90 protein-coding genes (2 of these 90 running past the window's edge) are annotated in these 115343 nt (G+C 40.7%); 37 read left to right on the top strand and 53 right to left on the bottom strand.

Going from position 1 to position 115343, the window contains the following annotated elements; all coding sequences use genetic code 11:
• From WG989_RS15730 to WG989_RS15715, 4 genes are all read right to left on the bottom strand, one after another.
• On the bottom strand, window positions 1-2749 hold the 5' portion of the coding sequence (locus tag WG989_RS15730; RefSeq protein ID WP_340430838.1) for a glycosyl hydrolase. The gene continues 71 nt to the left of window position 1, outside the view; the window shows 2749 of its 2820 coding nt (coding positions 1-2749); the start codon lies at window positions 2747-2749; its stop codon lies beyond the left edge, outside the window.
• A gap of 22 nt (window positions 2750-2771) precedes the next feature.
• On the bottom strand, window positions 2772-4013 hold the full coding sequence (locus WG989_RS15725; protein WP_340430837.1) for an oligogalacturonate lyase family protein: 1242 nt from the start codon (window positions 4011-4013) through the stop codon (window positions 2772-2774).
• Between the two features lie 350 nt (window positions 4014-4363).
• The gene (locus WG989_RS15720; RefSeq protein WP_340430836.1) at window positions 4364-5749 is read right to left on the bottom strand and encodes a TolB-like translocation protein; all 1386 of its coding nucleotides are present in this window, start codon (window positions 5747-5749) and stop codon (window positions 4364-4366) included.
• A gap of 19 nt (window positions 5750-5768) precedes the next feature.
• Window positions 5769-7430, bottom strand: coding sequence for a GH39 family glycosyl hydrolase (locus tag WG989_RS15715; protein ID WP_340430835.1), 1662 nt, complete (start codon window positions 7428-7430; stop codon window positions 5769-5771).
• Between the two features lie 197 nt (window positions 7431-7627).
• Between WG989_RS15715 and WG989_RS15710 the strand changes: the two genes are divergently transcribed.
• The gene (locus tag WG989_RS15710; RefSeq protein WP_340430833.1) at window positions 7628-8869 is read left to right on the top strand and encodes a hypothetical protein; all 1242 of its coding nucleotides are present in this window, start codon (window positions 7628-7630) and stop codon (window positions 8867-8869) included.
• Window positions 8870-9040: 171 nt separating this feature from the next.
• The gene (locus tag WG989_RS15705) at window positions 9041-11440 is read left to right on the top strand and encodes a glycoside hydrolase family 2 TIM barrel-domain containing protein (protein WP_340430831.1); all 2400 of its coding nucleotides are present in this window, start codon (window positions 9041-9043) and stop codon (window positions 11438-11440) included.
• Window positions 11441-11522: 82 nt separating this feature from the next.
• Here the strand turns inward: WG989_RS15705 and WG989_RS15700 are convergent, their stop codons facing one another.
• The 11 genes from WG989_RS15700 to WG989_RS15650 all read right to left on the bottom strand — a co-directional run bounded on the left by WG989_RS15700 (window position 11523) and on the right by WG989_RS15650 (window position 35350).
• Window positions 11523-12857 carry a rhamnogalacturonan acetylesterase gene (locus tag WG989_RS15700; RefSeq protein ID WP_340430829.1) on the bottom strand — a complete coding sequence of 445 codons (1335 nt, stop codon included), beginning with the start codon at window positions 12855-12857 and terminating at the stop codon, window positions 11523-11525.
• 3 nt (window positions 12858-12860) lie between these two features.
• Entirely contained in the window at window positions 12861-14213 is a 1353-nt protein-coding gene (locus tag WG989_RS15695) for a glycoside hydrolase family 88/105 protein (protein ID WP_340430827.1), read from the bottom strand.
• Window positions 14214-14384: 171 nt separating this feature from the next.
• Window positions 14385-16127, bottom strand: a complete 1743-nt coding sequence (locus tag WG989_RS15690) for a RagB/SusD family nutrient uptake outer membrane protein (RefSeq protein ID WP_340430825.1) — start codon at window positions 16125-16127, stop codon at window positions 14385-14387.
• 51 nt (window positions 16128-16178) lie between these two features.
• Entirely contained in the window at window positions 16179-19364 is a 3186-nt protein-coding gene (locus WG989_RS15685) for a SusC/RagA family TonB-linked outer membrane protein (protein ID WP_340430823.1), read from the bottom strand.
• A 27-nt stretch (window positions 19365-19391) separates the two neighbouring features.
• Window positions 19392-20831: a fasciclin domain-containing protein gene (locus WG989_RS15680; RefSeq protein WP_340430821.1), complete on the bottom strand. Its 1440-nt coding sequence runs from the start codon at window positions 20829-20831 to the stop codon at window positions 19392-19394.
• A 48-nt stretch (window positions 20832-20879) separates the two neighbouring features.
• Entirely contained in the window at window positions 20880-22571 is a 1692-nt protein-coding gene (locus WG989_RS15675; protein ID WP_340430819.1) for a fasciclin domain-containing protein, read from the bottom strand.
• 13 nt (window positions 22572-22584) lie between these two features.
• Window positions 22585-24138, bottom strand: a complete 1554-nt coding sequence (locus tag WG989_RS15670) for a RagB/SusD family nutrient uptake outer membrane protein (RefSeq protein WP_340430816.1) — start codon at window positions 24136-24138, stop codon at window positions 22585-22587.
• A gap of 46 nt (window positions 24139-24184) precedes the next feature.
• On the bottom strand, window positions 24185-27457 hold the full coding sequence (locus WG989_RS15665) for a SusC/RagA family TonB-linked outer membrane protein (protein ID WP_340430814.1): 3273 nt from the start codon (window positions 27455-27457) through the stop codon (window positions 24185-24187).
• A 15-nt stretch (window positions 27458-27472) separates the two neighbouring features.
• On the bottom strand, window positions 27473-29689 hold the full coding sequence (locus WG989_RS15660; RefSeq protein ID WP_340430812.1) for a fasciclin domain-containing protein: 2217 nt from the start codon (window positions 29687-29689) through the stop codon (window positions 27473-27475).
• A 408-nt stretch (window positions 29690-30097) separates the two neighbouring features.
• Window positions 30098-32074, bottom strand: coding sequence for a RagB/SusD family nutrient uptake outer membrane protein (locus WG989_RS15655; RefSeq protein ID WP_340430810.1), 1977 nt, complete (start codon window positions 32072-32074; stop codon window positions 30098-30100).
• 30 nt (window positions 32075-32104) lie between these two features.
• The gene (locus WG989_RS15650) at window positions 32105-35350 is read right to left on the bottom strand and encodes a SusC/RagA family TonB-linked outer membrane protein (RefSeq protein ID WP_340430809.1); all 3246 of its coding nucleotides are present in this window, start codon (window positions 35348-35350) and stop codon (window positions 32105-32107) included.
• Between the two features lie 243 nt (window positions 35351-35593).
• Here WG989_RS15650 and WG989_RS15645 point away from each other — a divergent pair, with 243 nt between their 5' ends.
• The 4 genes from WG989_RS15645 to WG989_RS15630 all read left to right on the top strand — a co-directional run bounded on the left by WG989_RS15645 (window position 35594) and on the right by WG989_RS15630 (window position 42640).
• A complete protein-coding gene (locus tag WG989_RS15645; RefSeq protein ID WP_340430807.1) occupies window positions 35594-36721 on the top strand; it encodes a glycoside hydrolase family 88/105 protein in 1128 nt (375 codons plus the stop codon).
• Window positions 36722-36732: 11 nt separating this feature from the next.
• On the top strand, window positions 36733-39681 hold the full coding sequence (locus WG989_RS15640) for a DUF4982 domain-containing protein (RefSeq protein ID WP_340430805.1): 2949 nt from the start codon (window positions 36733-36735) through the stop codon (window positions 39679-39681).
• Between the two features lie 74 nt (window positions 39682-39755).
• Window positions 39756-41192: a hypothetical protein gene (locus tag WG989_RS15635; protein ID WP_340430803.1), complete on the top strand. Its 1437-nt coding sequence runs from the start codon at window positions 39756-39758 to the stop codon at window positions 41190-41192.
• A gap of 32 nt (window positions 41193-41224) precedes the next feature.
• On the top strand, window positions 41225-42640 hold the full coding sequence (locus WG989_RS15630) for an arylsulfatase (RefSeq protein ID WP_340430801.1): 1416 nt from the start codon (window positions 41225-41227) through the stop codon (window positions 42638-42640).
• A 6-nt stretch (window positions 42641-42646) separates the two neighbouring features.
• On the opposite strand, the gene WG989_RS15625 is transcribed toward WG989_RS15630, so the two are convergent.
• The 7 genes from WG989_RS15625 to rhaT all read right to left on the bottom strand — a co-directional run bounded on the left by WG989_RS15625 (window position 42647) and on the right by rhaT (window position 51443).
• Window positions 42647-43234, bottom strand: coding sequence for a LutC/YkgG family protein (locus tag WG989_RS15625; RefSeq protein WP_340430799.1), 588 nt, complete (start codon window positions 43232-43234; stop codon window positions 42647-42649).
• A complete protein-coding gene (locus tag WG989_RS15620; RefSeq protein ID WP_340430797.1) occupies window positions 43231-44607 on the bottom strand; it encodes a lactate utilization protein B in 1377 nt (458 codons plus the stop codon). The genes WG989_RS15625 and WG989_RS15620 overlap by 4 nt, the downstream gene beginning before the upstream one ends.
• Window positions 44604-45341, bottom strand: coding sequence for a (Fe-S)-binding protein (locus WG989_RS15615; RefSeq protein WP_340430795.1), 738 nt, complete (start codon window positions 45339-45341; stop codon window positions 44604-44606). Before WG989_RS15615 ends, WG989_RS15620 begins: the two co-directional genes overlap by 4 nt.
• 115 nt (window positions 45342-45456) lie before the next feature.
• Window positions 45457-46836: an FGGY-family carbohydrate kinase gene (locus tag WG989_RS15610; RefSeq protein WP_340430793.1), complete on the bottom strand. Its 1380-nt coding sequence runs from the start codon at window positions 46834-46836 to the stop codon at window positions 45457-45459.
• Window positions 46836-48110 (bottom strand): sugar isomerase, encoded by a 1275-nt coding sequence (locus tag WG989_RS15605; RefSeq protein WP_340430791.1) that lies wholly within the window; start codon window positions 48108-48110, stop codon window positions 46836-46838. Before WG989_RS15605 ends, WG989_RS15610 begins: the two co-directional genes overlap by 1 nt.
• Before the next feature lie 103 nt (window positions 48111-48213).
• Window positions 48214-50334, bottom strand: coding sequence for a bifunctional aldolase/short-chain dehydrogenase (locus WG989_RS15600; protein WP_340430789.1), 2121 nt, complete (start codon window positions 50332-50334; stop codon window positions 48214-48216).
• Window positions 50335-50354: 20 nt separating this feature from the next.
• Window positions 50355-51443, bottom strand: a complete 1089-nt coding sequence (rhaT, locus tag WG989_RS15595; RefSeq protein WP_340430787.1) for an L-rhamnose/proton symporter RhaT — start codon at window positions 51441-51443, stop codon at window positions 50355-50357.
• A 199-nt stretch (window positions 51444-51642) separates the two neighbouring features.
• Here rhaT and WG989_RS15590 point away from each other — a divergent pair, with 199 nt between their 5' ends.
• Complete coding sequence (locus WG989_RS15590; RefSeq protein ID WP_340430785.1) at window positions 51643-52674, top strand: GntR family transcriptional regulator; 1032 nt, start codon at window positions 51643-51645, stop codon at window positions 52672-52674.
• Window positions 52675-52737: 63 nt separating this feature from the next.
• On the opposite strand, the gene WG989_RS15585 is transcribed toward WG989_RS15590, so the two are convergent.
• Window positions 52738-53475, bottom strand: a complete 738-nt coding sequence (locus WG989_RS15585; protein ID WP_340430783.1) for a glycerophosphodiester phosphodiesterase — start codon at window positions 53473-53475, stop codon at window positions 52738-52740.
• Window positions 53476-54063: 588 nt separating this feature from the next.
• On the opposite strand from WG989_RS15585, the gene WG989_RS15580 reads away from it, so the two are divergent.
• Genes WG989_RS15580 through WG989_RS15570 form a run of 3 tightly spaced genes read left to right on the top strand, consistent with a single transcriptional unit; the run spans window position 54064 to window position 55772 of the window.
• On the top strand, window positions 54064-54948 hold the full coding sequence (locus WG989_RS15580; RefSeq protein WP_340430782.1) for a transglutaminase family protein: 885 nt from the start codon (window positions 54064-54066) through the stop codon (window positions 54946-54948).
• A complete protein-coding gene (locus WG989_RS15575; RefSeq protein ID WP_340430781.1) occupies window positions 54941-55279 on the top strand; it encodes a tRNA-binding protein in 339 nt (112 codons plus the stop codon). The genes WG989_RS15580 and WG989_RS15575 overlap by 8 nt, the downstream gene beginning before the upstream one ends.
• Window positions 55272-55772 carry a methylated-DNA--[protein]-cysteine S-methyltransferase gene (locus WG989_RS15570; protein WP_340430780.1) on the top strand — a complete coding sequence of 167 codons (501 nt, stop codon included), beginning with the start codon at window positions 55272-55274 and terminating at the stop codon, window positions 55770-55772. The genes WG989_RS15575 and WG989_RS15570 overlap by 8 nt, the downstream gene beginning before the upstream one ends.
• Here the strand turns inward: WG989_RS15570 and WG989_RS15565 are convergent, their stop codons facing one another.
• The 4 genes from WG989_RS15565 to WG989_RS15550 all read right to left on the bottom strand — a co-directional run bounded on the left by WG989_RS15565 (window position 55773) and on the right by WG989_RS15550 (window position 59767).
• Window positions 55773-56258, bottom strand: coding sequence for a cytidine deaminase (locus WG989_RS15565; RefSeq protein WP_340430779.1), 486 nt, complete (start codon window positions 56256-56258; stop codon window positions 55773-55775).
• 78 nt (window positions 56259-56336) lie between these two features.
• The gene (locus WG989_RS15560; protein ID WP_340430778.1) at window positions 56337-57878 is read right to left on the bottom strand and encodes a S26 family signal peptidase; all 1542 of its coding nucleotides are present in this window, start codon (window positions 57876-57878) and stop codon (window positions 56337-56339) included.
• Between the two features lie 75 nt (window positions 57879-57953).
• A complete protein-coding gene (locus WG989_RS15555) occupies window positions 57954-58607 on the bottom strand; it encodes an alpha/beta fold hydrolase (RefSeq protein ID WP_340430777.1) in 654 nt (217 codons plus the stop codon).
• On the bottom strand, window positions 58604-59767 hold the full coding sequence (locus WG989_RS15550; RefSeq protein ID WP_340430775.1) for a sigma-54-dependent transcriptional regulator: 1164 nt from the start codon (window positions 59765-59767) through the stop codon (window positions 58604-58606). The genes WG989_RS15555 and WG989_RS15550 overlap by 4 nt, the downstream gene beginning before the upstream one ends.
• A gap of 69 nt (window positions 59768-59836) precedes the next feature.
• Here WG989_RS15550 and WG989_RS15545 point away from each other — a divergent pair, with 69 nt between their 5' ends.
• Window positions 59837-60586 carry a DUF4846 domain-containing protein gene (locus tag WG989_RS15545; protein WP_340430774.1) on the top strand — a complete coding sequence of 250 codons (750 nt, stop codon included), beginning with the start codon at window positions 59837-59839 and terminating at the stop codon, window positions 60584-60586.
• A 97-nt stretch (window positions 60587-60683) separates the two neighbouring features.
• On the top strand, window positions 60684-60833 hold the full coding sequence (locus WG989_RS15540) for a hypothetical protein (protein ID WP_340430773.1): 150 nt from the start codon (window positions 60684-60686) through the stop codon (window positions 60831-60833).
• Window positions 60834-61055: 222 nt separating this feature from the next.
• On the opposite strand, the gene WG989_RS15535 is transcribed toward WG989_RS15540, so the two are convergent.
• Window positions 61056-62039, bottom strand: a complete 984-nt coding sequence (locus WG989_RS15535; protein WP_340430771.1) for a pyruvate dehydrogenase complex E1 component subunit beta — start codon at window positions 62037-62039, stop codon at window positions 61056-61058.
• Between the two features lie 134 nt (window positions 62040-62173).
• Between WG989_RS15535 and WG989_RS15530 the strand changes: the two genes are divergently transcribed.
• Window positions 62174-63508, top strand: a complete 1335-nt coding sequence (locus WG989_RS15530) for a saccharopine dehydrogenase C-terminal domain-containing protein (RefSeq protein ID WP_340430769.1) — start codon at window positions 62174-62176, stop codon at window positions 63506-63508.
• 59 nt (window positions 63509-63567) lie between these two features.
• Here WG989_RS15530 and WG989_RS15525 read toward each other — a convergent pair whose 3' ends face one another.
• Window positions 63568-63948 (bottom strand): hypothetical protein, encoded by a 381-nt coding sequence (locus tag WG989_RS15525; RefSeq protein WP_340430767.1) that lies wholly within the window; start codon window positions 63946-63948, stop codon window positions 63568-63570.
• 156 nt (window positions 63949-64104) lie between these two features.
• Window positions 64105-65898, bottom strand: coding sequence for a translation elongation factor 4 (lepA, locus tag WG989_RS15520; protein WP_340430765.1), 1794 nt, complete (start codon window positions 65896-65898; stop codon window positions 64105-64107).
• An 807-nt stretch (window positions 65899-66705) separates the two neighbouring features.
• Between lepA and WG989_RS15515 the strand changes: the two genes are divergently transcribed.
• The 4 genes from WG989_RS15515 (at window position 66706) to WG989_RS15500 (ending at window position 69454) form a co-directional block, all read left to right on the top strand.
• On the top strand, window positions 66706-67041 hold the full coding sequence (locus WG989_RS15515; RefSeq protein ID WP_340430763.1) for a hypothetical protein: 336 nt from the start codon (window positions 66706-66708) through the stop codon (window positions 67039-67041).
• Between the two features lie 71 nt (window positions 67042-67112).
• A complete protein-coding gene (locus WG989_RS15510) occupies window positions 67113-68561 on the top strand; it encodes an amidohydrolase (RefSeq protein ID WP_340430761.1) in 1449 nt (482 codons plus the stop codon).
• A gap of 91 nt (window positions 68562-68652) precedes the next feature.
• Window positions 68653-69162: a GNAT family N-acetyltransferase gene (locus tag WG989_RS15505; protein WP_340430760.1), complete on the top strand. Its 510-nt coding sequence runs from the start codon at window positions 68653-68655 to the stop codon at window positions 69160-69162.
• A gap of 34 nt (window positions 69163-69196) precedes the next feature.
• Window positions 69197-69454, top strand: coding sequence for an acyl-CoA-binding protein (locus tag WG989_RS15500; RefSeq protein WP_340430758.1), 258 nt, complete (start codon window positions 69197-69199; stop codon window positions 69452-69454).
• On the opposite strand, the gene WG989_RS15495 is transcribed toward WG989_RS15500, so the two are convergent.
• Both WG989_RS15495 and WG989_RS15490 read right to left on the bottom strand, forming a co-directional pair.
• The gene (locus WG989_RS15495) at window positions 69451-70551 is read right to left on the bottom strand and encodes a glycosyltransferase (RefSeq protein WP_340430757.1); all 1101 of its coding nucleotides are present in this window, start codon (window positions 70549-70551) and stop codon (window positions 69451-69453) included. The genes WG989_RS15500 and WG989_RS15495 overlap by 4 nt on opposite strands.
• Window positions 70552-70625: 74 nt before the next feature.
• Window positions 70626-71945 carry a lipopolysaccharide biosynthesis protein gene (locus WG989_RS15490; protein ID WP_340430755.1) on the bottom strand — a complete coding sequence of 440 codons (1320 nt, stop codon included), beginning with the start codon at window positions 71943-71945 and terminating at the stop codon, window positions 70626-70628.
• A gap of 116 nt (window positions 71946-72061) precedes the next feature.
• Here WG989_RS15490 and WG989_RS15485 point away from each other — a divergent pair, with 116 nt between their 5' ends.
• From WG989_RS15485 to WG989_RS15475, 3 genes are read left to right on the top strand one after another with little or no spacing between them, the layout of a single operon-like run.
• The gene (locus WG989_RS15485) at window positions 72062-72952 is read left to right on the top strand and encodes an FkbM family methyltransferase (RefSeq protein ID WP_340430754.1); all 891 of its coding nucleotides are present in this window, start codon (window positions 72062-72064) and stop codon (window positions 72950-72952) included.
• 45 nt (window positions 72953-72997) lie between these two features.
• Window positions 72998-73972: an ion channel gene (locus WG989_RS15480; protein WP_340430752.1), complete on the top strand. Its 975-nt coding sequence runs from the start codon at window positions 72998-73000 to the stop codon at window positions 73970-73972.
• Window position 73973: 1 nt separating this feature from the next.
• Window positions 73974-74957: an L-threonylcarbamoyladenylate synthase gene (locus WG989_RS15475; protein ID WP_340430750.1), complete on the top strand. Its 984-nt coding sequence runs from the start codon at window positions 73974-73976 to the stop codon at window positions 74955-74957.
• A gap of 73 nt (window positions 74958-75030) precedes the next feature.
• Here the strand turns inward: WG989_RS15475 and WG989_RS15470 are convergent, their stop codons facing one another.
• The 7 genes from WG989_RS15470 to WG989_RS15440 all read right to left on the bottom strand — a co-directional run bounded on the left by WG989_RS15470 (window position 75031) and on the right by WG989_RS15440 (window position 84049).
• Window positions 75031-76932: a monovalent cation:proton antiporter-2 (CPA2) family protein gene (locus tag WG989_RS15470; protein WP_340430748.1), complete on the bottom strand. Its 1902-nt coding sequence runs from the start codon at window positions 76930-76932 to the stop codon at window positions 75031-75033.
• 3 nt (window positions 76933-76935) lie between these two features.
• Complete coding sequence (gene kefF / locus WG989_RS15465; protein ID WP_340430746.1) at window positions 76936-77544, bottom strand: glutathione-regulated potassium-efflux system oxidoreductase KefF; 609 nt, start codon at window positions 77542-77544, stop codon at window positions 76936-76938.
• 30 nt (window positions 77545-77574) lie between these two features.
• Entirely contained in the window at window positions 77575-78045 is a 471-nt protein-coding gene (locus WG989_RS15460) for a hemerythrin domain-containing protein (protein WP_340430745.1), read from the bottom strand.
• A gap of 7 nt (window positions 78046-78052) precedes the next feature.
• On the bottom strand, window positions 78053-78814 hold the full coding sequence (tpiA, locus tag WG989_RS15455; RefSeq protein ID WP_340430742.1) for a triose-phosphate isomerase: 762 nt from the start codon (window positions 78812-78814) through the stop codon (window positions 78053-78055).
• Window positions 78815-78837: 23 nt separating this feature from the next.
• Window positions 78838-80010, bottom strand: coding sequence for a putative sugar nucleotidyl transferase (locus WG989_RS15450; protein ID WP_340430740.1), 1173 nt, complete (start codon window positions 80008-80010; stop codon window positions 78838-78840).
• A 110-nt stretch (window positions 80011-80120) separates the two neighbouring features.
• Window positions 80121-81326, bottom strand: a complete 1206-nt coding sequence (locus WG989_RS15445; protein ID WP_340430738.1) for a fasciclin domain-containing protein — start codon at window positions 81324-81326, stop codon at window positions 80121-80123.
• A 23-nt stretch (window positions 81327-81349) separates the two neighbouring features.
• On the bottom strand, window positions 81350-84049 hold the full coding sequence (locus tag WG989_RS15440; RefSeq protein WP_340430736.1) for a TonB-dependent receptor: 2700 nt from the start codon (window positions 84047-84049) through the stop codon (window positions 81350-81352).
• Window positions 84050-84178: 129 nt separating this feature from the next.
• Between WG989_RS15440 and WG989_RS15435 the strand changes: the two genes are divergently transcribed.
• The 7 genes from WG989_RS15435 to WG989_RS15405 all read left to right on the top strand — a co-directional run bounded on the left by WG989_RS15435 (window position 84179) and on the right by WG989_RS15405 (window position 89229).
• Window positions 84179-84475: a hypothetical protein gene (locus tag WG989_RS15435; RefSeq protein ID WP_340430734.1), complete on the top strand. Its 297-nt coding sequence runs from the start codon at window positions 84179-84181 to the stop codon at window positions 84473-84475.
• The gene (locus WG989_RS15430) at window positions 84472-85395 is read left to right on the top strand and encodes a phosphoribosylaminoimidazolesuccinocarboxamide synthase (protein WP_340430732.1); all 924 of its coding nucleotides are present in this window, start codon (window positions 84472-84474) and stop codon (window positions 85393-85395) included. Before WG989_RS15435 ends, WG989_RS15430 begins: the two co-directional genes overlap by 4 nt.
• Window position 85396: 1 nt before the next feature.
• Window positions 85397-85834 (top strand): ABA4-like family protein, encoded by a 438-nt coding sequence (locus WG989_RS15425; RefSeq protein ID WP_340430730.1) that lies wholly within the window; start codon window positions 85397-85399, stop codon window positions 85832-85834.
• Window positions 85835-85838: 4 nt separating this feature from the next.
• Window positions 85839-86612, top strand: a complete 774-nt coding sequence (locus tag WG989_RS15420) for a hypothetical protein (protein WP_340430728.1) — start codon at window positions 85839-85841, stop codon at window positions 86610-86612.
• A 42-nt stretch (window positions 86613-86654) separates the two neighbouring features.
• A complete protein-coding gene (locus tag WG989_RS15415; RefSeq protein WP_340430727.1) occupies window positions 86655-87761 on the top strand; it encodes a lactonase family protein in 1107 nt (368 codons plus the stop codon).
• A gap of 53 nt (window positions 87762-87814) precedes the next feature.
• Window positions 87815-88192, top strand: coding sequence for a RidA family protein (locus WG989_RS15410; RefSeq protein WP_340430726.1), 378 nt, complete (start codon window positions 87815-87817; stop codon window positions 88190-88192).
• Between the two features lie 86 nt (window positions 88193-88278).
• Complete coding sequence (locus WG989_RS15405; protein WP_340430724.1) at window positions 88279-89229, top strand: pyridoxal-phosphate dependent enzyme; 951 nt, start codon at window positions 88279-88281, stop codon at window positions 89227-89229.
• Between the two features lie 35 nt (window positions 89230-89264).
• Here WG989_RS15405 and WG989_RS15400 read toward each other — a convergent pair whose 3' ends face one another.
• The 3 genes from WG989_RS15400 to WG989_RS15390 form a co-directional block, all read right to left on the bottom strand.
• Complete coding sequence (locus tag WG989_RS15400; RefSeq protein WP_340430722.1) at window positions 89265-89987, bottom strand: pyridoxine 5'-phosphate synthase; 723 nt, start codon at window positions 89985-89987, stop codon at window positions 89265-89267.
• Between the two features lie 177 nt (window positions 89988-90164).
• On the bottom strand, window positions 90165-90572 hold the full coding sequence (locus WG989_RS15395) for an SET domain-containing protein (RefSeq protein ID WP_340430720.1): 408 nt from the start codon (window positions 90570-90572) through the stop codon (window positions 90165-90167).
• A gap of 141 nt (window positions 90573-90713) precedes the next feature.
• The gene (locus WG989_RS15390; protein ID WP_340430718.1) at window positions 90714-91502 is read right to left on the bottom strand and encodes a DUF2452 domain-containing protein; all 789 of its coding nucleotides are present in this window, start codon (window positions 91500-91502) and stop codon (window positions 90714-90716) included.
• A 234-nt stretch (window positions 91503-91736) separates the two neighbouring features.
• On the opposite strand from WG989_RS15390, the gene WG989_RS15385 reads away from it, so the two are divergent.
• The 3 genes from WG989_RS15385 to WG989_RS15375 all read left to right on the top strand — a co-directional run bounded on the left by WG989_RS15385 (window position 91737) and on the right by WG989_RS15375 (window position 95357).
• A complete protein-coding gene (locus WG989_RS15385; RefSeq protein WP_340430715.1) occupies window positions 91737-93569 on the top strand; it encodes a UbiD family decarboxylase in 1833 nt (610 codons plus the stop codon).
• Window positions 93570-93765: 196 nt separating this feature from the next.
• Entirely contained in the window at window positions 93766-94599 is an 834-nt protein-coding gene (locus WG989_RS15380; RefSeq protein ID WP_340430713.1) for an alpha/beta hydrolase, read from the top strand.
• 365 nt (window positions 94600-94964) lie between these two features.
• Window positions 94965-95357: a DUF1398 domain-containing protein gene (locus tag WG989_RS15375; RefSeq protein ID WP_340430712.1), complete on the top strand. Its 393-nt coding sequence runs from the start codon at window positions 94965-94967 to the stop codon at window positions 95355-95357.
• Window positions 95358-95387: 30 nt separating this feature from the next.
• On the opposite strand, the gene WG989_RS15370 is transcribed toward WG989_RS15375, so the two are convergent.
• The 7 genes from WG989_RS15370 to WG989_RS15340 all read right to left on the bottom strand — a co-directional run bounded on the left by WG989_RS15370 (window position 95388) and on the right by WG989_RS15340 (window position 104725).
• The gene (locus tag WG989_RS15370; RefSeq protein ID WP_340430711.1) at window positions 95388-96500 is read right to left on the bottom strand and encodes a hypothetical protein; all 1113 of its coding nucleotides are present in this window, start codon (window positions 96498-96500) and stop codon (window positions 95388-95390) included.
• A 671-nt stretch (window positions 96501-97171) separates the two neighbouring features.
• Entirely contained in the window at window positions 97172-97837 is a 666-nt protein-coding gene (locus tag WG989_RS15365; protein ID WP_340430710.1) for a hypothetical protein, read from the bottom strand.
• 6 nt (window positions 97838-97843) lie between these two features.
• Window positions 97844-98605, bottom strand: coding sequence for an LVIVD repeat-containing protein (locus WG989_RS15360; RefSeq protein ID WP_340430709.1), 762 nt, complete (start codon window positions 98603-98605; stop codon window positions 97844-97846).
• An 11-nt stretch (window positions 98606-98616) separates the two neighbouring features.
• Window positions 98617-99147 (bottom strand): LVIVD repeat-containing protein, encoded by a 531-nt coding sequence (locus tag WG989_RS15355; protein ID WP_340430708.1) that lies wholly within the window; start codon window positions 99145-99147, stop codon window positions 98617-98619.
• 205 nt (window positions 99148-99352) lie between these two features.
• Entirely contained in the window at window positions 99353-99748 is a 396-nt protein-coding gene (locus WG989_RS15350) for a YqaE/Pmp3 family membrane protein (protein WP_340430706.1), read from the bottom strand.
• 114 nt (window positions 99749-99862) lie between these two features.
• Window positions 99863-101791 carry a glucosamine-6-phosphate deaminase gene (nagB, locus tag WG989_RS15345; RefSeq protein WP_340430704.1) on the bottom strand — a complete coding sequence of 643 codons (1929 nt, stop codon included), beginning with the start codon at window positions 101789-101791 and terminating at the stop codon, window positions 99863-99865.
• A 114-nt stretch (window positions 101792-101905) separates the two neighbouring features.
• The gene (locus tag WG989_RS15340) at window positions 101906-104725 is read right to left on the bottom strand and encodes a hypothetical protein (protein ID WP_340430703.1); all 2820 of its coding nucleotides are present in this window, start codon (window positions 104723-104725) and stop codon (window positions 101906-101908) included.
• Between the two features lie 68 nt (window positions 104726-104793).
• On the opposite strand from WG989_RS15340, the gene WG989_RS15335 reads away from it, so the two are divergent.
• Window positions 104794-105519: a PrsW family intramembrane metalloprotease gene (locus WG989_RS15335; protein ID WP_340430702.1), complete on the top strand. Its 726-nt coding sequence runs from the start codon at window positions 104794-104796 to the stop codon at window positions 105517-105519.
• Here WG989_RS15335 and WG989_RS15330 read toward each other — a convergent pair.
• From WG989_RS15330 to WG989_RS15320, 3 genes are all read right to left on the bottom strand, one after another.
• Entirely contained in the window at window positions 105504-106235 is a 732-nt protein-coding gene (locus WG989_RS15330) for an SIMPL domain-containing protein (RefSeq protein WP_340430701.1), read from the bottom strand. The two genes, WG989_RS15335 and WG989_RS15330, sit on opposite strands and share 16 nt — an antisense overlap.
• A 169-nt stretch (window positions 106236-106404) precedes the next feature.
• Window positions 106405-106713, bottom strand: coding sequence for a phosphoribosylpyrophosphate synthetase (locus WG989_RS15325; RefSeq protein ID WP_340430700.1), 309 nt, complete (start codon window positions 106711-106713; stop codon window positions 106405-106407).
• A 93-nt stretch (window positions 106714-106806) separates the two neighbouring features.
• Complete coding sequence (locus WG989_RS15320) at window positions 106807-107304, bottom strand: Lrp/AsnC family transcriptional regulator (RefSeq protein WP_340430699.1); 498 nt, start codon at window positions 107302-107304, stop codon at window positions 106807-106809.
• A 116-nt stretch (window positions 107305-107420) separates the two neighbouring features.
• On the opposite strand from WG989_RS15320, the gene ahcY reads away from it, so the two are divergent.
• Both ahcY and WG989_RS15310 read left to right on the top strand, forming a co-directional pair.
• Window positions 107421-108749 (top strand): adenosylhomocysteinase, encoded by a 1329-nt coding sequence (gene ahcY / locus WG989_RS15315; RefSeq protein ID WP_340430697.1) that lies wholly within the window; start codon window positions 107421-107423, stop codon window positions 108747-108749.
• Window positions 108750-108940: 191 nt separating this feature from the next.
• Entirely contained in the window at window positions 108941-109324 is a 384-nt protein-coding gene (locus tag WG989_RS15310) for a cupin domain-containing protein (protein WP_340430695.1), read from the top strand.
• Between the two features lie 85 nt (window positions 109325-109409).
• On the opposite strand, the gene WG989_RS15305 is transcribed toward WG989_RS15310, so the two are convergent.
• A complete protein-coding gene (locus WG989_RS15305) occupies window positions 109410-110117 on the bottom strand; it encodes a twin-arginine translocation signal domain-containing protein (protein WP_340430693.1) in 708 nt (235 codons plus the stop codon).
• A 371-nt stretch (window positions 110118-110488) separates the two neighbouring features.
• Here WG989_RS15305 and WG989_RS15300 point away from each other — a divergent pair, with 371 nt between their 5' ends.
• The 4 genes from WG989_RS15300 to WG989_RS15285 all read left to right on the top strand — a co-directional run.
• A complete protein-coding gene (locus WG989_RS15300) occupies window positions 110489-111316 on the top strand; it encodes a hypothetical protein (RefSeq protein ID WP_340430691.1) in 828 nt (275 codons plus the stop codon).
• Window position 111317: 1 nt separating this feature from the next.
• Window positions 111318-111926: a hypothetical protein gene (locus WG989_RS15295; protein ID WP_340430690.1), complete on the top strand. Its 609-nt coding sequence runs from the start codon at window positions 111318-111320 to the stop codon at window positions 111924-111926.
• 134 nt (window positions 111927-112060) lie between these two features.
• Entirely contained in the window at window positions 112061-113698 is a 1638-nt protein-coding gene (locus tag WG989_RS15290) for a M14 family metallopeptidase (RefSeq protein WP_340430689.1), read from the top strand.
• Window positions 113699-113721: 23 nt separating this feature from the next.
• Window positions 113722-115343, top strand: partial view of a M14 family metallopeptidase gene (locus WG989_RS15285; protein ID WP_340430688.1) — the 5' portion only. Its footprint extends 115 nt past the window's final position; only the first 1622 of its 1737 coding nucleotides appear in the window; its start codon is at window positions 113722-113724; its stop codon lies off the right edge, out of view.

Here is a 115343-nt window from a genome sequence, read left to right as displayed (position 1 = left end):
AGATACCCTTCTTTGCGTTTTCTGCCTTGCGTGCAGGCATATTGGTATTGTAAAATATTTTCCACGGAAGATTATTCTTATCCATGTAAATAATGCGATTGGCCATTAAGTTGGCAACAACAATCTCCAGTTTATTGTTTTGCTGCATTGCAGATGCAGGAATCACACATTGAAACACCGGGCCAATCACTGTTGCAATCTTTTTACCATTGAGAATCACTTCAGCAGTTTCATCAACATTGCCCAGATCAAGTAACCACGATTTTGCATTAGCTACGGGTTTTGCAAAGGAGATCGTATACTTTGCTGTACCGGAAAAATTCTTTACATCATCGCCGCCGAGTTCTGTCCATGATTTTAATGTAGTTGTTGTAATAGCTGCAGGAATTGTTGGTCCGCCATCGAGGAAGTTGATTGTCCACTCTCCTTTTATTTCCTGTGGTTGAGAAATGCTTTCTTTGTATGGGAATGCTTCACCTGTTTTCTTTGTTGCGTATGATTGTACAATGATCGATTCATACGATTGTAATTGCAATAACACCTCAACGGCACCTTTGCTGTTTTTGCGCCACAATGCCAAACCTTTTTTGTTATTCATTGCATCAAACAACGCAATGTCAGCAGCATTGGTATTGAGTTCGATCCATTCTTCAAATGGTTTGTCTGTGCGGTTGTTGATGAGCCACATGGTGCTTTCTGCATTTTTTCTGCGCAATACAGACAATCCTTTTTCTGTATAACTTTCTTTTCTTGCTTTGGCTGACAATAACAACACATCCAGATCATCGCTGATCATGAACGCACCTTTGCCAACAATTGCCTTTTGAAGATTATCTGATTTTGAAAATTTCAATTGACTGATCAATTGCTGAAATGTTTTTCTCCTTGTATCTAACTGATTAAAGCCGGGTACATCATTCGGCAGATTTTTATAAACAAGTATTGTTGCTCCTTGTTGTGCCAGTTTCAACAATTGCTGCATTGCTTTTTCAGTGATGAGTTTATTTGCAGGTAACATAATGGTGCGATACACATTACCGCTGCTGATGATATTCTTGCCGCTGTTGGTAAACTTTTGCAATTGACGTTCACTAAAGAAATCGAAACTGTAACCTTTCTCTACCATCCATTTTGATACGTGTTCAAAATCCGTATTCACAAAATTTCGTTCCATACCATCGAAATGCTGTAACAATACATTGCCGGGCTCTGCGTAACGATCAACGATCGGGTAATACAGCAGCACATCATTATCAGGTTTACCCTTCTGTAAAAAACTTTGTGTACGTGTGATATAGCTATTCAACGCATGAAAATGTTTCCACTGCGGATTGGTTGGTTGAAAATGAACCGCTGCATAAAACAACCAGCCCGGCCACTTCGCTTCTTTGGGTGAATATTCTGTGCCGTGATAAAAAATATGATTCACACCGCCGAGAAAATACAGATCGATGATCTTCTTTACATCGCCCCAGCTTGATAAGAAATGTTCATTCAACCATGTAGCAGATTCAGACGATACCAATTGTTTCCCCGATACATTTGCTGCTGATGTAGCAAACTTGAAACGCAGAATATCTGTTCCTTCTGTTTCAGGTATATCAACAACACTGTATAAGTCTAAAGTGTTTGCAGGAGAGCCATGCGATTGATTGCGCAGCATCTTTCCTTTTGTACCTGCCCATTTTTTCCATGTCATGGTAAAATGTTCCAGCAAGAGTTCATCAATCACCGAACGGTAATCATAGATCACACGGCTGTATTTTTCGGGTGTGTCTTTTCCAAACAGTGCAGGCAATTGTGTTTTGAGATCATAACCTTTGCGCTTTTTAAATTCAGCAAAGAATGTTGGTGTCCAGTTGCTTTGTCCTCTTGCATCATCCACTTCATACGAATCGTTGAAGAAGGAACGGAGATAAGAAATATCATAACCTTTAAACGAAGCGTCAAACTTTTTGAAATAGTTCGTTGCTGCCTGTAACGAAAAATGATCGATGGCATAGCCTTCACCACCTGGTGCTGCACGTTCAACCATCTTGCCATGCAGGCCTTGAAACAATGCATACAATGTCCAGTTACCAGTTGGAGCGGTCCAGTTTAATTTTCCGTTTGCATCAACCTTTGTTGTAAGATCAATCGTTTCATTTTTATCGGAATAAGCGATCAATGTTTGCAAAGGTAATTTGCCGGGATATTGAATCTGATCCAAGGCCAATGCCTGCAGATTCTTATTTGTCCATACAGGTTTCAATACCTGGTCGAATGTTGCAGGTTTGTTATTGGCTGTGCGGATGAATCCTTCCTGTTTGTATTCAACAGCTTCGTTTAATTGTTCACCGGCTTTTACAGTAAAGGTTTTATAAAGAATAGTTTTGCTTGCATCTTCATCTTTTACCCATGGTCCGCCGAAAGGCCAACCTGTTCCGTTTGCCAGATCAACACCAAGCCCTAACCGCTTTGATTCGTTTAGTGTAAACGAAAACATCTGCATCCATTGCGGCGAAAGAAAATCGATGAATTGCTTTTCAGTTCCTTCCACACCATAGATGGGTGTTAACTCCACACCACCTAATCCGGCTTGCTGGTATTGTTGTAAGTTCCAGGTAAGATCGGCTTTGTTCACTGCACTTCCTTCCCACCACCAACGAGTCCATGGTTTGGTCACATTTGTAACTGTTGGCCAGTTGAGTTGTGCCTGTGCAATGATGATCGAGCAACTAAAAGAAAGAAGAGTGATTAATTTTTTCATTCGTATGTTGATAAGCTGATGTTTATTTTGTTTCGTTGATCTCGACAGCATACACATTCTCAATGCCTTCAAAGTTGGCACGGAAGATCACCCATTTACCATCCGGGCTGAAATGCACATTTGGTTCAAGGCGATAATTATGATTCTTCATATTTACCAAACGTGTTGAAACAAATTTATCTCCTTCAGGTTTGAATAAATAGATCCACATACCATCTTTCGCTCTTGCTACCTGGCCTGCATTACCACCATCGCCACAAAACAATGAATTGTCTTTGTTACTGTTGAAGTGAATACTCCACTCATCACGCTGCAATTCGTATTTTGTTTTTTGTCCTGTGTTTACATTGTGACCTTCCACATAAAATTTGGTACTGCGTGGTTGTTGCAGATCGTACCAGATGGTTTTACCATCAACACTTGGCCACTCATGTCCTGCAATTTCCATATCCATGATGCGTTTGTGGATCTGTGTGATCTTCTTTGTCTTTACATCAATGGTCCAGATACGGTTTACTTTATGCCAGGGCCCTTCGTGACAAAACATTAATAAGTTTGGATCAGTGGTTGAGAACTGCACATGATTCAACCATGCACTATCGCTGTGCACTTTATCCAATTCTTTCGTCTTTATATTGATGATGAATAACGTGCGTGGAAGCTTTGCTTCATAAATAATATCGAAGTAGCTCGACTTGTTGGGATATTTTTTAAACAGTTCTTTTTCTTCGTCGCTTGATTTGGCACCACCGAGTAATGTACCATCAGCATTAATAGCTGTAACAGTTCCTTTAAAATCGGCAGGAAAAACAAAGACCTGTTTTACTTCTTTTGTTTTTGCATTAACACTAAATACAGTATCTCTTATCTGGTAATAAACGATTCCTTTTTTGTTATCAACGATCTCACCATTCATCGGCAAGCGATGATAAGTCAATTGTTCACTTTTTAATGTTTTGAGATCGAGTAAATGGATTTGGCGGTTACCAGATACAACAGTGGAGATTTCCTGTTTGCGTACACTATCAACATTGTTTTTGTTGCTGCTGTAAAAAACCATCGAGCTACCGATGAAGGGATTGTTGTGAAAGTAGAAGCTGAGATTGCTCCTGCCTTCCATTCTTGTTAACTTAACTACACGATGTTTTGTGTCTTTATCGATCCATTCGTCCGGCATTTTTCTACCACCGGTTTCAAGAACTTCCTGTGCATGCAAAGACATTACAGTAGCGAACAGCAGAGCAACCGTTGTGAGAAATTTCATTTTATACAGCTTTTAAACAGCCTTTAAAGTAAAGCTATAAAAGAATGTAGAGTATCCTGCACAATCCTGCTATTTGCCGGTTTGCTTTAGTGCACGGTACCTTCTCCGTACATCGGGAAAAAAGATGAAGTTAAAGTAGAGGAAATTCACGACAATGATAACGTACGCAACATTGAATGGCAGCTTTGCACGATGCCAAACCATCGTGCACTCCAAAGCAATAATGGTCAATGCCAGCGTAAATAATCTCGGATTAATGACCTTTCGCATAAGAACATGGAATATTTCAGGGCCGCAATGTACTTATTTTATCGGCTTTTCGGCTTCATTTAATCGACAGTAATTCTTTTTTATCTCACTTTATTATACGTTCTCTTCAACCATGCCTCAGGTACAGGAATAATACAAATGTTCATTGATCGACCATCAGCCGATAACATGGCTGACTGGATCTGAATTTTTGTTCCATCCGGACTCATCGTTGGATGCGGATGATCACCTGCTGTTACCTTATGCCCTGTTGATAACAAGATCATTTCACTTGTATGCCGATCAATCAGATAAATGTTTCTTGTAAAATCATCACCTACTGCCCAACGTCCATCAGGCGATCCACTCACATGCCACAAACCACTGCCGCTTTTTGTTTGTCCTGCAATAATGGTTTCTCTTGTACGAAGATTCACAATAGCAAGACCTGTTGGTTTTTCTCTTGTACCGCTTGGGCCCCATGCAGGATCTTGCCCGGGATTAGCACCGCCAACATCTGTACCTGCCGCTACTTCTTTATTGCTGCCGGGAATCTTACGGTGACCCATGATCGCTATTGCCACTTCATCTTTTCCAATTACTGCTTCATGTGTTACCCATTCGTAATCTGCTTCAGGATACAATGGACGAAGACCGGTACCATCACTCATCACCGTCCAGGTACGTTGTGGCGACTTACCACCTGTTTCCCAACAAAACACAATTTCACCGGGCATCCATGGATTGGTTTGTATATGTCCGATCTGAAACGGAACAGAAACTACATATTTTATTTCGCCTGTAAATACATTCATCGCTGCAATACCGTTTGGTCCTGCACCCATATTACGTGGCCCGAAATTATCGGCCGGTTTTGTGCCTGCTGCCAAATGTTTTGCTGCTGCATTTTTGCCAACACGGAAATAAGCCCACTCTTCATCACCATCCAATGCCATATCACCACCACCTTCGAGTTCTAACGGAATTGTTCCGCAAATACGTTGATAAATATGTGCAGGTTGCATCTTGCCTGCTTTACTATCAGCAAATACTTTTGCGAGATCAACTTCAATGATTTGTAATGGAACAGGATTTCTTCTGCGGGTTGTATCGCCGGGAGTTCTTCTTACACTATCCCGTTGTGATGAACGCATAAAATATAACTTCATGCTTTTGCGAGCCACATTCAACATACCCATATAACCCCCTTCTGTTACCTGCACCATGTCGCCTGTTTTTTCATTCACAGCCAATGCTTCATTTCTTGCACGGTTGCTGCGGAAGATGAGCCACTCTCCATCACTTGTCCATTGATTATGTGTTTGATAAATTTTTGAATCGCCTGCAGGAGTGCTTGTTAAGAACAACAGTTTTGTTCCTGTAATAGGATCGATCACTTCTTTCCGTTCAGAAGGAAAACGTTTGCCAATCTGTGCAGATGCACACATCGACATACATACTGCTGCAATGATAAAAATCTGTTTCATGATTTGTAATTTATGATCATCACCAATCTAATTTCAACAAGCTTACTCCTTGCTGTGGTAATGATAGTTTTATGTTCAACACTCCATTTGTTACTTTCAATTTCTTCGATGCACCGATTGTTTTTAACTGTCCTGCTTTTTCTAATATCGCAATCTGTTCTTTTGTCGGGTTTTGTGGTGAACCCATTTTCTTCCACACTTCGTATGAATTGCTGTGCTCATCATCAATGCGGTATTCTGTAACTGTTACAGTTGCTGCTGGTAATCCGTTGATGTTTACTGCAACAGGTAATGCGGCATTCTTTACATCATCATCATGATAATTCCACAATAGTACAGTTGCTGAACGTTTGTCTTTCGCAGCCAATCCACCAACATCATTATACTTTCTTCTTACACTTGAATCAACCATTGTTTTCAGATCGTACATCTGGTTGCCTTGTACCACTAATCTTTTTCCTTTCATCATACCAAACATGCGAAACACATTCAGCACCGGTTTATCTACACCGTTTGTTGCCAAATCACGAAATCCATAGAACCAGGGTTGATTTTCAAATTCAAATGCCCATGATACGGCGCCGAGAAAATTTACGTTGAACGAATCGGCCAATAAATATTTGCGTGCAAAAGAAGCTGCGGTGTAACTGGAGAACATCGTACCGTTACGATATGCATTTTCCGGGTTGGTGTGCATTCCACATGCAGCACAACCTTCCGGATCAGATTCTCCAATGATGATGGGAAGATTTTTTAACTGCGGATACGATGCAACAAATTTAAACCCTGCATTAATATCTCTTAACTGTGTTCCCATATTCATCTGCACATGACCATTCACAACACGTGGCGAACCTTTTGCATGAAACAAAATAGCATCAACAGGTGAACCTATTTTCTTTGTAACATAATTCGTATCGCTGTAACAATGTTTTACAAATGCATGCAGCCACTCCTGTGCACCTTTGCTTGCAGTGCCCGCAATATTGATACCGCCGATTTTTGCAGTGGGCAATGCACGCTTTACTGCATCGGCTGTATAATCGTATAGTTTAAAGAATTCATCTTTTGTTCCTTTCCAGTAACCATTCGGCTCGTTCCATAATTCCCAATACCAGCTCTCTACTTCTTTTTGTCCGTAACGTTCTACACTATGCTTTACCCATTGAAAAACCAACTCGGCCCATTTGCTATAATCTTTTGGTGGATATGCCCAACCAGTAATGATCTTGAAATAAGGATCACCGGGTTTCCAATCATGTTTATATGGTTGCGGATTGGTTGATAATGCTTCGGGCATAAAACCAATTTGCGCCAACGGTTTCATTCCACGTTGCACATACGTATCAAAAATACTGTCAATGATTTTCCAGTTGTAAATGGGATGACCGTTTGCATCTTCAGTATATGCATTGGTGCTTCCCCATTTTAATGCGGCCACTCCATCACCTGTTACCAATAAACTATGTGCTCGTACATAAACGGGCACGGGGCTTAGTGCAGCGATCTCTGACAAAAGTTTCTTGCCATCTTTCATGTAAGTATAGTTTGGTTCATCATAACCAAACCATGCCCATACAGGCGTCATGTCACCTGTTTCTTTTTTCAGATCAACATTGATGGTTGCTGTTTGAGCAAAAGCAGAAGAAGAGATCAGCAAAGCAATCAGCAATAGTTTCATCGTATTTCTTTTAGAATTGAATCGCCTCAATAAAATCGGGAAATGGCAGGAGCATGAATGTACGAACAGCGGAGCAACCGTTTGGAGGATTCTCATTTTTATACAGCATTTAAACAGCATATAAAGTAAAGGGTTATAGAGCGAACAGTTATCCTGTACAGTCCTGTTACTTTTTAATTTACTCTATATTTGTTTCGATGAGCAAAAAGGCAAAACTGGATGATATATTTCGCTGTTGTGAAAACCGCTTTAACCGTGGAGCTTCCATTCATTGGAAGCATGGAGATTTCAGTGATCTGAGCCGGGAGATTCTTCGAGATACCAATGTTAACATAAGCCCGAGCACGCTGAAAAGGATATTTGGCAAAGTATCTGTTGATGACGATTATATTCCGCAGCAGGCTACCGTTGATGCATTAAAAAAATACGGGAACTTCACTGAGCTTGAAAACGCACAACAAGCACCGCCCTCTTTCTTACAACCCAATGCGTTGAACAAAGAAAGTTTCAAGCGATATAAGCTGTTACTACCTATAGTTGCGCTTAGTATTGTAATCTTAGCGTTACTGACCTGGCGTTATTGGAAACCCAAAAGCATGTCGGGCTCCATCAAGATTACACGTACCGAAGGACTTTTACCTGCTACTGTTGTGTTTGAACTGCAATTACCAGACACAAAGGATAGCCTGTTTGTCAACTTCGGTGATAAATCGCCGTTACTATATATTAAGCCGGGTGAAAAAAGTACAGGACACATCTATTATATACCCGGTGTATTTAACGCATCACTTCAAACCCGGCAGCAAACATTCGCAACTACCAGTGCTTATATAAAGTCTGACAACTGGATCGCTTTTGGATGTCATCGCCAGGATGATATACCTGTTCATTTTTATGCGCTCCCTGTTGTTAAGACGGGCAGCGACAGTTTGTTCAATGTTACCAACAATAAATTGTTTCAACTTGGGCTGGATACTACCGGCCCTGTTTTGACAAGGCTTTCGAATTACACGCCCGTTAATCAAACTGCTGATGATTTCATATTCGAAACAACCTTTAAAAATCATATTCAGGAAAAAGGTATTTTCTGCCGCAGCACACAGTTTCAAATTTCTGGTAGCAACAGTATGATCAGGTTCAGATGGGTGAATGCAGGCTGCAGTCAACGGGTGTTGAATATAGTGAGTGAACAAATATTCAAAGGAGCAACAAACGATCTTTCGCAATTTGTGCTCGACCTCAGCCAATGGACTACTGTAAAGCTGGTGAATCATCAAAAGCAGGTCAGCCTGTATGTAAATGGCAAACAAATCTTCACCGGCTCTTACCAAAAATCATTGGGTAACATCAGCGGTTTATTCCTTGAGTTTGAAGGAACAGGAGTTGTAAAAACCTGCGAACTCAAATCGTATGACGGGAATACGATCTATCGTTTTTAAAAGAACTGTATTCAATAACGTCAATAATCTGCAGTTTCGCCTTGTTCATTCTTCTTGTTCACTTATGATTTGCAGGCACTTATACTGTTCACTACTTTGAACAGGTTTTGATAAAGCAAATTCATGGTATTTGTATTTCCGAAATCTACCTTTCGGAAAATCATTCCGAACATGAAATTATTGTCAACGATTATTGCTTTCTGTTTCGCCACAATTCTCTTTGGACAAAACAACAATGCTCCTGTTAGAATCAATCAACTTTTTAATTTCGGCTGGAAATTTAAAGCAGGCGATATTTCAAACGCTCAACAAATTTCGTTCAATGATGCTGATTGGCGCAAACTCGATCTGCCACACGATTTTCAGTTTGAGCAACCTTGGGATAGTTCGGCTAATCGAGGTCGTGGGTTTAAAACAAATGGCATTGGTTGGTATCGGAAAACTTTTAAAGCTGATGCAGCATGGAAAGGCAAAAGAGTGTTGCTCGATTTTGAAGGCATTATGCTGCATGGCGAAGTCTGGTTAAATGGGAAGAAAATCGGCGGCACGGCTTATGGCTATGTTGGTTTTGAAGCTGATATAGCAGATAACATTAAATATGATGCTGACAATATAGTTGCTGTTCGTTCTTCTACAGATGGTGGTTCACGATGGTACACTGGTGGCGGACTTTTTCGTGATGTGCATCTTGTTGTAAAAGACAGTATTTCTATTGCACGTCATGGTGTGTTTATCACTACTCCAAAAATCACTGATCGTAATGCCGAAGTAAGTGTGCAGGTAGAAGTGGCAGGAATAAAGAACAAACAAATTGCATTAGAGATCATTACCAAAATCATTGACCCGCAGGGCAAACAAGTTGCTGAAACAAAAATATTCGCTCCGCAAAAATCAAAATTGGTTGAAGTGGAAGTTGCATTGCCAAAGGTTAACATCTCTAACCCGCAGCTTTGGAGTTGCGAAACGCCTCATCTTTATTCAGCAGAAGTTTCATTGGTCGTAAATGGCAAAGTGGTTGACAAGCTCACGGAGAAATTTGGCATCCGTACCATTGAGTTCTCCAAAGAATTTGGAATGAAATTAAATGGAAAGAAAGTTTTTCTGAAAGGTGTTGCCAATCATCATGACCTTGGCGCTGTAGGTGCAGCAGCTTTTGAAACTTCGATTGCAAGGATGATGGATCAATTAAAAGCATTTGGCTTTAATCATATCCGTACTTCGCACAATCCTTACTCAGCATCATTTATGAAACTGGCTGATGAAAAAGGAATATTAATTGTTGATGAATTGTATGATAAATGGGGCAGCAAAACTGCATGGGCAGGAAATGCCCACTGGAATGACATCTGGTACAACAACATCAAAGAATGGATCAAGCGTGACCGCAATCATCCTTCTGTTATCATGTGGAGCTTCGGCAATGAATTACAATTCCAGGAAGAACGCTGGAACTGGCCAACAACTGATTGGGGTGTTACTACGTATAAGATTATGGATGTAGTTGCAAAACGCTACGACCCTACCCGTAAAACAACTGTTGCCATGTACCCTGCACGTGCAGGAGGTATCATTCGTGCCGATCCGGATTTTCGTGTTAAAGAAAATATCGTTCCACCCGAATTAGCAACCGTAACCGATATCGCCAGTTTTAATTATACATGGGAAGATTACCAGGAGTACCTGAAACATGCACCCGATATGATCGTTTATCAAAGTGAGGCTGTAACGAATGAGTTAGCTGCTCCTTACTTCGGAATGGACAGAGAGAAAATGGTTGGTCTTGCGTATTGGGGAGGCATTGAATATTGGGGCGAATCGCAGGGCTGGCCAAGGAAAGGTTGGAACTATTCGTTCTTCAATCATTCAATGGAACCATTTCCACAAGCATGGTTAACAAAAAGCATTTTTACAGATGAGCCCTTGGTGCATATCGGCATTGTTGATAGCGAAGGCGAAATGAAGATGTGGAACGATCAGATCGTTGGACAAAAAGTTATTTCATCGCATTGGAATCGTCAGGAAGGACAAAAATATAATCTCTACACTTATACCAATGCCGATGAAGTTGAACTATTGATCAATGGAAAATTGATTGGCGTACAAAAGAACAGTACAGACGTTAAAAAGCGCAATACCATTTACTGGAAAGATATTCCCTTCGCTGCAGGCAAGATCACTGCTATTGCAAGAAACGGTGGCAAAGAAGTTGCCCGTCATGAATTGGAAACAACCGGTAAAGCTGTTGCATTAAAAATAGAAACCGAAAATACAAACTGGAAAGCTGATGGTATGGATCTGCAATACGTAAAAGTTTACGCTGTTGACAGCAAAGGAAACAAAGTGGCTACAGCAACAGGTGAACTTACATTTGAAGTGAATGGCGCAGCAACTTTACTTGCGGTGGATAATGGCGATCATTCAAGTGATGATTTATTCAGCGGCAATAAGAAAGTTTTATACAAAGGGTTTGCTATGGCTATTTTACGTTCAACACAAACAGCAGGAACGGTACAAGTAAAAGTGACAGCTGCTGGATTTAAACCGGCTGAGGTAAAACTTTCAACAAAGTAATTCAAATGATAAGTTGATACTTAAAGTGTATTAATAAAAAAGGAAAGAGTTTCTCTTTCCTTTTTTATGCTTTGCTATCACATCAATTTCCATCCGGCTTTGTAGCCGTCACAAATGAGCTCATCGGCCAATAAAATTTTTCAAAAGCCAATGGCTTTGCAGGATCGTATTGAGGAATATCTGTACGCAGCAATTTAGCTAATGGTAAATGCTGGTCTTTGATGCTTTTTACAATACACTTCGCCAGCTCATATGCACCATAGGTGCTGAAATGCGTATTGTCTTCCAGCTTGGTTGTTTGTCCGGGAAACGTATTGGCAGGATAATGCACAAATGCTTTGATGGATTTTTCCGGGCCCCAGGCTTCATACAACACTTTACTCAATGCATTCAAATCAACGACAGCAACATTTTCTTCTTTACCTGTCAACCGGACAGCATCAGGGTACTCTTCCAATGTATTTACAATACGCCCGGTCGAATCAAATCTTCTTCGATGCATGGAAGTTACAAGAACAGGAATCCCACCCTTCTTGCGCACTTCGCTGATGTATTGATGCAATCTTTTTTTATACGAAGTAAAAGGCCCGATGCCCTCTCCTTTTTGTTTCATATCATTATGTCCAAACTCAATGAACAAATAGTCTCCCGGCTTCATTACACTCAATATCTTTTCCAAACGTTTTGCACTCATGAATGAGTTCAATGCTTCACCACTCTCTGCATAGTTAGCAACTGATGCTGTTCCCGGAGCAAAGAATCGTGGAATCATTTGTCCCCATGCTGCCCATGGTTCTCTGCCTTGATCAACAACAGTTGAGTTACCAGCCAGGAAGATGGTTGTTGCAGTTTTGTTTGGAGTAATTTCTACTACACAAACCTTCGGCAGCGAATCATTAAACTCTATGGTGAGTAAATTATCCCAATGGAGGTATTCCGATTCTCTCGGCTTTAAACGAACCTGGCTAATAACCTTTCCCGAAGCATCACGGATCATACTGTCTTTGACATATACAGTAAATGTTTCAGTTGCAAACTTTCCGTTTGTTGTTCTGATGTTTTCCAGCATTAAACGTCTGCACTCTGTTCTTACCGTTGTAGCAGAACTTCCTTTTGCATCACCTAAGACCAACTTTACATCATAATTTCCTTCAGGTAGTTTTATAGAAAAATAAAATGGTTTGTCGGAAGTAATATAGTCGCCGGTTAATGGATTGCCGCTACGTTCAACAGCGGTAACTGTTGAACCATTTGTAAATCCATATCCTCTCTTCTCATCATACTTACAATCAGCCGTAATTGATGTATAACCTTTTTGTGTACGTTTTGTACCAAAGTCGAACTTATAACTTGTTTGTTGGGCTTTTATTGAAAAACCAAACAGTACAACAGCAATTAAAACAGCAGAACGTTTCATTTATTATTTTTTCGACAGTTGCAATGAGCTGTCGTTGATCTCAAATTTGAATTGACTTACTAATTGATACATTTCAGCACCAGCCAAAATCACCGGGCCGTAACCATGTGCAGCAAACACGTTTACCGGACGGAAATAATAAAACGCAGGATCAAATGCCATACCTGTTCCTACACAAGTACCTTCCACCTGTCCCTGTGCATTCACTTTTGTTGTTACAGCATTCCAGGCAAGTATTGCTGTTGGTGCATACGTCATTGCATCGATCCATCCTTTGTTGATGGCATGTGTAATGCAATAAGCATAGATGGCTGTTGCTGATGTTTCAAGATATGAATCACTTCTATCTAACAACTGATGCCAGAAGCCCGTGCCATCCTGGTACTGCATCAAACCATTTACATGTGCTTTGAATTGTTGCAACACAAATGCTCTGCCGGGATGTGTCTCAGGTAAGGCATCGAGCATTTCACTCATGGTCATCAATGCCCAACCATTTGCTCTTGCCCAGCGAAACTCCGGATGATGTTCCATGCTTTCTACCCAGCCATGCATATACACGCCTTTTTCTTTATTGAACATACGTTTGGTATATAACTGCAACTGGTTCACTGCATCATCATAATATTTCACATCACCTGTTAATTTACCCATGAATGCCATAGTTGGCACACCCATATACAGATCATCTAACCACAATGTATTTGCCTGCGGACGCATACGTGCAAGCGTGCCATCTTTCAAACGATATTCTTTATTGATGACGTAGTTCGACAAATGATCAATGATGGGACGAAGATTGTTACTCAACCCACTGTTCTGTGCTTTGATCATTGATGCACAAACTGCTCCCCCATCATCTAATGCATGTGGATTAATCGGCTGTGACAACAATCCTTTTTTACGAATGTACTCCCATTGGAATTTATTTTGAATGGCAGGGATCCACTTCGCCATGAAATCAAATCTTGTCTTTACATACTCAGCATATTTTTTATCGCCGGTTGTTTCAAACGCACGTTGAAATGCAGAGTATGTAACTCCCCACTCATAACTGGTTAAGCGAAAATCGCCTTGCTTTAACACGGTGTTTGTATCTAACGCATTTACATCCGTTACTGCAGCACCTGTTTTTTTGTTCATCATCTCGGCAGGTGTCACCGCATTGAGATAATTATAAACTTTGTCAACAACTGACTTTACATTTTCCTTTGATGGTGCACCATAAGGACTTGGATAATCCACTTTCATGGCGTGCAGTGGCGTGGTTACATCGTTTTGTTTTGGTTTGGGTTTAACCTGTGCATTGGCAGCAGTTACCGCAAGTAGAGCGGCAGCTATCATTATTTTTTGCATGGCAATTTGGTTTCTTGTTTATACGCTAAATATATTATGTCTTTCCCGAATAGAATCGGGTATTCAACTTAATCGATTTCGTAACGAATCGTAAAATATCGTTTAAATGAAAAAGACAGGTCGCTTATCTCCTGCCCTTTTCTATTGATTGATTGCTTGCCAAAAACCAATTTACCATTTGAACGGCAGATAGTAATTGCCAGTCATCAGCTTAGCTCTTGCAGCAGCGGCTGAACCTGAGGAAATGCCTGATTTAATTAACTTATCATATACTTTGTTTGCAATAAACGACGGATCGTTTCTACGCAGCGTAACCCGTAACAGATCGGCCCATCTTGTTCCTTCAAATGCATTTTCCAATGCTGTTTCTTTTATAATGCCGGCTTCTATTGTGTTCAGACTATCAGAAGGAATAGCCAGATCAACCAAGTTAGCTCTCGCCCGAATACCAATATGCCTGTACCAATCTGCACGGAAATATGGAACGCCGGAATTACCGCTGTTACGTGCATCAAAATTGAATGGATAAGGTTCGTTTAGAGTGCCGTGATAATTACTCACATCGCTACCTGGTGCAGGATAAGCGGCAGCAAAGCCTCCACTCAATAAAGCCCATGCAATTCGATGCTTCCCAAGTCGGTTTGCAGCTTCTGCATAACGAAAATGCATGTGCGTTTGGCGGTATAAAAACCATTTCCCGTTTCTTACTAATGGATTGGTTGCGGTTCTTGTTTGCCAATTAATGTAGTTATACAAATATTTCATTGCAACAGGCTTTCCACCAATCTCCATTGTACTTAACAACTTTCTTGCGTCATAAGGGATCCCCAGACCACGATCATTCGGACGCTGCGTTTCACCATCCCATAGATCCATCACTTCCTGTGAAGGACGAACCAGGTAGTCGCCGCCGATCGGTGAGAACAACTTAATGAGTGAATTATCAGGTTTAAACTTACTATCAAATGGCATTGCCCACACCCACTCTCTTCGAACATTTTCTGAGTTGAATGGAGTTTCGAAAATGATACGCCATCCATCATTATAAGCAAGTGTAGATGCATCTCCAACTCTTGTATAGGTAACGTAATGATTTGCATTTCCTGACCAGCCAACCCTGTATTGCGAATAATAATTTTCACCAATAGCTGTGGAAGTGGCTGTTTCCATTACCTGCCGATAGTAATCTGCAGCTTTCTGGTAATTTTTAGCCCACAAATACAAGTCAGCTAAAATAATTTTCTTGTTTACATAAAACTTCTCTGTCGGATATCCATCAACCGAAATATTCAAATTTGTTCCCGTTGGATATGGATCTTTAAATGGTAAGGCTTCGGTAAAATTGATCAAACTATCTAACAATACATTGAACGAAACACGTGGAAAATTACCGGCATTCTTTACATCATCTACACTTTTCAACGAGCTGGTTACATAGGGCACTTCGCCAAAGTGAATACCTAACTGCAAATAAAGAAATGAACGTAACGCACCAATATCGGAATAACGTTGATTGAACTGATCAATATTCATTTTATTCTCAGCCACCATTTTTTGAAAGTTCTCCAATACATCGTTGCAATTGAGGATCAATTCATAGAATGGTTTGGGACTAGCATAAGGGTTTGCTTCTGTAACAGTATGTGTACTGAGCTGGCGAAGATTTTCATCTGCATTTGCCGTTACATCCAACAGGTCGCCACGCAACTCGTTCAATACTACATACCGATCAGCAAGACCCATGAACTTTCCATAAATACCAATTATGGCAGCGTCTGCATCATACACGTTTTGATAAGCGTTTGTTTCATCCAACTGATCCTGCGGAGCAATATCAAACACTTTCTTACATCCCGCTAAACTGATCAGCAACAGCGCAAATGAAAGAGTTCTGATGATCATTATTTTCTTCATAACTGAAGTTCTGTTTAAGATTCTTATAATTAGTTAACAGTTCGTTTTTGATTACAATCCAATTCTTGCTCCCAGCGTAATGGTCCGGTAGATGGGGTCGAGCCCTGTATCAATTCCTTGTGAAAACAATGAAGGAGTTGCACTGAATTCAGGATCGTAGCCTGTGTACTTCGTGAGTGTAAACAGGTTGGTACCGCTCACATATACCGAAGCATTCTTCAAAAAACTTTCTTTAAATGGAATAGTATAACTGAGCGATGCACTGCGCAAACGGAAGTACGAACCATCTTCGATCCAACGTGAGCTGAAACGGTTGTTCCCCATCGGGTCGCCAAACGTTGCTTTGGGCATGGTTGTTTGTTGCCCTTCTGCTCTCCATCTGTTCACCACACTGTTCAACTGATTTTCAACTGTGCTGGCAGATTCCAGTTTGTAACGCAGGAAATTGAACACATCATTGCCTTGTGAGAATGTAAACAATGCGTCCAATGCAAAACGTCCATACTCCAAATGTGTATTCACACTTCCAAAAAACTCCGGTGTTGGAATACCAATGATGCCCATATCCTGCTCATCAATGATGTTGTCATTATTTGTATCATGGAAGCGTACATCACCTGCTTTAAAGTTGCTGTAGCTGCCATCGAAATTTTTCTTTTTTAAACCGGAACCGGCTGCTTCAGCAGCAGTACTGAAAACACCTTTTGCAACATAGCCATAAAATAATGTTGCAGGGCTTCCAACCTTTGTAACAATATTTGCACCCGAATAATTTGTGGTAATTCTTCCATCTGGTACAGCCAGTACTTTATTATCGTTTGAAGCGATCATTACACCTACATCCCATTTCAATTTGCGATAGTTGAGCACACGCACATTCAGGTTTGCCTCAATGCCGGCATTTTGCATACTGCCACCATTGGTGAGCACATTATCAAATCCTGTTGCAGACGGCACAGATTGATACACGAGCATATTCACCGTTTTATTTTTGTAAGCATCCACACTCAGGTTCACACGCTCGTTCCAGAATGCCATATCCACACCTACATTAAACTTCCGGTTGGTTTCCCATTGAATGGCAGGATTAGGAATACCGCTGCGCACCAACCCCTGCATACCCAATAAATTTTGAGATGAATAGGTTTGACGATGCGTATAATTTCCAATATCATCATTGCCTGTAATGCTGTAATTCGCACGGATCTTTAACAGATCCAGCTTGGAATTATTCATGAAATTTTCAGAAGAGATGATCCAAGCAGCTCCAATAGAAGGCATTACTGCAAAACGTGCACCACCGATCGTGATCCCATCTTTTGCCTGGCTTCCAAAACGTGATGATCCATCTAATGCTGCATTGAATGAGAAGAATAATTTTTCTTTGAAATCATAATCTGCATTGAAGTAAGTATTCATCCAGTTCCATTCCTGGATGCCACCGCCCACCTGGCGAAGTGCAGGCACACCATTTTGCACACTGATCAATTCATCGGTTGCAGAGTTATACCCGAGTGTAAAATCCTGCTCCACATCATTTTTCTGATAGCGTAACCCAAGACGTGATGCTACGTTATGATTCTGCGAAAATGTTTTTTTGTACTCCAGTTTTGTATCAGAATAAATGGAGAACAAACGTTTTACCTGCGATCCGAGCCGGCTGTCGATAATTGCATTGCTGGTAGTATCATTTGCCACACCTTTACGTGGTACAAAAATATTTTCACGCACTTTATCGTACACTACACCAAACAAACTGGATGCAGAAAACGATTTGCTGATATTATAATTAAAGGTGTATGAACCGAAAAAGCGGTAATACCTGTTATACGCCTGCATGGTATTGATCAGCACAGACGGGTTACTGAGACCCAATATATCAGTATCCTCAAAGTTGGGCGAAAGAATACCTTTCTCATTCACTTCGTTCGGTGCAAGAAAAGGCGATTTTGTAAGTGCTAAGTATACCGGAGCTGTTTTGTCAACCACACCCTGGTATTTTAAATTGGTTTCGTTGTAGGTAAATGCAAGATTTGCAACACCGGTAAGCTTCTTCGAAAAATTAAAATGTGCATTGAACCGTGTGTTATAACGACTCATATCTGTATTACGGATAACCCCTTCATTTTTTGTATATCCAACACTCAACGCATAGGTTGCAATATTATCGCCACCGGTTACTTTGAGGTAGTAATTCTGATTCACACTGTTGCGGAAAATATTCCGTTGCCAGTTGGTATTGTTGTGATACCTGAAATAATCAGGGTTTGAAGCCGTATCATCATTCATATAAGGCAATGCTGCAATGTCATTCGATGACATTCCTTTGCTTTGCAACATTTCATTCAGATAAATGCGGTATTGATACGCATCCATTACCGGCATCGAGGGTGGTGCTTCATTAAAGCTTGAATACATACCAAAGTCGATACGTGTAGCCTGGTCTTTTACTCTTGTTGTAGAAATGATGATGGCTCCATTGGCACCTTTGGTTCCATAAATCGACGATGCATCTTTTAATACAGTATAGTTATCGATATCCTGCACACTAATGAGTGCAAGCGGATTCGTAAAATTGTTGGCGATGATGCTGGTACCATAATCATTGGCATCGTAGATAATTCCATCGAGTACAAGCAAAGGTGCATTTGTACCATACAGCGAATTATAACCTCTCAAAAACATATTGGCGCCTACTGCAGGTGTGCCTGATCTTCTGATCACATTCAAACCACTGATCTTTCCCTGTAAAGCCGCATCCGGTGTTTCAAACGGACGATGCCATTCACTGTTGGCATCATAACTAACTACCGCAGCAGTTGTATTTCGTTTCTTCACTACGCCAAACGGAAGGATCACTTCTTCCTGGAAAGAAACAGCCGATTCACTCAGCATTGAAACATTCAGAGTTGTGTTCCCTTTCAATGAAACCTGTTTGGTTTCATGTCCTTCAGCAACGATCATTACATCAATATCAAACGAAGGAACATTTAATGTAAAACCTCCCTGATCATCGGTGATGGTTGCAGAAAAATCTTTCACCGAAAGCTTTACACCAGCCAATCCTTTTTTTGTAGCTGCATCAGTGATGATACCTTTCACCTGTTGAACAGGAGCTTTCACAGCGGTTGAATCAACTTTCGGAGGATTTACCACCTGCGCTGCTGCTTCATGAAATAAACCTGCACCCGAGAATAACAAGGTGAGAAGCAAATTATGTAAGTTAGTTTTTGTCATTACGAATATCTTTTAAATTTCTCTCATTTATAAACTTGGAACCAGTTTGATATAATCGCACACTATTGGGTTTACAGCTACTGCTGTACTGTTGGCCGCTGTTAAATAAACCGGAAACACCGGCTCATATTTTGCCATGGTAAATTCGCCGAGGTACACTTCATTATAATTTTGTACAGGAATAAGTGTGTAACTAAATGTGGTGGATGTGGCAGTTCCGATACCCAGTTTTTGGGAGAAAGTTGCTGTTTGAAAATCATTGACTGCAACCCAATAAGCTTTGTATTTAATGGACGGCACCTCGGAAATATTATACCGGATATTAAAGAGTGATACGCCATGATTCTGTACCAGTACATCTGTAAAATCAGTTTGAGTAACTACACTAAAACGTTCTCTGAAATAGGTGTTCCCTCTCCTGTCGTGACTGGTTGATGAATACTGCTCAGCCTGGATGAGGTATGGTTTGAACTTGCTGGCAGGTTGTACATTCATCTTGTTCATGATGTACACAATACCATTACTTGTTTTGATCGTCTTTACAATAGCAGAACGTTCAATTGGCAATTTGGTTCCAAACTCAGAAACAATTGTATCGGGAATTGAAGCAGGGTTGTACACAGTATCAACTGCAAATTCTTTCACCACATTCCAACTCGTAACAAGCGTGTTGCTATCGGCGGTGTTTGTTACAAAATAAGGAGTAAACTTTGCTACTTCTGCATCCCATGCAGCATCTGTCAACATGAACAATGTATATTGCTTATCTTCTTTTTTGAGATCATGTACCCTGTTCCAGAAAAGATTGGTAAAAACAGAATCGGTACCTGCTGCATAAATTGATTCACCTGTTAATGGATTAATACCTACCACAACTGCATTCCTTGTATCATAAACATTACGAAAAAGTGAAAGCATAAATGTTTTCTGCTTAGCCGGAGCATCAGCACTGTTTAAAAATTCCCAGCTGTTATCCAGCGCAGGTAAAAACTGATCAATTACCTGTAACAATCCATTGGCAGCATATTTATCAGTTGTACCAATGGTTGCCGTTTCAATTGTATTGCGCAGCATGTTGTTGTACTTACCATTGAGCATAGCAATGCGTGTGCTGGTTACAACTTCACGTGTGCTGAAAAGCTGATTCGCAATATGATTGCCAACAAACTGTTTCAATTTTACAGGATCGCCGGTTACACCGGCACTGAGGTTGGCAAGGGCACTGTTTACCGGAGCAAACACTGTATAGTTCTTTGATGAACTGATCACTTTATCATAACCTGTTTGTTTCAGAAAGCCGGCAAATGTGCTCAATTGCGCATTGGCGCTGATCATCTCAAACAAATTCAGCTTTAATGATTCGTCTGCAATTGCATTACGGTCATCGTTTAACTTATTACATCCTGTAAATATCAGCAACAGAAAGCTGAACGAAAACAGCAGCAAACTTTTATACCTACACTTCATTTCTGATAATTTATTTTTTTGTTGTTCCGGTCGATCGGATATTGTTTTTTAGAAATAGATCATTTCACCACTTGGTCTGAATCTTGGGAACACCTGATCCTCATCGATCGGAATAAAATGGATCATATCCAGGTTGTTATTATTTTGTGTACCTACCAATGGCGTAATACGTACTACCTGTTGTTGTGTAGTTGTAAATTCAATTACACCTACTTGTCTCGATGCCCACACATTTCCTGTATTCTCTGTATAGCGTTTCCAGCCAATTGCTTCCAGTTCTGCATCTGTACCGGCAGGTCTTGTTTCTGTAAAATTCATTGTACGTTGCATGATCACACCGTTCACTGATACCTGGCATAACATATTGGAGCTGCTGGATTGTTTCTGTTGTCTGTAACAGATCCATACTTTGTATTTACCTTTTACAATCGGAGGGGTTTGCAGATCCCACCAAACAGGCCTTGCAGGTAAGCCCATTGGCAACATACTGATGTCGTTATTATAAGCTGCATTGGAAATTGAACTGGCGGCTGAATACAGATAAGAATATGTATTTGTACCTGCATTTGAGCCCCAACCCCAAGGCTGACTTTTAATTGGTTGATCAGCTTCAGTAGGACGTGTAAAATTGTAGTTTGCTTTTTTATAGTAAGCAGGTAGTTTTTTGATTTCATCGAATGATGAAACATCCCAATACAAAGCAGTCGGCTTTCTGAACTTCACCATGTAGTGACCCGTTGCATCATGATATACACCATTGGTTGCTGCATTATCACTTTTTGAGCGATTTAAAGCGATACCAAGTTCAAGCACCCCGTTAAATTCATCCTGGTTGATGATCACTTTCTGGTCAATGAGTTTTACACTCAATACTTCCTGCGGTAAAAATGTTTCGTGTGTTGGAGAAGAGATAATATCACCTAAAAATTTAAGCCCGTCACTGATGTGATAAGCTACATACATATACAGACTATCATTTGTATTAGCAGGATTTCCTGTTTGTGAATATTTTGCTTTTAACGCAGCATAGCTCGTGTAACCACTATCGGCCAACGCCTGGTTATTTTCAGCAAATACCGTGATCCAGCGTTTTGACAGATCAGGATTTACAGTGTTAAGTACTGTGAAAAAACCCGTTTCTTTCATGGCTTGAACAAAAATGGAGTAGTCGGGATTTTCTTCAAGTTGTTTTGCGATCGTTTTTACTGAAGGAAGCAACACATTATCAACTACATGAATTACACCGTTGCCTACCCGTATATTGGAGCGTTCAACAATTGCCTGGCGATTGATAAAATAACTCGATGCGCCATCTTTATTTGTTACAGATGTTACAAGGTATTGACCATACATGGTGATCACCGGTAATTTACCATCAGTAAAAGAATTGGTGTAAATGGTGTCTTCCAGCAAATGGAGACGCACCATATCTTTTAATGTATTTAGATCAGCAGCGTCAACAGATGCCGCACCAATTTTGGAAAGATATGTTTTAACGCCACTGTTGGTGGGTGCAAACACAGTATATGCTCCATATGCATTCAGAAAAGCAGCATTACCTGTTTTATCTAATATCTGACGAAACAAGGAGAAGGAATCCAGGTTTTTATCCAGGTATCCAACAATGTTTACATCATCAGTGGTAGCTTCTTCAATTTTCAACTTTCTGCAACCAGGTACAGAAAATATGAATGCTACTATGGCGAGTAACCCTGCGGCAAGAATCAATTTTCTTTTCATATACTTGTTTCAGTTATTTATAAAACGGGTTTTGTACTAATAGTTTGTTCGTTTGTATCTCATAGAGGAAGATCGGCATGTAATGACTGTTAAAGTCTTTCAGTTTTGCCTGTGCGGATTGCTGTGAATTCGAAGGCGCACTCAAAGACACCATGTTTAACAATATTTCCAAACGGGCATAGTTGTTTCGTTTTGCATTCCGCAGTACATCATACCAACGCTTTCCTTCAAAACAAAATTCTTTCGCTCGTTCTTCCAGAATAAAATCCTGGATCAGATTTTTATCCAACGGCCCGGGTTTAAAATCAGTGGCATCTAATGCGTTTGCCCTGGCACGTATAGTATATACCAAATCAAGTGCATCCTGTCCGTTGCCCAATTCATTCAGTGCCTCTGCTTTTATGAGTAAAATATCTGCATAACGATAGAAGAACCAATGTGCAAAACTTTGATCGAGTGTACGAAGTGCAGTGCCTGATGCTCCTACATATTTCCAAACAGTAGATGTAGCAGCACGTACCGAAGCACCATCGCCACGGATATCATAATTCCGATCGTTTGTAAAATCAACGGTAAATACCCGATCCATCAGATCAGCAGTAGCGATCCATCTCCTTGCACTAAAGCTGGATGAAAAAATAGGAAAGTATGGATTCAACCGTTGCTGACTGTACTGCAATTCAAAAATGCCTTCATTTGAATTACCGTTGTAATAAAGTGTGTTAAACCAATCTTCGTTGTACTCAACAAACGGCCCGTTTTGCGTTGCGCCTCTGATCAATCCAAATTTATTGGAGTTGATGATTTTGTCGCACTCTGCAACTGCTTCTGTATATTTCTCCATCCACAGGTACACATCTGCAAGAATTGCATTGATGGTATAAACCGTTACTCTTCCTTTATCAGAAGCAACATCGCCATAAGATTTAACAGCTTTTGTTTCTGCAAGTTTCAGATCAATAACGATCTGGTTCAACACTTCTTCCTTTGTTGATTTTGGAATGGGTGTGATATTTTCATCGCTTAATGTAGCATCCAGTTTCAATGGCACATCACCAAACGTACGCACCAGATAGAAATACATGAGGGCACGGATGGTAAGCGCTTCACTTAAATAATTATCCAGTTGCGTTTGTGTGAATGTATTATCGTTAGCCAGTACTTCCGGCGACTTTTCAATGACTGTATTGCAGAAATTTATAGTGCGGTAAAACGGACGCCAGTTTGCATTTACGTTGGTCGGTTGAATGTTTACATTGATCAATGCAATATCATCCGCACTTGAAACAGTAGCGTTGGCAATATGATCGGCTCGGCCCTCACCCCAGATAAACAACAACTCAGCCATAGAAGGAACATAGTTGGCGTTATTGTAAGTACCGGATGAATATTCCATCATGGACGAGTAAATTCCAATAACAGAAGCTTTCACCTGTTCTTTTGTTTTCCAGAACTCTTCCTTCACAATGCCATCGAGTGGTTTTAGCTCGAGCCACTTCTTACAGCCGGTAAATGCCAGCACTGCAACAACCAGTAGTAAACACGATAGTAATCTATTCTTTTTCATCTGCTGTTTTTATAATGTATGAAGGCTTATTGCTGCCTTATTTAAATTAAAATCCTACTTGCAAACCGAGTGTGATGTTTTTTGCCGGAGGCGTCATCGAATTATCGTATGACACCCTGAACGGATCGGAACCACGGAAGGATACTTCAGGATCCTGGCCCAGATAATTCGTAATGGTAAACAGATTTTCTGCTGTTACAAACACACTCATCGTTTTCAATTTCATCTTCGTCAATGTCTTCTTATCGAAGTTGTAACGTGCCGTGATGGTTCTGAAACGGATATAAGATGCATCTTCCACATATCTGTCGCTGCCCAACCAGTTAAACCCGCCGGAGATCAATGCACGTGGCATATCGGTTACATCCCCTTCTTTCTTCCAGCGATTTAATACAGCAGTACTTTGGTTATCGAAGTTGAACATGTTGGTGGTGTTCATTTTTGTACCATTGATCACATCATAACCCCAACGGAAACTGAAAAAAGAAGTAATGCGTAAATTTTTCCATGTAATAGAAGGTCCGAATCCACCTGTCAATTTTGGATTGCTGTTACCGAGGTACACTACATCCATGTAGTTGATGTTACCATCGTTATTGATGTCTTCGTACATCGCATCACCCGGTTGAAACACATAATCTGTTTGCGGATAATTGAAACGCATGTAAATGATCTGACCATTTGGTCCAACGATGGGATTGCCTTTGTTATCGGACGCAATGGTGGATGACTTATCGCTGTAAACACCTTTGTAACGGTAACCGTAGAACGAACCGAATGGATTATTGATCTGTAACAACCGGAGATACTCACCATTCTTTGTTACATCACCACGTTGGTTGGGATAGAATTCAGAAATTTCACGGATCACGTTTTGATTGGCGGCAATATTGAAATCAAAACCAATGGTAAGGTCTTTAGATTTGTAAGGTTGTGTCCATACTGCTAATTCCCAACCTTGGTTATCCATTGTACCTACGTTCATGAACAATGAATTGTAACCGGTATAAGAAGCGATCTGTAAACCATCGAAGAAAAGATCTTTGGTTCTGTTACGGTACACTTCGCCATCCATGCGGATACGTCCTTTATACAAACTAACATTGTAGCCAACGTTTGTTCCACGCAATGTTTGCCAGCGCAGATTTTTCAACTCCATGCGTGAAGGATAGATACCTGCCTGATCGAGATATGAATAATCGTAAGTGTTATACGTGTTATAAAACAGGTAATCGTAACGTGGCACTTCACCTGCAATACCATAGCTTGCTCTGAAGCTGATATCATCGATCTGCTCAATATCTTTCAGGAAACCTTCTTCCGAAATTCTCCAGCGAAATGATAGTGATGGAAATAAACCATATCTGTAATTCGGACCAAAGCGTGAGTTTCCATCGCCACGAATGGTAGCATTGAACAAGTATTTATCCATGAAGCTGTACTGTGCTCCTATCAATGCGCCAATTGAACGGGTTTGTGTTACACCAGATACAGCACGAAGCTCACTGTTTTGTGTGCGTGATGCAATGGAAGGATCAACCAATAAAGACGAAGCGGTGTTAGAAGTCATTGACTCCTGGAACACTGCTTTGTAATCGTTGGTAAGAATATTCATGTACGCCTGTACATCGTGCTTATCATTTTTAAATGTAGGTGTATAGATCAAACTTGCTTTTGTACCAACACTGAATGCATCAATATCACCGTCATATGCACGGTTCACCACTGTTTCTGTATTGGGACGACCTGTAGCAATTTGCGGCAGGAAGCTTTTGTTCTTTGTATTGTTAATATCGAACTGAATATCGAAGGTTGCTTTCAACACTCGCTTTACGATATCGTAATCTACCTGAAAACGTGGAATGATACGATCGCCCAATACACCATAATTTGCTTCGGCTGCCATTGCTACCGGATTGTAAATACGGCTGTATTGTCCCTGTACGTTACCGGCGGGTGAAAAATAGTTTTGTGACAGATTGCCTTGGGCATCGTATTCATACACACTCATATTCGGCATCTTGATAAACGCTTGCCCACGAATGGTTGCTTCACCACTCGCAGAATTTGAACCAAGATAGTTTCGTGTTTGATCGTAGTGTGTGTAAGCGAAACTGGTAAAGAATTTAATTTTTTCTGATACAGTATAGTCAAGATTGATCCTTGTGTTGATACGTTGGAGATCGGTACCAATGGTGATCCCTTTTTGATCGAAGAAACCGACTGATGCAAAGTATTTTGCTTTTTCACCACCACCACTTAAGCTTACAGTGTGATCCTGCAGATAACCTGTTCTTGAAATGGCATCGATCCAGTTTGTATTGTTGCTGTAGTTGTTGTACCAATAAGGATCGTTGGGATCGTAGTTAAACTCACGAAATGCTGTTGAATTCAACGTGCTACCGATCCTGTTCATAAACGCTTCGGGGATCAAAGTTGAATACTGATCACCATTCAACAAGGGAATTGATTTCGGCACTAAAGAAACAGATCCTTTAAATGCATAGTTGATCGCCGGTTTACCGATGGCGCCACGTTTTGTTGTGATCACCAATACACCATTCGCAGCTTTTGCACCCCAGATAGCAGTTGCAGCAGCATCTTTCAACACAGTGATATCTTTAATATCCGCCGGAGAAATATTTAATAATTGTGCATAGCCTTGTTCATCTGCAGTACCAAAGTTGAAATCGCTTGGTATCTCTGTTTCATACGGCATACCATCCAATACGATCATGGGAATACCTGTAGAGTTGATCGATGATACACCTCTGATGCGGATATTCATGGCCGCACCGGGATCGCCACTGGAAGCAGTAATATCTACACCGCTCAAACGCCCCTGCAATGCCTGATCGATACTTGGAGCCTGCATTTCTTCCAGCTCTTTACCACTGATCTTTGATACAGCAGTTGTAAGATTTTTTTCCGGCATATTTACCATACCGTTGGAAGAAGAAGGCCGGCCAATGATCACCACCTCACCAAGATCTGATTGCGAATCTTCCATTGTGAAATTGATAGAAGAGCGGCCGTTAATACGTTGTGTAATGGTTTTGTATCCGATATTGGAAAGAGATATCCTGTTTTTTGAATTTACATTCTTCAATACAAAATTCCCTTCGATATCTGATTGTGTACCTTTTACAATACGATTATCAGCATCCATTTCCGATACAGACACGCCTTGGATCGGCTTACCTTCTTTATCAGTAATTTTTCCTCTCAACACTTCCTGTGCCGATGCAGCAAAACCCATTAAAAGAAGAAATGCGGTAAAGGAAAAGATGGTTCTTATTTTATTCCACATACGTTGCATTGTTTGATAGTTAGTTTATTTAAATCTCAGGTAGTTATCAATGAGGTGAATGGTACAACGATTGCTCAACTGATTGCTTTGGTTTACGATTACGTTTGCGCTGCGGTTCATCATATCATTCAGCAACATATTGTTGGGCGATGTATTGTTGACGAAAATGGTTGACGGATCACCATTGGAAAACTTGTAAATGGTTTCAAACGATCCGCTCTCCTCGCCATCAGTTGCAACATTTTTCTTGTTGAGTATGTGGTAGTAAAGGAAATTATCGATCAACTCCCTTTCAGCAGGAACGGTTGTAATAAACTTCGGCACTTTATTCGGTGCAGTACCAGTACCCGGTAAATAACCTGCGTTCACAGCTGCTAAAATGGCTGCTTTATTAGGAATAAAAAAGCTGTAGAAAGAACCGGCAGCCACCTGCAATATTTCACCGGTAGCAGCATTGTAAATTGGCGAGTTACGTAAATAAAGCCAGAACGAATTGTACTCTGATGTTGTGGGTGTGCCCAACGCTTCAATGTGCTTACCAATTGTACGTTCACTGAATTGTAACAGCTTATCTAAATAATAAACTGTACCGTTCTTTGCCGTTTTTGTTTCAACAATATTGGCAACAGTTCCTGCATCGCCATTACCTGATGCAACGATGGTATTGTTTTGGTATTTTAAGAATTCACCGGAATACGACAAACCAACACCCGGAGCAACCAATGATGTGATATCCCTTCCGGGAATTACATGCATATTCAAAATACGTTGTAACCGAACCAATGCAGATGACCCTGTGAGTTGTGTGCCGCCACCTGCGGGAATGTAACGCCATTGTTCATTTACGTTATTACTTACTGTAGGATCAGCAAAGAAACCAGCATCATTAAATGCCTGATTACTGATGAGAAACAAGGTGAATTTCTGTTTGATGTTTGATATCTGGAATTTGAGGTCAAGATTCAACAGGTTGGTCATAATAGAATACTTCGGATCCAGGTAGGCTTTACCATACACACTGCTGAACACGTTTGCTTCCTGCACTTTGTTGGTACCATAAAAGATACCGTTGCTCAATACTTTTTTATCAGTAATATCGGTTGCTGGGTTAAATCTTGCTTCTTCCCCAACGGCACTGAATGTAGATGCAAATTTTGAAGGCCAAACGGCAGTGCGCCACATATGTGCATTCATAAAATCATAGATCACATTGATCGGTAACGCTTCAACACTTGGATAATGCTCGAGCAATACATCATTAATAAAACTGAGTAACGCAGCATTCTCAGGAACAAACATCGTATAACTATCTGACTGCCCATCGTTGTCCTGCAGCTTCAGAAAGTTTTCATTGTTCAATGAAAACGCAAGATTTGAATTGTACACTTTTGTATAGATATCGGCAGACACACCATAAATATTTTTATAGTTCTGCGATACAGTTGCATTCAATACATACTGAACAAGAAACTTGTCCAACAGTTTTTTAAATTCACTGTACTTTGGATTTTCACCAATGTATTGATCAATGCTTGGCAAAGCAGTAATTACTCTGTCAACAACATGGATCACACCATTCTCAGCAGGAATATCCTTCTCCACCACTTTTGCATCCGCTACATTAAAGCCTGAAAAAACTGAGTTTGGATAGAAATAATTATAGTCGGATGCCGACAACGTTTTACCGGTCATGAACCCGGTTTCAAAAATAGGGAGGTACTTATTGTTATTATCTGCATCTACATAAAAGAAAGCACCCGTGTTGTTACGGTTTGATGCAATGGCCTTAATGTTTGCTCCTGTTGTATTTTTTGTTTCATAAATACCGGTGTAATTTGCTGTTCTTCTTTTGAACGATGCATTTTCAACCCAACCCAAATTACTCTGGTAGTCGGATATACGCTCCTGCTTAAATGAATTGTACACAAGGCAATAAGTTACAATTTTGCGACAGGCATTTGAATCAAGTGCATCTACACTGCTTAAACTGTTTTGTGTGAGATACACAGTAAAGGCCGAATCGTGTGGCGCAAACAAGGTCCAGTAACCTGCGTTCGATAATGTGTTCTTGTAACCTGCCTTATCAATTACTTTCAGCAATTGTGTAAACTTACCCTTTGCCTGTAGCTGCTGATAGATGGGATCTTCCAATGTATCAGGACGTGCATAGAATTCATCAAATTTCCTGCTACATGAAAACAGGATCGTTGTGACAGTTAGTAAAAGAAAAATCTGTTTCATAAATGTGATTATTTCCCGGCAGATTGATTAAAATTTCTTTTTGATAGATATATGCATTGCAAACAGCCTGAGCCGCAGCGATGATGTTGTATAAAGGCGATAAAAAGGTATGTTTGATAAAAAAGGGAGGTGAGGAACAAAGCCCCTGCAAGCAATGATAATTGTGGTAAAAGAGTCATATACAGCAGCAATCTTTTCGTTAAGCAATCAATTTGTCGTCAATCGGTAATCAGCAATACCATTTTTGACGACAGGACTAAATTACCGTAGTGCCAACTCCCAACCGTCATGTGCCATCCTGAAAGAAAGAACTATTTATGCAATCGTTCCCGAAACCAAATTGGTGGCAATAAAAAAAGCTGTGTCGTTATACGACACAGCTTTAATACATATCTGTTTTTAGTTTAATTAATAGCCTGGGTTTTGATAAGCCGCCATATCTGCCTGCGACATCGGCTGACCATTCACCGTTTGTGCGATCATTTGCAGCAATGGTATTGGACGCAGCTTATGGAACTGTGCAAACGATGGGCTTACATCGAGGTTAAACAACTTCGTTCTGTCATATAAAGTTTCAGTACGAACCAGGTCTTCCCAACGGTAAAACTCGCCACATAATTCACGTGTTCTTTCATTTAAGATAAAATGAATGAAGCGTGCTGACGTTGAAGTTACAGTTGGCGGATAGTTCTCACTTGCTGCATTGGTAGTAAACAGATCAAGTGTTGCCTGGTTGTTGGCAGTCGTGTTGGCTAACGTATTCGGCCCTCCCATAAATTGCCAGATCTGCGGACTACGAGCTTCATTGGCTTTGTAAGCAGCCCGGGTACGCAATACATTTACATAAAACAAAGCGTTTGCATAATCGTTTTTACGGCCATATGCTTCTGCAAGCATCAGGTATGTATCCGCCAAACGTGCAAACGTACCGTTGCGGATACCTCTTGCTTCGTTATTGGTAGTTGTTAAACGGATCGGGTCTGCAAACTTGAGAAGCGACAGGTATTTATTCCCTGTAAAATCAGTTGAAATGGCACCACCTGCTGTTGCCTGTTTATACCTTGCAAAAGTTGCGTAGTAACGCATATTTGCAATGGTTGATGTAAGCAACGGCATGTTGATCGGATTTACGATGTAGATAGCTGCTGTATCACCAACTCCTACACGTGGCTTACCAACCAGGCTTGGATCAGGAGCATTGGCAACAGTGAACACCGGAAGACCTGCATTCGATGCCACATTTCTGTAGAAAGCTGTCTGGAAACTTTTAAAGAAACGTGAATCATTGATCTTGTCGTAAATATCAATGGTGTAATCTGTTGGTCGTAATCTTCTGAAAGGTCTTCCGTTAAAGAAATCCCTCGCCATACCCGGAATACCCGCATCGTAAGCCGATGGGTAGAACATATGTGTTTGATTATTTGTACCTGCAAGGTTCAGGTTTGAACTGAACTGTGCAGCATAAATAATTTCATTGCTTGCATTGTTGGCATCGATCTTTGCTTTGCTGCTTGTAGGAACAGAGCCGTTTTGTCCAAGCGAAGGAATGGTTCCATCGGGATAAGCCGAACTGAACAGGTTACCATAATCAGCTTCCAAAGCATGTCCGCTGTTTGCGATCACATCATTGGCAAAAAAGATCACACTATCCATATCGGTTGGTTTTTGTCCACGCTGATCGCTTACTGCACTGCCTCTTGTGAGATATGCTTTTGCAAGAAAATGATACGCCATTGCACGGGTAGCACGACCACGATCGGCACCTGCATAACGCCATGGCAAACCCGGTCCTGCCGCTTTAAAATCGCTGATGATCTGGTTATAAACTTCCGCAACTGTAGCACGTGGAAATTCATACTGCGGTTCTTTTGGTACCGATGTAACTAAAGGCACGCCTCCAAACTGTGTTACCATCTGCAAATAAAACAAGCCACGTAAAGCTCTTAATTCTGCAATGCGCAGATCTTTTTGGGCTTGTGTTCCTAATACACGTGATGATGGATCGTTAAACGCAGAGATCATTTCAATTCCCTGATTACAACGGCGGATGCCTGCATAGTTATTCGTCCACAATCCATTTACAAACGCATCATTGGAATTCAGATTCGCATCGTAGTCATTATAGCGTACGTTGTTGAACTGATCACCTTCACGAAACTCATCGGTTCCGAAATTGGTCATGCAGTACGATTGCTCGCCGGTAAAATACCATTGTAATGGTGTGTATGCCGATTTTACAAGATCTTCCAATCCTGCATCTGTTTTATAATAATCTTCAGTAAGCGTAGTTACCAGTTCTTCTTCAATAAATTTCTTACAGGACGAAGCAACCACCACACATGTAAGGGCCAGCATTACTCCTGTTTGTTTGAAATATTTATACATATCAAATGTTTTTTTGTTAGAATAATGTTTTTACAAATCAAGACGAACCCCTACTACATAACTTCTGAAACTGTAAGAGGTAGGTCCAACCTGATTAGTGGTACTTCCCGGAAATTCACGATAAGGAACAGTTTCCGGATCGTAATCGGAATGTTTGTGTATGAGAATTGGGTTCACTGCACTTGCGTAAATTGCAAATCCGGCCATGTGTAACTTATCAGTAATGCTTCTGGGTACACGATACGTAAGCGTTATATTTTTGAAACGTGCAAAGGTGGCTGTGCGATACGTAAGTGCTTCCCAGTTGAGCGGGATATCACTTGTTTGTGTTGGCTGCTGATATTCATTGCTGGGATTTGTGGGCGTCCAGTAATTTACTTTGTTTGACTGATAACGGCCTACTAATCCCGGACGTGGAACACGATACATTCCACCAACCTGGAAATACACCATAAAATTAAGTTCGAAATTTTTGTAAGTGAATGTGTTGGTGATGCTTCCAATAAAATTAGGGTTGTGTGAACCTAACACAATTCTATCAGCAGGACTGAATGCAGAATCTTTATTTGCATCAATGATCTTTATCCGTCCGGGTTGATAGTTCACATTATTACGACCATTTTTTGGCCAGTAATAAGTAGCAAGAATTCCTTTTCCTGCAACGGTATCTTCATATTGGAAAATGCCATCTTTCTGGAAACCCCAATACACTGAAAGTGGTTGATCCAACAACCAAAGGTTTGCAAAGTTGCTGTTGTTACTACCGTCGATGTCAACGATCTTTTCTCTGTTCAACGTAAACATGAGGTCTGTTGTCCATTTGAAATCTTTTTTGTCAACGTTCATCGTGCTCATGGTGATTTCAACCCCTTTGTTATTTACTTCACCTAAGTTGAAATACACAAAGTCAACACCATTTGCAGAAGGAATTGAACGACGCTGCAACTGATCGGTAGTACTTGAATTATACAGATCAATTACACCGGTAATTCTGTTCTTAAATAAACCGAATTCAAGACCAATATTTGTTGTAGTTGTTTTTTCCCAACTCAGATTTGGTGTTTGGAATGTAGTGGGTGCAGAACCAATGGCTGCCACGCCGTTACCCCAGTTGTAGTTTGTAAAGCCTAAAGGCCCGGCAGTTTGATATGGAGGAATAGACGCATTTCCCACTGTACCATAACCGGCTCTTAATTTAGCTCGGCTGATGACAGGAATGTTCGTCATGAAATCTTCATTATCAATTTGCCAACCAACTGAAATGGCCGGGAACCATGCTCCTTTATTTCCTTCTGCTAACACAGAAGAATTATCATAACGGTTACTGATCGCAAGCAGATATTTATTTCTGAATCCATACTCTACCCTACCCATATACGACATGTATTGCGTAGCAGAGAACGAACCTGATCCTGTTACTGTTGCATCTGTATTACGTTGCAACGAATACCATTTTTGTGCTTCGAAAATGAGGTTGTTCGCCGACATTGATAACGAGGAAGCACGATTTAAACTTTGCAACTCCTGCAGCAATGTTACATTAATAGAGTGATCCGATTTAATACGTGTGCTGTAGGTAAGGATATTATCATATACCCATGATGAAGAATTATTAGTTGTTTGTGTTGCATTGGCAGGGCTTCCTAAACGGATCGATGACTGTGCACCATTGAACTGGCCACGAACAGAATTGCGGCTATCCAACCCAAACATGGTACGGAACTTTAATCCTTTCAGCAAGGTGATTTCTGCAAACACATTTCCGAAAAAGCGATTGGCTTTTGTTTCATCGAATACAGTGTTGCGATCATTTACAGCACTTATGATCTGTTGATCTCTGTTGGGAGATAAAATCCAATTCCCTGCTGTATCGTAAGGAACGGTCATTGGTATCATACCAGATGCATTTGCATATGAGCTGGTACTGCTGTTGGTAATTGCATGAATATAATTGATAGTTGTACCAAATGAGAGAAACTTCACAGGTTTGAACTCTACCGAATTACCAATTGAATAGCGAGTATAATCCTGTGCATACTCAATACCTTTTTGTTTAAAGTAACCGGCATTGAACGATGCTTTGAACTTTTCGCTACCGGCTGTAACAGATATATTGTGGTTATCTGTTCGTCCCAAACGAAGACCTACTTCATTTTGCCAATCGAAGCTGGTGATCTTTGAAGGATCGTACATATCTACGCTGTCTACTTGTGAGAGCCCAAGGTTCATCATCACCTGGCGTTCCTGAGCAGTAGCTAAACGTTTTTTAGCAATGAAAATATTGTTTGCAGGATCGTAAGCCAGCCATGTGTATGCATCTTTCACTGCATTCCATTGTGCATCGCTGCCAAACCTGTTTCTGAACAATGCTACATCTGCTATTGCAGTAGGATAATAAAATAATGGATTCGAACCCGATGCGGTACCTCTGTCACGTGTATATTGGCGATCAGCAAAAAAAGCCTGGCGCCATGAGTCAGTTAATTCCTGTGAATTAAAGATCGGTAATTGACGGATGATGCTTTCAAACGATGTGCTACCCTGGTAGTTTACAGAAATTTTCCCTGCTTTTCCTTTCCGTGTAGTGATCTGTATTACACCATTTGCGCCACGTACACCATATACAGCGGTTGCAGATGCATCTTTCAATACATCGATCGTTTCGATATCGGCAGGATTGATATCATCGATTGTATAGCTAACAGGAAAGCCATCAACTACAACCAATGGTTCGTTGGAGGCACTGAGTGATCGGTTACCTCTGATGCGGATAGAACTACCACCGCCCGGACGAAACGAATTTTGTGTTACCGTTGCACCGGCTATCTGGCCTTGCATTGCCGTAGAAATATTGGCTGTTTGTACATTCCGTAATCTTTCGCCAGATACAGATGAAGTGGCACCGGTTACTTCTACTCTCTTACGGGTACCATAACCAACTACAACAACATCCTGAAGGTTGGAAGCGCCTGAAGCCAGGCTAACATTAACCGTTCCCTGATCGTTTATATTTACCTCCTTATCCGTAAATCCAACGGACGAAAAGATCAATATTGATTTACCGGAAGGTGCACTTAACTGAAAGCTACCATCTGCAATGGTTGTGGTTCCAATATTGGTTCCTTTTACCAGTACGCTGGCACCTGCCACAGGATTACCTGCGTCATCCGTTACCTTACCCGATACTTTAAATGTGTTTTGTGAAAAAGCGATGGAAGAGATAATAAAACACAGGCAGACCATCACACACCTGTGCAGTGCATTTTTTTTTGTCATATAGCAGCAATTAGGTTTTAAGAGACCTCATAAAATTATAATACGTATATTCTTTATCCATCCTGTGCTATGCTGTTTCAAAAAACGGTCGAAATTGTTTTTTTATAGCAGTGCCTGTATACATGCAGGTGTACTACGTAGCATTCTATATATCCGGAATTGAAGAACTCAGGATACAACAGGACGCCGCCCAACTATAATTTCCCTAACATTGAGTTTTAAATTTTTAACCTTGCTGCTATTATGAAAAGAATATTATCAGTTCTTCTGTTGATTGCTATTGCCGCATCATCCAATGCGCAAAAAATCCCTTCTAAAAAGAAAATTTTAAAAACACTCCGGCTCACCAACCAGTACTTTATGGACAAGTGGCCCGATGCAGGTAAATCCATTTTTACCAATATTGAACGGCCCAGCAATATCTGGACAAGAGCGGTGTATTACGAAGGTTTGATCGCATTGTACAAAACCGACAAGCAACAGGCGTATTATGATTATGCCAAGCAGTGGGGCGAAAAACACAAATGGGGTTTACGTGGTGGTATCAGAACAAGAAATGCAGATAACCAATGTTGCGGACAAACATATATCGACATGTACCTGATCGATAACAAGCAAAATCCGGAGCGTATAAAGGATATTAAAGCTTCTATCGACTCCATGATGATCACAAAAAAAGTAGATGACTGGAATTGGATCGATGCATTACAAATGGCAATGCCGGTGTTCGTAAAACTCGGCAATCTCTATAACGATACAAACTATTTCAGCCGCATGTATGAAATGTATGCATTCACGAAATACAAACATGGCGGCAATGGATTGTACAACCAGGCAGAAAAACTTTGGTGGAGAGATAAAGACTTTGTTCCACCATACAAAGAACCAAATGGTGACGATTGTTACTGGAGCCGTGGCAATGGCTGGGTTGTTGCAGCTTTAGCAAAAACATTGGAAGAATTACCGAAAACAGACCCACACTACAATGAATACCTGCAAGACTTTAAAGACATGTGTGCTGCTCTGCTACCATTGCAACGTGCTGATGGATATTGGAATGTAAGTTTGAACGATCCAAATAATTTTGGCGGCAAAGAAGTTTCCGGCACGTCATTATTTATCTATGGTTTTGCATGGGGCATTAACAATGGTATTCTTGATAAAAAAACATACAATTCTTCTATTGCCAAAGCATGGAGTGCAATGTGTAAAGAGGCCGTTCATCCAAATGGAAAATTAGGTTATGTGCAAGGCACAGGTAAAGAGCCAAAAGATGGACAACCTGTTTCGTTTACAAGCACTCCCGATTTTGAAGATTATGGCTTAGGTTGTTTTCTGTTAGCAGGTACAGAGATCTATAAGTTAAAATAACAACAACAAGAATGAAAAAAATCATACTGATCGCAGCAATAAGTGTTGCTGCGATCACTGTATTTGCACAACGTACCAGGTATAATTTCAATCCTCAGTGGAAAGTATTTGTTGGTGACGATTCTGCAGCCATTGCTCCATCGTATAATGATAACAAATGGAAACAGGTAACACTACCCTATGCATGGAATGAAGATGAAGCCTTTAAAAAAGATATCGTTGATCTATCTACAGGCATTGCATGGTATCGGAAGAAATTTAAACTACCCCTATCATCAAAAGGACAAAAAGTATTTATTGAATTTGAAGGTGTGCGGCAGGCTGCTGCTATTTATGTAAACGGTCAATATGTTGGCTTACACGAAAATGGTGTGATGGCTTTTGGCTACGACATCAGCAAACTGCTGAAGTATGGTACGGAAGAAAATGTAATTGCGGTGCGTACCGATAACAGTTGGGAGTATCGTGAAAAAGCAACCAATACAAAATACCAATGGATCGATCGGAATTTCAATGCGAACTACGGTGGTTTAAGTAAAAATGTATTCCTGCATGTTACAGGAAACGTTTATCAAACATTGCCACTGTATAATAATCTTGGTACTACAGGTACTTACATCTATGCCAAAGACTTTGATATTAAAAACAGGAAAGCAACTATTGTTGCATCATCAGAAGTAAAGAATGAATCAGGTAAAGAACAAACGGTATCATACGCAGTTACTGTAAAAGACATGAATGGTCTTTTGGTGAAAACATTTTCATCTGCTCCAATGATCATTCAGCCAAACGAAACAAAAACGATCAGTTCGTCGGCTGCAACTTCCAATCTAAATTTCTGGAGCTGGGGCTATGGTTATTTGTATGATGTGGAAACAAGTTTGAAGATCAATGGCCAAGTGGTTGATGTTGTTATCACAAAAACAGGATTTCGAAAAACTGCTTTTAAAGACGGAATGATTTATCTCAATGACCGTGTGATACAAATACATGGCTATGCACAACGCACATCGAACGAATGGCCTGCCATTGGCATGAGCGTTCCTGCATGGTTAAGCGATTACAGCAATAAACTGATGGTGGAGAGCAATGGTAATCTTGTACGTTGGATGCACATTACACCATGGAAACAGGATGTTGAAAGTTGTGACCGTGTTGGGTTAATGCAGGCGATGCCTGCTGGTGATGCAGAACGGGATGTAACAGGTACACGTTGGGAACAACGCAAAACTGTTATGCGTGATGCAATTATTTACAACCGTAACAATCCCAGTATTATTTTTTACGAATGCGGCAACGAAAGCATCAGTGAGCAACACATGGTCGAAATGAAAGCCATACGTGAAATATATGATCCGTTTGGTGGCCGTGCAATCGGCAGCAGGGAAATGCTCGACAGTAAAACAGCTGAGTATGGTGGTGAGATGTTATACGTGAACAAAAGTGCAAACATTCCTGTATGGGCAATGGAATATTCAAGAGATGAAGGATTGCGTAAATATTGGGATGATTATTCACCACCATATCATAAAGATGGTGATGGTCCTTTGCATAAAGGTGAACCGGCAAAAATTTATAACCGCAATATGGAATCGCATGCGCTGGAAAATATTGCACGCTGGTATGATTTCTGGAAAGAAAGACCTGGTACCGGTAAGCGTGTAAGTTCAGGAGGTGTGAACATTGTTTTCTCCGAAACAAACACACATCATCGTGGTGCAGAAAATTACAGAAGAAGTGGTGAAGTGGATGCACTGCGTATCATCAAAGAAAATTTTTATGCACATAAAATTATGTGGGATGGTTGGGTCGATGTTGAAAAACCTGGCATCCACATTATTGGACATTGGAATTATAGTGACACAACCGTGAAGGACATGTTTGTGATCTCATCTGCCGACAAAGTGGAACTGTTTGTCAATGGCAAATCCTTAGGCTTTGGTGTACAGAGCAACCGTTTCCAGTTTACATTCAAACAAATTCGCTGGCAAAAGGGATCTATAAAAGCTATTGGATACGATGCAAATGGCAAACAACTGTGTACAGCACAAAAAACAACAGCAGGCAAACCTGTTGCACTTCGTTTAACAGCAATCACTCATCCAAAAGGCATGCAGGCCAACGGGCATGATGTGGCATTAATAGAAGTGGAAGTAGTTGATGCAAATGGTCAACGCTGCCCTGTTGCTATGAACATGATCAACTTCAATCTCGAAGGCGAAGCAGAATGGAGAGGCGGTATGGCACAAGGACCAGACAACTATATACTTTCAAAAGAACTTCCTGTTGAAAATGGTGTGAACCGTGTACTCATTCGTACAACAACCAAAGCAGGATCGATCAAACTATCTGCAACTGCAGATGGACTAAAACCTGCTTCTTTACAACAGCAATCAACTGCTGTACCTGTAACCAATGGCATTAGTAAACAATTACCATCGCATGGTTTAAAAGGCAGCCTGCAACGTGGCCCCACTCCTTCTACTCCATCATTTATTCAAAAAAGAAAAGCATTAACGATTGTAAAAGCAAAAGCAGGATCAAAATCTGATAGCGCCTTTGCAAGTTTTGATGATAATGAATTAACTGATTGGTACAACGATGGCAATTTATCAACAGCATGGATCGAATACGAATTGCAACAACCTGCAACCATCAGTGAGGTAACGTTGAAACTGAATAATTTCCGTTCACGCAGCTACCCCTTACGCATTTCAGTTGACGGGCAGGAAGTATTTAACGGCAACACGCCAACAAGCTTAGGTTATTGTACCATTGTGTGCAAACGATTGACCGGTAAGAAGCTGAGAATTGAATTGGTAAAATCGGCTAACTTGACGGGCGAAACATCAACAGAGGTATCTGGTAAAAAGCTTGATGATGGCGTAACACGCAATGATGCAAACAGCAAAGGAAGATTAAGTATAATCGAAGTTGAAATTTATGAGCCGGTGAAATAAATTGTCGGATCAATTTGTAACAGATCATTTAGATTTAGCCGGTTATTTTTATGAACCCGGCTATTTGTTTACATATGAACTACTATCGACTGCTTACTATATTACTTTTTTTCTTCTGTGCTGTATGTTCAGCACAGAAAATACAATACAGCAAAAGTCTTTTAAAAACACCTGGTACAGGTAATATTCAATTGGTAGCGAACGTACAGGGATTTCATCATCTGATTTATTTCAGCTATACAAAGAAACCCGTAATACACGTCTTCAATAATCAGTTGCAATTACATTCCAGCAATGAGCTCAATATCAACCTGCCGGAAAACTGCGATATCCGGCTTCTTCAACTGAGCGATTATTATATTTTATATGCGCATTCGGAACAGCCAACCCGTCATCAGTTTATTAAAATAAACGGCGACGGTACATCCAGTGATATTTCCAAACTCATTAACAACCCCACTGATTCATTGTGGAACAAGAGTAAAGCAACATTCCAGTTATTCAACCGTAACAACAATATCTATCTTGTCTCACACTCCTATCATCCTCAGATAAAAAGAATTAAAAGTGTTGTTGTAAAACTTGATACGGAAGGTCCGGCCCAACTGACCTCTCAATTGATTTTTCCCTTTGATATTGGAACGGATGAGTTAAAGCAGGTAACACTGAATGATGACCACCTGCTTATACTAAAAAATACAAAGGATGAAGATGAAACAAACACATTGACGTTGCTGAAGATCGATCTTGCATCCGGTACAATTATTTCAAAAGAATTTGAGAGCGGCAAGCATGTTTATTCATCCCCAACCCTTCGATACAGCAGGACAGACTCCAGCATTTTTGTTTATTCGATGTTACATTCACCGGCTGGCTACAAACGATCAAGACCCGTCATTTTTATGGCACGCTTAAACCATTTATTAAATGAAATTGCGCCGCTACGAACCATTACAAATCCATTTAAGGATAATGCCGTTTCGAGTTTCTATGTAGAAAAAAACAAAACGACCGGTTGGCTCAGTTTTTCTGCATTTCAAGGAACAGGTGCAGCGAGAATGAATTTGTATAACCAACGTACAGATATGGGAGGTCCCGGAAATTCATCATCCAATGTATGGAACCCTGATAATTTCTATTACCCATCCACTCAATTGAATTATCCAACAGCGGTTCGTATGGTGTTACTAAACAACCGGCTAGAGAGAGTTAAAGACAGTCTTGTAAAAAACGAGGGGCGATATTATAAGATCCACCCCTGGACACATGCTCAGTTTGTGTTGCAAAGCACTTCATACTTATTGTTGGTACACGAATTGGCCGCAAAAAGAAAAGGACTGGTATTGGTTTATCCAAACAAAGACGGACAAATCGAAACGCTACCTGTTCGGGTATATAATCAGTTCCATTTTATGTTACCACTGTTACAAACAGCCGATGACAACTACTTTATTGTTCCTTTTACCGACAAAAAAGAGATCGGCCTAATGAAAGTAACCTTTAATAATTAACTTCGGTATTGATCAATCATCAGCGTCACAACATGAAAACTATTTCCTCCTTACTATTATTCATTTTTCTGTTTACCAGTTCATCAGCTGTTGCACAACAACCAAATATCATTTTCATTTTTGCTGATGATCTGGGTTATGGAGAATTGGGCTGTTATGGTCAGCAGAAAATTGAAACCCCCAACCTTGATGCATTGGCAGCGAAAGGGAAAAAGTTTACTTCATTTTATTCCGGCACATCGGTTTGTGCACCATCACGTGCATCGTTGATGACAGGTTTGCATACCGGCCATACTCCTATCCGTGGCAACAAACAATTTCCACCGGAAGGTCAAACACCATTACCTGAATCAACCAAAACCTTCGCCACTTATTTACAGCAAAATGGATATGCAACGGCAACTTTTGGCAAATGGGGAATGGGCTTCAACCAAAACAGCGGCGATCCGAATAAAAAAGGATTTGATCTTTTCTATGGCTATAATGATCAGGCGTTGGCACATGACTTCTACCCTCCATACCTGTGGAAGAATCATGAGAAAGTTGACCTTTCAATCAATAAACAATACGACTCTGTTTATTCTGCCGCACTAATTCATCAACAGGCAGTGCGATACATTAAAGAAGCGAATAGTAAACCTTTCTTCATGTATCTCTCCTACACCTTGCCACATGGTGATGTAATTGGGCCGCACGACAGTTTGTACGATTACTATAAGCAGAAGTTCAATGAGCAACCGCTTACCGGTGCAGCATTAAAAACAAGACCGCACAATATGAATCCGGAACCCTATCCGCATGCACAGTTTGCGGCAATGGTTGGCCGGCTTGATCTGTATGTTGGTGAAATTGTAAAAGCGATTCAGGAAAAAGGCGTGGCCGAAAATACACTCATCATTTTCACCAGTGATAACGGGCCGCACAAAGAGAACGGTGGTGACCCTGAGTTCTTCAACAGCAATGGAATTTATCGTGGTATTAAGCGTGACTTGTATGAAGGCGGCATGCGTGTTCCTTTCATTGCCTATTGGCCCACAAAAATAAAACCGGCAGTAGTTACACAACCTGCTGCATTATGGGATATGTATCCCACTTTTTTAGATTTAGCAAAAGTTCCTGTTACCGAAAAGATCGACGGCATATCGATTGTTCCGTTACTTACGCAAAATAAAGGGCGACAAAAACTTCATGACTTTTTCTATTGGGAGTTTCATGAAAATGATGGACGACAAGCGGTGCGTTGGGGAAAATGGAAAGGCGTACGTATGGGTGTAAGTAAAAATGAAAATGCACCAATTGAATTATATAATCTCAATACCGATCCATTAGAGCAAACAAATCTTGCCGCAAAATATCCATCTGTTGTAAAAGTGATTGAGCAATTGATGAAACAGGAACATGTTTACAATCCCGATTGGCCTTTGCTTTCGTCAGAAAAAAACAAGTAGGATTTCCTAATCGTTGAGAATATACACGATCAAACTTCTGGCACCATGTGCACCAATCACTAATGATTGCTCAATATCGGCTGTTTTAGATGGGCCAGCAAGAAAAACACCAAAACCTTCTTTCGTCGTTTCAATTTGCTGATAGGCATGATGCATGGTTGGTACAATATTTTTCTTTTCAATTACAATGACCAGGTGCTGACAAATAAAAGGCAATAACCGATTGCCCATTTGACTTTCGTATAGCCAAATAGCACCGTTCTCTGCAACAGCAATTGTTCCTTCCAGGTAAGCTATTTCAACTGCAGCAAGATCGGTTGCAGACAGGTGATCAAGTGAATCTTCTACTTCTCCAAGCGCTGCAATTCTGTTCACCACAAAATCACCATTTGCTTTTTTTGCCTGCAGTTCTTCTTTTAAAGAGTTGAGGTCTTGCAATTCAACTGTACCACCACCGATGCTTTGCAACACCGTTTTGTATTGTTGCAACAGATCGTTGTATTGAATAACTTCCGTCAAATTAATTGCAGGCAGATCAACCAAGGTTGGTTTGTTTGCAGTAATGGCTTTTAATATCGTTTCTCTTGCGCTCATTGTTGTTTGTTCTTGATGTACCAATCACGGAAGCTTTCTTTCGGAGGTGCCGGCATCTCCCGTTGTTTATACCATGGATTGAGTTTGTTATTGAGCAACCACGGGAACATCCGCATCACAGCTCTTCCTGCTTTACCAGCAAAGCGATATAGTCCCGGTCTTGCTAACACAAAGGCCATTCCTTGTAAACCAATTTTCTTGGTGGTATCAACATAACCTTCTGCAACTAATACCTGTCTCCATTTCCATAACTGATCATGGATATCAATTTTCACCGGGCATACATTGCTGCAGCTACCGCAGAGTGTGGATGCAAATGGCAAGTCAGCGTTTGCACGCATATCAATATTAGGGTTGAGAATAGAACCGATTGGACCTGCAACTGCTGTATGATAACTATGTCCGCCACTTCTTCTATAAACGGGACAGGTATTGAAACATGCTGCACAACGGATACACTTCAACGAGTTTCTGAAATCAGCACGCCCTAATTGCCTGCTCCGTCCATTATCAACAATGATGATGTGCATCTCCTGCCCTTCTCTTGGTTTGTGAAAATGACTGGAGTAAGTGGTAATGGGTTGACCTGTTGCGCTACGTGCAAGCAATCGAAGAAATACACTCAGATGTTCTGCTTTGGGAATCATCTTTTCAAAACCCATACAGGCAATATGAATTTTTGCAGCATGTGCACCCATGTCGGCATTGCCTTCATTGGTACAAACTACAAAGCCTCCAGTTTCTGCAACTGCAAAGTTTACTCCCGTAATTGCCAGTTCAGATTCAATAAATTTTTCACGTAAATGCTGGCGTGCAGCTTCCGTTAAATATTGCGGATCGTTATTTCCTTTTTCTGTGTGCAGATGTTCATGAAATGTATCACTTACATCCTGTTTTTTCAAGTGAATTGCAGGTAATACAATATGGCTGGGCGCTTCATTCCTGAACTGCACAATACGTTCGCCGAGATCTGTATCAACTGTTTCTATTCCTTTTGCATGTAAGAACTCATTCAAGCCACATTCTTCCGTAAGCATACTCTTACTCTTAACGATCTTCTGAATATTGTTTTGCTGAATGATATCGAAAATGATGCGGTTATGATCTGCGCCGTCTGTTGCCCAATGTACGGTTATGCCGTTTGCATTTGCATTACGTTCAAACTCCAGTAAATAATTATCGAGATTGGAAAGTGTATGATCTTTTATTTGTGATGCCCATTCTCTCAGCTTTTCCCATTCGGGTAAACCATGAGCAGCTTTATCTCTTTTTTGACGAACAAACCAAAGTGTTTCGTCGTGCCAATCAGTTCTTGGTTCGTCTTTAATGAATTGCTCTGCAGCTTCAGCATGGGAAAGTTTACTTGTACTCATGCATTGCTGTTTAAAATTTCTGCAATATGAACCGTCTTCACCTTGCTGCCATTACGTTTTAAAATTCCTTCCAGATGCATCAGGCAACTTACATCTCCACCGGTAATGTATTCAACATTATTTGTTGCATGGTCTGCAATACGATCCTTCCCCATCTTCACACTCACCGCTTCTTCAAATACACAAAACGTTCCGCCAAAGCCGCAACATTCATCACTACGAACAGGGAGCGTGAGTTCCAAACCTTTTACCATGCTCAACAATTGCTGTGGTTTTGAAAACGCCGGTAACATCCGTTCACTCATTGAAGACAGATGCAAACCTCGCTGACCATGACAACTATTATGTAATCCTACTTTATGTGGAAAGGAAGCTTCGAGCTTTTCTATTTTAAGTATGTCAACCAAAAATTCCGTGAGTTCGTACACGTGTTTACGGATATGTTCTGCTTCACCGGGATGTTGCTCATCGTGCAGGTGTTCTTTTAAATGCAACACACAGCTGCCCGATGGCCCAACGATATAATCGAAGCCACGGAAATTGGCAACAAAGTTTTTATCACAATTTTTGCTGAGGGCTGCAAATCCACTGTTGGCCATTGGCTGTCCGCAACATGTTTGATTGAGAGGAAAAGAAACGTTACATCCAAATTTTTCTAAGAGTTGTAATGTAGCAATACCAACCTGCGGGTAAAACTGATCAATATAACAGGGAATAAACAATCCAACTTTCATGTGTACATTTTTATTGCTCATTGGCCACAAAGTATAAAGCATTAAAAATTATCATCGCCGGTTAATGAAAAATTGCTCGATAATTTTTAATGGCTATTTCATACGCTTTTCCACTTCATCGTTTCTGTTGTTCGGAGTAATATTTTAATTCAATGATATCGGTTGGCAATACTTTTTTGTTCCAATGTTCATGCATCACTAATGCTGCTCCTAATGCAGAAGCCTGTGCCACAGATGCAGCATATACTTCAACACCTGGAAACACATCCGCCATCATGTGCATAAAGATGGGATTTTTCCCAAAGCCGCCATCAACAAAAATACGTTTCACCTGAGTTCCTTTCAATACAAGATTGGTACTATATAATTGTTGTGTAATAATATCGGCTATTAATTGATGATAGGCCTGCTCATAGTTTTTGAACTTCTTCAGATCCCGTTTGGCAAAAACCGATTGCTGGATCATGACATCATCAGCACCTTTTTTTGTGAATGCTTTGCCTAACTCCAATTGATCAATAATGGTTTGATCGCACTCAACTGTTTTATAATGATCTTCCGGCAATTTAAAAAATGCGGCTAATCGTTTAGTTTGTTGTTCGTGTTCGTAACCTGCAAACAAACGGGATGCTTTCACAGGATTACCTTCATACGAAAGATAACAGAGACAATCCTGGTGCAATTCAAGATCACTTAACTGTGAATGATTGAACGGATTCAACGTGATGCACCATGTTCCGGTTGATAACAGAATAAACGGCTCATGAAACGATGCGAGGTAAGGGATCAAAGCAGAAGAGCTATCGTGCAAACCTCCTCCCACCGGAATCTTTTTATCTGTATAACCTGCAACAGCATTGCTTTTTAAAACAGGAGCAAATTTGTCAGCAACTCCTTCCTTCTTAACCCAATCATGGTAATGCTTTTCCTGGAAGTCCCAGAGATTTGTATGACAGCCGATGCTTGTAATATCAGTATGCAACTTTCCGGAAAGAATAAAACATAAATACTGTGGCAGATGCAATGCGTATTTGATCTCAGCAAATACTTCCGGCTTTTCATGTTTCAACCGGTATAACTGCATGCCTGAATTAAGATTACCTAAAACAGGTGATGCTGTTTCTTTCGAAACCCGGCTTTCGCCACCATAGTCTTTGTAGAATTTTTCCTGTAATGCAGGATCGTAAGGCTTCAGGTAATTATATAACGGCGGAATAACCTTTAAGTCTTTATCGAGATAAACAAAGCTTGCACCGTAAGCCGAAAAATTGACGGCTTTGATTTGAAAGCGATCGTCTTTCAGCAAAGCTTCGAATGTATCATTTACCCATTGTGTAAGCAGTTCAACATCCTCACATGCAAAACCATCTTCATCTTTAGCTTCATCTAACTGCCGACTTTCTTCATGAACAACTTTGTAATGTTCATCAAACAACAACAGTTTTTTGTTGGTTTTGCCAATATCAAAAATCGCTATAACGGGAATCTTACTCATCACAATCCTGTTGCAACAGTCTTACTGCCTCTTTCTTTTATCAATTGCTCCCTCAGTTTCTGTTCACGGAAGAATTGTAAAGGATACAATGCTGCTCCACTTCTCAATCTTGCTTCAGCAACCAATGCACGCAGATCTGTTCTGAAAGTATTTTGCAATACTTCCTGTGCGGCTACCACGTCATTTGCTTCCTGTGCTGCATTTAATTTTTTACGATCAACAGTTAATGCCTGCGCATAAGCGATCATGATGGCTTCTACTGATTGTAACAGATCTTCTAACGGATCTTTTACGTTGTGGCTTGCATCGATCATCCAGCCGAGATCAGTTGTATGATCCATGCCTCTTGCATCCATTCCTTCAACCAGTTCATTAAAAATTAAAAACAGTTGATAAGGTTTGATGCTGCCTACAGTTAGATCATCATCACCATATTTACTATCGTTGAAATGGAAACCGGCAAGCTTGCCTTCCATCAATAACAATGCAACGATCTGTTCAATGTTTGCGTTAGGAAGATGATGTCCAAGATCTACTAATGTATATGCTTTTGGTCCGAGTTTGTTTGCATACAACAATGATTGTCCCCAATCGCCTACTGTCATTGAGTAGAAGTTTGGTTCAAATGCTTTGTATTCAACAAACACTTTCCAATCATCTGGTAAAGCTGCATAGATTTCCTGCAGACTTTCCAATGTATTCTGAAATGCTTTTCTGAAATTTAATTGACCTGGGAAACAACTGCCATCACTTAACCAAACGGTTAATGCAGTTGAACCAAGTTCAACACCATGTTTAATAACTTCAATATTATGTTCAATGGCTTGTTTGCGTACAGCCTTGTTTACATGTTGTAATGAACCGAATTTATAACTCAGCTCCTGCTCTTTCTGATCTTGAAATGTATTTGAATTTACTGCATCAAACTTCAAACCCAGTTGCGCCGCAGAGGCTTTGATAGATGCATAGTTGTCAGGAATATCCCACGGAATATGTAATGAAATGGCACCACTCGATTGGTTGAGCGCATGCAGCAAACCAACATCTTCTAATTTCTGTTCTAAACTGCCGGGCTCACCTGCACCTGCAAAACGACCGAATCTTGTTCCACCTGTACCCAATGCCCAACTTGGGATTGCCACCTGGAAGTCGATAAGTTTTTGTAACACCTCTTCAACATTCGGAATATCTGCTGCAATGAAATCGAATTTTCGTTGATGCTCTGCGGTATGCAATCCGTTAAACTCTGCGATCCTGTTTTTTTCTATACGCATACATTCAATTTATAACTGTTAAGTTAATCAATTTAAAAAAAAGGGTCGAATGAGAGCAGACAACCCGTTTTAAATAACTATTGATTATGAGAAAAAAGATTTCCTACCGTACAAAAGCTGTAGCAACTCCACCATCAACGTTTAACACATTTCCGGTTGATTTATGTAACAGCCCACCTGCAAATGCAAAACATGCATTGGCAATATCTTCAGGTAGTATAATTTCATTTAATAAAGTTCGTCCTGCATAATAAGCCGGTAACTCTTCAATACTGATGCCATAAGCCTTGGCTCTGCCTTCGGCCCATCCGCCGCTCCAGATATTGCTGCCGGCAATTACCGCATCAGGATTCACCACATTCACACGGATCTTATCTTTTCCTAATTCAGCGGCATTCAATCGGCTCAAATGCATTTGTGCTGCTTTTGCTGAACCATAGCCTGCGTTATTAGGTCCGCTTACAAGTGCATTCTTACTAACAATGTTCAACACATCGCCACCCAATCCCTGTTTACGCATTACTTCAACCGCTTTTTGCGTCACCATGAATTGACCTTTCACCAATACATCATATAACAGATCCCAATCTTTTTCTGTATGCTCTTCAATTGGTTTTGAAATGGAAAGACCTGCGTTGTTGACAATAATATCCACGCCGCCAAATGCAAGTGCAGATGTAGCCATTGTTGTGCTGATGGTATCAGCATCGGTTACATCCAATATATCAGCAGCTACTGTATCTTTTCCGAATTGCTTGATGAATTCTTCTTTTGCTTCCGACAAACGTTCCGGATTCATATCGTTGAGGATCACACATGCGCCTTCTTCTGCAAATTTTTTCGCAATCGCTTTACCAATTCCGCCACCGCTTCCTGTTACCAATACAATTTTTCCACTCAATGCTTTTGGCTTCGGCATGCGTTGCAATTTCGCTTCTTCCAGTAACCAGTATTCAATGTTGAATGCTTCCTGGCGTGGCAATGAAGTGTATTCAGAAATTGCTTCAGCTCCTTTCATTACATTGATGGCATTGATATAAAACTCAGCTGCTACTCTTGCTGTTTGCTTGTCTTTTGCAAACGTGAACATACCAACACCGGGATAGAGAATCACCACAGGATTTGGATCACGCATGGCCGGACTGTTTGCATGTTTGCAGGTGGTATAATACTCTGCATACATCTTGCGGTATGCTTCAAACAATGGTGTAATTTTTTCTTTGATCGCTGTTACATCGCTCAAATTTTCTGTTGGTGCAAGGTTGAGTACCAATGGAGAAATTTTGGTACGAAGGAAATGATCCGGACAACTTGTTCCCAACGGAGCTAACCGATCAAGATCATTAGAATTGATGTATTCCAACACTCTTGCATCATCAGTAAAATGACCGATCATTCGATTTTGTGAAGAACAAAAACCACGTAACACCGGCGCCAATACAGCCGCCTGTTGTTTACGCTCTGCTTCCGGTAATGAGCTCAACTTTGCACCGCCGAATATCGCTGTTTGCTTTTTGATATTATCTTCTAAATAATCTGCACAACGCTCAATTACTTCCAATGTGTTGATATATGATTCGTATGCGGTATCGCCCCAGGTAAACAAACCATGTGAGCCAAGCATGATACCACGGATGCCGGGATTTTCATCCAAACATTGTTTTAATTGCAGGCCAAGATCGAAACCCGGTTTTTGCCAGGGCACCCAACCTATTGTTCCGTTAAATAATTCTTTGGTGATCTTCTCTCCATCTTTTGCAGCAGCAATAGCAATGGCTGCATCGGGATGTAAATGATCTATATGTTTAAACGGAAGAAATCCATGCAATGGTGTATCGATCGATGGCGCTTTTGAAGCCAGATCATAAATACAATGATTGAACAGTTCAACCATTTCATCTTCATGATCCATTCCACGATAAATATTTTTTAAACTACGTAAGCGATCTACATAAAGTGCCGCTAATCCGCTGCGCTTCATCGTGCCAAGGTCACCACCGCTACCTTTCACCCACATCACTTCCACTTCGTTGCCTGTCAATGGATCTTTTGCCATTGCTTTGCACGAAGTGTTACCACCACCATAGTTGGTTAGTCTTAAATCGGCGCCCAATAAATTGGAACGATACACTAATAACGCTACTTCATCGCCTGCTAATGCTGCCGCTTTGGCATCATCCCACAAATAGCTTACGTGTTTATACTTTTTTGTTTCTACTGACATAACATACCTCTTTTATATTTTTAATGCAGGCTATTTCCATATCCTACCAGTAACACTGAAAGAATAATGATGATGATACCTGTTGTAACGGTCATGATTGTTTTTTTACTTACGCCCTTCCATTCTTTTAAGAGTAATCCCCACATATTGGCTACAAGAATAATGAACGCCATGTGCAAAATCCATGAGCTGGGTCCGTTTCCTAATTTACTTTCGCCCATACCATAAAAGAAAAACTGCAGGAACCAGGTAGTACCGGCCAATGCCGCAAACAGATAGTTCTTGAACAAAGGCGTTTTCTTATTGGTATAATCGCCAAACGATTTATTGCGTGCATTTAAAATAACACACCATATCAAGTTGGTGGTTAATCCACCCCATAATAACACCACATAAATCACATTGTTGCGGTATAAAAATTCCCCTTCACCGGGGTTAGCTGCTACCCATGCTTCATTCGCAACGGTTGCAAGTGTTTGTCCGGCTTCTAATCCAAAATTAAAACAGGCACTTAACACACCTGATACTATGGATACAAACATTCCCAATGCAAATTTGTATTCTGTTTTTACTTCAGCACCATGCGGATCGGTACCGGCAACATTTAATTCTTTTTCTTTCATCATACCTGCTTTACCACTAATGATGATTCCGATCACACACACGAGCAAACCAGCTAAGATGGTTAAGCCCCAGGTAGAACCAACCATCATACTAAAGGTATCTTTCGCTGCAACCGGATTGAAGTCGTAATAAATGGCGGGGATGATGGCGCCAAACACCATACATAAACCGAGGATGATACTGCTGCCCAGCGATACACCAAGGTAACGCACACCAAGGCCATACGTTAATCCGCCAATACCCCATAAAATGCCGAACATATAGGTAGCCGCCAATACAGGACCTGCTTCGCCTTTAATAATGTCAACAAAACCGGGAATGGTAAGATAAGCTGCTAAGGGAGGAACAATGAGCCAGGAAAACAATCCGCCAATGATCCAATAACTCTCCCAATGCCATCCTTTTACTTTTTTGTAAGGGATATAAAAGCTTCCGGAAGCAAAGCCGCCGATGAAGTGAAAGATCACACCTAATAAAACCTGCATTCGTTAGTATTTTTTTATAAAGCAAGGATGATAGGGATAAAATTACCTCCTCCCCACCCGTTTACTGTCATGTACTATCATGTCAATATACTATCCATTTGTTCATGCATCCGTTGTTTTTAAGAAATTACTTACCTTTTGCCCCTCAACGTAACCCCGGAACATCCGGATTGCCATCATTTGAAAACGAACTGCAAGCATGTCAAGCGACAATATATACCGGCATATACTGATTGATGAACAATCCATCACCCCAAAATATGTACAACTCATCAACTCCATTTTAAAAGGTGTTGAGCAGGGAAATATCGGGAAGGATTATCAACTTCCTTCGATCAACGATCTGAGTTATGAATTGGATATCTCCCGGGATACAGCTGAAAAAGCATACCGACAGTTGAAGCAATTGGGCGTGGTGGGATCTGTACCCGGCAAAGGTTATTTTATTTCAAAGACCGATGTAAAACAAAGCATTCGTGTGTTCCTCATATTCAATAAGCTGAGTACACACAAAAAACTCATTTACGATTCGTTTGTAAAAACATTGGGCGAACAAGCAGCCATCGATTTTTATATCTATAATAATGATTTCAGTTTATTTAAAAAATTACTGCAAAACCGAAGAGAAGGTTATACGCATTATGTCGTGATCCCCCATTTTTTGGAAGGCGGCGATAATGCAGCAGAAGTGATCAATGAGATCAACGAAGGTCAACTCATTTTGTTGGACAAATTGATACCAGGTATAAAAGGTGAATATGGTGCTGTGTACGAAAATTTTGAGAAAGACATTTTCAATGCCCTCAAAGAAGCATTGCCCAGCCTGAGCAATTATCACACATTGAAACTGGTGTTCCCTTCCTATACTTACTTCCCTGATGAAATACTGAAAGGATTTGAAAACTTCTGTATGGAGTATGCATTCCAACACAAAGTAGTACACAAGATCAAAGATGAAACGATTGCTGAAGGAGATGTATATATCAATTTGATGGAAGATGATTTGTTGATCCTGTTAGATAAAATACAATCTACCAAATTAGAGGTGGGAAAAGATATCGGCATCATCTCTTACAACGAAACGCCTTGGAAACGTTTTATGCTGGATGGCATTACCACCATCTCCACCGATTTTAAACAAATGGGCGAAATGGTCGCCAATATGATTTTGCAAAACGATCAGAAGCATTTGGAAGTACCGTTTGCGTTAACGTTGCGGAAGTCGTTGTAATAAAGATCATCATCGAAATACTCGACATGCTGTTTGAAAAGCGACAGGCTTAAGTATACCACACTAATTATTGTTACGATTCTTGAAAGCAGACACCCTTTCAAACAACAACTCCGGTTCATTCGTGGTAATAAATTCAAATCCATTTTCAAGAAGCCAGTCCATCGTGGCCGCATCGTTCACCGTCCATGCATTCAAAATAATATTGTGTTGTTTGGCTTCTGCAATCCATCCCGGATTTTTTTGAAAGACGGTAAAATGATAATCGGCGCCATCGATCTTATCAGCTTTTAATTGTGCAGGCGATTTATTGCCTTCGAGATATTGTAACGAAGCAGTTGCATCCAGCTCTCTTATCTTCAAAAGAATATCATAGTCAAAACTGATATACACGATCATTGCTTCCGCTTTTAAACGCTTTACAAGTTGTACTGCTTTCTCTGCACTTTGCTTTGCACGTTCTTTACTGATGCCGGATGGCTTTAATTCCAACACCAAGCGTGTTGTGCTGTTATTTTGCAAACCTGCTTCCAGATATTGCTGCAGCGTTGGCAACTGCTCACCATTTGAAAGTGTAAACTGCTGCAACTGTGCAAAAGTTGATCTCTCCACTTCCAGTTTATTGAAATGCGGATCATGATTAATGATCAGGGAATCATCAGCTGTCATCCGCACATCAAATTCAGAACCCGTACATTTCAAACGGATGGCTTTCTTTAATCCTGCAATGGAGTTTTCAGGCAGTTTGTTTTTCTTGAACGCACCTCTGTGCGCTACAACGGGGTTTTGAGCAAATTGCATAACAATCGTTTTTTGTGAAGCAACCGAACAAGCGGCAGCAAAAAGCAACACGAACAGAATTTTATTCATGATCAGTTATATAGGTAGAAAGCGAAAGCAGCAATTTACAGAGAAAACAAACCGATGCGGTCTGGTTTGTAAGAAGATTAAGTAATGAATAAAAAAAGTCCCCCGTTATCCGGGGGACTCTTATGCTGCTTCAATTTTATTCTGTTTCATTTGTCCGTTCTCTTAAGGTACAGAAGCCAGCGTAGTTTGGTTCATAGGGCCAGAATTCAAAAACAGGCCTTCATTGGATTTTAGCGGCTTTCGCCATTTGGTTTTTTGGATATTCGGATCAATCTGTTGGTGACACAAGGTTACAGCAGATAAATTGTAATTCGAACAATTTATTGTGTTTATAATCAAAAATTCGTGCTTACCTAACAAAGCCATAAGTGAATGTACTTAGCGGCTTTCTAAAACAGGTGGTTTTACTACGGAAAAACAAGTCATCCACATCGTTGTGAACAACTTTTTCAAGATATGTTGTACAGTTTTTGCAATTTAAATTCCAGATTAAGGCATCTTAGCATCGAAACTGAATAGATGGAACAAACGAAAGAAATATCAGCATTACTTCACCTCATTGACGACCCCGATGATGAAGTGTACAATACGGTGAGTGAGAAGATCATTTCGTTGGGCAAAGAGATCATTCCCAACCTTGAACATTTATGGGAAACCACAGCCGATGAATATACACAGGAGCGCATTGAGATGCTGATCCATGGTTTGCATTTTCGTGAATTGCAGGAAGATGTAAATGCGTGGGCCAACGATAAAGAACATGATCTTTTTACAGGCGCATTGCTGGTGAGCCGTTATCAGTACCCCGATCTGAATTTATTATCGCATTACCAGGAACTGGAAAAAGTGCGACGGAACGTGTGGCTGGAATTGAACAGCTTTCTTACGTCACTGGAAAAAGTAAATGTGCTCAACAATATCCTGTTCAATTATTACAAGATCAAAGGAACAGAGATCAATTACAATCATGGCGATGAATTTTTAGTTCATAAACTCATCGAAGCGAAAAAAGGAAATGCTATTTCAATTGGCATCCTGCTGCTTTCATTGGCCAACCTGCTGGATATTAATCTGCACATGATCAATATCCCAAGGCAATTCATTCTTGGTTATTTTGATGATGATCCTGAGAATAGTGTTGACTCAGATTTTCCGCCGGAACATATCCAGTTTTATATGGATGGAGCCAGTGGACAGATCTTTTCGCACAAAGATGTAGAAACATATTTCAAACGCATCAGCGTATCCCCTACTACTTCTTATTTCAAACCCATGAGCAACAAACGCATTATCCAACGAATGCTGGAAGAATATGCAAAGTGTTTTGATAAAGAAAAGAATGCTTACAAGAAAAGAGATCTGCTTGCACTTGCTTCGCAACTAAATGATATGGAGGATGAGTGAACTGATCACCGGGGCTGATTTTGAAAAAATAAATATCTGCGCAGGCACCATCATTGAAGCAGCCGATTTTCCCAATGCTCGAAAGCCTGCTTATCAACTTTCGATCGATTTTGGTCCGCTAGGCATCAAACGATCATCGGCACAAATCACTCATCATTACAACAAAGAAGAATTGATTGGCAAACAGGTAGTGGCAGTACTCAACTTTCCGGTAAAACAGATCGCTACTTTTTTCAGTGAATGTCTTGTATTAGGTGTGTATGATCCCGAAGGAAACGTTGTATTGTTGAAACCCGATAAAGAAGTGCAAAACGGAGGTAAAATTGGCTGACCATTTGATCCATACGGCACTCTATCATTCTCCGCTCGGCATGTTGTTGTTGCAATCGGAAGAAGAACAATTGACTGTTGCCGGTTTTAAGGATGAAGCTGCTGTTACAGCAACCGAAGCAACTTCATCGCTTGTGTTACAAAAAACAATTCTACAACTGGACGAATATTTTGCGGGCACCCGTCAACAATTTGACCTCCCATTAAATCCTAACGGTACTGCCTTTCAACAAAAGGTATGGCAACAATTAATTCAAATCCCTTTCGGTGAAACGATCACTTACCTGCACATGGCCAAGCGTTTGGGAAATGTAAAAAGCATACGAGCTGCAGCATCAGCAAATGGAAAAAATCCATTAGCGATCATTATTCCCTGTCATCGTGTTGTTGGAGCTGATGGAAAATTAACGGGCTATGCAGGTGGATTGCATCGTAAGCAATGGTTGTTGGACCATGAAGCGAAAATGGCGGGCAAACAATCGAAATTGTTTTAATTACTTCATATCATCACTGGTAAATGAAAGCGGCAATAACATTCCTGCATCAGGAATGATAAATACTTTGCCATTCATTCCACCCAATATTAAACGGATCGGCACTTTTGTTTTTTGACGAAACTCCTGTAATGCCTGCCTGCAAATACCACAAGGTGAAATGGGATGATTGCTTTCTCCGTTATTGTTGTTGTAACTGATAGCGATTGTTTCGATGGGCATTTTCGGGTAGAGTGATGACACAGATGCCAGCACTACACGCTCCGCACACAAACCTGCCGGGAACGATGCGTTTTCCTGGTTACTGCCGGCTACTATTTCGCCGTTGTTGAGTTTGGCAACAGCCCCTACCTGGAAACGGGAGTAAGGAGCGTATGCATGTTGGGTAACTTCTCTTGCTTCATCGAGCAACCATTTGTCGTCTTCTGTAAGATCGTCAATAGAGTCGTAGATCTCATATTCGAAATGAATTTCCTGTTTATTCATAGTACACGTGTTTTGACAAAAAATCCCCCGAACATGTCGGAGGATCCATCATAAAAGCTCGGTATCAAATATACGGTATTATTTGATTGAACGGAAAATCCGGTTCCAGCGTGGGCCTTTGTTCCAACTGAAGAAAATCAGGGATGCTTTACCCACGACATGATCTTCCGGAACAAAACCCCAATAGCGGCTGTCCAATGAATTATGCCGGTTATCGCCCATCAGCCAGAAATAATCAAGTTTGAAGGTATAGCGATCAGTGGCTTGTCCATTCACAAAGAACTTACCATCCTTCATTTCAAAATCGTTGCCTTCGTAGGTGCGTATTACACGCTCATAACGGCTGTAAAGCTCGGGTGTAAGTTGAATGGTGGTTCCTTTTTTCGGAATGTAAAGTGGTCCGTAGTTATCGATAGTCCATTTAGTATAGATCGTATCGTTCGGGAATACATCTACCCCGCCGATCCCTCTAGTATCACGCTCGTAAGTATAGTTCACGGGTGTAATGGATTCAACAAACGATAGCTTGCTGAAGATGGCTACTTGTTCTTTGGTAAGAAAAATTTCATACAGGTTGTTGCCAATATCTCTCACCTCTCCTGCTTCGGAACGGATGCCATAACTTTCTTCCAATGTAGCATAATCCAACGGCTGACCTTTTGTTTTCAATACATAATTTGTTTCTGCAGCCGGAGGAATATCACCGATCTTTCCATTGATAAAAATCACACCATTCTTTATTTCAAGTGTATCGCCTGCAATGCCTACGCAACGCTTAATAAAGTTTTCACGCTTATCAACTGGTCTTGTAATGATGATGTCGCCATAATTATCCCATACACGTTGACGATCGCCGCCAAACTGCCGTATGGCTTCGTAGTAAGTTACTTTGGAACCAAAATTTTCTTCGTCATTAATAACGGTATCGCCTACCGGCAAATTGAAAACTACCACATCATTTCTCTTTACCGGTTTAGCAAACCAACGGCGATAGTCAAGCTTGATCCATTCGAGATATGATTTTGTTTTGGTGACAGGAAATGTATGATGCACCAAAGGAAATGCCAATGGCGTATTAGGAACACGGGAACCATAAGCCGTTTTGCTTACAAACAAAAAGTCGTTCACCAACAAGGAACGTTCCATGGAAGGTGTGGGAATTACATAGGCTTCAAACAAAAACATACGGATGAGTCCCGCCGCAACAATTGCAAAAATGGCAGCATCTACCCACTCACGTACAGCTGATTTTTTGTGACGGATCACCGAATCGGCGCCGAGGTATTTATCTGTTTTGTTAAAGCCGATGTATGTAAAATAAATAAATGGCACTAATACTGTTAACGCATGTTCCCAAAAAGCAAACTTGCCGAATGTTTTTACAAAATCAATTAAGATGGCAACAGTAATGAACCAACCAACTATCGGGATGAATTGAAGAAAGAACCAGTAACGCTTCATACCGGCGAGTTCCACCATTACCCAAACATTGTAAAAGGGTATCACTGCTTTCCAGGCCGGAACACCTGCTTTTTTAAACATGCCATATAAACCAATGGCAGGCAGGACTACTAAAAGCAGATTGATGATGAAAATCCAGAGAATCTCGTTTGTCGACATGCGTTCATTTTTTAATGCTCACAAAAGTAAGGGTTTCAGTTTTGCAGCCCGAATTGCCCCTTGAAATATTCCGTTTCATTTAACAGCCTCCAATTCACTGCACAGAATACGGCTGATCTCTTCGGCTCTGTTATACACCATAAAATGGCCTCCACCTTTGATCTTGTAGTGAGCGTTTACATTACGGAGAGGAAATAATTTATCGGATGTACCGTGAATATGTAGGATGTTATCAGGTATTGTTACATTGGAATATGTTACAATATTGTGAATGGCCCATTGCAGATAATCTCTGTCAACTGTTTTACGGAAATGGATCGCCAGTTCCACTTCTTTCTTTTCCTTTACGCCGAGAAAATAATTCTCAATGGGATAGAGTAATGGATGAGGTTTTGCCCGTACCAGTTGATGGAGTTTCAGTTTCCCGGCTGCCTGCATCCACCATGGCCGTTCGGTTCTTATTTTGACGGATGAGATAAGAATGAGTTTTTTAACCGGAAACTGTTTGGCGATCTCAATTCCCAACATGCCGCCGAACGATACACCCAAAATTATTGGGCTTGTATCTTTCATTTGTGCATACATCCGTCTGGCATAATCAGCAAATGATTCACCCTGGTCGGGTTGCATCCATTTCAGGCACAGCAATTCGTAACCCGGTAATTGCAGATTGGAAAATATCTGTTCATCAGCACCTAACCCGCTGATGCAATAAATCGTTTGGCTCATGAACGGGGAATCACAAAATTGAATACATCATCTTCAGTAATGGTTTTGCCGGATAAGATCACCAGGCGCTCCATTACATTCCGGAACTCACGGATGTTTCCGCTCCAGTTATGTTTTTGCAATGCATCCACTGCTTTCTTTTCAATGTCTTTTTTCGTTTGTCCGTAATCGTCAGCAACCTGCTGTAAAAAATGATCGGCCAACAAAGGAATATCTTCTTTCCGCTCATTTAACGAAGGCACATGAATAATGATAACACTTAAGCGATGGTACAGATCGAGACGGAAGTTCTTTGCTTCCACTTCTTTCAACAGATCTTTATTTGTTGCTGCGATCACACGTACATCAACCGTAATATCTTTTTCACCACCTACACGAGTGATCTTGCTTTCCTGCAATGCACGCAACACTTTTGCCTGTGCGGTTAAACTCATGTCACCAATTTCATCCAGAAACAATGTGCCACCACTTGCCTGTTCAAATTTGCCAATGCGTTGTTTGATTGCTGAAGTAAAGGAGCCTTTCTCATGACCAAACAATTCACTTTCGATCAGTTCGCCGGGAATGGCTGCGCAGTTCACTTCAATGATGGGGCCGTTTACACGATTGCTTTTTTCATGCATCCAACGGGCTACAAGTTCTTTACCCGAACCATTTTCGCCAGTGATCAATACACGTGCATCGGTTGGCGCCACTTTTTCAATGGTGTCTTTGATCTTTTTTAATGCTGTGCTTTCACCGATCATCTCCTGTACTTTACTCACTTTACGTTTCAACACTTTGGTTTCGGTTACCAGTGTCTGTTTGTCCATCGCATTGCGAATGGTGATAAGCAGTCGGTTGAGATCGGGTGGCTTGGCCACATAATCGAACGCACCTTTCTTTACTGCTTCCACTGCGGTTTCAATGGTACCATGACCCGATATCATAATAATCGGCACATCAGGGTTGATCTCTTTTGCTTTTTCTAAAAACTCAAGACCGTCAACCTTTGGCATTTTGATGTCGCAGAGTATTACATCATAATTTTTCTCTTTGATCTTTTTTAATCCCTCTTCCCCATTTTCTGCATCATCTATCTTATAGCCTTCGTACGATAGAATTTCACTCAACGTTTTGCGGATGGCCTTTTCATCATCAATAATTAAAATCTGACTCATATGGTTTAACAAATTCTTTTGTGGAAAATAATTTGAATTGCTTCAAAGCTAACCAAAAACCATGCAAGTATGAATGCCGTTGCTTTTTTCTTTGCATCGATCTGTTTTCTTCATTTGAATGGCAATAAAACAGACCCAAACTCATCAACATCAATCAGCTACCCCAAGCAAACCAAAGAAATAAACCTGCCACATGGGTATGAACGAATTAAACTTCCTGCCGAAAGTTTTGGTGTGTTTCTGCGCAAACAACCATTGAAAAAAGAAACCACTGTCTATCTCTACAACGGACAGCCAAAGTATAATCAAACGGCGCAGTATGCAGTGCTCGACGTATCTGTTGGAAAACGTGACCTGCAGCAATGTGCTGATGCGGTGATGCGGTTACGTGCTGAATACCTGAAGCAACAACAACTATCGATCTGCTTTGCCGACAATGCGGGAAAGAAATACTGTTGGGAGCAATACAAAAACCGTGGCTGGCAAAGCTATCTGGAAACAGTGTTTGGTATGTGCGGCACTTTGTCGCTGGAAAAAGAACTGAAACCAAAAACGTGGGATCAAGTAACGGTGGGTGATGTGCTGATCAAAGGCGGGTCACCGGGTCATGCAGTGATAATTATGGACCTGGCAAGGCATCGGCAAACAGGCGACCTCATCTTTTTACTGGCACAAAGTTATATGCCTGCGCAGGATATTCATATACTTCAAAATAAGAATGAAAAAATGCTAAGTCCTTGGTATCGAGTTCCTAAAGCCAATATAATAAGCACACCTGAATGGACATTCTACGCAAATCAATTACGTAGCTGGCGGTAAAAAATCGTCGGTAATTACCATTTCAAAATACAGGTTTTCTCCGATTGTTTGAGAATGAAATGATGTTTACATTTGATATGTATCAAAACCAATCCCTATGAAGTTAAGTTCAATCTCTACGCAGCCGACCTGGAAGATCGCAATGAAGATCTCAGCTCTGGGTCTTTCGCTTGTATTTATTACTTATGGATTTGTGTGGTTGTTATTAAGCACACTGCGCTTGTTCGTGGAAGGATTAATGCCTTAGAAGTTTATGGCGCTCAATGAATTTTTCCGCACAGCGGCGGGGATTGCTATGTAAAAAAGAAAGCCGGATAGAAATCCAGCTTCGTTTAAAATCCAATATCCTATGAAAAACCGTGGCAAATATGCTTCAATTCTTTTGAATAAAAAATTTAATAGAGACTTATTTGTCTAAAATGCAAAAAAGCCGATCAAATGACCGGCTTTCGTGCTTATAATCAAGACTTTATTTCTTCATGTACATCACTTCTTTCACCAGTTTTACCGTACGAGGTACATCCGGCAAATAGGCTCCAACCAGCGTTGGTGCATAGTGCATTGGCGCATCAACACTTGTAATACGGCGGATAGGTGCATCCAGATAATCAAAACCTTCTTTCTGAATACGATAAGTAATTTCAGACGATACTGACGCAAACGGCCATTGCTCTTCAACAATTACAAGGCGGTTGGTCTTTTTCACACTTTCCAGAATAGTAAACCAATCCAATGGACGAATAGTGCGCAAATCAATTACTTCAGCTTCAATTCCTTCTTTTGCCAATTCTTCGGCAGCGCCTAAAGCCACTTTCATCATCTTATTGAAAGAAACGATGGTTACATCACGACCAGGACGCTTAATATCAGCTTTACCGATCTCAATGATGTATTCACCTTCAGGTACTTCACCTTTATCGCCATACATCACCTCACTTTCCATAAACACCACCGGATCGTTATCACGGATAGCCGCTTTCAACAATCCTTTTGAATCGTATGGAGTATAAGGAGATACTACTTTTAAACCGGGAATGTTTGCATAATAGCTTTCAAAAGCTGTAGAGTGTTGTGCACCCAATTGACCGGCAGAACCATTGGCTCCACGGAAAACGATAGGACAACCAACCTGTCCGCCACTCATGGCTAACATTTTTGATGCTGTGTTCAAGATCTGGTCCAATGCCAATACTGCAAAGTTCCAGGTCATAAATTCAACGATGGGTCGCAATCCGTTTTGAGCTGCACCAACGGCAACAGCTGTAAAGCCAAGCTCAGAAATGGGCGTGTCGATCACACGTTTTTCACCAAACTCATCCAGCATACCCTGGCTCACCTTGTAGGCACCGTTGTATTCTGCAACCTCCTCACCCATCAAAAATACTTTCTCATCTCTACGCATTTCTTCCTGCATCGCTTCACGCAGGGCTTCACGCATTGCAATTGTTCTCATTGAAATAACTTTGTTTTAAAGTGGGGCAAATTTATTGATAGATGCGCAAACACCCAAAACTGATTCGCAAAGGAGATTGCCCATTGTAAATTGCAAATTCTCACCTTACTTTATCGCTTTAAAACAAATTTGGATTGAAAACGATTCTTGTATTCGGTGCTGGCAAATCTGCCACGGTATTAATTGATTATCTTAAAACTACAGTTGCAGAAAAAAACTGGAAACTGATCGTGGCCGATGCAAACCCGGAACTGGCAAAAGCAAAACTTGGTGATGCCATCAATGCTGAAGCAGTTGAAGTGAATGTTACCAATGCGGATGAACGCCGGATACTGATTGAAGCTGCTGACATTGTAATTTCACTACTCCCTCCTTTTTTACATATTCATGTGTTGAACGATTGTGTGGCCATTGGCAGAAACCTGTTGAATGCATCGTATGTAGATGATGCCATCAAAAATCTGGAAGCAGAGATCAGAAGTAAAGAGCTTTTGTTTTTATGTGAGATGGGCCTCGACCCCGGAATTGATCATATGAGTGCCGTGCAGCTGTTTGATGAAATAAGAGCAAAAGGTGGTACCATTACTTCGTTTCAATCGCATTGCGGTGGATTGGTAGCGCCGGAGAGTGACGACAACCCATGGCATTACAAAATAAGCTGGAACCCCAGCAACATTGTAATGGCGGGACAAGCGGGTGCAGCTTACAAAGAAAACGGACAGATCGTAAAAAAAGAATATACACATGTGTTTGAAAATTGTAAAGAATTGCAGGTGGAAAATTTACCGACACTTGCATGGTACGCCAACCGTGATTCATTAAGTTATATGCCGCTGTATCATTTACAGGATGCAACAACATTTATCCGCACTACGTTGCGGTATGCAGATTTTTGTAAAGGCTGGGATGTACTTGTGGATCTTGACTTGACCAATGAAACCGATACTGCACATGTAGCCCAGTGCCACACGTTCAATGAATGGTTTTCTGCCAAATTGAAAAAAGTGGAAGGAAGAGACCTGAGCATGCGCATGTATCTTGAACTGTATGTTGCCGAAGCAGCGCATGATATTATTCTTGAACAGATTGCTTTTCTTGATCTCGAAAGCAACGAGCCATTACCTTCTGCACTTCGCTCCAGTGCAGATATTTTGCAATACTGTGTTGAACAAAAACTTGTATTACAACCAACCGACAAAGACATGATCGTAATGCTGCATGAAATTGAATATTCATTAAATGGAAAACAATCAACCATCAACAGCAGCTTGGTTGTGAAAGGAGAAGACAGTTTGCGTACAGCGATGGCAAAAACAGTTGGATTGCCATTGGGTATTGCGGCTAAATTAATACTTGAAGAAAAAATTAAATTAAAAGGACTGCATATTCCTACTCGCAAAGAAATATATGAACCGGTACTCGAAGAATTGAAACAGCATGGCATTGTTTTTAAGGAGACGCATTACTGAAACACAAACGGCTGATGAATTTAATTCATCAGCCGTTTTAATACTTGTTCAATTAGTTGTTACCGCACATCCACCAGGAAACTTCCAAGATCAACCATATCTCCCTCTCCCATTTTGAATTGTTGCAGATCTTCAATACTAAGATCTTCCAAGACTTTGGTTGTGTAAACCGGTTTCCCTTCTTTCATGATCATAAAATAAAAGTCGGGTTTTGCTTCTTTGAAAGCGGCATCGTTTACAAAGGCATCATGTGCAAATGCAATACGGATATGCCCTTCTTCATCCAAACGGCTTTCACCTAAAAAATCATCATCGGCTATATCTCTGTCGTAGAGCCGAACGGTGTAATCGTTTCCGGATAAAGCTTTATCCTCTCCCTTTTCAATGAAACGGGCCGTAACGATCAGGTCAGGGTCTTTATTAAGTGTAAAATCGCTCATGGTTATTGGTTTTGGGTATTACAATGTGTATCGCTGTTTGAATTTACGGAATCTTATTGCAAATAAAAAAGCACAAAGAAAATTCTCTTTGTGCTTTTTCTATTTTATTACTGAAACACATTGCTGTGCTTCCGTGTTTTTACTGTTCAGTATACATCAATCATCCAGTTTCAACACGGCTAAAAATGCTTCCTGCGGCACTTCTACGTTACCGATCTGGCGCATACGTTTCTTTCCTTCTTTCTGTTTTTCCAACAGTTTACGTTTACGGCTGATATCACCACCATAACATTTGGCAGTTACATCTTTTCGCATGGCACTGATGGTTTCACGTGCCACCACTTTTGCACCAATAGCTGCCTGGATAGCGATCTGGAACTGTTGACGTGGAACGAGTTCCTTCAACTTCTCACATAACTTGCGGCCAAACTCCTGTCCACGACTGCGATGGATCAATGCACTCAATGCATCCACTTTATCTCCGTTCAACAGAATGTCCATCTTTACAATATCTGCATCACGGTAACCAATGGGATGGTAATCGAATGACGCATACCCACGTGTTTGTGATTTCAGTTTATCATAAAAATCAAATACAATTTCTGTTAACGGCATTTCAAATACCAACTCCACACGTGTAGGTGTGAGGTAACTTTGATTGACGAGAATACCACGTTTGCCAAGGCAAAGCGTCATGATATTCCCAATATAATCGGGCTTGGTAATGATCTGCGCTTTAATAAAAGGTTCTTCGATCCTGTCCATCGCCGTTGGTTCCGGCATTTGTGCAGGATTGTTTACCTGTATTTTTTCACCACGAGTAGTGTATGCAATAAAACTTACGTTGGGTACTGTAGTAATTACTGTTTGATTGTACTCCCTTTCCAAACGTTCCTGGATAATTTCCATGTGCAGCAACCCAAGGAAGCCGCAACGGAAACCGAAGCCCAAGGCCTGTGATGTTTCCAATTCAAATGTCAGCGACGCATCATTCAACTGCAGTTTGTCCATGCAATCACGTAACTCTTCAAAATCTTCTGTCGCTACGGGGAAGATACCGGCAAACACCATCGGCTTTACTTCCTGGAAACCTTGAATGGGTTCTTGTGTAGGATTAGCCGCCAGTGTAATCGTATCACCCACTTTCACTTCTTTCGCATTTTTTACGCCGGTAATAATATATCCAACATCGCCACAGGTAACTTCCTTCTTCTCCGTCATCTTCATCTTTAATATACCCACTTCACTTGCTTCATATTCCTGACCGGTGCTGACAAATTTTACTTTGTCTCCTTTTTTAATTCGTCCGTTTCGTATGCGGTAGTAAATAATTACACCACGAAAACTATTGAACACACTGTCAAAAATTAACGCCTGCAAAGGTTCGTCGGGTTTGCCAACAGGAGCCGGAATGCGGGAAACAATTGCTTCCAGTATTTCTTCAATACCAATGCCTGCACGGCCGCTGGCCAATAAAATCTCCTCGGGTTTACAGCCGATCAATTCAACGATTTGATCTTTCACTTCTTCGATCATTGCCCCGTCCATATCAATTTTGTTGATCACGGGAATGATCTCGAGGTTATTATCGATCGCTAAATACAAATTCGAAATGGTTTGCGCCTGAATACCCTGCGCCGCATCCACCAGCAACAACGCACCTTCGCAGGCAGCGAGTGCACGGCTCACTTCATAACTGAAATCTACGTGGCCGGGCGTATCGATCAGGTTCAGAATGTACTCCTGCCCGTCTTTGTGTTTGTAGTTGATCTGGATGGCATGGCTCTTAATGGTGATGCCTTTTTCACGTTCCAGATCCATATCGTCCAATACCTGATCCATCATATCACGGTCGCTGATGGTGCCGGTGGTTTGTAATAAACGATCGGCCAAGGTACTTTTTCCATGGTCAATATGGGCAATGATGCAAAAATTTCTAATATTCTTCATTCAAATCTCCTTCATTTTCAAGGCGGCAAAGATAGGTGAATTAGGCGTGCGGAAAGTAGTGTGTTATAGCTGGGGATAAAGAGGGAAAAGGCAATGATGGGACGAGCTTTTGAAGCTATGCGGGACAATGCTTGCGTCGCACACTTGTGCTGAAATGCGGTGATTCACCCGCTTGGACTTGGGGTGGCTCACCGATTATTCATTCCATTAAGTCTCTAAACAAAAATGTTTTACTTTTAAGAATGTCGCCTTTTAAAATGCTAATCTTAAAAATTGGACGAATACTTAACATTATACTGCTAACGATTCTGTTATGTCTGCTTCTATGGTTTTTTGTTGAAGCTTACGTTAATTGCACCCCAGAAAATTATGCTTTTCTGGTTTACCCCGCACTTATAGAAATATTGATTCCATTGTTGGGAATAGCATTACTAATAATTAATATTAACCACAGAAAGAATACTTATAAAGACATTTTGATTTTTTATTTTCTACTTCCTACCATCATTCTTGTTGGAGTATTACTTGGCAAAATCGGGACAATTGTAGCAATGTGCGTTATTTTGGGAAGCATAATAATTCAAATAAAAAAATCACTTCAATCAAATAAGTTAAGCTAGAAAACATTTTTGCAACTTCTCCTAAGGTGTCTGACATCTTCGATGTCCTGACACCAGTACTTCCCAAAATTTCGGAGGGCGGTGTCAGGACACTGCAAGCGCCAGACAGCTTTAGAAAACAGAAGAAAAAGCAGACTGTTTAACAGAATCAAAGAAAAATTCTAACTTCCTGTAAAACTTGCCGCAAATGGATACTGCCAAAATGCAGGATGTATTTCTGCGTATCACCACACTCAAACAACAGGGCCTTAGCTCAGAGGAAATCCTTCAACGCTTACTTGAAACAGGTTTGCACGGCGATGCAGCACAGCAATATTTTTCCGAGTGGAAGAAAGTGCGCAGCGAAAAGAAACGTAACGCAGCTTTTGTTTACTGCGGCATCGGTGTGTTTCTGTTATCAACCGGTTTTCTGTTTACACTACTACTGTTCAACAGCGAGAGCAATTTTAATTTTGCATTGTATGGTTTAACGATCGTAGGTCTTGTGTTGGTGTTTAAAGGTATGATCGACCTGATGAGTTAAGAATATCTCTACACAGCTTCCTGTTATTTACTAATTGCTTCTTATCTTCCGCCTGAATAAATTACTTCAGCATGAGAACTCTTTTTCTGTTATTTATCGGTTTTTTCAGTATTACACTGCAAGCGCAAAAGAAACTAACTGTTACCAAAGATGATCAGTTGAAAACACAGGCATCTACTTCTATCCAATCGAATTACGACCAATACAAAACCATGGCCTTCCAGATTTGGGATTATGCAGAAGTTGGTTACAAAGAAGTAAAAAGCAGCGCCTTGTTACAACAAACCTTAAAAGATAATGGCTTTACAGTTGAAGCGGGTGTTGCCGGCATTCCAACTGCATTTGTTGCTACTTACGGCAGCGGACAACCGGTTATTGCGATCCTTGCCGAGTTTGATGCTCTGCCCGGCTTATCGCAAACAAATGCTCCTGAAAAAACAAGTGCGGGTAAGGATGCAGGGCATGCATGTGGCCATCATTTGTTTGGTGTTGCATCTGTTGCATCTGGTGTTGCCATTAAAAAACTGATCGAAGAAAAAAAGTTTACCGGTACCATTAAAGTATTTGGTTGTCCGGCAGAAGAAGGCGGCAGCGGCAAAGTGTATCTGGTACGTGCAGGATTATTTAAAGATGTAGACGTTGCAATTCACTGGCATCCGGGTAATGAAAACGGTGTAACCATGACGAGTGCATTGGCAAACATGAGTGCCAAGTTTCGCTTTCGTGGCATCTCTGCACATGCAGCCGCTTCACCCGAACGTGGTCGGTCTGCACTCGATGGTGTAGAAGCCATGAACAATATGGTAAATATGATGCGTGAACATATTCCACAGGAAACCCGTATTCATTATGTAATTACCAATGGTGGCAAAGCACCCAATGTAATTCCTGATTTTGCAGAAGTGTATTACTATGTACGACATCCCAAACGTGATCATGTACAAAGTATTTTCAATCGTGTGGTGAATACAGCCAATGGTGCTGCACTCGGCACTGATACCAAAATGGAATTTGAAATGATCGGCGGCACACACGATCTGTTACTCAACAGAACGTTGGCCGAAGTAATGCAGAAAAATTTAGATAAAACCGGCGGTGTGCAATACACAGCAGCAGAAGTTGATTTCGGGAATAAACTTCAGGCAACATTTGGTTTTCCTGCACCTCCTGTTGCAAATGCAGGCACTGTAAAGCCATTGAAAATTGAAATGGATGCAGGTGGAGGAAGTACCGATGTGGGTGATGTGAGTTATGCTGTACCAACAGTGGGATTACGTTCAGCTACCTGGGTTCCGGGCACAGCAGCACATAGCTGGCAGGCAGTTGCATGCGGCGGAACAGAGATCGGAACAAAAGGCATGATGGTATCAGCCAAAACAATGGCGCTTACTGCGATTGATCTGTTTCTGCATCCCGAATTAATTGAAAAAGCAAAAGCAGAATTCAAACAACAGGTTGGCACTTACCAATATAAAGCATTATTGGGTGATCGGCAACCGGCATTGAATTACCGTGATTGATCAAAGTTATTTCAAAGGCCCTCATTTCACTGAGGGCTTTTGTTTTTGCGGAGATTCCCCAACCAGTTAATTTTGACTCAAAGGAAAATGAATGATTGAACTTGCCACAATAGAAGATGCAAAACAAGTAGAGCAACTGCTCAACAGTGCTTACAGAGGCGAACCGTCACGAAAAGGCTGGACAACAGAAGCAGATCTGATTGCAGGTGATCGTCGCACTGACGAAGCATCGGTGATCAATGTAATGAACCAACCCGGCAGTGTTATTTTAAAGTTCACTAACGAACAAGGATTCATTGTAGGAACAGTCAATCTTCAAAAACATGGCAGCCGCCTTTACCTTGGTATGTTCAGTGTTTCCCCAACGGAGCAAGGCAGCGGAATTGGCAAACAACTGCTCAAAGCAGCTGAAGAACATGCCCAAAAAGTGCAATGCACAAGTATTTATATGTCGGTGATCTCTTTACGAAAAGAGCTGATCGATTGGTACAATCGAAACGGCTATGTTGAAACGGGCGAACGGAAGCCATTTGTAGAAGATGATCTTACAGGAAAGCATTTGCAGCCGCTTGAATTTCTAATACTGGAGAAATTTATTTAGAGGGATTCCCTATTTTCGTTGAAACTTACAACTTATGGATTTGCATCAACAATTTGAACAGGCGGTGGCCGACAGTAAAGAACTGAGCGAAAAGCCAAGTAACGATACACTTCTCCAACTATATTCTCTCTACAAACAAGGCAGCGAAGGTGATGTAAACATTGAAGCTCCATCTAATCCATTCGACTTTGTAGCCAAAGCAAAATTTGAAGCATGGACGGCATTGAAAGGGAAAACAAAAGATGCTGCAATGAGTGAATATATTGAGCTTGTTAGCAAGCTTAAGAACTAATACTTTTTCTTAAGTACTTTTTGATAAACAAAAAGCAGTTGCTCGGCAATAATTCGGTAATTATATTTCGCTACTGCTCGTCTTGAAATTTCTTTTCGGTCGTAGTTGCGATAATTCTTTTTCACTAAAAGCATTGCACTTGCAAGAGCTTCTGGATCTGTAAGGTCTGTTAAAACTCCGTTTGTATTATTTACCAATTCAGGTATAGCACCAACATTTGATGATACTATTGGCAGTCCACAGCACAATGCCTCAGCTGTAACACAGCTAAAGGTTTCGCTTTTACTATAAAGGAAAAATGCATCTGACTTTCTGAATTCCTCCGCTACACTTACATAATGCATCTCACCCATGAAATGAATACTTTTTTTTGGAATTCCTATTCTAAGTGCCTCATCTTCCCACTCTTTTGTTTTATTACCAATGAAAACAAATTCTGCGGATTGATCTTTTTGCAAAAACAAATGAATTGCTTCCAGCATTAACTGCGGATTCTTAATAGGAGATAAATTGCTGACATGCAAAAAGCGGAATAGAGAATTTACCGGCTGATTTTCAGTATAATAAAAACGTGAAGTATCTACAACATTCGGAATAACGGTGAACTCTTTTTTTGCAACAGTTTCATTGATTGCTTTCCCTAAAAAGTTGCTTACAGTAATCAGCACATCTGCTTTCTTGAGCACTTTCTTGGAAATGAAGCGGAAATAAGGAGAATAGCTATAATAATTTTCTTCCCCCTTCCTGTTATGATAAATGTTCGAATGCTCTGTAACAACAAAAGGAATATCAAACATCCTTTTTAACCATAAAGCCGCTACACCCATTTTAACCGAAACATGCACATGAACCAAATCAGGCTTACCCTTCTGCTGGATATATTCATGTAATATTTGCAGCATTTTTTTGTAATACCGGTGATTAAACAATGCTGTTGTGAGAGGTATAAAAGGAGTTTGGGGCATCGGAATGTACACAACTTTCGCATGCAGGTTTCGCTCTGTACGTTCTTCTATTCTTGACGTTTCGCTTTTTAATAAACTTGCATTTTGTACAATATGAATAACATCTACTTCTTGAAATTGAGACAAAGCCATTCCATGACGCTCAATAAAATCGCCAGTAAACTGATCTGTTGAATGCGGATACCAACTGCAAAGCCAAAGTATTCTCATTGCCGGCTCTGTTTATATGAAGAAAATCTATCGATTGCAGTTCGCTTAAGTAAATCCCAATCACTTCTTCGGAATATCAAGAAAGCGGAAAAACTGCTTTTGTATTCACGGATATGTGCCATGATCATAAAGCACAACAGGAAAAGATAACCGCTACTACTAATAATTGCGGCTGCTTTAATCCCGTACGAGGGAATAAATAAAATATCACCAATAATAATGATTGTAAGCGTCGACACATTGCCCCAAAAGCCGATACTTAATACTCTTTTCCCACCAAAATAAGCTGCAAGCAAATGTATAACTGAGTAGGAAATGATCGCTGGGATCAACAGAAGAAATGGCCAAAACATATTAGAAAATGTTTCACCAAATACAAATGGAAATAACCAATAACCCACAGAAGCTAAAGCTATGCATGCAAGTCCATATAACATAATCATCGTCCTTGAAAGCAATTGAATTGTTTCATTCACTTCGATTCTTCTTCCAGAAGCTGTCATAGGAAAAACGACACCTGCAAGGATAGATGGCACAACAAAAAATAACTGAGCCAGTTTACAGGCCTGTATATAATTCCCCAAATCGGCCGGTGAGCAGTATTTATTCACAAACCAGTAATCGATCCTGTACATAAGAAAGCTCATAGAATTCGTAACAAGCGCAACGATTGCGAAATAAAAGAATGGTTTGATCAACTCACGAGGAAAAAAATGCATCTCCCGCCATTTTACATGTCGTACAAAAAAAGCGATGGCAAGCAATAATCCCTGAGCAAAAAAACCAATAAAATAAATATTGATATAGGCACTGTCACTTATGTAAGTATTAACAAACTCATTATTGGGTAGCAGAATAATCAGAAGCAAATTAACAAGTACCAATAAGGTATTGGGCAAACCAAAGTCGAGTTTCGCATAAAACAACGCTACAAAAAAAGTAATGAGCAGATTTCCTGCAAGAAATGCATTAGCTGAAATTTTGAAATCATTTTGCAGCAACGGTATCTCTTTCGAATTGGCATAATACCCTATGATGAAGTATGCCGGAACAAGCACCACAATACTCCAGCAAACAGCGGTGACAAAAAGCTGAGCTTCTGTCATTTTTTTTTGTGACAAATAAAATCCCATAGGTGTTTCTAAGCATAAACTAACCAGCATCACAGCCAATGCAAACATATTCGTGATGTAGTAGATTTGTCCGCTGCGACCAGCCTCAAAATGTCTTGCAACAAGTATATTCAAAAACAGCACAGACAGGAAATAGAATCCTCGCCATAAAATACTTGTAGTAAATGCCTTTGATAATCTCATTCCGTTTCAAATATAAACTGAACCCTCCTTTTTTAAGTGATTATTTACAAACCAAATCTAAAATGTGGATTTGAAGAAATGATCAATAATAGATATATTCGATTTTGTCAGAAAAATTGAAACAAATACTATTTCATCTAATACGTTGGTACAGTCGCCATCTCCCCTTTCCACACAAAGGCTTAAAGTATTTTGAGTGGCTTTTAGGAAAATTAAGTTTGGAGAAAGAACTTTTTGTAAAGAAGCTGCCAAATGGCATGCTCATTGAAGTATCAGCGAATGATCATATTGAAAAATACCTCTTCTGGTATGGCTCTTATGAAAAAAAAGAAGTAGCCACCATGCAAACACTGCTTGGTGTGGACTCAGTTGTTGTAGATATTGGAGCTAATATTGGTTATTTCTCCCTAATGGCTGCAAAAAAGGCTACAGCGGGACATATCTATAGTTTCGAACCCGCCACAAAAAACCTTGAAAAATTGAAACGGAATATTTCGTTAAACAGAATAACAAATATTTATCCAATACAGGCAGCTATTAATAATGTATCCGGCAAAACAACTTTCTACATTTCAACTGACGAAAACAGCGGCATGTCGGGTTTGCGAATTACTGAAAACTTTTCTGGTCAAAGTGAAACAGTAAAATGCATCACTCTTGATGAAGCTGTTTTAGAGTACAATCTACCAAAAATCGACTTGATTAAAATTGATGTTGAAGGGTCAGAGATAAATGTACTGCAGGGAATGACGAAAACAAGAACAGATCAAAAACCAATCGTATTAATTGAGGTATCAGCTGTTACACTTTCTTTGTACGATGAAAAAATTATAACAATTTACGATATCCTTCTTGCAGAAAAATATAGACCTTATAAAGTAGCAGAGGTTAATATCTTGGAGAAAATCAAACATCCGCAAGAAGCTGACCTTGTGTTTTTTATTCCAGAGAGGTACAGGTTGCCGGAGACAATAAAGTTGAAAGAATTATGCTCGACAATTCCCTGAAAAAAATCATACTATTAATTTGCTATATTTAAAGATATATGAATTATGGCTACACCTTTTTTTTCGCCAAATCAAAAAGCAAGACAGAATAAAGAAACCGGGCTTAGTGTAAACAGCAAGCAAAGCGGAGGCCGCTTCTTTCAAAAAGATGGCCGGCCAAACGTACGTTTCCGTGGCATCTCTTATATGCAACGGTTCAGCGTGTTTCAATACATGCTAAAAATACCTTCCTGGAAATTTATTTCCCTTGTGGCCGCAGCATATGTAGTGGTAAATCTTTTCTTTGCCTGTGTTTACTTTGCAGTAGGTGTTCATCATTTAGGCGGCATGGAAGAGATAACAGTGCTTGGGAAATTTTGGGAATCTTTTTTCTTTAGCACACAAACACTTTCAACTGTTGGTTATGGTCATGTTTTTCCTGATTCGTTAACTTCTAATACCATTGCAGCGATTGAATCTTTCGCCGGTATTTTGATGCTTGCATTAGTAACAGGTTTGATCTATGGACGGTTTTCGCAGCCAAAAGCATATATCAAATTCAGCAGCATTGCATTGTTCGCCCCGTTCAAGGATGGATATGCATTCATGTTTCGTTTTGCTCCTTTTAAGCAACATTTTTTAACAGATGTTGAAGTGAAGGTTACTTGTGTTATGAAATACACAGAGAATGAAACGGAACGAAAGAATGCATTTTACAGTCTTGACCTTGAATTATCAAAAGCTAACACCCTGGCAAGCAACTGGACGGTTGTTCATTCAATAAATGAAAACAGTCCGCTTTACCAACTTACAAGAAAAGAAATTGCAGAGGCAGAAACCGAAATTCTTGTATTTGTAAAAGGTTATGATGAAGAATATGCAAATACTGTTGTTAGCCGAACGTCGTATGTACCAGATGAGTTTATTTATGGAGCTAAATTCAATATGATGTACGAACCAAGCGAAGATAACAGCACCACAATTTTGCACATGGACAAGATCGATAGCTTTCACGAAGAAAAATTACCGGTAAGTATTTAACATGAAGACAGAAATCGGAGCTGATATAATAACAGCAATTGATCATTTAAAGCAAGGTGAATTAGTAGCAATCCCTACAGAAACAGTGTATGGCCTCGCAGCCAATGCTTTAAACGAGGACGCAGTACTGAAAATTTACGCAGCGAAGAACAGGCCACAGTTCAATCCGCTGATCTTGCATGTGGCTACTTTTGAGCAGGCGAAACAATTCATAAATACTATTCCGGCTGAAGCGGAACAATTGGCAGCAGCTTTTTGGCCTGGCCCGTTAACGATGCTCTTCAATAAACAACTCAATGTTCCTGACCTTGTGACTGCCGGAAGTAAACGGGTGGCTATTCGTGTCCCCAATCATCCATTGACTTTGCAATTGCTTTCACAACTTAATTTTCCTGTTGCGGCTCCCAGTGCAAATCCATCGGGTTATGTTAGTCCAACAACAGCTCAACATGTGTTCGAGGGATTGCAAGGTAAAATACCGTACATATTGGATGGCGGGGCTTGTGGCGTAGGTGTTGAATCAACCATTGTTGGCTGGAACGACGAAGGTGAAATTGAGCTGCATCGATTAGGTGGTACTACAATTGAGCAAATTGAAGCAGTGATCGGGAAAAAGATCAGCCATCACAAAAAGATCGTCGACAATCCTTCTGCACCGGGACAGTTGAAAAGCCATTATGCCACGCATACCCCACTGTACCTGGGTAAGATTGATGAGATGATATCAGGATTCACCGGCAAAAAAATCGTTCTTATAAACTTCAAACAATACCACCCGGCCGTATCAAATGATCAACAGTTGATATTATCCGAGAAAGGCAGCACCGGAGAAGCTGCAAAAAATCTATTTCGCATATTACGTGAAGCTGATAGTATGAATGCTGATATTATTCTTGCAGAATTATTGCCGGATGAAGGTTTGGGAAGAGCGGTGAATGATCGATTGGAAAGGGCGCAGCATAGCATGAAAAGCAACAATGAGTGATGAGTAATCAGTCCCGTCTCGACTGATTTGCAAAATACTTCGATTTAACACAGCACTGCCAACTGATCATCCATTACTCATCCTTCTTCACTTTCTCATCTGCAATTAAACTATCCTCATCCCAACCTTGGTCTTTTTCAAGATGAAGTTGTTTTGTATCTGATTTAATGATCTCTTCCAGTTCTTCAATATACTCCCTTGCCTGGTTAATGTATTCTTTTTCATTGTCCCGTACTTTTGAAAGATCTTTTAACTTCTGTTCATCATACCGAAAAAATGTACGTGCAGCACGTTGTGCCGTATAGGCCCGGTGCCCCAATATTTTCATAGCATCTACACCCATCCGTAATGATGTATCAATTGTTTCCCGGTAAATATGCAGAATACCTGCATTCATCTGATCGTACGTATCTTCTCTTGTACTGCTGCGAACCAACATCTGCAGATCGGGAAAATGTTTCTTGATCGTTTCAATCATTTCAAGTCGTTTTTCCGGATCATCAACTGCAATGATGATCATCTTCGCTTCGGCGGCACCTGCTGCCAATAAAATATCGTATCGGCTTGCATCACCGTAATACACTTTAAAGCCCATCTTCCGGAGAAATTCTACACGGTTACTGTCAATATCCAAAACGGTTGTTTTTACGCCATGCGCCCGTAAGAAACGTCCGATGGTATTTCCAAAATGACCAAACCCGGCAATGATCACCGGATTTTTTTCATCCAATGCATCGGCTTCTTTTTCTTTTTTTGTTACAGACAATTTTTTATCAACAAACGGCAACACGATCTTTTCATTCAGAAAAAATGCAATGGGTGTAAGTGCCATACTGATGGCCACTACGGCCATCAATACTTCCACGTAATTTTTTTCTACAATCCCTTCTGTTAATGAAAAACTCAATAATACAAAAGCAAACTCTCCTACTTGCGACAAAGAAGAAGAGAAAATAATATTCTGATCAATGCGTAATTCAAATATTTTACCAAGCACTAACAGTACCACAGCCTTTACAAACATCAACGCTAATACTAAACCGAAGACCAACAATGGCTGCTCAATGATCAGCTCAAAATTAATAGAAGCTCCCACTGCAATAAAGAATAAACCCAGCAGCAATCCTTTAAAGGGTTCAATATCACTTTCCAGTTCGTGTTTGTATTCACTATTGGCAAGTACCACGCCGCTCAAAAATGTTCCGAGCGCAGGACTTAACCCAACCGAAGACATTAATACTGCAATACCAATTACCAACAGCAATGCTGTAGCTGTAAACATTTCACGCAACTGTGTACCTGCTACCAAACGGAAAATGGGAGGAATCAAATAACGTCCGCCAATAATAATAAATGCAATAGCACCCGTTACAATTAAAGCACGCATCCATCCTGCCTGTCCTTGTATCCATCCCTCTGCCCCGTTCACATGTCCGTCTCCGGTAGTTAATCCGGCGATAGCAAGTAATGGAAAAAATGCAAGCATTGGGATCACTGCAATATCCTGAAACAATAACACAGCAAATGCACTTCGTCCTGCTGTTGTACGGTTAATTCCTTTTTCAGCCAGTGTTTGTAATACCAAAGCGGTTGAACTCAATGCCAACGCCATTCCGATTGCTAACGATGATTGCCAGGGAAGATTTAAAAAATAGGCAATGCCTGAAATAATAACAGATGTAATTAATACCTGCAGTCCTCCTAAACCCAGAATTGCTTTTCGTAATTTCCAAAGTAGTGCAGGCTCCAGTTCAAGACCAATCAGGAACAACATCATCACCACACCAAACTCTGCTGAATGCATCACACTCTCTCCCTCATTGCCTATAAATTTCAACACAGCCGGTCCAATTAAAATACCAGCGAGCAAATAACCCAATACAGAGCCTAAACCCAACCGTTTGGCAAGCGGCACCATTATAACGGCTGCCGCCAGATACACCATTGCCTGGAAAAGAAATAAATTACTATCCATCGTTTATGATTGTATGGCGTTAGGAATAGGAACAAGATCATTCATGTACACACAAGTTTCGATCTCTGGTTTACTGATGCGATCCTGCACCAGTGCCAACAACATTTGCTCGTATTGCAATGCATGCAGATCCATATCTGTTTCAGCAAGACGATGTGTGCCGTGAATAACAAACGGTGGCAGGTATTCGATACCACAAAGGTTCGCTGTTTGCTGGAATGGCAACAAATAATCAGATACAGAGAATTGATTTCGTCCCGTTGCTGTATATGAATTCTTAGATCCACCGGTTGAAATAGCGTTCATCATTTTTTTACCGGTAAGAGCACGGCCATCTGTTCCATACGCCCAGCCATGTTCCAACACTAGATCGATCCATTGTTTGATGATGGCAGGCGAACTGTACCAATAAAAAGGATGTTGAAAAATAATTACATCATGTTGCAACAGCAGGCGTTGCTCATAAATCACATCGATATCAAAATCAGGATAACGTTCATACAGATCATGAAAACGTATATCGGCCGATCTTGGAATATGCTCTGCAAGACGTGTATGCACCCTCGATTTCTCCATTGCAGGATGCGCAAACAGGATGAGAACTTTTGCCATAAGCAACGGTGTTTTAAAATGATCAATACACTATTCCCAGAATTTTACCGGATAATCAGAGCAGGCTTTACTTTCAAGCTGTTGCAAATTCCTTCCGAGTTCGTTTAATTGTTCCGGCTGTATCTTTTCTTCAATAAACGGAAACATATCCCTTTCTTCGAACCGGATATGCTTTTCCAGCAGGGTATAAAATTCAAGGATACGATCTGTACCTGAAGCACCACTACGGATCGCATCAACAACATGCCTTATCTGGTGATGTTCTGCTTTCATTTGCTCATATTTTTCCATGAGCGAAGGAATTTGCAATACATGCGGATGCAGATACACCTCCTCTTTAATAAAATGATTCCGCAATTCACCATTCCATACAGATAGAATAAAATCATCCATTACAGTTGTTGCGGCCTGCTTCTCCACTCCTTTTTTAAGTAGTAACACGGCCATCAGCCCATTGTGATGTTGATGCGAAAGTGGTTGTAGCTGTTCTTCCCGCTTCATACCTCTTTTATTTTAGTGCTTGAATAATTTGTACAAACTCATCTGCCTTTAAAGATGCGCCACCAACAAGTCCGCCATCTACATCCGGTTGTCCAAAAATTTCTTTGGCATTAGAACCTTTTACACTCCCGCCATACAGGATCGGAATTTCGTTGGCAACATCATCACCATATTGTGCAGCTAATACACTGCGCAAATGCGCATGCATTTCCTGAGCCTGCTCTGAGCTTGCTGTTTTTCCGGTACCAATGGCCCATATAGGCTCGTAAGCGATGATGATCTTTTTTAGATCGTCTGCAGATAAATGAAACAAACTTTCTTTTAATTGATTTCCTACAAAATCATTCTGCGTACCAACTTCACGAATGTGCAATGCTTCGCCACAACAGAAAATGGGCGTTATGCCAGTGGCTAATGCAATGTTCACTTTCTCAGCAAGCATATCATTACTTTCATTAAAATATTCACGACGCTCACTATGCCCAAGCACAACATAACCAACATTGATCGATTTCAACATTTCAACTGATGTTTCACCTGTATATGCGCCTGATGCTTTGGTATAACAGTTTTGTGCGGCTACACCGGCATTTTTGCGTCCTTTTAATTTCTCCACCACCATGGTGAGGTATGGAAACGGCACAGCAAATACAGCATGCTGATGTGCAGCTAAGGTATGTGGTGTATTGATGATGCCTGTGATTAATTCTTCAGCCTGTTGATACGTTAAATTCATTTTCCAATTAGCGGCTGCTACCTGTTGTCTCATAATAGTTATTGTTTTAAGTTCGTTTAAGATTGCTGGCCGTAAATATATTCCAGTATCTGCTTATCGTTGTTAGTTAATGAATGATTCTTTAACTGCATCCAGTTTTCAATATCATGAATGGCTTTTTCGAAAATATAAGTTTCACCTGTATGGATATTCCAGGTAAAATCTTTAATGTATTTAGGCGATAACCCTGTTGTAAGAATATTACTGCAAATGCCACTTACCATTCCTGTTGTAAGTGATGCATTGATGGATACTTTTGAATAGTCGCCCAACATCACACCACATTTATTACCTGCACTGATCCATTGATGAATCATCGGGTTCCATAATTTCACTTCACCTGCTGTATTTTTTATATTGGAACAGGAAGCACCGGCACCAATATTGCACCAGGAACCGATCACTGCATCACCCAAATAACCATCATGTGCTTTGTTGGAATAATCAAAGAACACAGTGTTTTTTATTTCACCACCAACGGTACATTGCCTCCCAACAGTTGTGGCACCATAAATTTTACTGCCCATCTTTACAACAGAAGCATCCAATGCTGCAAAGGGCCCACGGATAGTGCTGCCCTCCATGATCAAACAATTTCTCCCAATATAAATCGGCCCGGTCGATGCATTAAAAGTGCAGAGTTCAACAACGGCCCCCTCTTCGATAAAAATATTTTCAGGAGCTATTACATTATTGCTGGAAGAAAGCGGGGCCGATATTTTCTGATGGGCGATCAATGAAAAGTCCAGACGAAGCAACCGATCATTGTACGTTACCAGATCGAACGGGTATTGCAAGAAATCAACCGCCGATCTCACTTCTATTGCATGGCAATGGCGATATTCTTCAATAGCAACCGGAAACCGAAGTTTGTTTTTTGTATGAATGGCGATGGGTGTTTCCTTTTGCAGTAAAACCGATTCAGCAGGCAACGCATGTATCTCCTGCAACAATTCGTGCGAACAAACAGCAGCTGCATTGATATACAAGTAATCAGCTTCTTCGTTTGGAGTAAATGGATATTTGGCAGACAGGTAATCTTCAGTGAGTGTAAACAACTCCTGTTTCAACACAAACTCCCATCGTTCTTTAGTTGTAAAAATGCCGCAACGGAAAGAAGCCAACGGCCGTGTAAGCGAAAAAGGATAAAACTGTTTTCTGGCGGCTGTATCAAACAAAATAATCTGCATCCGTATAATTCGTTTGGCTCATTGTAAAAATACAGGAAAGCATTGGAATGATTGCGCAAACGAAAACTGCCCCTACAGGAGGGGCAGTTAAAAAATATCCGACAAATCAATTACTGCGGTAACAGTACCTGATTTATTTTAAAGAAATTACCGTTCACTGCCATTCGGTCAACTAATGGATTGGTGGGTGAAGCACCTGCAGCCGTAGCAGCAGTAGCATTACCTACACCCTTAACAGAAAGGCCAACACCAAGTCCTGTAACCAATGTAGACGATATTGCCAGGCCAGGGTGAGAAGGGATACTTCCATTTACTAATGTTGGGTAATTAGCTGCCGTTGCACCAAAATTTACAGAAAATGCTCGTGTACCCATGACATGATACGCTACAATACCTCTTACTACAGCAGCTGTAAGTACTGGATAAAGTGCCGGAGTTGAAAAAACAGCAGGGCTTGCAGCAAGTGTTGCCGCAGTAGTTTGTGCTGTAGCAAGAGGTACGCCCTGCAATACCAACGCTTGTGTAATTGCTCCGGTTAATGTAGCCTGAAAAGCCGCATTGGTGGGAGCAAATACTGTAAGGTTTGCAAAAGGTTGTGCCAATGCATATTGAAGGCTTGGCGACGCTGTTGTTACCAATCCTGAATCAGCACGTACAATAGCAGCTACCAGGTAAGAGAACTCAGGATCACGTGCAATTGTATCGAGCAATACCCTTGTTGGAGGAGCAATTGCTGTAGCAACACGATGAACAATACCATTTGATCCTGTTATAACATCAGCACCAGTTACCGGTACATTGTTTGCCCATGCAGCAGCCCCTCTTCTGGAAGGGAAAATCGACATCTTTATTGGAAGAGCTGTTGTTGGGATCGAAGGAATAAATGCAGTTGTTGCAATATCAAGTTTCGACTTCTTCTCAACATTTGGAAATGTTTCCGGTATCTGTGCAGCCGCAATGCGTTCGCCCGGTATAATATGATAATTCAACAACGATGTAAGCGTTGCTACCGGAAGTGCATTTACCACAGTAAGACTTAATCCCGATGCAGTCATCGCTGTATTATCGGGTGCAAATACTGTAAAATTCGCATTCGCTACATCCAGTGTTGTATTCAATCCTGCTCTAACAAGAGCAGTATTAAAAATGGAATAGCTGCTGTTGGCTGCAATTTTCTTCGCCAATGTGTTCGCCACATCACCTTCGCTGTAAGGCGTGTAAGGAACGGGCTCATTTAGTTTATTACAAGCTCCCACCAGCATTACGGCAATTGTAACGATGGATAAGCGACCTGCGTTTAAAATTATATTCGACATAGTTTTTTCTTTAAAGGATTAAATTAAAAAATGTTGTACCCGATACTTACATAATATAAACCACCGATTGCAGGGTTACCCGGTGCCTGTACATAATATTGATTGCCAATATTGCTGCCGCCCAGTTTGAAAATATACTTGCTGGAAGGAATACGGTAGCTCACCTGTGCATCAAGTGTATGGATAGCAGGAACAGTACCATTAATAAAATCACTTTCAAATTTGTATTCGCTCATCCATTTGTAAACAACGCTGAATGCGAAATTTTTACCTTTCCCAAATCCGGTGTTGGAGAGCTTCAGATTTGTTTTGTATTTAGGAGTATTAAAACCAGCCTGGAAACCTGCAGGAACATCCGTTAATTCATCACTGGCAAAGTTTACACCAACAAGGAAGTTTGCAGGTAAACGGTAATCAAGACTGATACCATAACCAAAACTCTTCACTTCATTCTCCGTATTGTATGGGATAGAGAATTTGCGGTTTGTTGCAGTTTGAAACACTAACCGGCGTGTAAGAAAATCTTTATACATGCCATAGTAACCATATACATCGATCAACAGTTTATTTGCTATCAGTCCTTTATAACCTAATTCAATTGAACTTACAGATTCCGGTTTCAAATCATTAACTGTTACCACCTGGTTGGTCACCACATCGTTTTGTATTGCATAAACAGGACTTGAGTTCAAACTATAATAAGATCTGAAATCTTTTACACCACCAATGAGTAAATAATCGTTTCCAACAAACAGGTTGATCCACTGCATTTGAGTGCTGGGGAAACGATAGGCTGTTTGATACGAAACACGGAGATTATTATTCGGTGCAAGACGGATCAAAGCTGTTGCTCTTGGCGTAAAGCGACCGGCAAAGTTTTGATTTTTGTCATAACGTCCACTTACAGTTAAGCGAATTTTTTCATTGAACAATTCTTTCGCAATTTGTACATAAGCACCACCCTCATTGATTCCAATCGGGCCGGTACTGTCTGCAAATAATGTTCCTTGTGAGTTTAACACAAAACGTCTGAAGTTTCCACCAACTAAAATGTCAGCAAATCCTTTTGTTAAGTGTGATAAGTTGTATTGACCCTCAACAGCGTAAAGATCAGTTTTATCAAGAAATCTGCCACCACCCAATGGAGCACCGGGCGCAGGCTTTCCAATAGGAACGCCTTTAATAAAGTTGAACAGTTTATTGAACTGGGGAGTTCCCGATACAGGGCGGCCCTGATCAGCAAATGCTCTTGCATAAATGTGTGCCTGCTGATCGTTAAGTCCTTGCGAAACACGACCATTCATATAACCGGCAATATATTCAGGTAACCAAACCTGCGTTGGCTTCCACAACTCATTAAAATAAGAAGTAGTAGCTGTAAGGTTGTAAGAGTTACCGGAGTTTTCCTGTGTTGTATATGCCCTTATCAACCATTTTTCACTGTTTACTTCAAGTTTGAACTGTGCCATTTTCAAATCCTGTAAGCTGTAACGGTCGCTACCAGTGTAAACAGTATTACCTGTACCAATATAACCGGTTAAACTTGCTTCAGTTTTTGAATTGAGCTTATAATTCAACGAACCACCAAATTTAAAATTCACGGTATTGGGGTCGATCAATTCTTTTTCAGTGTAACCAGTTCTTGAAACCGGCATTGTTGAAGGCAAGGTTGCAATAATTGAAGCATAACCGGGAATGGCAGCAAAGTTGTTGATGATAGGACGGATGTCTCTGGCAATTTCATCGCCATAAACATTGATCCCGTTGTAACCCGGATTTGTGATACGATCGCCAGCAGCAGGTTGACCTGTTGCACGGCTGTAATTCCGGTAATCGGCAGCCACCCAGTCTTTCGCCTGGATCAATTCCGATGTTATTTTAAATGCAAAACGCTCTGTCACTTTTTTTGCATAACGAACCGTCCAGTTTGTATAACCGGATGGATCTCTGAATTGACCATCAGTATGCATAATACCCTGCTTCACTTGAAAAGATAACCCTTGGTATTTGAATGGGTTTTTGCTGTTGATGAGCAATGTACCATTCATACCACCGGGACCATACAAAGCAGAAGATGCACCTGGCAGCAATTCAATATTATCTACATCTAATTCAGACAAACCAATTACACCACCTACAGAAAAGTTAAGACCGGGGGCCTGATTGTCCATTCCATCAACCAATTGATTGAAACGAACATTACCGCTACCCAGGAAACCTCTGGTAGTGGGTGTTTTAAACGTTAGTGAAGATGATAGCATGTCAACACCTTTGAAATTGGTGATGATGTCGTAGTATGAAGCTGCCGGGGTATTTTGAATAGTAACCGCACTAACCCGCTCAATAGAAACAGGCGATTCCAGAATTTTAGTAGCAACCCTCGTTGCTGATACTACAATTTCCTGCCCCAATGAAGAAGCAATATTTAGCGACACCTCAACTGGTTGCGCTGCTGAAGCAACCGTTACCTCTTTTGTTTCAAAACCAACAGAAGAAATAATTAAGGTTACAGGAAGAGAAGGAACTGTAATACTAAACTCTCCCCGTTCGTTTGTAAAAACACCGGCGGAAGAACCTTTCACTGTTACCGAAACAGCAGGAGCGGCATCACCGGAGCCGGCACTTTTTACATTTCCTTTTATGGTTACAGACTGTGCATAAGAAGTAATGGAGAAAAGGCAGGACATTAACAGCAGTACGAAAACTGGCAGTTTTTTTGGCATAGTCAATACGTTTTTTGGTTAAGTAATTAGCAAAATACTGATTGTTAGTATTATTCAGAAATTTTCTTTCCAACCTTTTAGCATTGTCTATTTTAAATTTAGTTGAATAAGCCCTAAAACAGTACTTGCATGGTTAAACTGATTGCTCTTTATCAGATAGAAACAGGTCAAAACTATTTTCAAGAACCTGTTATACCTAATTGTTCTTTCCATCACAGTGGTTGTTATCAGCAACAATACCCTAAGCAGGGTGTAAACTCCGTAAATTACTATTGCTATCTGCAAAGTTTTTCGTCCACCTTACCTGCTTTAATTAAACTTTGCAAAAACAAGGATAGCAGATTTGCGAAAACGGCGAATAATTCAAGAAAAAAAACAACAGAAAGCTCGCAGGTTGGATCAGGTAAATTACCTTCGGGCGCATGAATTTGTTTCAATTTCCCAATCAAACCAATTATTATAAAGGCAAAGTAAGAGACGTTTACAGCATCGGCAGCGATTGGCTGGTGATGATTGCCAGTAACCGCATTTCGGCTTTTGATGTAATTCTTCCAAAGCCGATCCCTTATAAAGGACAGGTATTAAACCAAATTGCTGCATACATGCTCAATGCCACAACAGATATTTGTCCAAACTGGCTGGTAAGTGTTCCCGCTCCGAACGTAAGTATTGGTAAGCGTTGTATACCTTTTAAAATCGAGATGGTTGTAAGAGGCAACCTTGTTGGCCACGCATGGAGAACATATTCATCCGGCAAAAGAGAACTTTGTGGTGCAGCAATGGCGGAAGGTTTAAAAGAAAATGATTACTTCCCCTCTCCCATCATTACTCCATCAACAAAAGCAGATGCTGGGCATGATGAAGACATTTCGCCTGCAGAAATTATTGCACAAGGCATTTGTTCAGAAGCAGAATGGAATCAATTAAGCAGTTATGCATTGCAACTGTTTGCAAGAGGAAAAGAAATTGCAGCAAAACAAGGATTGATCCTCGTTGATACAAAATATGAATTTGGAAAAATAGGTGAAACCATTCACCTGATGGATGAAATACACACACCCGATTCATCCCGTTATTTTTATGCCGATGGTTTTGAAGAACGTCAGCAAACCGGGGAACGCCAGAAACAATTAAGTAAAGAGTTTGTACGTGAATGGCTCATCGAAAATAATTTCATGGGCAAGGAAGGACAAACGGTTCCTGAAATGAGCGTTGAATGGATCAGCACCATCAGCAAACGTTATATTGAACTGTATGAAAAAGTGATCGGCGAAGCATTTGTCCCGGAAGAGTTAAGTGATAAGGAAACGGAACAACGGATCGTAGCAGCACTTCAAAACTTATAATATGAGTCCCGATTCCATTTTTCAATTATGCAGCACCATTGCCCTCATCGCATGGTTGATCTTATTTATTGCAAGTCCGTTCTGGAAAGCAGTCGATAAATTACTGATCGGTGTAGTTATTACTCTGTTTTCAATTTTATATTTCTGGTTGCTGGCACAGAATTTTAAGTTGAGTGATATGCAAAACTTCAGCACATTGGAGGGGTTTATGCAATTGCTTACCAGTAAAGTTGCTGTAACCACTGCCTGGATCCATTTTCTTGCATTCGATCTGATGGTGGGTATCTGGATCAAAAAAAATGCACAACTACATGGCATCAAACATTGGGTGCTCCTCCCCTGTTTGTTTTTTACGTTTATGGTAGGGCCTGTTGGATTATGCATTTACCTGATCGTTCGCCTTGTCCACACACGTCAATACTTCGCTGATAATTATTAAGCACATGAACACATTCTTAACCGAATTAAAATCACGAAACAATACGTTGTTTTATTTTGGTTGGATTTGTTTGTATGCCGCATTAGGTTGCCTTGTGCTTCTATTCACCAGCAGCACAATGGTGCTTGGCATCAATGCATGGATAAAACCGATGAAGTTTTTTCTATCCACTGTTTTTTTCAGTTGGTCAATGGGTTGGTATCTCTTTTATTTGAATGAGCAACGTAAAACAACTATTTATAGTTGGGCACTCATCATCACACTTCTGTTTGAGTTGATCTACATTGCATGGCAAGCGGCAAAAGGTGAGCTTTCGCATTTCAATATCTCATCTGCATTTCATGGAATAATGTTTTCGTTAATGGGCATCGTGATCACCATCATCACAGCATGGACAGGTTATATCGCATTTCTATTTTGGCGAAGACCATTTCCGCAATTACCAGCCAGCTATTTATGGGGTATCCGTTTCGGACTTTTGCTGTTTGTTGTGTTTGCATTTGCAGGAGGATTAATGGCTGCACGGCTTAGCCATACAGTTGGAAGTGTAATGAAAACAACTCAAGGACTTCCGATATTGAACTGGAGCAGAGAATCGGGCGATCTACGGGTGGCGCACTTTTTTGGCATGCATGCATTGCAGTTGCTACCGTTGCTTGGTTTTTATATTGTTCGTAGAAAATGGCTGATTATTTTGATCAGTCTGTTATATGCAGCTGTTGTAGCTGCTCTTTTGTGGCAGGCATTGAAAGCCGTACCTTTAATTCCTCTTGATTAGTTCGTAAAATAAATGTTTCGCTTTATCTGAAAAAACAGAACGATGTATAAACTGATGCTGCCTTTTTGTTTGTTGCTTGCTGTTGTATCAAATGCTCAACAATATCATTTATTGATAGGAACCTATACCAATGCCGGCAGCGAAGGCATTTATACCTATCGTTTTGATGCCAGGACCGGAGAAGTAACAGCCAACAGTTCGGTAAAAACATCCAACCCATCCTATCTGGCTGTATCACCCGACAGCAAATATGTATATGCCGTTAATTCTGATAAAGACGGAATGGTGAGTGCATTTCAATTCAACAAACAGGACGGTTCTCTGAAATTTTTAAACAAGGTTACCAGTGCAGGATCAGACCCCTGTTACATCAGCATTAATAAAAAGGGAAACATTCTTGTTGCAGGAAATTACAATACAGGAAATCTATCGGTGATGGAAGTTCGGCAGGATGGACAAGTGAATCAACCAAAACAAATCATCCAGTTAAAAGGGAACAGTGTGAACCGGAGCCGACAGGAAAAAGCACATGTACATGCAACTGTTTTTTCACCGGATTATAAATTTTTGCTCGTACCTGATCTTGGTACGGACAAAGTGATGATCTACAAAGTAGCTCCTAACAGTGGTGCATTGCAACCAGCCGATCAACCGTTCGTTGATGTGAATGCGGGAGCAGGCCCACGCCATCTCACATTTCATCCAAAGCTTAATATTGTCTACCTCATTGAAGAACTAACGGGCACCATCAGTGTATTTAATTATAAAGATGGAGCAATGTCAGTGTTACAAAATACATCCTCACACCCTATGAGTTACCAGGGCGCTTACGGCTCGGCAGATATTCATGTATCTCCCGATGGCCGCTTTCTCTACGGCAGCAACCGCGGCGATGCAAATTCCATTTCCATTTTCAGCATCGATCAGGAAACTGGTATGATACAACCGGTCGGCTTTCAGCCAACACTTGGTATTCATCCCCGCAACTTTTCATTTGACCCAACAGGTAATTTTTTATTAGTGGCAAACAGGGATAGTGATGAAGTGGTTATTTTTAAAGTAGATAAACAAACAGGACAATTAGAGGATACAAAAAAACGAATCAAAGTATCAAAGCCGGTTTGTATCAAATGGATCGTTACAAAATAACAACCGGGCTGTATGATCGCTTAAAAAAACCAACATCAATTAAACATTCATACATGAAAAAGATCTTTCCGGAATCAATGCCGGTTCCAAAAGGCTATTACTCTCCTGCAGTTGTACATAACGGTACGGTGTATGTAAGCGGGCAATTACCAATCAATGAAAAAGGTGAACCGCAGATCAGTAGTATTGAAGATGAAGTACGCCAATGCATGAAAAATATTGAAATAATTTTGAAAGCAAGCGGCAGCGACCTGCAACACATTTTAAAAGTGAATGTATTTATTGCCGATATCAGTAACTGGCCCACATTCAACCAGGTGTTTGCTGAAATTATGGGAGAGCATCGACCGGCACGTATTGTAGTACCCTGCAACCAACTCAACTATGGTTGCGGAATTGAAATTGATTGTATAGCGGCAGTTGCCGGGTAAAATGCCAGGTCGGCCCATGCAACGATTCATGCGTTGCGTTTACATTAGACAGTTAAGTGCATGGTCTGACCGTTAAAACTTTCATTATGAGCATTTCAAAATCAGATATTGAGCAGGCACACGAACGCATCAAGCCGTTTATCCATCAAACGCCCGTACTCACGTGCACCACCATCAACCAACTGGCAGGTGCCGAATTATTTTTTAAATGCGAAAATTTTCAAAAGATCGGTGCCTTTAAAATTCGTGGCGGTATGAATGCAGTACTGTCGTTGCCAAAAGAACAAGTTGCGAATGGAATTGCCACACACTCATCCGGCAATCATGCACAGGCCATTGCTTTTGCAGCAAGACAGGTAGGCACCAAGGCTTACATTGTAATGCCCAACACCTCACCTGCTGTAAAAGTAAATGCAGTAAAAGGTTATGGTGCGGAAATTACATTTTGCGAACCCAATCAACAGGCAAGAGAAACAGCGTTGCAGGAAATTGTTGATCGCACCGGTGCAGCTTTTGTACATCCTTACAACGATGAACAAGTGATTACAGGACAAGCAACCTGTGCAAAAGAATTACTGGAAGAAATTCCATCACTTGATTGTCTACTGGCACCGGTTGGTGGCGGTGGCTTGTTAAGCGGCACTTCGTTAAGTGCACATTATTTTTCGCCAACAACAAAAGTGTTTGCAGGTGAACCCGAAGGTGCAGCTGATGCAGTGCTTTCATTTCGCAGCGGAAAAATTGAAACCGCACCGTATATCAATACGATTGCGGATGGATTGCTGACCAAGCTCGGCGACAAAACATTTCCGATTATCCGGGAACATGTAACCGATATATTAACCGTAAGTGATGATGAAATTATTGCCGCACTACGTTTGATCTATGAACGCATGAAAATTATTATCGAACCAAGTTGTGCGGTACCTTTTGCTGCGTTACTCAAAAACAAAGAATTGTTTGCAGGCAAACGTGTGGGAATTATTCTATCCGGAGGAAATGTTGATTTGCAAAAGCTGGGAGAATGGTTTAAATGATAGCTGTTCACCTGATGGGTGACTGCATATCATCTCTACTCCACATTCAACTGCCGTTTGTATAACTGCACGGCATTTTCGTATCCAAGGTACAGCGCATCGCAGATCAATGCATGACCAATGCTTACTTCATCGATCCATGGAATGGTTGTAATGAGATAATTGAGATTTTGCAGATCAAGATCATGACCGGCATTGATACCAAGCCCCATCGAACGGGCACGTGTAGCCGCTACCAGGTATTGATGCACAGCGTCTCTGGGTTCTGCTGTATATTGTTTGGCATACGCTTCCGTGTATAATTCGATCCGGTCGGTGCCTGTTTCAACGGCACCTTCGATCATCCGTATTTCCGGATCACAAAAAATAGATGTGCGGATGCCTGCATTTTTAAACACAGCGATCATATCGATCAAATACTTTTTGTTTTGAATTGTATCCCAACCATGATCGCTGGTGAGTTGTCCCAATGTATCGGGTACCAATGTTACCTGATCAGGTTTAACTTCCAGCACAAGATCAACAAACGATTGCTCACGGCAATTGCCTTCAATATTAAATTCAGTAGTAATGATCTGTTTGATCTGCCGCACATCATCGTAACGGATATGTCGTTCATCGGGGCGAGGATGCACCGTTACACCATCGGCACCAAATTTTTGTGCATCAATGGCAGCCTGCAATACGTTGGGTCTGTTACCACCACGACTGTTACGCAGCGTAGCAAATTTGTTGATGTTAACGGAGAGTTTGGTCATACAGTAAAGGTATGAAGTTGAATGATTAGTTTATGTTACCGGTTATGGGTTACGGGCGGGTGCTCTAAATATTTATGCTGTCTGATTTTTTTTACCAGTATTTATTTTCAGAAAGTAAATCAAAAACAAGATGCTAAAAGTTATGAACACTTATAACTCATAACCTGTAACTTTCTTCTAAATAAATCCCCTGCAATTCTTAGCTCCGCATTTGCACGGCAGTTTTCCATCGTGATGTGTTTCTCCATAATCGCAGGTAAGCTCCTCTCCTTTTTTGATGGGACGTTTACTATAGAATTCCACTTGCCTGTATGCACGACGCATGTATGTATTAGGATCGCAGGAATGATTGATGTAGGATAATGCATTGCGATTAATGCTTGCATCCAATGCCACCGGATCGTTATCAAACTCCACCATCAGCAATTCTCCGGCATGTTGTTGCTTTACTCTGCGTTGTGCTTCTTTGTAGCTGATAATTTCACCGGCCATGTTGCCGAGTTTCCTTTTTGCAGGAATCGCTTTTTGTGCAAATGCTCCTTTGCCTGCAACGTTGCTTTTCTTTACTTCAATTGGGAAATTCATAACGCAAGTTAAGAAGGTTTGAGGAGTAAGGTATAGGGTTGAAGGCGTAGGACGAAAGGAACAAACAACCAGCAACAAACTCTATACAATCTTACCGCTTTCAGAGTTTTCGTACCTCGAACTTCCTACCTCGTACTTCAACTAAACTTCCATCCACGTATGATCTGCCAGCAACTTTGCTGATGCAACAAATTGTTTGAACGGCCCTGTACCTCCCCACTCCTTCGGACTAACCATCGACAACAAATAACTGTCATCATTTTTCTGGTACAGATGATACACCTGTCCAATAACAGGACGAAAGTTCAGCTTTGCATCATAGATCATCAATGATAATTCTTTCCGCTTTATAATTTCCTGCGCCTGCCGTGCAAGTAATTCAATTTGTTGTTTGATCTGGTCGAGTTGCATATTGGTTTGCTCTTCCATCGCAGTTAATGCCTGGTGACGGATCACACCTTCTTTCGTTGGACGAATGGCCACACCACTTACGCTCGACGCATACGGCAACACACTCATTTGTTTGTGATACACTTCTACATTGGTGTAACGTTTATATTCCGGCGTAAAACCTTTTTGTGTGATGCGCAAAAAACCATTGGGCATTATTTCATGGGTGGCGCTGAATTTTAATTGTCCGTTCGTGATAAATTCCACCAGCAAAGTAGATGAGTTCGGAATTTCGGAACGGATCTGCTGCGCCACTTCTGTTTTTTCAAATGAATGCAGTTCCGCATCCGGCACAAAATTGTACGATGTATAAAACGCTTCATTGAGATGGGTTACCCAGTTGGTGCTCATCATCAATTCTGTTCCGTTTTTGACCGATTCGATTTTACAGTTGCCGCTCTTGGGCGTTTCCCCAAATTCGTAACTGCACTTTTCCGGAAACAACTGCCACGATGCTAAAAAATTATACGCCTGAACCATACTGCAAAGATGTGTGAAGTTGTTTAAACACTTACAGGACGATTTTGTTTGAAAAAGTTACAGGTTACAAGTTATGGGTTACAGGTGCTTATAACTTCTACCGCTCTGCAATTATAAAAGCAGCATTACCTCCAGAGAGCCACTCATAACTCATAACTCATAACCCAGAACCCGCAACAAGCAACCAACTATAAACTATAAACACAAACTATCCTCCCCTAACTTTGCTTCACTATGGCATACAGCTCACTCGAAGAATGTTTACTCGACCTTGAAAAGAATGGTCATTTGGTACGCATAAAAGAAGAAGTTGATCCGCACCTCGAAATGGCGGCTATTCATCTCCGTGTGTATGAAGCCAAAGGCCCCGCCCTCTTGTTTGAGAATGTGAAAGGATCGAAATACCGGGCCGCTTCCAATATTTTCGGCACACTCGATCGCAGCAAATTCATCTTTCGTGATACGTTGCAATTGGTGCAAAAACTTATTGAACTGAAAGGCGATCCCATGAAAGCGTTGAAGAGTCCGCTTCAAAACCTCAGCACAGGTTTGGCAGCACTCAAAGCGTTACCCAAAAAACAATCTTCTTTTTCGTTAGACAAAATACAGGTGAGTGATCTACCTCTCATTAAACATTGGCCGATGGATGGTGGCGCCTTTGTTACATTACCTCAAGTGTACACAGAAGATGTAGAGAAGCCGGGCATTATGAAATCGAACCTCGGCATGTATCGTATTCAACTGAGTGGAAACGAGTATGAATTAAACAAAGAAATTGGTTTGCATTATCAGCTGCATCGTGGTATTGGTATTCATCAAACAAAAGCAAACGCCAAAGGTCAACCATTGAAAGTGAGTTGCTTTGTTGGCGGACCACCATCCCATACCTTGAGTGCCGTGATGCCTTTGCCGGAAGGTATCAGTGAAATGACATTCGCAGGCGTATTGGGTGGCAGACGTTTTCGTTATGCATACGATGCATTAGGCAATGCGATTAGTACTGATGCAGATTTTGTGATCACAGGTGAAGTTGATCCGTTGCAGAATAAACCTGAAGGACCGTTTGGTGATCATTTGGGTTATTACAGTTTAAAACATCCGTTTCCGTTAATGAAGGTGAACAATGTGTATGCAAAGAAAAATGCGATCTGGGCGTTTACAGTTGTTGGTCGTCCACCACAGGAAGATACCAGTTTCGGTGAACTGATCCACGAACTAACGGGCAACGCTATTCCACAGGAAGTACCGGGATTGAAAGAAGTACATGCAGTTGATGCGGCAGGTGTGCATCCGTTATTGCTGGCAATCGGCAGTGAACGTTACACACCTTACACTCCCACCAAGCAACCGGCTGAGTTGCTGACCATCGCCAATCATGTATTGGGCACAGGGCAATTAAGCCTGGCGAAATTTTTATTTATTACAGCTGATGATACCAACCAACTGCACACCCATAACGTGCAGCCATATTTAGAATATATTTTTGAACGCATTGATCTTTCAAGAGATCTCCATTTCTATACAAACACCACCATTGACACATTGGATTACTCCGGCACGGGTTTGAACAGTGGGAGTAAACTAGTATTAGCAGCTTATGGTGAGAAGAAACGGGAACTGTGCAGAGAAGTGCCAACTGTTTTAAAAGAATTACAACAGTTCGAAAACCCACAGCTCTGTATGTCGGGTGTTGTTGCACTACAGACGAAGAAGTTTACAACCTACGAAGAGGCGCAACAAGAGTTGGAGGTTTTAAACCATCAACTATCAACCATGAACCATGAACTGAATTCCGTAGCTCAGATCATTATTTGCGACGACAGTAGTTTTGTTGCGGCCAATCTTCGCAACTATTTATGGGTAAGTTATACAAGATGCAATCCGAGTCATGATGTGTATGGCATTGCTTCGTTTACTGAGTACAAGCATTGGGGATGCAAAGGACCCGTTGTGTTTGATGCAAGATTAAAACCGCACCATGCGCCACCGGTGGAGAAAGATGCAACGATCGAAAAACAGATTGATCGTTTGTTTGCGAAAGGTGGAAGTTTGGAAGGGATTGTGTGAGGTTAAAAAATCCCATAAAGCAAGTAGCAAAATCAACTTATTAGAAATTCTCTTTTCTGGAGGAGTTGTGTATATTACAAATTAGTGGCAAACTGACAGCTGGTTCAAAATTGAGTCTCTTAAAAAATTAATAACCTTATAAAATCAGCCAACCTTGACTATGCCAAACTTTCGCTACTGCACAAAATATTACATCTTGTTTTTTTTGTTTTTCTCTTTGCAAACAAATGGGCAAACTGTTCAGTTATTTAATCACATATCTAATGAAGTACTCACAATACCCTCCAAAGTTTTAAATCAGGAACGTCAAATTTATATACATGTTCCAAAACAGGATTCTGCAAAGCCAGACAAAACTTTTCCCGTGCTGTATTTATTGGATGGAGAAAATCATTTTCATATACTTTCTGCATACATTGACTACTTAAGCCATTTTGAAATAATCCCGCCGATCATGGTAGTCGGTATTATCAGTAAAGACCGAAGAAAAGATCTTACACCTACTAAAAGCATACTTGATTATTCCGGAGAAGTTGACTCTACTTATAAAACAAGCGGCGGCAATGAACCTTTTTTTCAGTTTCTGCAATCTGAGTTAATACCCTACATCGAAAAAAAATATAAAGTTGAACCATACAAAATATTTGCCGGTCATTCATTTGGTGGTATTACATCAATCAATTGTATGTTTACCCGCCCTGATATGTTTAATGCCTATATAGCCATAAGTCCGTCGCTTTGGTGGGACAATAAATACACTTTAAAACTTGCAGAAAACAAACTGAAAAAATCAGGGTATCTCAACAAAAAAATTTTCTACAGCGCAGGGGATGAGGGGATCAACGAACCGAATTCGTTTCACACTGACATCTTGAAATTTGATAGTTTATTGATAAATAATGCACCGAAAGGCCTTTCATATAAATACAAAAGCTACCCGGAAGAAAGTCACATGAGTGTTCCAATAGTTGCTTATTATGATGCATTGCGATTTATTTATCAGGACTGGCAGCCTCCTGTAAAAAAATAGCAAGAGCAGATCAATACCTGAATTCATTCGCTAACATTTCCCGTCCGAGGGATGCTGGCGATGCCATAACACGGTAGTTAGTATAGATACAAATACAATTTCATTTCAGATTGAGATTTTGAAGATGTAACCTGCGTCTATATGACGTGTAAGCATTTGAGAAATTGCAAACCCTCTCTTTTTTCCCAGGCAGGTCTCCTAAAAGGGACTCGCCGTAATTAAAAACGATTGTTCAATTCTGTTCTCCGATTTTTAAGGAGTATATCGTTAAACTGTTACCTCCGGCTAACTTTCTTTCCACAGTAATTTTCTTACTTTAGTAGCAAGAATACACAGGTCGGTAGACCCGCAAGAAAAAGAAAACTATGTTTACATTAGAACAAATCAAAACAGCTCATAGCAAAGTAAAATCAGGTGCAGATTTTCCTGCATACATCAACGACATTAAACAGTTGGGTGTAACGGGTTACGAAACATTTGTTACGGACGGACATACAGACTACTACGGCACGAATGATTTTAAAATTTCAACAGTTGCCAGGTATAACACGTTGGCAATTTCAGAAAATCCAAACCCTGAACAATTCCAACTGGACCTGAAAGCACACCAGCAAGGAAAAACAGATTATCCAACTTTTTGCAATGACTGTGCTGCATCAGGAATTGAAAAATGGACTGTACGTATGGATAAAATGACCTGTACGTATTACGACAGAGCAGGTAAGGAAATTCTAACAGAAGTTATACCGGCGCCGTAGAAAAACAACTGTTAATAGATTTCTTTGTATTTATTGCAACTGCACTTTTAGATTGAAAAAAGATGGCTTCAGAAAATTCTGCATTTCAGATTCCTGAAAAAAGCTCGGCCGCATACTTGCTTTCACTTCGTATGTACCACTAAAAAAGAACCCTTCAAGTAAGGTTGTTGTTACATCTGTTTTTTCGCCCGGTAAAAGCCCCATTGAGGGAACTGCCACGAACGTCCGCAAATCCGATCCATATGGTATATGATCGCTATGAGCTATCTGCGTGATTGTTATGGGTCTGTTACCACGATTATACAATTCGCCCACTTTTACAGTTTGGGTAATTCCGCTTTGCAAACCAGACATGATTACATATTCGCTTACAAACACGATTGGTTTTTCCACGTCTACAATCACGCTGTAGGTCATCACTTCTCCACCCCTCTTCACGGCAATATAAAAACCTTTGGGATAAGCGAAATCAATCGACAAACCAGTATGCGGATAAACAGTTGTACTGTTTGCCGGAACTTCATATGCATTTTGAGTATACCGTACTTCTTCTCCATTATGCTCGATCACGGGTGTTAATGCTCCAAAGTGTGTATCGGCCGGTATAATTACATGTATTTTACCTATCGAACTACTTTCATGAATAATTTGAACAGCAGAAATATCTGCTGACAGTTGAGCATTCATCGATTTCAAAAAACGAAAATTTGTGACCGCCAGTGTACCGGCTACCGGTTCTTCCTGCACAGTTATACGATAGTTGACTTTTTTCTGCGGATCACTTGCAGAGGTAATGGTGTACAACAATTCTTTATAAAGAAAATCAGCCTTTACACCCAACTGTGGAGCAATACTGTATCCTTGTTTTTGGAAATTGGAAACAAGTGGTGTTAGTTGTAATCCTGTGTTACCTCTTGGTATTCGGATGGTAATAAGTCCCGGTGCTGTCTCAATCCCATTTACAACTATAGGATGATCGATATCGATTGAAGAATAATTCACCTCTGAAAACCGAAAGTCGTTGATTTTAACTGTTGAAATATCAACTGGTAGTTCTGGTTGTGGTTCGATATTTTTTTTACAACCTGAAAAAATAAACAATTGCAGCAGTAATGCGGCGATTGCGGTAGATGTGAAACGCATAGATAATAAGGTTTTGATTTGAATAGCAAAACTATTTTCTACGTGTTGACATGTTTATGTATTCTCTCTGGAAAGTTATTTGAAGCAGATAAACGGAAAATGAAAAGGACAAGTGGTACTATAAATTGTAGGCGAAAAAGAATGCACCAATCCCTTACTTGACTTGGCCTTAAAAATTTGCTTACTTTAGTAACAACAATGCGGATACAAAAATATCAGGGCAAGAAACAGGTAATGAAACCACAACCACATACTATTGCTTTTGCGTCATATATTTCAAAGTGGACAGCTAAAATTTAGATATGAATTTGACCTTTCTATATATTGCAATGATCATTGTCGGGGTCTTTTATTTCTATTACACACTAAGTTATGCTTTGAAGTTCAGGAAGAATTTGGTTTTTAAAGGAAGCTTATATGTATTCCATCAAATAATGTTTTGGCTAATTCCATTTATTTGGATTTGGTTCGTCAAAAATATTTTGAAGTCCCCAAAAGGCTCACATGAGATAGAGAATAAGTCAGAGCCTACTTCTTTTGGGGGACATTATCAAGCTTAGTTATTTCTTCTGCGCTATCCCGTTACTTTTCTTTACGATACCAATTTGCTTCTTTATAATACCAAAGCACTCATCTGAAGACTTAAACAAGAAAGTTCAACAATCAAACCATCACTTCAACTTCCTCGTTAACCGTATCCCCATCGGCACAGAAAAGAATGCATAATTATCGGGATTTACATTATTTCCAAAAAAACCAATGGCATCAATGCCTTCCGGTGGCAAACAGCTATTGGCCTCACGATGTTTAATGGAAAACATTTTATAACGGGCCCCGAGGCCAATAAACATTTCATAACCCCAGTTGGGCGAACCAAACAAGGGTTCACGCATGCCGATGCGAAAGCTCAGATCCACTACATCCTTCACCCGTTTATAGGTATCAAATTTTTCATAAGCAGGTACGCCGTTTACACAATCCATGCCCAGCCATGCTTCTTCTTTACGTTCGGTATGTTTGTACATAGCCCCTGCTTCAAAAAATGCACTGTGCCGGTTATTCATATACCAGCGGGCAAACGGAGCAATGGCAAATCCGGCTAACGGTTTCGTATAGCCGTCGGCAGCAAAATAAACCGACACATCAGCACCAACAGCAAATCTTGGTTTCAGCATCACATCCATACCCAGCCGCACACTCGATTCAAACGGATCGAACAATGCAAGCGGTTGCAGACGCAATTGTTGTTTGTAACTGTTTTTTATAACCGTATCTTTTTGTGCAAACGCAACAAACAATAAAAGGCAACCGGTTACGGTAACAAAGAGTTTCTTCATCTGGTATTATTGGATAGAAGCTAAAAGAACAGGGTTACGGTTATCGGTAATATCGTAAAGGGTGGAACCGGTTTGTGTCCAGCAGATCAATACATTGTTGTACGGTATCACATCTATAAACCAATTGCCGTTATTGACCACCTTGATCTGCACAGGATCGTATGCATTCGAAATATCGTACACACGCAAACCCACTTGCCGGTCGCACACATACAGTACATTGTCTTTATAACCCAAGCCGTAAGGTTCACTTACAAAAAGTGCCTTCCGTTGAATGGGATTTAAAATATCTTTTACATCATAAACGGCAAGGATACTTTGTACACCACCACATTCAGCATTTACTCGCAGTGTGGCATAGGCTACCGTATCTTTTGCAACAACAGGATCACAACGACGAAGAACAGTTGGCGAAACAGCCTGGCTTAACTTTTCCGGATTCTCCGGATTGGCAATTGAAAATATATGCACAACACTGGTGCTGCCAATAAACAATTTGTCTTTGAAAGGATAGATCGTTTCAATTTCAAAACCTACTTTGGTTGTTTTGATGAGTTGCGGAGAAGCTGCATTCACTAAAGAGAACACACGCAGGTTTTCCTTATCAACTGCATACATATAATTGCCGACCACTGCAAAACGGGCCAGCGAACCGCCCTGCCCTGTTTGACCTCCGCCTGCAAATGAATTATTACTTTCTTTCGAGCAATGAAGAAATAAAACGGATACAACTACGAGATAAATAATAGTGAGTTTATTCTTGTACATAGGTGTCAGTTTTAGCGTCTGCATTTAGGATCAGTTACGGTTGCCAATTTCCAGTCAACAACAATTCCTTTCGATGGGTCAACACATTCAAAATACGTATTACTCACCGGAGGGTATTCATTGTTGTGATAGGGAAACACATCTTCCAGTCGCTTTACCAACGATGGACTGGAAGGATTGCTGATGTTGAACACCAGCAGATCATTAAAATTATTGACGTACAAAAAATTATCCTTGATGGAAATTTCAGTACTGAACGGAACGTTGAGAAACGCAAGTTTTACCGGTTGCGCAGGGTTGCTGATATCGATCAGATGAACGCCGGTGTTCACATCGTTCTGCAGCAGCAAATTACCTTTCACATATACTTTTCCGGGTTTTGTAATTGCTTTAGCTGATTGTATAGAGATGGCTGTAAGATTTTCAGGCTTCATGTACACTGGTACATAGGCTTGTTGCGAGCCATTCGAAACGCCGGATACAAGTGGATCGCAGCTTTGCAGCAGCAGAAAAAGCGAGACCAGACAGGTGATATTTCTCATAAAAAGTGGTTTACCTTAATCATTGAGTCTTAAAAAGTAAATATCGCTGCATTGAAACGAACCTAATGGCAATCTTTTTTAGATGCAGGTCGTTTTTGCCCTCTGTGTGAATTATAAGCACACAGAGATGGTCGAGAAATAAGTATGCCACAAAAAAAGAGCAAAGCGGTCAACACTTTGCTCTTTCAATACAGATCGTAAAAAATTATACAACACCTAACACCACCAACAGCGCATAAATAACACCGGGTACCCAGAACAGCAATGTAAGGATAAGGCTGATCCAGAATTTTGTGTTGATCGCATTTTGGTGCAGATAAACCGCCAATGGTGGCAACAGGATAGCAAGGATCACCAATAAAATGGTTTGCTCATCTGCAGCTTTTCCCTGACGTTGGTTTTGTTTGAATGTGTTTACTTGTTTTTTTACTTCTTTCAAACGTTGTTTCTTTTCTTTTTTTGAAAGATCGTTAAACGCATCAACTGCATTAGTTACATTTTCTTTCATGGCTTTTTCCGAAGCCGGAACAATTGCCTGGACGTTTACAGATTGAAACAAAAAGAGAGCTAAAAACAAGAATAGTAATGTTTGTTTTTTCATAAACAGTTTTTTAATTAGTTAGCAAAATATAAGCCAAACAGGATGCAAATATAGGTTTTGTATGCACTGCTTTTCAACTCAATTAAATTGATACTTAAAATGCAACAACAGTTCTTAATAATGCCAGCGAACAAATGCTTCCATGGCTGCATATTGAGTAAGGCCGAGTTTACCATACAGATCGGCGGTAGCAGCATTGCGTTCTTCGGCACGTTGCCAGAACTCACGGCTATCGCTACCCTGGAACGGCACCATATCTTTTTGTGATTGATGAATAAAAATACCAAAGCGTTTTTTCATCACTTGCTCTGGACTCATTGGGATGGCCATTTCAATTTCTTCCATGTTCCACTCCTGCCACGCTCCTTTGTATAACCACAACCAGCAATCGTTGATCCATTCATCACCATCTGCTTTTATTCTGCGCAGCGATTCAAGCACTACGTTGAAACAAACCAAATGCGTCCCGTGCGGATCAGCAAAATCGCCGGCACAATACACTTGTTGTGGTTTTATTTTTCGAAGTAATGCAACAGTGAGTTCTACATCTTCTTCGCCCATTGGATTTTTTTCAACTGTTCCGGTTTCATAAAACGGAAGATTTTGAAAATGCCATTGTCCTTCTTTTAATCCAACATAACGACAGGTAGCCGCAGCTTCGCAACGCCTGATCAATCCTTTAATAGCACGTATCTCAGCTGTATCAACCTGATTCGATTTTTTATTTTCCAGATAGCCTCTTGCTTCCGCCAATATACTTCTTGATTTGGATGCATCCGATCCCACCATATCTTCAAAGCCTACAGCAAAATCCATAAAGCGTGTTACAAACTCATCGGTAACTGCAATGTTTCCGCTTGTTTGATAGGCCACATGCACTTCATGTCCCTGATCGTGTAAACGTTGAAAGGTTCCCCCCATCGAAATAATATCATCATCGGGATGCGGTGAAAACAGAATTACTTTTTTGGGATATGGAGTACTGCGTTCCGGATGATTTGGAATTACCGCATTGGGTTTACCACCGGGCCATCCTGTGATACTGTCCCGCAACATATAATATACCTGCAGATTAATTTCGTACGCATCGCCTTTTTCAACCAACAGATCGCCCAAACCAAACTCATTGTAATCGGTATTAGTTAAGCTCAACACCGGCTTTCCTAATTTCAGCGACATATTCACCACCGCTTTTTTGATCATCTTTTCCGTCCATTCACACTCACCTGTGAGCCATGGACTTTTATAACGGGTAAGCTCAGCCGCAGCCATTTCATCAATTACAAACATCACATCATCGTGATTCTGTAACAACGATGCCGGCACATGTTCTGTATCATCGCCTTCAACCGATTGCTGAATAACCGGTGCTTTGGTTGGCCCCCACGCCATGAGTATAATTTTCTTTGCTTTCAGAATTGTACCAATGCCCATCGTGATAGCAAGCCTTGGCACTGCACTAATGTTTGCAAATTCATAACTGTTGGCAAGACGGGTAGAATTAGTAAGTGTAGTTAATCTTGTTTTAGTAAAAACGCTGGAGCCGGGTTCGTTAAAGCCGATATGTCCGTTAATGCCAATGCCGAGTATTTGCAGATCAACACCACCTACATCCGCAATTTTTTGTTCGTAAGCAGCACAATGTTGTTTGATGGTTTCTTTTGCTGTAGTACCATCGGGTATATGACAGTTGCTTTGATCAATATCAATTTTATCAAACAACTGCTGCTTCATAAAGCGATGATAACTTTGGATGGCATCCCGCTCAATTGGATAATATTCATCGAGGTTAAACGCAATTACATTTTTAAAACTCAAGCCTTCTTCCCGATGCAACCGCACTAATTCCGCATACAACGATTTAGGCGTTGAACCTGTTGCCAGTCCCAACACACAAGGTTGATTGGCTGCCTGCTTTTCACGAATCAGATTGGCAATTTGCTGTGCTGCAAAGGCTGAACCTTCTTTTGCATTTTCGAAAATGCGGGTTGGGATTCGCTCAAAACTATCAATTAAATCGATGGAAGCAGCCTTCTTAGCCATACTTTTTAAATTTTTTAATTAAGAGCTACAAATATATTCATTCCCACTATATAACCATAGGGAAAACGATTGCATGAAATCTACCGAACAGTTGTAAGCAATATCCATACAAACCTAAAACAGATCCAACGGCAAAATAATTTCAAACTGGTTCTTGCTAAGATTGAGTCCAAGCTTGTCAACACTCAACAGTCGGGTATAACGAATACCCGGAGAAAAGGGTTGTGTATTCCACAGTCGTGTATCAAAAAACAATTCAGCCCCAACAGATTCAAATGGGAACACATTGCCCGTGCGTAAACTTTTTATAGCTGTGTAATCGTAAAACAGATTTGCTCGTACCCGTAAGAAATAAACCATTTGTGCTATGCCAAACTCGGGATATGCAATAGGAAAATGATAATTGGTGCTGAAGCGCCACATCCGTGGATTATTAAAGGCATTGTAGCCTCTTGCAAACGGGAAATTATTACTGAACACAGACCCACGTAATGTATCCCGTGAAAAAGCGGTTGCAAAAAACACGATGCTGTGATTGCGGAAGAAACCCGGTGCATACAATCCGCCGTTTATCTGAAATTGATTCCCTTTTACACCATCAGTTGTTCTCCGGTAACGTACAGAAAGCGTTTGTGCCCATTTCGGAAATATCTGTTGCCGTGCCTGTTGACTTTGTATGGACCAATTGAGTGAACTGCTGATATAATTGAATTGCTGATCACGATAAATATTTTTAGCAATGCCGGTGAAGTTGAGTTGCTCAGTATTGTATGATGAAGAAATGGTAAGATTTTTAAACGCCACACCACTTGTGAAGTTGAGAGGAATGGTGAACCCTGCATTCAGGTTGGTTTGATTCCAGGTGATCGACGTATCCTGATTCAGTTGAAAATTTCTGCCCCATGTTTGTGAACCACCAACAAACAACTGCGGATACAAACCGGCGTACACTAATGCTGCGGCTGCCTGATGATAGCCTTCGTTCCGGTTATACGTGTACGTGTATTCGCCCACCATCGTATTGAGAATATTTTCACTGCTGAACGTGATGCCGTAATCAGGTTCGGATGCAAACGGTCGCCAGCTGTGAATATTGAACAGGTTCAATCCTGAACGATAGCGTTTGATCTCTTCCGTTAGTGGTTGAATATTTTTCAACAGATCCGGCGCTGCATATGTTTTGGGAGATAAATACAGATCCGCCAATGGGGCAATAGCATTTTCTTTTTGCAATTGTACATCACTCAACTTCTGCTTGAGTAGCATATTGCCATCGGTTGTAAATGAGTGCCAGATGAGTGTTTGCGATCTTGCATCGAAGCTGGCCTGATAATTACCATTGGGCAATTGTGCAGCTTTGAATAATGTTTTCTGTTTTGTATCGAACAAATACAACACATCGGTTCCATTTTGAGACGATGTAAACAAAACCGTATCGCCTGCCACCTGCACGTAGGCCAGCAATGCATTGCTGAAGGGAATCAAAACTTGTTCGTTGTTGGATGAAAGCTCTGTTTGCACCAATGCCATCTCCCCTTTTGCATTTCTTACTGCACTGATGACTGATGCACCATCGGCAGAAAAGCGTGGATACGTAAACATGTATTGATTTGGGTTGGGCAATGCAACATTGGTTGAATCGTACAAGCCGATGAGTTGAAGATTTGTTTGTTGATCGGTTGCTGCATTCACTGCAATTACTTTTTCTGCATCGGGTGAAAGATCGGGCATGAACAACCTTGTTTTGGATGTGATCTTTTTAACTTTTCCAATTGTAGGGTTCCATATTTTTAATTCGGAATACGTTTTCCAGCCCCAACGTGGATCTGTTGCAAAAGCAGTGTACACAACCTGTCCTTTTTTATAACTGTAATAACTGTCGTCGGCAATATCTTTTACACGAAGCTTCTTTTCATTACCACTACTATCGATCCGTACCCATACCGGTATTTGCCGGTAGCCCGACTTTAATGCAATGATTGACCCCTCATCTTCCACAAACGGATATTGATAACTCACCACATTGTTTTTTGATGGCTTGGTAATGGGTTGTAACGTTTGATACGGTTTGGCATCACTTGTTTTCATTTCATCTTTGTACCAGTTGAATGCATCTTTTACAAACTGCTTATACTTTATACCGGTATGACGTTTCACTGCCTGTTGATAAGGATAAAACAATCCTTTAAAATCCAGTGCATCTTTGTTCACTTTCGTCCACAGATCGTTTCCATATTTTTCACGTCCATAACTCACCAGTAAATAACCAAGATCGTAATGATCGGGTACAAAGTGTCGCAGTGAACCGTTACGCAATTTTTGATACGAATAGTTTTTCCCATCTAGCCAAAGCGATCGATAAGCATTAAAGAATAACGGTAAACGGCCTCTTCCCTGTTCACTGTTCACGGTTTCCTGCCACACCGCATCACCTTCCCAAAACCAATCGGGTACAGCCAGATTCATAGCAACGGCCTGTCCTTCCTGACCAAAAAAGAAACCAGCAATTTTTGGAATGGTTCGATTGAAATTTGAAAACTGTTCGGTATGCCGGAACTCATGTAACGAAAGATATTGATGCCAGGGAATAGCACCGCTGCCGAGGTTCGACAGATCAGGCATCATATAAAATTCACTGCGCCAGGGTGCAGCACCCACATATGCATTGGATGCTGTTGTTTGACTTTGCAAAACCACATTAAACTTCCGCAGCTTATTGCCAAGTGTAGCGGTTGAACCTTTTACTAATTGATGCGATAGCCAGGCAGCTTCCCTCGCCTGTTTCTCCAATAGCTTTGGAAAAATAATGCGAACGGTATCGGTGTTCAACTCGTAAAATTTCAATGAGGGAGGATTGCCGCCAAAGATCTGAGCGTTCGATGTAGCAACAATAAGCACGAGGGCAACCGTTAAACAATATCGTGTACGATTCATACTTAAAAATAAATGAAGTCATTAAATAAAATCACATTCAGCCATTATCTTTAATCAATTCTTTTTCTATGCTGCTACTCGCTCTTTCCATAGCTCCCGGTATCGCCATCAGTTTATATATTTTTTTGAAAGACCGGTTTAACCGTGAACCGCATCTCAACCTATTGGTTTGCTTTTTTCTTGGCTGCCTCAGTGTAATTCCGGCTATCATCGTTCAACTATTAACGACAAAACCTGTTGAACGGTTCATGGGCGAAGGCATTTTCTATACGGCTGTGTTTGCTTATTTGATCGTAGGACTGAGTGAAGAATGGAGTAAGTACATTATGCTTCGCTCTTATGCATTTCCAAAAAAGAGTTTTGATGAACCGTTTGATGGTATTGTGTATAGTGTGATGGTTGGGATGGGGTTTGCAACTGTTGAAAACATCGGCTATGTAATGCAGCATGGATTGGGCACTGCTATCCTACGAATGTTTTTGAGTGTACCTGCACATGCAACGTTTGCCATCATCATGGGCTATTATGCCGGGAAAGCAAAGTTCAAACCGGAGAAGCGGAAATTCTATTTGTTTACAGGTATTTTCTGGGCCGCTTTTTTTCACGGCACCTACGATTTCTTTTTATTTCTGCAAGGCAACACAACGATCAATCAATACCTCAGCGATGGACTGTTGTTTATGGGAGCTGTTGTATCGTTTATTGTGGCGATTTGGCTATCGAGAAAAGCGATCAAGGAACATCGTGACACGTCCGAGCAATTATTTTCAGTGAGAAATCAATCGGCCAAATAATCAACTTTCAATGTGATCGACGCTGTTTTTTCTTTGCTGGATGTATTGAACGCACCGCCATAGCTGTAATCTTCGTTTGCATTTTTACCGGTGATCAGGAAAACGCCCATCGTTGCTTTTTTTATTCCGCCTAATGAACCGCCGCTGTTTTTTGCAATGGTTTCGGCTCTTGTTTTTGCATCTTCACTGGCCTTGGCCAACAAATCGATCTTTATTTCATTGAGTTTGGTATAATAATACTCGGGCACGTTGGAGTTTAATTCAATTCCCTTTTCTAACAACTCCGTTATTTCACGTGAAAGCTTTTCAACTTTTACAATGTCTTTTGATTCAACCCGTACTTTACCGGTAAGTGTATAGCCGGAGAACTCAACACTTATTTCATTGCCTTTATCATCGTACCGGCGTTGATAATTTTTACTGATGTTCACGGAGGAGAAAACAATATTGCTATCGGGTATACCACGACCGTTGAGATAGGCTTTGATAGCTGCTTCGTCCTGTTTCAACGTAGCATACGCTGTTTTGAGTTCAAATCCATAACGGTTAAAAGATCCGCTCCACACAATAAGATCGCTGCTGAAATCAATTTCGGCCAATCCTGTAACTGTAATTGTTTCAGTTGATTTAAATTTGTATTTATAAGCATTCCCAACGATCCAGAGTCCGGCAATAATGGCAATACCGATGATGGCTGCTCCAATGTAATTTTTCATATGTTATTTTGTGGTTGAATATAACACATTCGCATCGTTGCTACGATACCCTCCAGCAACAATATTTTGTTAAGAGAATAAAATAATCAACAAAGCAACTTACCGCTTCGCAATGAACTCCAAACCGTCAACAGGGTTTGCAACTGCTGTCGGGGTTACACACTCATCATCACTCATTACTATGATCCACGAGTTTTTTCATCATCTCTGCTCCCACTGCATCAGCCGATGGGCCGTAGCCATTTACAAATACACCTTTGTGTCCATCTTTTGATTCAATGGCATAAACGATCTCTTCATCTGAAGGATTGGTAGCGCCTTCAAACCGGTAGGTCTCTTTGATCTCAAATTCTTCCGGTTCAAGATTCAGATCTGGGTTGAAACATTGCAGTGCATTTACCTGCAAATTAAAATCGAGTGTATAGCCTCTTGCTTTTAAGTCGCTGATCGCTTCTGTTACAGTATCGTAGTTGTGCATAATGTTTAATTTATAGTTGATAATTGCTTACTGTTACCCGTCCGACGAGGGCGTCTGACGTATCGTACATCGTACATCAAACATCATACCTGTCTACACCATCACATGTGTCTGCTTTAACACACCCATCACAAACACACTCTGCACATTGCCGATGTTTTCGCTTTGGCTCAGTTTATTTACATGAAAGTTATAATAATCATCCATGTTCTCCGCCACCACTTTCAACATAAAATCAAACTCACCTGATATATTGTAGCACTCGATCACTTCAGGCAGTTCATTAATATGTTTAATAAATTTCGTGCCTGCATTTTTGCTGTGTTCTTTTAATGACACATAACAGATCACCATCAATCCCTTCTTTACTTTTGCATGATCGATCAACGCTGCGTATTGTTTGATCACTCCACTCCTTTCGAGCCACTTGATGCGTTCATGCACAGGTGTGGTGCTCAGGTGAACTTTATCTGCAATTTCCTTCACCGTCATGCGTGCATTTTGTTGCAGGAGGCGGAGAATACTGAGGTCGGTTTTATCGAGTGTAACCGGTTCTTTAGTGATTTGTTCTGTTTTCGTTGCTTTTGCCATGGGTAAACAGGGTTTTGTCCTTTTATATACCTCCAAATTAGAATGATTTTCTGAATTTATTCACATTCGTATTATTTTATCCTGAAAAACTACCTTTGTCCTCTAAAACATTACATATGTCAACGCTCACAAGAAACACAATTGACTTCGATCTGAAGTACAAAGTAAAAGATATCACATTGGCTGAATGGGGCCGCAAAGAAATTCGTTTGGCTGAAGCAGAAATGCCCGGCTTAATGAGTCTTCGTGAAGAATATGGTGCTTCACAACCATTGAAAGGTGCACGTATTGCAGGTTGTTTGCACATGACCATTCAAACAGCTGTGTTAATTGAAACATTGATCGCATTAGGTGCTGAAGTAAAATGGAGCTCTTGCAATATCTTCTCAACACAAGATCAGGCTGCTGCTGCAATTGCTGCTGCTGGTATTGGTGTTTATGCATGGAAAGGTCAATCACAAGAAGAAGCTGATTGGTGTATTGAGCAAACATTATTCTTTGGTTCACCTGATCGTCCGTTAAATATGATCCTTGATGATGGTGGTGATTTAACCAACATCGTATTAGATAATTATTCTGAACTCGTTGCCGGTATCAAAGGTTTGAGTGAAGAAACTACAACTGGTGTACACCGTTTGTATGAGCGTATGGCGAAAGGTACATTACCAATGCCTGCGATCAATGTAAACGATAGCGTTACAAAATCGAAGTTCGATAACAAGTATGGTTGTCAGGAAAGTTTAGTTGATGCGATCCGTCGTGCAACTGATGTAATGATGGCTGGTAAAGTAGCTGTTGTTGGTGGTTATGGTGATGTGGGTAAAGGAAGTGCTATGAGCTTACGTGGTGCAGGTTGCCGTGTAATTGTTACTGAGATCGATCCTATCTGTGCGTTGCAAGCTGCCATGGATGGCTTTGAAGTAAAGCGTATGATCGATGCAGTGAAAGAAGCTGACATTATTGTTACTGCTTCAGGTTGTCGTGATTTGATCACTGCTGAACATTTCAAAGCAATGAAAGACAAAGCAATTGTTTGTAACATTGGCCACTTTGATATTGAAATTGATGTTGCATGGTTGAACCAAAACTATGGCAACACAAAAGATACCATTAAACCACAGGTTGATCTTTATAACATCGATGGTAAAGATATCATCCTGTTAGCTGAAGGTCGTTTGGTAAACTTAGGTTGTGCAACAGGTCACCCATCATTTGTGATGAGTAACTCTTTCAGCAACCAAACATTAGCACAGATTGAATTGTGGCAGAACCACAGCAAGTACGAAAACAAAGTGTACGTTCTTCCAAAACACCTGGATGAGAAAGTTGCACGTTTACACCTTGCAAAAGTTGGTGCTACATTGGATGAATTAACACCGGCACAAGCTGAGTACTTAGGTATTCCGCAGAATGGTCCGTTTAAATCTGAATTGTATCGTTATTAATACAGCTGCAAGCTGATAATAAAACCCGTTTCGCTTTGAAACGGGTTTTTATTTTCTATGAATCGGAATTTTTGCTTTCTGTTCAATTTTAAATTAATCATATAAGGCGATATAAATGAAGTATATTTACTTCAATAGGTTTACCGGTACAATCACAAATTGTATGGATAAATCTGACAAAACAAAAAAATATGCAAAGTATAAATATGGCAGGAGATAACGGAGAACTGGAAAAAGGAAAGCCGCATATCGTGGTTGAAATTATCGACTACGTTCCAAACGCTGTTGTCAGCAAAACGATCATTCGCAAAACAACGGGCAATGTAACAGCACTATCCTTTGATCAGGGTGAAGAACAAGGCGAAAAAATTACACCTTTCGATACGTTTGTTCAGATCATTGATGGCAAAGCTGAGATCACCATCGAAAACAATAAACATGAACTGCATTTGGGAACAGGCATTGTGATTCCTGCTCATAAATTACACTACATTAATGCATTTGAAAAATTCAAAATGATTTCCACTGTTATTAAAAGCGGTTACGAAGACATTACGCCGAACTATTCCATGTAACATGCACTCTACAATAGTAATCCCCGGCTGACGCTTTGTTCAACCGGGGATTTTCTTTTGTAACAAACGAACCGTTCAAGCAAGATTAGCCTGCGAAAATATAGCCGCATCCATGTTCCTGTGCACGGCCCAATGCCCATACTCCTGATGGTACGGGTTGAATATTCGGTAACATGCCCGCCAGCCATTCTTTACGAATTGCTTCCACATCCGTCTTCATCATATTAGCAGCAGCAGCGGAGTAAACTGTAAATGCTGCCTGACAATAGCAAAACATCACACCATCTTTCTGCAGATCGTTGATGCCCAGCGGCACAGGCCCAATACCGGGAATCACAAAATCATCTGCCTTGGGTTGCCAGAACGGATTACGTGTAGCCGCCTTACCTGTTTTTGGATCGTTGGCTTTAAACAGCTCACCCAGTTTGTATTTTTCCCACAGTTTGTCTTCCATCGCATAACCGATAGCTGTATGCCGAAGGACCACCACCACGCTGCAGTCTTTTGCACCGGTTCCGGTTGCTTCATTCGTCATCAGAAAAACTTTCGGCCATGCAAAAGGATAAATTTCATGTGGCTGTGTGGCATCAAATACCATCCGGTGTTTTCCTTTTATTTGTTTGAACCATTCATCAGGATTTGTTTCATCGATCCCTGCGTTTTCAGTTGATTCAAAAGGGGACGCATTCGCTGAAATTGGCAAGGCTGCTAAACCTAAAGCCGCAGCACCGGCCGCTACTGCACCCAAAAATTCCCGCCGTGCAGTTTTCTGTTCCAGTTCATTTTTTTTCATGACTTAAAACTTTAAAGGTTAAAAAAGGAGTGATCAAGACCTATGAGGTTTGCCGATCGAGACCGGTTGTGCTGCAAACTTCTCAAGCCTTGGGTTAACGAAAAAGATTACAGGTCAGCAAAGAATTAAAGAGACGGAAGGTGGGTGAGTAAGTATTGTAAGTTAAAAAATCCCTTTTTTAAATGCAAGTACAAAAAATGAACAGTTGTCCAAAATTGCCGTATAGGTTATAAAGCACCGGTTGAACCTCAGCCCGTCGAAACCTGCTATCTTCGTTGTTCACAAGTTTACCCTGCAGAAGAAGTTTACATATGCGCTTTTTACGATTGACTCTATTTTTTCTTTGGTCTTTGTGTTTATCATTGAATACAATGGCACAATCGCAAAGTGCTGCAGCAATGAGCAAACAACTCCGTGCACTCAAATTGCTGCAACAAACTACACTTGTAAAAAGTAAATATTGGCCATCCGTTGACACATCGCTGTTTCTTCAAAATCTGCAACGGAATATTGAACAGCCCGTGTTTTTGTATGCGGGCCGTAATACCAATTTTTGTGCATTTGCAATTGTTGGCTATGTTATTTCAAGAGAAGATCCGCTGGGTTATGTCCAATTCATGATCGATTTGTACCAACATGGGAAAGCAACGTATGCCAATGTACACTACAATCCATCAACAGCAGTTCGTACAGAAGCCGGAAGTATTTTATACGAGGGGGAATTAGATCGAAACGATGCTGACCAGATGTTATTTTTCACGTTGGCCGATCATTACAAGGGATACATCAATCTGTTTCATTTAAACTACAAACCGGGAAGAGAATTGGGTTTTTGGGCTGCTACCAATCTGTCCAAATTCAACCGGATGATTCGTGCTACTCTGCAAACCCAAATTCAATGTATCGGTTATGATTTAACAAGGGTGAAAATAAAAAACCTCACTACTTTTCTTCAAACCAAACTTAACAATGGCGACGTATTTCTTTATCTCAACAACAGTGTACTGCGCCGGAAAAACCACAATAAAGTAAAGAAACACATCCCCACACATTTTATCGTCTTAAAGTCAATTTCAGAAAAAAACGGAATGGTAACAATGACCTATTGGGATGCCGGTTTTAAAACATTGCGCCAGATCGATATCAAAAGTTTGAAAGGCATTCTCTATGGTATTAGCTGGAGTATGCGAACATCTTAACATGTTGAATTCATTTAAACATATCATCCTTCTTCTGTCAGCAGCACAACTGCTTGTTTCTTGTGCCGTTTCATCAAGGTTTCCGGTTAACTATTACACGGAAAACGAAAACGACATTGTTGCAATGGAAGCAGTGTACAACCGCATTGCCGCGGCCCGACCTGTATCGATTGGATTTACAGATAAAGAATTCCGGCATGTATTGGTTGAAATGAAAACAGATTCCATTCGCTACGTATACGAATTTAACATTGCCGATCCATCGTTATTTGACAGTTTGCACCACTATGGATACGATACGGCTGCAACCTTGCAGTTGATGCGGTATATGAAAAAAACGCAATGCACCTGGATCAATACACTTGACTACTACACATCGGGCAGAAAACGTTTACTCACATTTATGAGTATCCGTCACAAATCATTATCCGTACCGTTTTCGCCGGAAAAATATTTTATTCTCACTTTTTACAAGCAACCGCAGTATTACGATGAGAACGGAATATTGCTTGATCGTCGTAACCTGCGCAGAGCACGAAAGGTAAATAACGAGATCTTTAAACGGATCAACGACCGGGTTTGCTATACCATTTCAGCAAAATTCAGGTAACCAAAAGCGAACCCCAATTACCAATCTCCAATTCCTTATTCGTGCTTGTTCTCATCCCCCTATTCCGCCATTCATCAAAAGCAGTGTAACGGGGTTTTGTTTTCAGTATATTCGGCTTCCAAAACAATTTCTTTATGATGAAAAGAATAGGCATTTATTTCTTTTGTCTGTTATGTTACAATAGCATAACAGCGCAAACAGGCTACAGCAATTTTGCCCAGCAAACCAACCGCATCAATGCGTTGGCAAAAGCAAATCCGCAATGGGTAAAAGTAAAATCGCTTACGAAAACAAACGGCGGTAAAGACATTTGGCAGATCACTATCGGCTCCGGCAATACAGAAACAAAACCTGCTATTGCAGTAATTGGTGGTGTGGAAGGAAATGCACCATTTAGTACTGAACTTGCCATCGGTTTTGCAGAACAACTGATGCAGGGCATTGCAACCGACAGTATCAAAAACCTGCTCAACAAAACCACGTACTACATTTTTCCGAATATGAGTCCTGATGCAATGGAACAATACTTTGCATCGCTTCGTTACGAACGCCAGGGCAATGCTACATCAACGGATGACGATCGTGATGGCAACAGCAATGAAGACGGATACGATGATCTTGATGGTAATGGCAAGATCACCTGGATGCGTGTTGAATCACCAATTGGTACACATCGTGTTCATCCAAATGATCCGAGAGTGCTGATCAAAGCTGATGTAAGCAAAGGTGAAAAAGGAAACTATCTTGTTTTTGCAGAAGGAAAAGACAATGATAAAGACGGCAGCTTTAATGAAGATGGTGAAGGCGGTGTTTGGTTCAATAAGAATTTAACTTTCAAACATCCTTCTTTTTCACAAGGCTCAGGTGAATTTCCTGCATCAGAGAAAGAAACAAGAGCATTGCTGGATGAATTGTTTGATCGCTTTAATGTATATGCAGTGATCAGTTTCAGCAGCAATAATAATTTAAGTACGCCTTACTCTTTTAATGCACAAGCAGCAACGGCTCCTATTCTTGCTGGCTGGTTGATGCCCGATACAAAAGTGAACAGCATGGTAAGCGAACTCTATAACAAAACTGTTGGATTGAAAGATGCGCCAACATCATCAGTGAATGGGGGTGATCTGCTATCCTGGGGTTATTATCATTATGGCCGCTTCAGTTTCAGTACACCCGGCTGGTGGGTGCCGAAAACAAAACCTGATACTGCAAAGAATGAAAAAGCATTTACGGTAGAAGATCCTTCAGCAAATTATCTCCGCTGGGCATCGCAACAAAACATCAGCAATGTGTTTACCGAATGGAAAACAATTCAGCATCCTGATTTCCCCAATCAAAAAGTTGAAGTGGGCGGAGTTGATCCGTTTGCATTGAACACACCTCCCTACCCGCTTGTTGCTGATTTAGTGAAAAAGCACAGCAGCTTTTTAATAAAATTGGCAGCAGCACAACCGGACATCGACATCATCAATGTGCAAACAGAAAAACTGGCGAATGGATTAACAAGAGTTACACTTGATGTGATCAACAAATCTGCATTGCCTTCACATTCGAAACTGGGCGAACGCAGTTACTGGGTAAAACGCATTAATGTAAAAGTGAACAACAATAGCTCCCAATCGATCATCAGTGGAAAAAAGATCCAATTGCTAAATGCATTGGAAGGTTACAGTTCCAAACAACTTACATGGCTCATCAAAGGAACAGGGAAAGTAACCATTGAAGCTGGCAGTCCAACAACAGGAACAAAAACAATTGAGGTTACGCTTTAATGTTCACGTTAAAAAATTACAAAATGAAACTTCAGATAAAAAAATTCATCGCAGCAACTGCATTCAGCGTTACGGCACTGTTTGCAACAGCACAAACTGCTGATCAGATATTTAAAGCAGCAGGCTCACCAGCCAACCCTAAAGTTGCGGTTAGCTGGAACCGTTATTACGATCATGCAGGTATAACAGATATCCTGAAAAAGATTGCAGCAGCGCACCCGGAGTTAGCAAAACTCCAATCGATCGGTAAATCATTTAAAGGCCGTGATATCTGGTGCCTTACCATCACCGATTTTAAAACGGGTAATGCAGATCAAAAACCCGGCATGTATATCGATGGCAACATTCACTCTAACGAAGTGCAGGGTGCAGAGTTTTCGATGTACACCGCATGGTATTTAACAGAATCGTTTAAAGACACACGCTTCATCAAAGAGTTATTGGCTGATAAAGTTTTTTATATTGTTCCAACCATCAACCCGGATGGACGGGATAGTTATTTTCACGAACCAAATACGGGAAGTTCACCACGTTCAGGCGTATTGCCGATTGATAATGATCGTGATGGTTTAATTGATGAAGATGGTTATGATGATCTGGATGGTGATAATGAAGTATTGATCATGCGCCGCAAAAATCCAAATGGACGTTTACGTGTTGATCCATCTGATCCACGCAGAATGATACAGGTTGGCCCCGATGAAAAAGGCGATTATGAAATGCTTGGACTTGAAGGAAAAGATAATGATGGTGATGGTGTGGTGAACGAAGATGGGTACACGTTTCAATACGATCCTAACCGTGACTGGGGCTGGGGATGGCAACCAAACTACATACAAAATGGTGCTTATAAATATCCCTTCTCATTACCTGAAACAAGAGCCGTAATGGATTTTGTGATGAAGCATCCGAATATTGCAGGTGCACAATCGTATCACAATGCAGGTGGTATGATCTTACGTGGCCCCGGTGATCCGACAGATCAGGTAACCTACAATCCACAAGACATACAGGTGTATGATATCATTGCAAAGAAAGGTGAAGAATTGATTCCCGGTTACCGTTATCTCGTTGTTCATAAAGACCTCTACCCTGCTTACGGTGGTGAACTTGATTGGTTCTACGGAGGTCGTGGCATTTATACGTATTCAAACGAATTATGGACACCGTATTTGATGTTCAACAAAGATGCAACCCGAAATCCGCAGGATAATACCAATTTCAACTTTGATACTTATCTCCTGTTCAAAGATGCATTTGTTGACTGGCATGAATACGATCATCCGCAATACGGCAAAATTGAAATTGGTGGTTTTAAGAAAAATTTCGGTCGTGCACATCCGGGCTTTTTATTGGAGAGTGATGCACATCGCAATATGGCATTTACCATCTATCATGCGTATCACACTCCTTTGTTAAAAGTTGATACGGTTATTGAAAAAGATTTAGGTAACGGATTGAAAGAAGTAACTGCAGTTATTTCAAACAGCCGTATTATGCCAACGCACAGCAGTCATGATCTGAAATATAAAATTGAACGTCCTGATTATATTTCGATCAGCGGTGTAAAAGCTATTGCAGGAATGATCGTTGAAAATGCTGATCTCAACATCACAACAGAACAAACAAGTAATCCTGAGAAAAT

This window comes from Lacibacter sp. H407 (assembly GCF_037892605.1).
Lineage (GTDB): Bacteria > Bacteroidota > Bacteroidia > Chitinophagales > Chitinophagaceae > Lacibacter.
This window is presented reverse-complemented; position numbering and strand designations above follow the sequence as displayed.

What these genes read in the sequence shown, in the direction of transcription:
- WG989_RS15500 (WP_340430758.1), top strand. Translation starts at nt 69,197, where the DNA reads ATGGATTTGCATCAACAATTTGAACAGGCGGTGGCCGACAGTAAAGAA.
- kefF (WP_340430746.1), bottom strand. Translation starts at nt 77,544, where the DNA reads ATGGCAAAAGTTCTCATCCTGTTTGCGCATCCTGCAATGGAGAAATCG.
- WG989_RS15585 (WP_340430783.1), bottom strand. Translation starts at nt 53,475, where the DNA reads ATGCAATTTGCTCAAAACCCCGTTGTAGCGCACAGAGGTGCGTTCAAG.
- WG989_RS15525 (WP_340430767.1), bottom strand. Translation starts at nt 63,948, where the DNA reads ATGAGCGATTTTACACTTAATAAAGACCCTGACCTGATCGTTACGGCC.
- WG989_RS15705 (WP_340430831.1), top strand. Translation starts at nt 9,041, where the DNA reads ATGAAATTATTGTCAACGATTATTGCTTTCTGTTTCGCCACAATTCTC.
- WG989_RS15385 (WP_340430715.1), top strand. Translation starts at nt 91,737, where the DNA reads ATGGCATACAGCTCACTCGAAGAATGTTTACTCGACCTTGAAAAGAAT.
- WG989_RS15545 (WP_340430774.1), top strand. Translation starts at nt 59,837, where the DNA reads ATGAATGCCGTTGCTTTTTTCTTTGCATCGATCTGTTTTCTTCATTTG.
- WG989_RS15390 (WP_340430718.1), bottom strand. Translation starts at nt 91,502, where the DNA reads ATGGTTCAGGCGTATAATTTTTTAGCATCGTGGCAGTTGTTTCCGGAA.
- WG989_RS15565 (WP_340430779.1), bottom strand. Translation starts at nt 56,258, where the DNA reads ATGAATAAACAGGAAATTCATTTCGAATATGAGATCTACGACTCTATT.
- WG989_RS15350 (WP_340430706.1), bottom strand. Translation starts at nt 99,748, where the DNA reads ATGAAAAAACAAACATTACTATTCTTGTTTTTAGCTCTCTTTTTGTTT.
- WG989_RS15655 (WP_340430810.1), bottom strand. Translation starts at nt 32,074, where the DNA reads ATGTATAAATATTTCAAACAAACAGGAGTAATGCTGGCCCTTACATGT.
- WG989_RS15365 (WP_340430710.1), bottom strand. Translation starts at nt 97,837, where the DNA reads ATGAAGAAACTCTTTGTTACCGTAACCGGTTGCCTTTTATTGTTTGTT.
- WG989_RS15560 (WP_340430778.1), bottom strand. Translation starts at nt 57,878, where the DNA reads ATGTCGACAAACGAGATTCTCTGGATTTTCATCATCAATCTGCTTTTA.
- WG989_RS15640 (WP_340430805.1), top strand. Translation starts at nt 36,733, where the DNA reads ATGAAAAAAATCATACTGATCGCAGCAATAAGTGTTGCTGCGATCACT.
- WG989_RS15605 (WP_340430791.1), bottom strand. Translation starts at nt 48,110, where the DNA reads ATGCGTATAGAAAAAAACAGGATCGCAGAGTTTAACGGATTGCATACC.
- WG989_RS15675 (WP_340430819.1), bottom strand. Translation starts at nt 22,571, where the DNA reads ATGAAAAGAAAATTGATTCTTGCCGCAGGGTTACTCGCCATAGTAGCA.
- WG989_RS15290 (WP_340430689.1), top strand. Translation starts at nt 112,061, where the DNA reads ATGATGAAAAGAATAGGCATTTATTTCTTTTGTCTGTTATGTTACAAT.
- WG989_RS15715 (WP_340430835.1), bottom strand. Translation starts at nt 7,430, where the DNA reads ATGAAACTATTGCTGATTGCTTTGCTGATCTCTTCTTCTGCTTTTGCT.
- WG989_RS15370 (WP_340430711.1), bottom strand. Translation starts at nt 96,500, where the DNA reads ATGCGTTTCACATCTACCGCAATCGCCGCATTACTGCTGCAATTGTTT.
- WG989_RS15510 (WP_340430761.1), top strand. Translation starts at nt 67,113, where the DNA reads ATGAGAACTCTTTTTCTGTTATTTATCGGTTTTTTCAGTATTACACTG.
- WG989_RS15310 (WP_340430695.1), top strand. Translation starts at nt 108,941, where the DNA reads ATGCAAAGTATAAATATGGCAGGAGATAACGGAGAACTGGAAAAAGGA.
- WG989_RS15620 (WP_340430797.1), bottom strand. Translation starts at nt 44,607, where the DNA reads ATGAGTACAAGTAAACTTTCCCATGCTGAAGCTGCAGAGCAATTCATT.
- WG989_RS15425 (WP_340430730.1), top strand. Translation starts at nt 85,397, where the DNA reads ATGAGTCCCGATTCCATTTTTCAATTATGCAGCACCATTGCCCTCATC.
- lepA (WP_340430765.1), bottom strand. Translation starts at nt 65,898, where the DNA reads ATGAAGAATATTAGAAATTTTTGCATCATTGCCCATATTGACCATGGA.
- WG989_RS15615 (WP_340430795.1), bottom strand. Translation starts at nt 45,341, where the DNA reads ATGAAAGTTGGATTGTTTATTCCCTGTTATATTGATCAGTTTTACCCG.
- WG989_RS15575 (WP_340430781.1), top strand. Translation starts at nt 54,941, where the DNA reads ATGAGTGAACTGATCACCGGGGCTGATTTTGAAAAAATAAATATCTGC.
- WG989_RS15340 (WP_340430703.1), bottom strand. Translation starts at nt 104,725, where the DNA reads ATGAATCGTACACGATATTGTTTAACGGTTGCCCTCGTGCTTATTGTT.
- WG989_RS15405 (WP_340430724.1), top strand. Translation starts at nt 88,279, where the DNA reads ATGAGCATTTCAAAATCAGATATTGAGCAGGCACACGAACGCATCAAG.
- WG989_RS15650 (WP_340430809.1), bottom strand. Translation starts at nt 35,350, where the DNA reads ATGACAAAAAAAAATGCACTGCACAGGTGTGTGATGGTCTGCCTGTGT.
- WG989_RS15440 (WP_340430736.1), bottom strand. Translation starts at nt 84,049, where the DNA reads ATGCCAAAAAAACTGCCAGTTTTCGTACTGCTGTTAATGTCCTGCCTT.
- WG989_RS15450 (WP_340430740.1), bottom strand. Translation starts at nt 80,010, where the DNA reads ATGCAGATTATTTTGTTTGATACAGCCGCCAGAAAACAGTTTTATCCT.
- WG989_RS15295 (WP_340430690.1), top strand. Translation starts at nt 111,318, where the DNA reads ATGTTGAATTCATTTAAACATATCATCCTTCTTCTGTCAGCAGCACAA.
- WG989_RS15360 (WP_340430709.1), bottom strand. Translation starts at nt 98,605, where the DNA reads ATGTACAAGAATAAACTCACTATTATTTATCTCGTAGTTGTATCCGTT.
- rhaT (WP_340430787.1), bottom strand. Translation starts at nt 51,443, where the DNA reads ATGCAGGTTTTATTAGGTGTGATCTTTCACTTCATCGGCGGCTTTGCT.
- WG989_RS15540 (WP_340430773.1), top strand. Translation starts at nt 60,684, where the DNA reads ATGAAGTTAAGTTCAATCTCTACGCAGCCGACCTGGAAGATCGCAATG.
- WG989_RS15435 (WP_340430734.1), top strand. Translation starts at nt 84,179, where the DNA reads ATGGTTAAACTGATTGCTCTTTATCAGATAGAAACAGGTCAAAACTAT.
- WG989_RS15335 (WP_340430702.1), top strand. Translation starts at nt 104,794, where the DNA reads ATGCTGCTACTCGCTCTTTCCATAGCTCCCGGTATCGCCATCAGTTTA.
- WG989_RS15355 (WP_340430708.1), bottom strand. Translation starts at nt 99,147, where the DNA reads ATGAGAAATATCACCTGTCTGGTCTCGCTTTTTCTGCTGCTGCAAAGC.
- WG989_RS15505 (WP_340430760.1), top strand. Translation starts at nt 68,653, where the DNA reads ATGATTGAACTTGCCACAATAGAAGATGCAAAACAAGTAGAGCAACTG.
- WG989_RS15720 (WP_340430836.1), bottom strand. Translation starts at nt 5,749, where the DNA reads ATGAAACAGATTTTTATCATTGCAGCAGTATGTATGTCGATGTGTGCA.
- WG989_RS15460 (WP_340430745.1), bottom strand. Translation starts at nt 78,045, where the DNA reads ATGAAGCGGGAAGAACAGCTACAACCACTTTCGCATCAACATCACAAT.
- WG989_RS15695 (WP_340430827.1), bottom strand. Translation starts at nt 14,213, where the DNA reads ATGCAAAAAATAATGATAGCTGCCGCTCTACTTGCGGTAACTGCTGCC.
- WG989_RS15590 (WP_340430785.1), top strand. Translation starts at nt 51,643, where the DNA reads ATGTCAAGCGACAATATATACCGGCATATACTGATTGATGAACAATCC.
- WG989_RS15480 (WP_340430752.1), top strand. Translation starts at nt 72,998, where the DNA reads ATGGCTACACCTTTTTTTTCGCCAAATCAAAAAGCAAGACAGAATAAA.
- WG989_RS15320 (WP_340430699.1), bottom strand. Translation starts at nt 107,304, where the DNA reads ATGGCAAAAGCAACGAAAACAGAACAAATCACTAAAGAACCGGTTACA.
- WG989_RS15535 (WP_340430771.1), bottom strand. Translation starts at nt 62,039, where the DNA reads ATGAGAACAATTGCAATGCGTGAAGCCCTGCGTGAAGCGATGCAGGAA.
- WG989_RS15420 (WP_340430728.1), top strand. Translation starts at nt 85,839, where the DNA reads ATGAACACATTCTTAACCGAATTAAAATCACGAAACAATACGTTGTTT.
- WG989_RS15300 (WP_340430691.1), top strand. Translation starts at nt 110,489, where the DNA reads ATGGCACAATCGCAAAGTGCTGCAGCAATGAGCAAACAACTCCGTGCA.
- ahcY (WP_340430697.1), top strand. Translation starts at nt 107,421, where the DNA reads ATGTCAACGCTCACAAGAAACACAATTGACTTCGATCTGAAGTACAAA.
- WG989_RS15625 (WP_340430799.1), bottom strand. Translation starts at nt 43,234, where the DNA reads ATGAGCGCAAGAGAAACGATATTAAAAGCCATTACTGCAAACAAACCA.
- WG989_RS15700 (WP_340430829.1), bottom strand. Translation starts at nt 12,857, where the DNA reads ATGAAACGTTCTGCTGTTTTAATTGCTGTTGTACTGTTTGGTTTTTCA.
- WG989_RS15470 (WP_340430748.1), bottom strand. Translation starts at nt 76,932, where the DNA reads ATGGATAGTAATTTATTTCTTTTCCAGGCAATGGTGTATCTGGCGGCA.
- WG989_RS15515 (WP_340430763.1), top strand. Translation starts at nt 66,706, where the DNA reads ATGGATACTGCCAAAATGCAGGATGTATTTCTGCGTATCACCACACTC.
- WG989_RS15660 (WP_340430812.1), bottom strand. Translation starts at nt 29,689, where the DNA reads ATGAAACAGATTTTTCTTTTACTAACTGTCACAACGATCCTGTTTTCA.
- WG989_RS15635 (WP_340430803.1), top strand. Translation starts at nt 39,756, where the DNA reads ATGAACTACTATCGACTGCTTACTATATTACTTTTTTTCTTCTGTGCT.
- WG989_RS15610 (WP_340430793.1), bottom strand. Translation starts at nt 46,836, where the DNA reads ATGAGTAAGATTCCCGTTATAGCGATTTTTGATATTGGCAAAACCAAC.
- WG989_RS15475 (WP_340430750.1), top strand. Translation starts at nt 73,974, where the DNA reads ATGAAGACAGAAATCGGAGCTGATATAATAACAGCAATTGATCATTTA.
- WG989_RS15430 (WP_340430732.1), top strand. Translation starts at nt 84,472, where the DNA reads ATGAATTTGTTTCAATTTCCCAATCAAACCAATTATTATAAAGGCAAA.
- tpiA (WP_340430742.1), bottom strand. Translation starts at nt 78,814, where the DNA reads ATGAGACAACAGGTAGCAGCCGCTAATTGGAAAATGAATTTAACGTAT.
- WG989_RS15490 (WP_340430755.1), bottom strand. Translation starts at nt 71,945, where the DNA reads ATGAGATTATCAAAGGCATTTACTACAAGTATTTTATGGCGAGGATTC.
- WG989_RS15645 (WP_340430807.1), top strand. Translation starts at nt 35,594, where the DNA reads ATGAAAAGAATATTATCAGTTCTTCTGTTGATTGCTATTGCCGCATCA.
- WG989_RS15670 (WP_340430816.1), bottom strand. Translation starts at nt 24,138, where the DNA reads ATGAAAAAGAATAGATTACTATCGTGTTTACTACTGGTTGTTGCAGTG.
- WG989_RS15710 (WP_340430833.1), top strand. Translation starts at nt 7,628, where the DNA reads ATGAGCAAAAAGGCAAAACTGGATGATATATTTCGCTGTTGTGAAAAC.
- WG989_RS15305 (WP_340430693.1), bottom strand. Translation starts at nt 110,117, where the DNA reads ATGAAAAAAAATGAACTGGAACAGAAAACTGCACGGCGGGAATTTTTG.
- WG989_RS15495 (WP_340430757.1), bottom strand. Translation starts at nt 70,551, where the DNA reads ATGGCTTTGTCTCAATTTCAAGAAGTAGATGTTATTCATATTGTACAA.
- WG989_RS15685 (WP_340430823.1), bottom strand. Translation starts at nt 19,364, where the DNA reads ATGACAAAAACTAACTTACATAATTTGCTTCTCACCTTGTTATTCTCG.
- WG989_RS15555 (WP_340430777.1), bottom strand. Translation starts at nt 58,607, where the DNA reads ATGAGCCAAACGATTTATTGCATCAGCGGGTTAGGTGCTGATGAACAG.
- WG989_RS15550 (WP_340430775.1), bottom strand. Translation starts at nt 59,767, where the DNA reads ATGAGTCAGATTTTAATTATTGATGATGAAAAGGCCATCCGCAAAACG.
- WG989_RS15395 (WP_340430720.1), bottom strand. Translation starts at nt 90,572, where the DNA reads ATGAATTTCCCAATTGAAGTAAAGAAAAGCAACGTTGCAGGCAAAGGA.
- WG989_RS15325 (WP_340430700.1), bottom strand. Translation starts at nt 106,713, where the DNA reads ATGCACAACTACGATACTGTAACAGAAGCGATCAGCGACTTAAAAGCA.
- WG989_RS15725 (WP_340430837.1), bottom strand. Translation starts at nt 4,013, where the DNA reads ATGAAATTTCTCACAACGGTTGCTCTGCTGTTCGCTACTGTAATGTCT.
- WG989_RS15580 (WP_340430782.1), top strand. Translation starts at nt 54,064, where the DNA reads ATGGAACAAACGAAAGAAATATCAGCATTACTTCACCTCATTGACGAC.
- WG989_RS15400 (WP_340430722.1), bottom strand. Translation starts at nt 89,987, where the DNA reads ATGACCAAACTCTCCGTTAACATCAACAAATTTGCTACGCTGCGTAAC.
- WG989_RS15415 (WP_340430727.1), top strand. Translation starts at nt 86,655, where the DNA reads ATGTATAAACTGATGCTGCCTTTTTGTTTGTTGCTTGCTGTTGTATCA.
- WG989_RS15665 (WP_340430814.1), bottom strand. Translation starts at nt 27,457, where the DNA reads ATGCAACGTATGTGGAATAAAATAAGAACCATCTTTTCCTTTACCGCA.
- WG989_RS15630 (WP_340430801.1), top strand. Translation starts at nt 41,225, where the DNA reads ATGAAAACTATTTCCTCCTTACTATTATTCATTTTTCTGTTTACCAGT.
- WG989_RS15680 (WP_340430821.1), bottom strand. Translation starts at nt 20,831, where the DNA reads ATGAAGTGTAGGTATAAAAGTTTGCTGCTGTTTTCGTTCAGCTTTCTG.
- WG989_RS15445 (WP_340430738.1), bottom strand. Translation starts at nt 81,326, where the DNA reads ATGTCGAATATAATTTTAAACGCAGGTCGCTTATCCATCGTTACAATT.
- WG989_RS15690 (WP_340430825.1), bottom strand. Translation starts at nt 16,127, where the DNA reads ATGAAGAAAATAATGATCATCAGAACTCTTTCATTTGCGCTGTTGCTG.
- WG989_RS15330 (WP_340430701.1), bottom strand. Translation starts at nt 106,235, where the DNA reads ATGAAAAATTACATTGGAGCAGCCATCATCGGTATTGCCATTATTGCC.
- WG989_RS15375 (WP_340430712.1), top strand. Translation starts at nt 94,965, where the DNA reads ATGTTTACATTAGAACAAATCAAAACAGCTCATAGCAAAGTAAAATCA.
- WG989_RS15410 (WP_340430726.1), top strand. Translation starts at nt 87,815, where the DNA reads ATGAAAAAGATCTTTCCGGAATCAATGCCGGTTCCAAAAGGCTATTAC.
- WG989_RS15600 (WP_340430789.1), bottom strand. Translation starts at nt 50,334, where the DNA reads ATGTCAGTAGAAACAAAAAAGTATAAACACGTAAGCTATTTGTGGGAT.
- nagB (WP_340430704.1), bottom strand. Translation starts at nt 101,791, where the DNA reads ATGGCTAAGAAGGCTGCTTCCATCGATTTAATTGATAGTTTTGAGCGA.